Annotated in this window: 108 protein-coding genes and 4 tRNA genes (1 of these 112 cut by a window edge); 52 read left to right on the forward strand and 60 right to left on the reverse strand. The window is 67.0% G+C overall.

The window, feature by feature from the left end; translation table 11 throughout:
• Window positions 1-180: 180 nt before the first annotated feature.
• From AVT10_RS07945 to mtaB, 3 genes are read right to left on the reverse strand one after another with little or no spacing between them, the layout of a single operon-like run.
• Entirely contained in the window at window positions 181-816 is a 636-nt protein-coding gene (locus tag AVT10_RS07945) for a septation protein A (RefSeq protein WP_066689760.1), read from the reverse strand.
• On the reverse strand, window positions 813-1,742 hold the full coding sequence (gene ftsY / locus AVT10_RS07950) for a signal recognition particle-docking protein FtsY (RefSeq protein WP_066689761.1): 930 nt from the start codon (window positions 1,740-1,742) through the stop codon (window positions 813-815). The genes AVT10_RS07945 and ftsY overlap by 4 nt, the downstream gene beginning before the upstream one ends.
• Window positions 1,739-2,974, reverse strand: a complete 1,236-nt coding sequence (gene mtaB / locus AVT10_RS07955) for a tRNA (N(6)-L-threonylcarbamoyladenosine(37)-C(2))-methylthiotransferase MtaB (RefSeq protein WP_066689762.1) — start codon at window positions 2,972-2,974, stop codon at window positions 1,739-1,741. Before mtaB ends, ftsY begins: the two co-directional genes overlap by 4 nt.
• On the opposite strand from mtaB, the gene AVT10_RS07960 reads away from it, so the two are divergent.
• Window positions 2,973-3,551 carry a DUF924 family protein gene (locus AVT10_RS07960; protein WP_066689763.1) on the forward strand — a complete coding sequence of 193 codons (579 nt, stop codon included), beginning with the start codon at window positions 2,973-2,975 and terminating at the stop codon, window positions 3,549-3,551. The genes mtaB and AVT10_RS07960 overlap by 2 nt on opposite strands.
• Here AVT10_RS07960 and AVT10_RS07965 read toward each other — a convergent pair.
• Window positions 3,526-5,163: a putative bifunctional diguanylate cyclase/phosphodiesterase gene (locus tag AVT10_RS07965; protein WP_066689764.1), complete on the reverse strand. Its 1,638-nt coding sequence runs from the start codon at window positions 5,161-5,163 to the stop codon at window positions 3,526-3,528. The genes AVT10_RS07960 and AVT10_RS07965 overlap by 26 nt on opposite strands.
• Window positions 5,164-5,406: 243 nt before the next feature.
• Between AVT10_RS07965 and ffh the strand changes: the two genes are divergently transcribed.
• From ffh to rimM, 4 genes are all read left to right on the forward strand, one after another.
• Entirely contained in the window at window positions 5,407-6,900 is a 1,494-nt protein-coding gene (gene ffh / locus AVT10_RS07970) for a signal recognition particle protein (RefSeq protein WP_066689765.1), read from the forward strand.
• 48 nt (window positions 6,901-6,948) lie between these two features.
• Window positions 6,949-7,332 carry a 30S ribosomal protein S16 gene (gene rpsP, locus AVT10_RS07975; RefSeq protein ID WP_066689766.1) on the forward strand — a complete coding sequence of 128 codons (384 nt, stop codon included), beginning with the start codon at window positions 6,949-6,951 and terminating at the stop codon, window positions 7,330-7,332.
• Window positions 7,333-7,421: 89 nt separating this feature from the next.
• A complete protein-coding gene (locus AVT10_RS18855) occupies window positions 7,422-7,547 on the forward strand; it encodes a hypothetical protein (protein ID WP_269746903.1) in 126 nt (41 codons plus the stop codon).
• 25 nt (window positions 7,548-7,572) lie between these two features.
• Window positions 7,573-8,031 carry a ribosome maturation factor RimM gene (gene rimM / locus AVT10_RS07980; RefSeq protein WP_066689879.1) on the forward strand — a complete coding sequence of 153 codons (459 nt, stop codon included), beginning with the start codon at window positions 7,573-7,575 and terminating at the stop codon, window positions 8,029-8,031.
• A gap of 3 nt (window positions 8,032-8,034) precedes the next feature.
• Here the strand turns inward: rimM and AVT10_RS07985 are convergent, their stop codons facing one another.
• From AVT10_RS07985 to AVT10_RS07995, 3 genes are read right to left on the reverse strand one after another with little or no spacing between them, the layout of a single operon-like run.
• On the reverse strand, window positions 8,035-8,430 hold the full coding sequence (locus tag AVT10_RS07985; protein WP_066689767.1) for a BLUF domain-containing protein: 396 nt from the start codon (window positions 8,428-8,430) through the stop codon (window positions 8,035-8,037).
• Window positions 8,431-8,482: 52 nt separating this feature from the next.
• Entirely contained in the window at window positions 8,483-8,902 is a 420-nt protein-coding gene (locus AVT10_RS07990; protein WP_066689768.1) for a hypothetical protein, read from the reverse strand.
• 59 nt (window positions 8,903-8,961) lie between these two features.
• On the reverse strand, window positions 8,962-9,903 hold the full coding sequence (locus tag AVT10_RS07995; RefSeq protein ID WP_066689769.1) for an NAD(P)/FAD-dependent oxidoreductase: 942 nt from the start codon (window positions 9,901-9,903) through the stop codon (window positions 8,962-8,964).
• Between the two features lie 62 nt (window positions 9,904-9,965).
• Between AVT10_RS07995 and trmD the strand changes: the two genes are divergently transcribed.
• Together trmD and rplS are read left to right on the forward strand one after the other, a co-directional pair.
• Window positions 9,966-10,703 carry a tRNA (guanosine(37)-N1)-methyltransferase TrmD gene (gene trmD, locus AVT10_RS08000; protein WP_066689770.1) on the forward strand — a complete coding sequence of 246 codons (738 nt, stop codon included), beginning with the start codon at window positions 9,966-9,968 and terminating at the stop codon, window positions 10,701-10,703.
• Window positions 10,700-11,089, forward strand: a complete 390-nt coding sequence (rplS, locus tag AVT10_RS08005; protein ID WP_066689771.1) for a 50S ribosomal protein L19 — start codon at window positions 10,700-10,702, stop codon at window positions 11,087-11,089. The genes trmD and rplS overlap by 4 nt, the downstream gene beginning before the upstream one ends.
• 120 nt (window positions 11,090-11,209) lie before the next feature.
• Here the strand turns inward: rplS and AVT10_RS08010 are convergent, their stop codons facing one another.
• Together AVT10_RS08010 and AVT10_RS08015 are read right to left on the reverse strand one after the other, a co-directional pair.
• The gene (locus AVT10_RS08010) at window positions 11,210-13,378 is read right to left on the reverse strand and encodes a histidine kinase dimerization/phosphoacceptor domain -containing protein (RefSeq protein WP_232307931.1); all 2,169 of its coding nucleotides are present in this window, start codon (window positions 13,376-13,378) and stop codon (window positions 11,210-11,212) included.
• An 85-nt stretch (window positions 13,379-13,463) separates the two neighbouring features.
• Window positions 13,464-15,095, reverse strand: coding sequence for a histidine kinase famiy protein (locus AVT10_RS08015; RefSeq protein ID WP_066689772.1), 1,632 nt, complete (start codon window positions 15,093-15,095; stop codon window positions 13,464-13,466).
• Between the two features lie 103 nt (window positions 15,096-15,198).
• Here AVT10_RS08015 and AVT10_RS08020 point away from each other — a divergent pair, with 103 nt between their 5' ends.
• A complete protein-coding gene (locus tag AVT10_RS08020) occupies window positions 15,199-16,056 on the forward strand; it encodes an oxygenase MpaB family protein (RefSeq protein WP_066689773.1) in 858 nt (285 codons plus the stop codon).
• Window positions 16,057-16,211: 155 nt separating this feature from the next.
• Here the strand turns inward: AVT10_RS08020 and AVT10_RS08025 are convergent, their stop codons facing one another.
• Window positions 16,212-18,263 (reverse strand): NAD(+) synthase, encoded by a 2,052-nt coding sequence (locus AVT10_RS08025; RefSeq protein ID WP_066689774.1) that lies wholly within the window; start codon window positions 18,261-18,263, stop codon window positions 16,212-16,214.
• A gap of 223 nt (window positions 18,264-18,486) precedes the next feature.
• Complete coding sequence (locus AVT10_RS08030) at window positions 18,487-19,194, reverse strand: murein L,D-transpeptidase catalytic domain family protein (RefSeq protein ID WP_066689775.1); 708 nt, start codon at window positions 19,192-19,194, stop codon at window positions 18,487-18,489.
• A gap of 175 nt (window positions 19,195-19,369) precedes the next feature.
• Between AVT10_RS08030 and AVT10_RS08035 the strand changes: the two genes are divergently transcribed.
• Window positions 19,370-19,984: a L,D-transpeptidase family protein gene (locus AVT10_RS08035; protein ID WP_066689776.1), complete on the forward strand. Its 615-nt coding sequence runs from the start codon at window positions 19,370-19,372 to the stop codon at window positions 19,982-19,984.
• 1 nt (window position 19,985) lies between these two features.
• A complete protein-coding gene (locus AVT10_RS08040) occupies window positions 19,986-20,729 on the forward strand; it encodes a hypothetical protein (protein WP_157092713.1) in 744 nt (247 codons plus the stop codon).
• Here AVT10_RS08040 and AVT10_RS08045 read toward each other — a convergent pair.
• The 12 genes from AVT10_RS08045 to AVT10_RS08100 all read right to left on the reverse strand — a co-directional run bounded on the left by AVT10_RS08045 (window position 20,704) and on the right by AVT10_RS08100 (window position 35,985).
• Window positions 20,704-22,503 (reverse strand): response regulator, encoded by a 1,800-nt coding sequence (locus AVT10_RS08045; protein WP_198158530.1) that lies wholly within the window; start codon window positions 22,501-22,503, stop codon window positions 20,704-20,706. The two genes, AVT10_RS08040 and AVT10_RS08045, sit on opposite strands and share 26 nt — an antisense overlap.
• A gap of 5 nt (window positions 22,504-22,508) precedes the next feature.
• Complete coding sequence (locus AVT10_RS08050; protein WP_066689779.1) at window positions 22,509-24,161, reverse strand: response regulator; 1,653 nt, start codon at window positions 24,159-24,161, stop codon at window positions 22,509-22,511.
• The gene (locus AVT10_RS08055) at window positions 24,158-25,198 is read right to left on the reverse strand and encodes a chemotaxis protein CheB (protein ID WP_198158531.1); all 1,041 of its coding nucleotides are present in this window, start codon (window positions 25,196-25,198) and stop codon (window positions 24,158-24,160) included. The genes AVT10_RS08050 and AVT10_RS08055 overlap by 4 nt, the downstream gene beginning before the upstream one ends.
• A gap of 4 nt (window positions 25,199-25,202) precedes the next feature.
• Window positions 25,203-27,206, reverse strand: a complete 2,004-nt coding sequence (locus AVT10_RS08060) for a hybrid sensor histidine kinase/response regulator (RefSeq protein WP_066689780.1) — start codon at window positions 27,204-27,206, stop codon at window positions 25,203-25,205.
• 15 nt (window positions 27,207-27,221) lie between these two features.
• Window positions 27,222-28,880, reverse strand: a complete 1,659-nt coding sequence (locus tag AVT10_RS08065) for a methyl-accepting chemotaxis protein (protein ID WP_066689781.1) — start codon at window positions 28,878-28,880, stop codon at window positions 27,222-27,224.
• Between the two features lie 3 nt (window positions 28,881-28,883).
• Window positions 28,884-29,396 (reverse strand): chemotaxis protein CheW, encoded by a 513-nt coding sequence (locus tag AVT10_RS08070; protein WP_066689782.1) that lies wholly within the window; start codon window positions 29,394-29,396, stop codon window positions 28,884-28,886.
• On the reverse strand, window positions 29,393-30,670 hold the full coding sequence (locus AVT10_RS08075; RefSeq protein ID WP_198158532.1) for a CheR family methyltransferase: 1,278 nt from the start codon (window positions 30,668-30,670) through the stop codon (window positions 29,393-29,395). The genes AVT10_RS08070 and AVT10_RS08075 overlap by 4 nt, the downstream gene beginning before the upstream one ends.
• Complete coding sequence (locus tag AVT10_RS08080) at window positions 30,667-31,137, reverse strand: chemotaxis protein CheW (protein ID WP_066689784.1); 471 nt, start codon at window positions 31,135-31,137, stop codon at window positions 30,667-30,669. Before AVT10_RS08080 ends, AVT10_RS08075 begins: the two co-directional genes overlap by 4 nt.
• Window positions 31,137-31,685 carry a molybdenum cofactor guanylyltransferase gene (gene mobA, locus AVT10_RS08085; protein ID WP_066689785.1) on the reverse strand — a complete coding sequence of 183 codons (549 nt, stop codon included), beginning with the start codon at window positions 31,683-31,685 and terminating at the stop codon, window positions 31,137-31,139. Before mobA ends, AVT10_RS08080 begins: the two co-directional genes overlap by 1 nt.
• A complete protein-coding gene (gene fdhD / locus AVT10_RS08090) occupies window positions 31,682-32,461 on the reverse strand; it encodes a formate dehydrogenase accessory sulfurtransferase FdhD (RefSeq protein WP_066689786.1) in 780 nt (259 codons plus the stop codon). The genes mobA and fdhD overlap by 4 nt, the downstream gene beginning before the upstream one ends.
• Entirely contained in the window at window positions 32,461-34,737 is a 2,277-nt protein-coding gene (locus AVT10_RS08095) for an FdhF/YdeP family oxidoreductase (protein ID WP_066689787.1), read from the reverse strand. Before AVT10_RS08095 ends, fdhD begins: the two co-directional genes overlap by 1 nt.
• 63 nt (window positions 34,738-34,800) lie before the next feature.
• Window positions 34,801-35,985 carry an acetyl-CoA C-acyltransferase gene (locus AVT10_RS08100; protein ID WP_066689788.1) on the reverse strand — a complete coding sequence of 395 codons (1,185 nt, stop codon included), beginning with the start codon at window positions 35,983-35,985 and terminating at the stop codon, window positions 34,801-34,803.
• A gap of 86 nt (window positions 35,986-36,071) precedes the next feature.
• Between AVT10_RS08100 and AVT10_RS08105 the strand changes: the two genes are divergently transcribed.
• Window positions 36,072-36,818 carry a prepilin peptidase gene (locus tag AVT10_RS08105; protein WP_066689789.1) on the forward strand — a complete coding sequence of 249 codons (747 nt, stop codon included), beginning with the start codon at window positions 36,072-36,074 and terminating at the stop codon, window positions 36,816-36,818.
• Here AVT10_RS08105 and AVT10_RS08110 read toward each other — a convergent pair.
• Complete coding sequence (locus AVT10_RS08110) at window positions 36,815-37,402, reverse strand: DUF1989 domain-containing protein (RefSeq protein WP_126013383.1); 588 nt, start codon at window positions 37,400-37,402, stop codon at window positions 36,815-36,817. The two genes, AVT10_RS08105 and AVT10_RS08110, sit on opposite strands and share 4 nt — an antisense overlap.
• Window positions 37,399-38,085: a guanitoxin biosynthesis heme-dependent pre-guanitoxin N-hydroxylase GntA gene (gene gntA / locus AVT10_RS08115; RefSeq protein WP_066689791.1), complete on the reverse strand. Its 687-nt coding sequence runs from the start codon at window positions 38,083-38,085 to the stop codon at window positions 37,399-37,401. Before gntA ends, AVT10_RS08110 begins: the two co-directional genes overlap by 4 nt.
• Window positions 38,086-38,188: 103 nt before the next feature.
• On the opposite strand from gntA, the gene AVT10_RS08120 reads away from it, so the two are divergent.
• Window positions 38,189-38,650 carry a MarR family winged helix-turn-helix transcriptional regulator gene (locus AVT10_RS08120; protein ID WP_232307933.1) on the forward strand — a complete coding sequence of 154 codons (462 nt, stop codon included), beginning with the start codon at window positions 38,189-38,191 and terminating at the stop codon, window positions 38,648-38,650.
• Here the strand turns inward: AVT10_RS08120 and AVT10_RS08125 are convergent.
• Entirely contained in the window at window positions 38,644-39,648 is a 1,005-nt protein-coding gene (locus AVT10_RS08125) for a YihY/virulence factor BrkB family protein (protein ID WP_232307934.1), read from the reverse strand. The two genes, AVT10_RS08120 and AVT10_RS08125, sit on opposite strands and share 7 nt — an antisense overlap.
• A 199-nt stretch (window positions 39,649-39,847) precedes the next feature.
• Between AVT10_RS08125 and AVT10_RS08130 the strand changes: the two genes are divergently transcribed.
• Complete coding sequence (locus AVT10_RS08130; RefSeq protein WP_443018142.1) at window positions 39,848-41,956, forward strand: autotransporter assembly complex protein TamA; 2,109 nt, start codon at window positions 39,848-39,850, stop codon at window positions 41,954-41,956.
• Window positions 41,956-46,182 carry a translocation/assembly module TamB domain-containing protein gene (locus AVT10_RS08135; protein WP_066689792.1) on the forward strand — a complete coding sequence of 1,409 codons (4,227 nt, stop codon included), beginning with the start codon at window positions 41,956-41,958 and terminating at the stop codon, window positions 46,180-46,182. Before AVT10_RS08130 ends, AVT10_RS08135 begins: the two co-directional genes overlap by 1 nt.
• 29 nt (window positions 46,183-46,211) lie before the next feature.
• Here AVT10_RS08135 and AVT10_RS08140 read toward each other — a convergent pair whose 3' ends face one another.
• The gene (locus tag AVT10_RS08140; RefSeq protein WP_066689793.1) at window positions 46,212-47,360 is read right to left on the reverse strand and encodes an endo-1,4-beta-xylanase; all 1,149 of its coding nucleotides are present in this window, start codon (window positions 47,358-47,360) and stop codon (window positions 46,212-46,214) included.
• Between the two features lie 101 nt (window positions 47,361-47,461).
• Between AVT10_RS08140 and AVT10_RS08145 the strand changes: the two genes are divergently transcribed.
• Complete coding sequence (locus AVT10_RS08145) at window positions 47,462-49,588, forward strand: alpha-glucuronidase family glycosyl hydrolase (protein ID WP_066689794.1); 2,127 nt, start codon at window positions 47,462-47,464, stop codon at window positions 49,586-49,588.
• 210 nt (window positions 49,589-49,798) lie between these two features.
• Here the strand turns inward: AVT10_RS08145 and lexA are convergent, their stop codons facing one another.
• The 6 genes from lexA to AVT10_RS08175 all read right to left on the reverse strand — a co-directional run bounded on the left by lexA (window position 49,799) and on the right by AVT10_RS08175 (window position 54,821).
• A complete protein-coding gene (gene lexA, locus AVT10_RS08150) occupies window positions 49,799-50,461 on the reverse strand; it encodes a transcriptional repressor LexA (protein ID WP_066689795.1) in 663 nt (220 codons plus the stop codon).
• A 53-nt stretch (window positions 50,462-50,514) separates the two neighbouring features.
• Entirely contained in the window at window positions 50,515-51,693 is a 1,179-nt protein-coding gene (locus AVT10_RS08155) for a molybdopterin molybdotransferase MoeA (protein ID WP_066689796.1), read from the reverse strand.
• 317 nt (window positions 51,694-52,010) lie between these two features.
• Window positions 52,011-52,478, reverse strand: coding sequence for a cyclic pyranopterin monophosphate synthase MoaC (gene moaC, locus AVT10_RS08160; protein ID WP_269746904.1), 468 nt, complete (start codon window positions 52,476-52,478; stop codon window positions 52,011-52,013).
• Complete coding sequence (trpC, locus tag AVT10_RS08165; RefSeq protein WP_066689797.1) at window positions 52,475-53,251, reverse strand: indole-3-glycerol phosphate synthase TrpC; 777 nt, start codon at window positions 53,249-53,251, stop codon at window positions 52,475-52,477. Before trpC ends, moaC begins: the two co-directional genes overlap by 4 nt.
• Entirely contained in the window at window positions 53,248-54,240 is a 993-nt protein-coding gene (trpD, locus tag AVT10_RS08170) for an anthranilate phosphoribosyltransferase (protein ID WP_066689798.1), read from the reverse strand. Before trpD ends, trpC begins: the two co-directional genes overlap by 4 nt.
• Window positions 54,237-54,821: an anthranilate synthase component II gene (locus tag AVT10_RS08175; protein ID WP_066689799.1), complete on the reverse strand. Its 585-nt coding sequence runs from the start codon at window positions 54,819-54,821 to the stop codon at window positions 54,237-54,239. Before AVT10_RS08175 ends, trpD begins: the two co-directional genes overlap by 4 nt.
• 112 nt (window positions 54,822-54,933) lie before the next feature.
• Here AVT10_RS08175 and AVT10_RS08180 point away from each other — a divergent pair, with 112 nt between their 5' ends.
• Window positions 54,934-55,338: a hypothetical protein gene (locus tag AVT10_RS08180; protein ID WP_066689800.1), complete on the forward strand. Its 405-nt coding sequence runs from the start codon at window positions 54,934-54,936 to the stop codon at window positions 55,336-55,338.
• Between the two features lie 4 nt (window positions 55,339-55,342).
• Here the strand turns inward: AVT10_RS08180 and AVT10_RS08185 are convergent, their stop codons facing one another.
• From AVT10_RS08185 to AVT10_RS08195, 4 genes are read right to left on the reverse strand one after another with little or no spacing between them, the layout of a single operon-like run.
• Entirely contained in the window at window positions 55,343-56,503 is a 1,161-nt protein-coding gene (locus tag AVT10_RS08185; protein ID WP_066689801.1) for a GGDEF domain-containing protein, read from the reverse strand.
• A 59-nt stretch (window positions 56,504-56,562) separates the two neighbouring features.
• Window positions 56,563-56,712 carry a DUF2256 domain-containing protein gene (locus tag AVT10_RS17730; protein ID WP_084401491.1) on the reverse strand — a complete coding sequence of 50 codons (150 nt, stop codon included), beginning with the start codon at window positions 56,710-56,712 and terminating at the stop codon, window positions 56,563-56,565.
• On the reverse strand, window positions 56,712-57,812 hold the full coding sequence (gene aroB / locus AVT10_RS08190) for a 3-dehydroquinate synthase (protein WP_066689802.1): 1,101 nt from the start codon (window positions 57,810-57,812) through the stop codon (window positions 56,712-56,714). The genes AVT10_RS17730 and aroB overlap by 1 nt, the downstream gene beginning before the upstream one ends.
• Window positions 57,809-58,360: a shikimate kinase gene (locus AVT10_RS08195; protein ID WP_066689803.1), complete on the reverse strand. Its 552-nt coding sequence runs from the start codon at window positions 58,358-58,360 to the stop codon at window positions 57,809-57,811. The genes aroB and AVT10_RS08195 overlap by 4 nt, the downstream gene beginning before the upstream one ends.
• A gap of 91 nt (window positions 58,361-58,451) precedes the next feature.
• Between AVT10_RS08195 and AVT10_RS18520 the strand changes: the two genes are divergently transcribed.
• From AVT10_RS18520 to AVT10_RS08210, 4 genes are read left to right on the forward strand one after another with little or no spacing between them, the layout of a single operon-like run.
• A complete protein-coding gene (locus AVT10_RS18520) occupies window positions 58,452-58,589 on the forward strand; it encodes a hypothetical protein (protein ID WP_164523848.1) in 138 nt (45 codons plus the stop codon).
• Window positions 58,570-60,384 carry a hypothetical protein gene (locus AVT10_RS08200; RefSeq protein WP_066689804.1) on the forward strand — a complete coding sequence of 605 codons (1,815 nt, stop codon included), beginning with the start codon at window positions 58,570-58,572 and terminating at the stop codon, window positions 60,382-60,384. The genes AVT10_RS18520 and AVT10_RS08200 overlap by 20 nt, the downstream gene beginning before the upstream one ends.
• Entirely contained in the window at window positions 60,384-61,289 is a 906-nt protein-coding gene (locus tag AVT10_RS08205; RefSeq protein ID WP_066689805.1) for a tyrosine-type recombinase/integrase, read from the forward strand. The genes AVT10_RS08200 and AVT10_RS08205 overlap by 1 nt, the downstream gene beginning before the upstream one ends.
• A gap of 11 nt (window positions 61,290-61,300) precedes the next feature.
• Entirely contained in the window at window positions 61,301-62,248 is a 948-nt protein-coding gene (locus AVT10_RS08210) for an acetyl-CoA carboxylase carboxyltransferase subunit alpha (RefSeq protein WP_066689806.1), read from the forward strand.
• A gap of 84 nt (window positions 62,249-62,332) precedes the next feature.
• Here the strand turns inward: AVT10_RS08210 and AVT10_RS08215 are convergent, their stop codons facing one another.
• On the reverse strand, window positions 62,333-62,500 hold the full coding sequence (locus AVT10_RS08215; RefSeq protein ID WP_055793027.1) for a Flp family type IVb pilin: 168 nt from the start codon (window positions 62,498-62,500) through the stop codon (window positions 62,333-62,335).
• A 129-nt stretch (window positions 62,501-62,629) separates the two neighbouring features.
• Complete coding sequence (locus AVT10_RS08220; RefSeq protein WP_066689807.1) at window positions 62,630-62,821, reverse strand: Flp family type IVb pilin; 192 nt, start codon at window positions 62,819-62,821, stop codon at window positions 62,630-62,632.
• Window positions 62,822-62,923: 102 nt separating this feature from the next.
• Here AVT10_RS08220 and AVT10_RS08225 point away from each other — a divergent pair, with 102 nt between their 5' ends.
• Window positions 62,924-63,292, forward strand: a complete 369-nt coding sequence (locus AVT10_RS08225) for a (deoxy)nucleoside triphosphate pyrophosphohydrolase (RefSeq protein WP_066689808.1) — start codon at window positions 62,924-62,926, stop codon at window positions 63,290-63,292.
• Here the strand turns inward: AVT10_RS08225 and AVT10_RS08230 are convergent.
• Window positions 63,289-64,128, reverse strand: a complete 840-nt coding sequence (locus tag AVT10_RS08230; protein ID WP_232307935.1) for a class I SAM-dependent methyltransferase — start codon at window positions 64,126-64,128, stop codon at window positions 63,289-63,291. The two genes, AVT10_RS08225 and AVT10_RS08230, sit on opposite strands and share 4 nt — an antisense overlap.
• Before the next feature lie 45 nt (window positions 64,129-64,173).
• Between AVT10_RS08230 and AVT10_RS08235 the strand changes: the two genes are divergently transcribed.
• The 4 genes from AVT10_RS08235 to AVT10_RS08250 are packed head-to-tail and all read left to right on the forward strand — an operon-like array spanning window position 64,174 to window position 66,440.
• Window positions 64,174-64,905 carry a ComF family protein gene (locus tag AVT10_RS08235; RefSeq protein ID WP_066689809.1) on the forward strand — a complete coding sequence of 244 codons (732 nt, stop codon included), beginning with the start codon at window positions 64,174-64,176 and terminating at the stop codon, window positions 64,903-64,905.
• Window positions 64,906-64,936: 31 nt separating this feature from the next.
• On the forward strand, window positions 64,937-65,191 hold the full coding sequence (grxC, locus tag AVT10_RS08240; RefSeq protein ID WP_066689810.1) for a glutaredoxin 3: 255 nt from the start codon (window positions 64,937-64,939) through the stop codon (window positions 65,189-65,191).
• Window positions 65,188-66,015, forward strand: coding sequence for a carbon-nitrogen hydrolase family protein (locus AVT10_RS08245; RefSeq protein WP_084401495.1), 828 nt, complete (start codon window positions 65,188-65,190; stop codon window positions 66,013-66,015). Before grxC ends, AVT10_RS08245 begins: the two co-directional genes overlap by 4 nt.
• Window positions 66,012-66,440 carry a DUF1178 family protein gene (locus AVT10_RS08250; protein ID WP_066689811.1) on the forward strand — a complete coding sequence of 143 codons (429 nt, stop codon included), beginning with the start codon at window positions 66,012-66,014 and terminating at the stop codon, window positions 66,438-66,440. The genes AVT10_RS08245 and AVT10_RS08250 overlap by 4 nt, the downstream gene beginning before the upstream one ends.
• 289 nt (window positions 66,441-66,729) lie before the next feature.
• Here AVT10_RS08250 and AVT10_RS08255 read toward each other — a convergent pair.
• The 3 genes from AVT10_RS08255 to folE all read right to left on the reverse strand — a co-directional run bounded on the left by AVT10_RS08255 (window position 66,730) and on the right by folE (window position 68,072).
• A tRNA-Arg gene (locus tag AVT10_RS08255) sits at window positions 66,730-66,806 on the reverse strand.
• 46 nt (window positions 66,807-66,852) lie between these two features.
• Entirely contained in the window at window positions 66,853-67,413 is a 561-nt protein-coding gene (locus AVT10_RS08260) for a hypothetical protein (RefSeq protein WP_066689812.1), read from the reverse strand.
• Between the two features lie 35 nt (window positions 67,414-67,448).
• Window positions 67,449-68,072, reverse strand: a complete 624-nt coding sequence (folE, locus tag AVT10_RS08265; RefSeq protein ID WP_066689813.1) for a GTP cyclohydrolase I FolE — start codon at window positions 68,070-68,072, stop codon at window positions 67,449-67,451.
• 202 nt (window positions 68,073-68,274) lie between these two features.
• On the opposite strand from folE, the gene AVT10_RS08270 reads away from it, so the two are divergent.
• From AVT10_RS08270 to AVT10_RS08285, 4 genes are all read left to right on the forward strand, one after another.
• A complete protein-coding gene (locus AVT10_RS08270) occupies window positions 68,275-70,938 on the forward strand; it encodes a TonB-dependent receptor (protein WP_066689814.1) in 2,664 nt (887 codons plus the stop codon).
• A 159-nt stretch (window positions 70,939-71,097) separates the two neighbouring features.
• On the forward strand, window positions 71,098-71,370 hold the full coding sequence (locus AVT10_RS08275; protein ID WP_066689815.1) for an SWIB/MDM2 domain-containing protein: 273 nt from the start codon (window positions 71,098-71,100) through the stop codon (window positions 71,368-71,370).
• 215 nt (window positions 71,371-71,585) lie between these two features.
• Complete coding sequence (locus tag AVT10_RS08280; protein ID WP_066689816.1) at window positions 71,586-72,032, forward strand: hypothetical protein; 447 nt, start codon at window positions 71,586-71,588, stop codon at window positions 72,030-72,032.
• Window positions 72,029-72,760: a TorF family putative porin gene (locus AVT10_RS08285; RefSeq protein WP_066689817.1), complete on the forward strand. Its 732-nt coding sequence runs from the start codon at window positions 72,029-72,031 to the stop codon at window positions 72,758-72,760. Before AVT10_RS08280 ends, AVT10_RS08285 begins: the two co-directional genes overlap by 4 nt.
• Window positions 72,761-73,081: 321 nt before the next feature.
• Here the strand turns inward: AVT10_RS08285 and leuA are convergent, their stop codons facing one another.
• The 6 genes from leuA to miaA all read right to left on the reverse strand — a co-directional run bounded on the left by leuA (window position 73,082) and on the right by miaA (window position 80,410).
• The gene (gene leuA, locus AVT10_RS08290) at window positions 73,082-74,758 is read right to left on the reverse strand and encodes a 2-isopropylmalate synthase (protein ID WP_066689818.1); all 1,677 of its coding nucleotides are present in this window, start codon (window positions 74,756-74,758) and stop codon (window positions 73,082-73,084) included.
• A gap of 224 nt (window positions 74,759-74,982) precedes the next feature.
• Window positions 74,983-75,588: a YceI family protein gene (locus AVT10_RS08295; protein WP_066689819.1), complete on the reverse strand. Its 606-nt coding sequence runs from the start codon at window positions 75,586-75,588 to the stop codon at window positions 74,983-74,985.
• A gap of 356 nt (window positions 75,589-75,944) precedes the next feature.
• Window positions 75,945-76,964 (reverse strand): ketol-acid reductoisomerase, encoded by a 1,020-nt coding sequence (gene ilvC, locus AVT10_RS08300; protein WP_066689820.1) that lies wholly within the window; start codon window positions 76,962-76,964, stop codon window positions 75,945-75,947.
• Window positions 76,965-77,017: 53 nt separating this feature from the next.
• Window positions 77,018-77,533: an acetolactate synthase small subunit gene (gene ilvN / locus AVT10_RS08305; protein ID WP_066689821.1), complete on the reverse strand. Its 516-nt coding sequence runs from the start codon at window positions 77,531-77,533 to the stop codon at window positions 77,018-77,020.
• Between the two features lie 113 nt (window positions 77,534-77,646).
• Window positions 77,647-79,392, reverse strand: a complete 1,746-nt coding sequence (locus AVT10_RS08310; protein WP_066689822.1) for an acetolactate synthase 3 large subunit — start codon at window positions 79,390-79,392, stop codon at window positions 77,647-77,649.
• An 85-nt stretch (window positions 79,393-79,477) separates the two neighbouring features.
• Window positions 79,478-80,410, reverse strand: coding sequence for a tRNA (adenosine(37)-N6)-dimethylallyltransferase MiaA (gene miaA / locus AVT10_RS08315; RefSeq protein WP_066689823.1), 933 nt, complete (start codon window positions 80,408-80,410; stop codon window positions 79,478-79,480).
• On the opposite strand from miaA, the gene serB reads away from it, so the two are divergent.
• Window positions 80,409-81,287 carry a phosphoserine phosphatase SerB gene (serB, locus tag AVT10_RS08320; protein ID WP_066689824.1) on the forward strand — a complete coding sequence of 293 codons (879 nt, stop codon included), beginning with the start codon at window positions 80,409-80,411 and terminating at the stop codon, window positions 81,285-81,287. The genes miaA and serB overlap by 2 nt on opposite strands.
• Before the next feature lie 4 nt (window positions 81,288-81,291).
• Here serB and AVT10_RS08325 read toward each other — a convergent pair whose 3' ends face one another.
• Window positions 81,292-82,203 (reverse strand): SPOR domain-containing protein, encoded by a 912-nt coding sequence (locus tag AVT10_RS08325; RefSeq protein ID WP_066689825.1) that lies wholly within the window; start codon window positions 82,201-82,203, stop codon window positions 81,292-81,294.
• A 155-nt stretch (window positions 82,204-82,358) separates the two neighbouring features.
• Between AVT10_RS08325 and AVT10_RS08330 the strand changes: the two genes are divergently transcribed.
• From AVT10_RS08330 to AVT10_RS08340, 3 genes are read left to right on the forward strand one after another with little or no spacing between them, the layout of a single operon-like run.
• A complete protein-coding gene (locus tag AVT10_RS08330) occupies window positions 82,359-83,066 on the forward strand; it encodes an AAA family ATPase (RefSeq protein WP_066689826.1) in 708 nt (235 codons plus the stop codon).
• Between the two features lie 4 nt (window positions 83,067-83,070).
• Entirely contained in the window at window positions 83,071-83,466 is a 396-nt protein-coding gene (locus AVT10_RS08335; protein WP_066689827.1) for a hypothetical protein, read from the forward strand.
• Entirely contained in the window at window positions 83,463-84,764 is a 1,302-nt protein-coding gene (locus AVT10_RS08340) for an SPOR domain-containing protein (RefSeq protein ID WP_066689828.1), read from the forward strand. Before AVT10_RS08335 ends, AVT10_RS08340 begins: the two co-directional genes overlap by 4 nt.
• A gap of 40 nt (window positions 84,765-84,804) precedes the next feature.
• Here AVT10_RS08340 and AVT10_RS08345 read toward each other — a convergent pair whose 3' ends face one another.
• The 4 genes from AVT10_RS08345 to AVT10_RS08360 are packed head-to-tail and all read right to left on the reverse strand — an operon-like array spanning window position 84,805 to window position 88,610.
• Window positions 84,805-86,007, reverse strand: a complete 1,203-nt coding sequence (locus tag AVT10_RS08345) for a dihydroorotase (RefSeq protein ID WP_066689829.1) — start codon at window positions 86,005-86,007, stop codon at window positions 84,805-84,807.
• Window positions 86,004-86,993 carry an aspartate carbamoyltransferase catalytic subunit gene (locus AVT10_RS08350; protein WP_066689830.1) on the reverse strand — a complete coding sequence of 330 codons (990 nt, stop codon included), beginning with the start codon at window positions 86,991-86,993 and terminating at the stop codon, window positions 86,004-86,006. The genes AVT10_RS08345 and AVT10_RS08350 overlap by 4 nt, the downstream gene beginning before the upstream one ends.
• A gap of 40 nt (window positions 86,994-87,033) precedes the next feature.
• The gene (gene ruvX / locus AVT10_RS08355) at window positions 87,034-87,504 is read right to left on the reverse strand and encodes a Holliday junction resolvase RuvX (protein WP_066689831.1); all 471 of its coding nucleotides are present in this window, start codon (window positions 87,502-87,504) and stop codon (window positions 87,034-87,036) included.
• Window positions 87,501-88,610 carry a DUF3089 domain-containing protein gene (locus AVT10_RS08360; RefSeq protein ID WP_066689888.1) on the reverse strand — a complete coding sequence of 370 codons (1,110 nt, stop codon included), beginning with the start codon at window positions 88,608-88,610 and terminating at the stop codon, window positions 87,501-87,503. The genes ruvX and AVT10_RS08360 overlap by 4 nt, the downstream gene beginning before the upstream one ends.
• A gap of 107 nt (window positions 88,611-88,717) precedes the next feature.
• On the opposite strand from AVT10_RS08360, the gene gatC reads away from it, so the two are divergent.
• The 5 genes from gatC to AVT10_RS08380 are packed head-to-tail and all read left to right on the forward strand — an operon-like array spanning window position 88,718 to window position 92,759.
• Complete coding sequence (gatC, locus tag AVT10_RS08365) at window positions 88,718-89,005, forward strand: Asp-tRNA(Asn)/Glu-tRNA(Gln) amidotransferase subunit GatC (RefSeq protein WP_066689832.1); 288 nt, start codon at window positions 88,718-88,720, stop codon at window positions 89,003-89,005.
• Window positions 89,005-90,486, forward strand: coding sequence for an Asp-tRNA(Asn)/Glu-tRNA(Gln) amidotransferase subunit GatA (gene gatA / locus AVT10_RS08370; RefSeq protein ID WP_066689833.1), 1,482 nt, complete (start codon window positions 89,005-89,007; stop codon window positions 90,484-90,486). The genes gatC and gatA overlap by 1 nt, the downstream gene beginning before the upstream one ends.
• The gene (locus AVT10_RS18155) at window positions 90,477-90,653 is read left to right on the forward strand and encodes a hypothetical protein (RefSeq protein ID WP_164523849.1); all 177 of its coding nucleotides are present in this window, start codon (window positions 90,477-90,479) and stop codon (window positions 90,651-90,653) included. The genes gatA and AVT10_RS18155 overlap by 10 nt, the downstream gene beginning before the upstream one ends.
• Before the next feature lies 1 nt (window position 90,654).
• Window positions 90,655-92,133 carry an Asp-tRNA(Asn)/Glu-tRNA(Gln) amidotransferase subunit GatB gene (gene gatB, locus AVT10_RS08375; RefSeq protein WP_126013699.1) on the forward strand — a complete coding sequence of 493 codons (1,479 nt, stop codon included), beginning with the start codon at window positions 90,655-90,657 and terminating at the stop codon, window positions 92,131-92,133.
• Window positions 92,130-92,759, forward strand: coding sequence for a peptidylprolyl isomerase (locus AVT10_RS08380; protein ID WP_084401498.1), 630 nt, complete (start codon window positions 92,130-92,132; stop codon window positions 92,757-92,759). The genes gatB and AVT10_RS08380 overlap by 4 nt, the downstream gene beginning before the upstream one ends.
• A gap of 141 nt (window positions 92,760-92,900) precedes the next feature.
• Here AVT10_RS08380 and AVT10_RS08385 read toward each other — a convergent pair whose 3' ends face one another.
• Together AVT10_RS08385 and AVT10_RS08390 are read right to left on the reverse strand one after the other, a co-directional pair.
• Window positions 92,901-93,119 carry a hypothetical protein gene (locus AVT10_RS08385; protein WP_066689835.1) on the reverse strand — a complete coding sequence of 73 codons (219 nt, stop codon included), beginning with the start codon at window positions 93,117-93,119 and terminating at the stop codon, window positions 92,901-92,903.
• Window position 93,120: 1 nt separating this feature from the next.
• Window positions 93,121-93,351, reverse strand: a complete 231-nt coding sequence (locus AVT10_RS08390; RefSeq protein ID WP_066689836.1) for a hypothetical protein — start codon at window positions 93,349-93,351, stop codon at window positions 93,121-93,123.
• Between the two features lie 137 nt (window positions 93,352-93,488).
• On the opposite strand from AVT10_RS08390, the gene AVT10_RS08395 reads away from it, so the two are divergent.
• The 5 genes from AVT10_RS08395 to clpX all read left to right on the forward strand — a co-directional run bounded on the left by AVT10_RS08395 (window position 93,489) and on the right by clpX (window position 98,420).
• A tRNA-Leu gene (locus AVT10_RS08395) sits at window positions 93,489-93,573 on the forward strand.
• Between the two features lie 67 nt (window positions 93,574-93,640).
• Window positions 93,641-95,257, forward strand: coding sequence for a trigger factor (gene tig / locus AVT10_RS08400; protein WP_066689837.1), 1,617 nt, complete (start codon window positions 93,641-93,643; stop codon window positions 95,255-95,257).
• Between the two features lie 105 nt (window positions 95,258-95,362).
• Window positions 95,363-96,301 (forward strand): glycosyltransferase family 2 protein, encoded by a 939-nt coding sequence (locus AVT10_RS08405; RefSeq protein ID WP_066689838.1) that lies wholly within the window; start codon window positions 95,363-95,365, stop codon window positions 96,299-96,301.
• Between the two features lie 94 nt (window positions 96,302-96,395).
• A complete protein-coding gene (locus AVT10_RS08410) occupies window positions 96,396-97,025 on the forward strand; it encodes an ATP-dependent Clp protease proteolytic subunit (RefSeq protein WP_055756397.1) in 630 nt (209 codons plus the stop codon).
• 129 nt (window positions 97,026-97,154) lie between these two features.
• Window positions 97,155-98,420, forward strand: a complete 1,266-nt coding sequence (clpX, locus tag AVT10_RS08415; protein ID WP_066689839.1) for an ATP-dependent Clp protease ATP-binding subunit ClpX — start codon at window positions 97,155-97,157, stop codon at window positions 98,418-98,420.
• A gap of 7 nt (window positions 98,421-98,427) precedes the next feature.
• Here clpX and AVT10_RS18160 read toward each other — a convergent pair whose 3' ends face one another.
• Complete coding sequence (locus tag AVT10_RS18160) at window positions 98,428-98,577, reverse strand: hypothetical protein (RefSeq protein WP_157092716.1); 150 nt, start codon at window positions 98,575-98,577, stop codon at window positions 98,428-98,430.
• A gap of 79 nt (window positions 98,578-98,656) precedes the next feature.
• On the opposite strand from AVT10_RS18160, the gene AVT10_RS08420 reads away from it, so the two are divergent.
• Window positions 98,657-99,355, forward strand: a complete 699-nt coding sequence (locus AVT10_RS08420; protein ID WP_066689840.1) for an HAD family hydrolase — start codon at window positions 98,657-98,659, stop codon at window positions 99,353-99,355.
• Window positions 99,356-99,423: 68 nt separating this feature from the next.
• The gene (locus tag AVT10_RS08425) at window positions 99,424-100,590 is read left to right on the forward strand and encodes a calcium:proton antiporter (RefSeq protein ID WP_232307936.1); all 1,167 of its coding nucleotides are present in this window, start codon (window positions 99,424-99,426) and stop codon (window positions 100,588-100,590) included.
• Here AVT10_RS08425 and AVT10_RS08430 read toward each other — a convergent pair.
• Entirely contained in the window at window positions 100,574-100,816 is a 243-nt protein-coding gene (locus AVT10_RS08430) for a hypothetical protein (RefSeq protein ID WP_066689841.1), read from the reverse strand. The genes AVT10_RS08425 and AVT10_RS08430 overlap by 17 nt on opposite strands.
• On the reverse strand, window positions 100,813-102,492 hold the full coding sequence (locus AVT10_RS08435) for a M1 family metallopeptidase (protein ID WP_066689842.1): 1,680 nt from the start codon (window positions 102,490-102,492) through the stop codon (window positions 100,813-100,815). Before AVT10_RS08435 ends, AVT10_RS08430 begins: the two co-directional genes overlap by 4 nt.
• Window positions 102,493-102,586: 94 nt before the next feature.
• Between AVT10_RS08435 and lon the strand changes: the two genes are divergently transcribed.
• The 5 genes from lon (at window position 102,587) to AVT10_RS08460 (ending at window position 110,473) form a co-directional block, all read left to right on the forward strand.
• Window positions 102,587-105,070, forward strand: a complete 2,484-nt coding sequence (gene lon, locus AVT10_RS08440; protein ID WP_066689843.1) for an endopeptidase La — start codon at window positions 102,587-102,589, stop codon at window positions 105,068-105,070.
• Between the two features lie 183 nt (window positions 105,071-105,253).
• Window positions 105,254-105,526: an HU family DNA-binding protein gene (locus tag AVT10_RS08445; protein WP_055756411.1), complete on the forward strand. Its 273-nt coding sequence runs from the start codon at window positions 105,254-105,256 to the stop codon at window positions 105,524-105,526.
• Window positions 105,527-105,577: 51 nt separating this feature from the next.
• A tRNA-Val gene (locus AVT10_RS08450) sits at window positions 105,578-105,652 on the forward strand.
• 263 nt (window positions 105,653-105,915) lie between these two features.
• Window positions 105,916-107,556 carry a hypothetical protein gene (locus tag AVT10_RS08455; RefSeq protein ID WP_066689844.1) on the forward strand — a complete coding sequence of 547 codons (1,641 nt, stop codon included), beginning with the start codon at window positions 105,916-105,918 and terminating at the stop codon, window positions 107,554-107,556.
• Between the two features lie 106 nt (window positions 107,557-107,662).
• Window positions 107,663-110,473, forward strand: coding sequence for a TonB-dependent receptor domain-containing protein (locus AVT10_RS08460; protein ID WP_066689845.1), 2,811 nt, complete (start codon window positions 107,663-107,665; stop codon window positions 110,471-110,473).
• 55 nt (window positions 110,474-110,528) lie between these two features.
• Here the strand turns inward: AVT10_RS08460 and AVT10_RS08465 are convergent, their stop codons facing one another.
• Window positions 110,529-111,200 carry a prolyl hydroxylase family protein gene (locus AVT10_RS08465; protein ID WP_066689846.1) on the reverse strand — a complete coding sequence of 224 codons (672 nt, stop codon included), beginning with the start codon at window positions 111,198-111,200 and terminating at the stop codon, window positions 110,529-110,531.
• Between the two features lie 81 nt (window positions 111,201-111,281).
• Here AVT10_RS08465 and AVT10_RS08470 point away from each other — a divergent pair.
• A tRNA-His gene (locus AVT10_RS08470) sits at window positions 111,282-111,358 on the forward strand.
• Window positions 111,359-111,384: 26 nt separating this feature from the next.
• A protein-coding gene (locus AVT10_RS08475; RefSeq protein ID WP_066689847.1) for a Glu/Leu/Phe/Val family dehydrogenase crosses the window boundary here: on the forward strand, window positions 111,385-111,613 show its 5' end (the start). It continues 821 nt past the right edge of the window; the window shows 229 of its 1,050 coding nt (coding positions 1-229); its start codon is at window positions 111,385-111,387; its stop codon lies off the right edge, out of view.

Genomic DNA, 111,613 nt, shown 5'->3' on the forward strand with positions numbered 1-111,613 from the left:
CGGCGCCAGCCCGCGCCCATGGGATCTTTTTTCGTTCGCGGACCTCAACCACCCGTCATTCCGGCGAAGGCCGGAATCCACGGACATCGACCGGTTCGAAAGAGCCGCGAACACCCGACACAATGGATCCCGGCCTTCGCCGGGATGACGAAGGCGTCGAACGGGGACCCTGCTATCCTGTCAGTCCGCCGGGGGCAGCGGGGCGTCCTTTTCCATCTGCAACCCGTTGCGCAACAGCATCGGGATATTCGCCGCGGCGAAGATCAGCGTCAGCGGCACCGCGCCCCACAGCTTGAACCCGACCCAGAAATCCCAGCTCGAATGGCGCCAGACGACCTCGTTCAGCACCGCCATGAACGCGAAGAAGATCGCCCAGTTGAGCGTCAGCTTGCGCCAGCCCGCCGCACTCAACCCCGGATAGGCGGTTTCCAGCAGCTGTTGGAGGAGGGGCCGCCCGGTGACGAGCCCGAAGGTCAGGATCGCGGAGAACATCGCATAGACGATGGTCGGCTTCATCTTGATGAAGGTATCGTCGCGGAAATAGAGGGTGAGCGCACCGAACACGACGACGAGGCCGGCCGACAGCCACAGCATCGGCGAGACATGGCCGGTCTTCCATTTCGATACGATGATCGCCGCGACGCTCGCGATCATGAAGGCGGTGCTGGCGATGATGACCTGCGCCAGCGAATCGACCATGTCGGGCAGGCCGATCTTGCCCGCCAGCAGGTTCGCGACGAAGAAGACCAGCAACGGGCCATAATCGAGCGCCATGCGGAACAGCGGCGATACCGGCGCCTTGGGTTCGGTCGTCATTTGCGCACCCGCTCCACACCCGCGATGATGCGCGAGACTTCATGGGCATCGAACCCACGCAGATCGTCGGCGGTTTCGCCGACGCCGATCGCATGGATCGGCAGCCCGAACTTCTCCGCCGCCGCGACGAGAACGCCGCCGCGCGCGGTGCCGTCGAGCTTGGTCATGACGAGCCCGGTGACACCGGCGGTTTCCTTGAACACCTCGATCTGGTTGAGCGCGTTCTGCCCCGTCGTCGCGTCGAGGACGAGGACGACGTCATGCGGTGCCGCCGGGTTCAGGCGGCCGAGGACGCGGCGGACCTTGGCCAGTTCGTCCATCAGCTCGCGCTTGTTTTGCAACCGCCCGGCGGTGTCGACGATCAGCACGTCGATGCCGGTGGCGGTGGCCTGCTTGACCGCTTCATAGACGATTCCGGCCGCGTCGCCACCTTCGGCCCCGCTGACGATCGGCACGCCAATGCGTTCGGCCCAGGTCTTGAGCTGGCCGATGGCGGCGGCGCGGAAGGTGTCGCCCGCCGCCAGCATCACGCCATAATCCTGTTCGACCAAGGTCTTGGCGAGCTTGGCGATGGTAGTCGTCTTGCCCGAGCCGTTGACGCCGATGACCAGGATCACCTGCGGCCGCGGAAACGCCTCGATCTCCAGCGGTTTGGCGACCGGGGTCAGGACCTTTTCGATCTCTTCCGCCACGACCAGCCGGATGCCGAGTTCCTCCATGTTGCGCTCATACTGCCCCTCGGAGAGGCGGGTGCGGACACGGGCGGCGGTGGCGGGGCCGAGGTCGGAGGCGATCAGCGCCTCCTCGATCTCGTCGAGCGTCGATTCGTCCAGGCGCGCGGCGGACAGGCCGACCAGATTGCCGGTCAGGCGGTCGGAGGTCTTTTTCAGGCCGCCGAGCAGGCGTTCGTGCCACGAAAGGCTCATAGGGGCATGCCGATCAACTGATCGCCTTCGAGTTGAGTGAGCCGCGCGGTGACGATGCGACCGGGCGGGCAGGGGGGAAGCCGTACGTCGGCAAAGCCGGGGCTGTGCCCGCGCGTGCCGGGTCGTTCGACCAGAATGTCGGTGATGGTGCCGATCTGTGCGGACAGCCAGTCATGGTGCCGGCGGGCGGCGGCATCGCGCAACGCCTGCGCACGCGCCTTGGCGATGGGCGGCGGCACCTGCGGCATCCGTGCGGCGGGCGTGCGCGCGCGTGGGCTGTAGGGAAAGACATGGGCGTGGACGATGGCGCAATCGTCGATCAGCGCCAGCGTATTCGCCGCCATCGCGTCGTCCTCGGTCGGAAACCCGGCGATCAGGTCGGCGCCGATGGCGATTTCCGGGCGTGCGCCTTTCAGGCGCTCGACCAGCCGGACGGCGTCGGCGCGGCTGTGGCGGCGGCGCATTCGCTTCAGCACCATGTCGTCGCCCGCCTGAAACGACAGATGCACGTGCGGCATCACGCGCGGTTCCGACGTCAGCAATTCCAGCAGCTTGTCGTCAATTGCTGCGGGATCGAGCGAGGACAGGCGCAACCGCCGCAGCGAGGTGCGCGCAATGATCGCTTCTACGAGATCGCCGAGCTTGGGCGTGTCGGGCAGGTCGTGGCCATAGCTCGACAGGTCGACGCCGGTCAGCACGATTTCGGCATGGCCTGCTGCGACCATTCCTTCGACCTGCGCCACGATGCCGTCGATCGTCGCCGACCGTGATGGGCCGCGCCCGGCGGGAATCGCGCAGAAGGTGCAGGCATGGTCGCAGCCATTCTGCACCTCGACAAAGGCACGCGTCTGCCCTTCGAACCCGCCGGCGAGCTGCGGTGCGGTGTCGAGCACGCGGTCGATGGTGCGGACGATGACCGGTTCGCTCGACCCCCATGCGACGGGGTTCAGCTTGTCCGAATTGCCGATCACGCGCGTGACTTCGGGCATCGCCGCGAAGCTCGCCGGGTCGATCTGTGCCGCGCAGCCGGTGACAACCAGTTCGCTGTTCGGTCGGTCGCGTCGGGCCTTGCGGATCGCCCTGCGGGTCGCGGCGACCGCGTCGTTGGTCACGGCGCAGCTGTTGATCACCACCACGTCGCGCGCGCCGACCAGCCCGCGGATCGCATCGCTTTCCGCGATGTTCAGCCGGCAGCCGAGCGTTATGATGGCGGGACCACAGGAGGATGGCATGGGCGACGATCTAGGGACAGCGGCAGGGGAAGTCCACGGACAGGCGCGCGAAGTGCTCGACTTCTGGTTCAGAGAAGTTGGTCCGGAGCGGCACTTCGCGAAGGACGATGCGCTCAACGCCATGATCGCGGACCGTTTCGGCGCGTTGCAACGGCGCTTGCTGACGACCGAGGCGGCGGGATGGCGCGACGACCGCGACAGCCTGTTCGCGGCGGTGATCGTGCTCGACCAGTTTTCGCGCAACCTGTTCCGGGGACAGGCGGCGGCATTCGCGGCCGATCCGCTGGCGCTGGAGCTTGCGCTGATCGGGATCGCGCGGGGTTATGACCGGGAACTGCCCCCGGAGCGCCGGGCGTTCCTCTATATGCCGCTCATGCATAGCGAGGATGCGGGGGTGGCGCGCTTCTCGCTCCATTGTTTCGAAGCGCTGGGCAATCCGGTGAACCTGAAATTCGCGCGCGACCATGCCGAGGTGCTGGCACGCTATGGCCGTTACCCCTCGCGCAACGCGGCGCTCGGCCGGGTGTCGACCGAGGCCGAGGCGGCCTATCTCAGCCGACCTGACGCCGGGTGGTGAGATCGGGCAGATCGGGTTCGGTCGTGCCGGCATGGAGCAGCCCGCGCGCGGCAAGCATTCGCCGCGTATCGGCGATCGACAGCGGCTTGCCATAATTCCAGCCCTGCGCCTTCGCACATCCCAGCGCCGCCAGTCGTTCGGCGATGGTGTCGGTTTCAACCCCTTCTGCGGTGACCGGCAGGTTGAGATTGGCGCCAAGGCCGATGATCGCATTCACGATCGCCGCCGAATCGGCATTGTCGAGCATCGACAGGACGAAGCTCTTGTCGATCTTGATCCGGTCGAACGGCAGCGCGCGGAGGTGCGCCAGCGATGAATAGCCGGTGCCGAAATCGTCCAGCGCGAGGCGGACGCCCTGATTCTTCAACGAACCGACGATCGACTGGGCCAAGGCCAGATTGTCGAACAGCGCGCTTTCGGTGACCTCGATTTCCAGCCGGTTGGCGGCAAAGCCGCCCTCGACCGTCGCCTTGATGATCTTCTGCGCCAGCCACGCATCGCGCAGCTGATATGGCGAGATGTTGACGGACAACGACAAGGTCGGGTCCCAGTCGCGCGCGGCGGCGAACGCCTGTCGCATGATCGCCAGCGACAATTCGGCGATCAGGCCCGAATCCTCGGCGACCGGGATGAAACGGTCGGGCGGGATAATCCCCTGCGTCGGATGGACCCAGCGCGCCAATACCTCGAACCCGCACAGCCGGCCGGTGGCAAGGTCGATCTGCGGTTCGAAATAGGGAACGATCTGCCCGGCGGGGATGGCCTGGCGCAGGCCGTTCTCGATATCGTTGCGGTCGATCAGCGCGTGTTCCATCGCGCGATTGAACCAGGTGACGCCGCCGCGTCCGGACTTCTTGGCGCAATACATCGCGATGTCGGCCGACCGCAGCAGCGTGTCGATGCCCGCCCCGTCGAAGTCGGACCGCGCGACGCCGATCGAGCTGGTCAGGTGGATGCGCCGATCGTCGACCTCGATCGGCTGCGACAGCGCGGCGATCACGCGCGATGCGACATGATCGACCGTCGACGGGTCGCGGGCGTCGAACACAAAGGCACAGGCAAAGGCGTCGCCGCCGAATCGCGCGGTGAGTGCGGCGGACGGCATGACATCGGCGATGGCGTGGGCGGCGGCACGCAGGACGGCGTCGCCCGCTTCATGGCCGTGCATGTCGTTGACCATCTTGAAATGGTCGAGGTCGACGATCATCAGCGCTACCGCCTGATCCCGCCGGGTCGCCGCGCGCAGCAGCGCCGCGCCGGCTTCGCTGAGCGAACGGCGGTTGAGGAATCCGGTGAGCGGATCGCGCGACGCCAGCATCCGGGCGCGTTCCTCCGCCGCCGAACGGCCATGCATCTCGATCGCGGCGGCGCGATGGCGCAACCAGCAGAAGAAGACGAGGACGGCGTTGGCGATCAGCGCCAGGAACAGGTGCCGCTCGACCGGGGCGCCACCGAAATAGCGGTGATCGAGGAAGCCGCTGATGACCGCGATGGCCAGCCCGGCGAACAGCACGATGCCCGCGATATAGATCGGCAGCGTCCAGCGGTTCCCCCGCTGCGGCGCTTCCGCTGGGGCCGTGCCCTCTGTTCCGCGTTGCCGATCCCATTCCATACGCGGCCGTTATCGGCGCACATCGGTATAGAAGGTGTTAAAGGCCGTGTTCGTCCTGTCGTCACCCGGGCTCCGGTCGTCGCGACTTGCGCGGGACGGCGCGATGCGCTAGAGGCGCCGCATCGTTTCCGTTGGGAATCGTTCAGCAATGCCGCCCAAGGGCGACGCCGGCCGACGAGGTTTCGTCCGCCGGCGTGTTTTGCTTGAGTGTTTTTCATAGGGTTTCGCAACTGGAGTGCGCGCGTGTTCGAAAGTCTGAGTGACCGGCTGGGAGGGGTGTTCGATCGTCTGCGCGGTCGCGGCGCGCTGACCGAGGCCGATGTCCGGACGGCGATGCGCGAAGTCCGCGTGGCGCTGCTGGAAGCCGACGTCGCGCTGCCCGTCGCGCGCGAATTCGTCGAAAAGGCGACCGAGGCCGCCGTTGGCCAGAATGTCCTGCGTTCGATCACGCCGGGACAGCAGGTCGTCAAGATCGTCCATGACGCGCTGGTCGACATGCTGGGACCGGATACGGCCGAGCTGGACGTCGCGGTCACGCCGCCCGCCGTCATCATGCTGGTCGGGCTTCAGGGCTCGGGCAAGACCACGACCACCGCCAAGCTCGCCAAGCTGCTCGCCAAGCGCGAGGGCAAGAAGGTGATGATGGCGTCGCTGGACGTCAATCGCCCGGCGGCGCAGGAACAGCTCGCGGTGCTCGGCACGCAGGTCGAGGTCGCGACCCTGCCGATCGTGGCGGGGCAGCAGCCGGTCGACATCGCCCGGCGCGCGCTGCAATCGGCGAAGCTGCAGGGCTATGACGTGGTCATGCTCGACACCGCCGGTCGTCTGCACGTCGATCAGGCGCTGATGGACGAGATGAAGGCCGTCTCGGACATCGCCAAGCCGAACGAGACGCTGCTGGTCGTCGACTCGCTGACCGGGCAGGACGCGGTCAACGTTGCGCAGAACTTCTCCGAACAGGTGCCGCTGACCGGTGTCATCCTGACCCGCATGGACGGCGATGCGCGCGGCGGTGCCGCATTGTCGATGCGCGCCGTCACCGGCAAGCCGATCAAGTTCGCGGGCACCGGCGAAAAGCTGGACGCGATCGAGCCGTTCCACCCGAAGCGCGTTGCCGGCCGTATCCTCGGCATGGGCGACGTCGTGTCGCTGGTCGAAAAGGCCGCACAGTCGATCGAGGCCGAAGACGCGGAGCGCATGGCGGGTCGCCTGGCCAAGGGTCAGTTCGACATGAACGACCTGCGCGGGCAGCTGGCGCAGATGCGGCGCATGGGCGGCCTGGGTGCGCTGGCCGGCATGATCCCGGGCATGAAGAAGGCGCAGGCGGCGATGGCGTCGGGCGCGGTCGATGAGAAGATCCTGCTGCGCATGGACGCGATGATCACGTCGATGACCGCCAAGGAACGCGCCAAGCCCGAACTGATCAACGCCAAGCGCAAGATCCGCATTGCCAAGGGATCGGGCACGACGGTGCAGGACATCAACAAGCTGTTGAAGATGCATCAGGAAATGCAGACCGCGATGAAGAAGCTCAAGAAGATGGGCGGCATCAAGGGCATGATGGCGATGCTGGGCAAGGGCGGCATGGGCGGCCTCGGCAATGCGCTCGGCGGCCCCGGTCTTGGCGACCTGATGAGCAAGGCGGGGGGCGAAATGCCCGGCCTGCCCGGTCTCACCGGTGGCAAGGGGATGCCGCAGCTACCCCCCGGCTTCGAAAACCTGATCAAGAAGAAGTAACCGCCGGCAAGGCTCCGGCTTACACAGACCAACGAAGGAAGAAGAATAATGGCACTCAGCATCCGTCTGTCGCGTGGTGGCTCGAAGAAGCGTCCCTACTACCGCATCGTCGTCGCCGATGCGCGCAGCCCGCGCGATGGCCGCTTCATTGAGAAGATCGGCACCTACAACCCGCTGCTGGGCAAGGAAGACGAGAAGCGCGTCGTGCTCGACGCCGAGCGTGCGACCCACTGGCTGGGCGTCGGCGCGCAGCCGACCGACCGTGTCGCCCGCTTCCTCGACAAGGCCGGTGTGAAGGAACGCGCTGCCCGCAACAACCCGAACAAGGGCAAGCCGGGCGAAAAGGCCGTCGAACGCGCCGAGGAGCGTGCGGAAAAGGCGAAGGCCGCTGAGGAAGCCGCCAACGCCCCGGCCGAAACCGCCGAAGCGTAAGGGGTTGTGCAGGCGCGTCTTTTTGGGCGCGCCGGCATCCTTTGATCTGCGTCATGCGTTGCGGGTCATCCCGACCAGGAGCATGACGCATGATCGACCCGCAAGAACAGCGCCCCCATGACGAAGACGCCACCAATGTCGGCCAATCGGCGGAAGAACCCGCCGAAGGCCGCGACGACACCCCCGACGGCGGCGAAGGCTCGCCCGACGCCTGACGTCGCGGTCGACCGCAGTCGCGTCGTGCTGGCGGCGATCGCCGGGGCGCATGGGCTGCATGGCGAGGTGCGGCTGAAGCTGTTCACCGACGACCTGTCGGCCTATGCGACGCTGAACGGTGGCGCGCTGACCCTGGTCTCGGTGCGCCCCGCGACCAACGGCGTGATCGGCAGGTTCCGCGAAATCGCCGACCGCAACAAGGCGGAGGCGATGCGCGGGACCGAATTGTGGATCGGCCGTGACCAGCTGCCGCCGCTGGGCGAAGGTGAATATTATCACGCCGATCTGCTCGGCCTGGCCGTCGTGTCCAGTACGGGCGAGACGCTGGGGCAGGTGGTCGCCATCGACGATTTCGGCGCGGGCGACGTGATCGAGATCGAACGGCCCGGCGGCAAGCGGTTCATGGTGCCGATGCAGCCTCATGCCGTACCCGAATGGAATGACGAACGTCTGGTGGTCGACGCGCTGTTCGCCGTCGATTGATGGCTAGCGCGTTACGGCGGCGGTAAAGGCGGCGCGCAACGGTTCGGGTGCGCCCGCCAATCGCCGCTCGATCCGCGCCAGTACCGCCTCGCCATCGTGGAGCGAGCGCGTCGCGCGCTCCATGCTCCAGTAACCGAATTCCCGCGTGCCGAGCGAACGGTCCGACAGGATCGTCAGTTCGCTGTGGCGCGGATCGTTCGCGATCCGGGCATAGGTTGCGGCGACGCTGGATTCGGGGCCTTCGATCACCTGCAGGAAATGGCTGCCGTCATGCCATAGCAGGCCGGTAATACCGTCCACCGCGTTGTTATGGCGGGATTGTTGCAGGATGCAGTCGACATCGACCCCGGGCGCGCTGCGGCTGGTATAGAAAAGCTGGCGGAACTGCGTCTCGGTCACGCTCGATCGGATACGATGACCCCGGCGATCGAACAAGCCTGCTGCGTAACGATTAGTGTCTGGCGGGTGGTATGGTCGCGGGCGGACCGATTTCCGCGTCGGGATCGACCAATATGGTTACGAGCCGGCCGACCAGCGTCACCGGGTCGCGACCGCGACGATAGCCATGGCCCTCCGCCTCCCGCTTCGAACATCGGCGCTGTCCGCGAAACATGCCGCAGCCCGACAGGAACGGGTCCTGTACCGATGTCGGCGGGACCTCGCCGATGACCGCTCCTTGTTCACCGACTTCGCGAACCGTCGGCAGCGGCAGGCGATAACGGTCGCCGCGATCAGGGTCGCCGCACACGACAATCTCGCCGGCGCCTGCCGCCAAACAGTTCCGTGCCGCTTCCCGCTCGGCGGCAGCGGCGAGGATGCGGTCGAAAGATTGCGCGTCCGCCGGTGCAGTCGGCAGCAGGAAAGCGATCAAAAGAAGGCAGGGCCGCATCGGCAACAAGGCTACCCGGTGCCATCGCGATCGACAAGCCGCTACCGCCGGATCGGACGGCGCTCCGCCAACAGGTTGCGGATCGTGGTCGCTGCCACGCCCGCCTCGCCCATGGCGTGGCTGATCTGGTCCAGCCCCTTCACCACATCTCCCGCGGCGAACAGGCCGGGGACGGAGGTACGCTGGTGATCGTCCACCTCCAGGCAGCCATCCTCGCTGGCCCGTGCCCCGGCGGCGATCGCCAATTCGGACCGGATGTGCGACCCGAGCGCCGGATAGACGCTGTGGAATGCCAGGTCTCCCTCGGCGGTACGAACGACGAAGCGGTCGCCGTCGATCCGATAGTCGCCGCACGGTCCGTCGACCCGGCGGATGCCCGCATCGTCGAGCGCGGCGCGGCACGCATCGTCCAGTTCGTGATCGGTATCGGGCGCGATCAGGGTCACGTCGCTGCTATAGCCGCGGAGGAACAGCGCCTCGCGCATGCCATGGTCGCCCGTGCCGATCACGCCTACCCGCCGGTCGGTCACTTCATAGCCGTCGCAGATCGGACAGTAGCGCAACAGTCCGCGGGTCAGCGCCGTGTCGTGCAGCGCGTCGTCCAGTCCGGCGGGGCGGTGGTTGACCACGCCGGTCGCCAGCAGGACGGTACGGGTGCGCAGCGTGCTGCGATCGGTGCGGACGATAAAATCGTCGCCATCGCGCTCGATCGCGGTGACCGTCGCCGCCTCGCAGGTCGCACCATAGTCGCGCGCCTGCCGGTGCATCCTTGCCAGCAGGTCGGGACCCGTGATCCCGCCGGGAAAGCCGGCATGGTTGTGGGTACGCGGGATCATCGCCGCCCGGCTCGATCCGCAGTCGAACATGCGAATTTCGAGATGGAAACGCGCAAGATAGATGGCCGCGGTCAGTCCGGCCGGACCGGCGCCGATGATGGCGCAATCGATCGCGTCGGCGTCGGGCGTGCAGGGGGCGGGGGGCATAGCGACGCAAATGACGCGGCAGGTCTTTCGTTCCCCCGAACAAGCGGGCAGAGGCTGTCGCCATGACCTTTGCCGCGACCGTCCTGACGCTCTACCCCGAAATGTTCCCCGGACCGCTCGGGGTGTCGCTCGCCGGACGGGCGCTGCGCGAGGAACGCTGGTCGCTCGATACGGTGCAGATTCGCGACTTCGCGACCGACAAGCATCGTTCGGTCGACGATACGCCGGCCGGGGGCGGCGCCGGCATGGTGTTGCGTGCGGACGTGCTGGCGGCGGCGCTGGACAGCGTGACGGACGGCCGCCCGGTGCTGGCGATGACTCCGCGGGGGAAGGCGCTGACGCAGGAGCGGGTACGGCAACTGGCCGACGGGCCGGGCGCGATCATCCTGTGCGGCCGGTTCGAAGGGTTCGACGAACGGCTGTTCGAGGCGCGCGATATCGAGCCGGTGGCGATCGGCGACTATGTACTGTCGGGCGGCGAAATGGGAGCGCTGGTGCTGCTGGATGCTTGCGTTCGGCTGCTTCCCGGCGTAATGGGCGCGGCTTCGAGTGGTATCGAGGAGAGCTTCGAAAGCGGCCTTCTGGAATACCCTCAATATACCCGACCCTATGAATGGGAAGGGCGTGTGATCCCCGAGGTGTTGCGATCGGGGGATCATGCGCGGATCGCGGCGTGGCGCAAGGCACGGTCCGAATCCGATACACGGCTATGGCGGCCGGACCTGTGGGAGCGTCATGTCGACGCTCGGGTCCAGTCGCCCTCTGGCGCGCACAAGCAAGACGAAGGTCAGAAGAAATGAACCTCCTCCAGACGATCGAAGCCGAACAGATCGCCAAGTTCAACGAATCGAAGAAGATCCCGGAATTCCGCGCCGGTGACACCCTCAAGGTCGGCGTGAAGGTCGTCGAAGGCGAGCGTACCCGCGTGCAGAACTACGAAGGCGTCTGCATCGCCCGTTCGAACAAGGGCATGGGTTCGTCGTTCACCGTCCGCAAGATGAGCTTTGGTGAAGGCGTCGAGCGCGTTTTCCCGCTCTATTCGCCGAACATCGATTCGATCGAAGTCGTGCGTCGCGGTGTCGTGCGTCGCGCGAAGCTCTATTATCTGCGTGGTCGCACCGGCAAGTCGGCGCGTATCGCCGAACGTCGCGATCCGCGTCCGGCCAAGGCGACCGCTGCCGAGTAATCGGCGGCGCGCAATTGCGCCAGGCAAAGGGCGCGGTAGCCGATGGCTGCCGCGCCCTTTTTGCGTCTAGACTTGGAGTGATATTCCCAGGGTCGTATTACCCTCCGACGCGGACCCGCGTTAAACGTCCTCGGGCGTCGCAATCGGCGCGGACACGGTAAAGCGCAGGCCCGGAGCATTGTCGCTTTCCTCGATCGTACCGTCGAGCCGCTTGACCATCGCGCCGAGCATCCGCGTGCCGAAGCCGGTGCGGTTACCCGTCCGCCCCTGACCCCGGTCGGCGACGGTCAGCCGGAAGCGGTTGCGTACCTTTTCCAACGTGATCGCGATCGGCCCCGGCTTTCCGCCATAGGCATATTTCTGGGCGTTGATGACCAGTTCGACCAGTACCAGTCCGACCTGCACCGCGGCGTCGGCGGAGATCAACAGCGGGGCGAGGTCCATGGTCAGTCGCCCGGTCCATTCGTCGCCCATCGACGACTGCATCTCGGCCAGCAGATCCTCGATATAGCGGCCGAGATCGATGACCGTGACCGTATCCTCGGAATAGAGCCGGCGATGGACCAGCGCGACGGCCGACAACCGCCGCTGCGCCTCGCCCAGATGGCGGGTCAGCGTCTCGTCATTCTCGGCATTGGCCTGCATCGCCAGGAACGCGACGACCAACTGCAGGCTGTTCTGCACCCGGTGGTTCACTTCCTTGATCAGCGTTTCCTGCTGCGCGAGCAGCGCATCCTTGTCGGTGACCGCGCGGGTCAGTTCGCGGTTCAATTCGCTGATGCGGCGCCGCTGGCGCGCGTCGAACAGCAGCCGCGACAGGCGGTGGGCCGCCTCGATCTCCGCCGGGCTCCAGGGGAGGGCGCGGCCGCGGATTTCCTCGCTCCACGCCGCGAAGGAGGCGCGCGGGGTCAGCGGACGGTCGGGCTCCTGCTCGACCGCCTTGTGCGGGTTGCCGGCCCATTGGATCGTCTGCAACGTCTCCGCTCGGAACCACAGCAGAACGACCGGTTCGTCGGCTGACAGCGTGATCGCCAGCAATCCGCTCGCCATGTCGCGATAGGCATGGGCGGCGGGCAGTCGATGTTCCAGCGCCGCGGTGTGCAGCAGGATGTTCCCCTGCGCGCGTACCCATTGCAGGATGTCGCTGATCGCTTCGGGCGGCGGGACATGACCGCTGGAATAGCGCATCGGCCCGCGTTGCAGTACGAAGCCGTCGGCGCGAAGCAGCCGCTGCAGGTCGCTGCCGATCAGCGCGGACAGCTGGTCGGGGTCATATTCCTGCGCGAACCGCTGCGCGAGCGCGTCCTCCGCGGTGCGCAGCCGCAGCCGTTCGCGATATTCGGCCGCTTCTTCCTTGGCACCGATCTGCTGCGCCAGCGACGCCGCGATCAACTCACAGGTCTTGCGTTGCAGGTAGGACAGATTGCGGGGGGAACGATGGTGGCACGCGACGAGCCCCCACAGCATGCCGTCCTTGATGATCGACACCGAAGCCGACGCCGCGACCGCCATATTGCGGAGATACTGGACGTGGATCGGCGACACCGCACGGACGCCGACATTGCTCAGATCGACGGCGGAAAGCGTCGGATCGAGGCCGATGATCGGGGCCGGGGTGTAGGAGGCGTCGGGAATCACGCGGACCCGGTTGCGGATATACAACGCGCGCGCCTGTCGGGGGATGTCCGATGCGGGGAAGTGGTGGTTAAGGAAGCCGTGAATGTCGGGCGCATGACGCTCCGCCACGACCTTTCCGGAATCGTCGTCGAGGAAGCGGTAGATCATCACCCGGTCGAACCCGGTCAGCCGCGCGAAGATCGACGCAGCCCGCGCCGTCAGGTCGTCGAGATCGACCGCACGCGAACATTCCTCGCCCCCCTGTTCGATCCAGGTGAGCGCGTCGTCGGTGCCCGGTTCGCCAGGCGCGGTCGGCTCCAGCTCGATCAGCCAGAAACGCCCTTCGCGACTGGCGACGACCGAGAGCGTCGTCTGCCCGGTCGTGCCGAGCACCACCGGCCCGGCGACGGTCGAGCGCAGGATCGCCAATCCCGCCTCGCCAATCAGGTCGAGGATCGTCCCGCCCAGCCAGTCGGCGCCGAGCAGCGACGCGACGTCGCCCGCGCCACCGACGATCACCCCCTCGGCAGGATCGACGATCAGCAGCATGCCATGCGGCTGGATCGCGCCGGGGATATGGATCGGTTCGCGGTCGCAGATCGTCAGGTCGTGCCCGAGGTCGGAAGGCGAGGTCGCCAGCCCGTCGTCCTGGGCAGTTGCATTGGTCGCCAAGCGTAGCCCCTTCGTCATCCTGTGGCTGCCCGGCGATCGGGATCGGTACGGGAAGATACTGCACTATAACTGAAAACGGACTGTTTCAACCGCTGCCGGTGTGGCCGTCAAGTACCTGCCGGATCCGCGTTGCCAGATCGACACGCTTGTACGGCTTGCCGATCAGGTCGAATTCGGTCCCGCGCGCATCGACCCGTTCGATCGACGCCTCCGCATAGCCGGTGGTCAGCAACACCTTCAGCCGGGAGCGCAGCCGCCGCCCTTCGCGGGCGACCATGACGCCGTTCATCCCGCCCGGCATGATCAGGTCGGTGAACAGCAGGTCGATCGGCGCATCGCTTTCCAGCACGGCGATCGCCTCCGCCCCGTTGCCGGCGCGCAGCACGGCGTAGCCGAAATCCTTCAGGATCGCCTCGGCCAGGTCGCCGACATCCTGCTGGTCCTCGACGACGAGGATGGTTTCGGTCCCGCGCAGGTCGCTGTCGCTGCGGGGGCGCCGCGCGCGGATCGGTTCGGCCACCGAACCCGCCGCCGGGAACAGCAGGCGGATCGTGGTGCCGCTGCCCTTCTGCGATTCGATGTGTAACGCGCCGTCGGACTGCTTCATGAATCCATAGACCATCGACAGGCCGAGGCCGGTGCCCTTGCCCTGATCCTTGGTCGTGAAGAACGGCTCGGTTACCCGCGCGCGGACCTCCTCCGACATGCCGGTGCCGGTGTCCGTGATCGACAGAGCGACGAACTTGCCCTGAAGCTTGTCGCCATAGCGCGGATCGCTGCCGTCCAGCGTGACAGGTTGGGCCGAGATCGTGATCGTGCCGCCATCGGGCATGGCGTCGCGGGCGTTCATCACGATGCCGATGATCGCCGCCTCGGCCTGCACCGGGTCGATCCGCGCGTTGCAATGGTCGCCACAGGGTTCGACGTCGATCGTGATCCCCGCATCGCCGATGGTGCGCTTGAGCATTGGCAGCAGCGCGCGAACCAGATCGTCGATATTGGTGACCCGGCCCGACAGCTTCTGCCGGCGCGAAAAGGCGAGCAGCTGCTGCGTCAGTTCGGCCCCGCGATCCGCCGCCTCCATCACCGCCCGGAGCGAGCGGCGCGCGCGATCGGGGTTGAGGGCGTCGCTGCGATCCAGCTGGTTGAGCAGGACGTCGGTGAACCCCTGGATCACCGTCAGCAGATTGTTGAAATCATGTGCGATGCCGCCGGTCAGCTGACCGACCGCCTCCATCTTCTGCGCCTGGCGCAGCGCTTCCTCCGCATCGCGGCGGCGGGTGACGTCCAGCTGCGACGCGAAATAATAGCGGAGCTTCTGCTCGCCATCGAGCACCGGCGAAATGAACAGCGCGCTCCAGAAGGCGCTGCCATTCTTCTTGTAATTGATCAATTCGACCGAGGCCTGCCGCTGTTCGCGGATCGCGAGGCCGATTTCGGCCACGGTGTCCGGATCGGTCTCCGCGCCCTGCAGGAAGCGGCAGTTGCGACCCAGCACCTCGTCCGCGTCATAGCCGGTCATGCTGAGAAAGGCCGGGTTGGCGAAGATGATCGGATTGTCCGGCAGATTGGGGTCGGTCACGATCATCGGCATCCGCGTGGTCTTCACCGCCGCGAAGAAGATGCCGTTGCCCGGATCGTGCATCTCGCGGCCCGCCATGGCAGCGTCCCGCTGCACCGGGTCGAGCGGCTTTTCCGGGCTGGACGGTGAGGACATGAACGGGCCTGTCGGTTCGAGGATGTGGCGACAAAGGTCGCGAGAGAGCGATTTGGTTCCGTAACGATCGGACCCGCAGGTCCGCTCCGCTCGTTCACTACCCATGAACCCGCTTCGCCAGACAATTGCACGCCAGATCCGCGGCTTGACCGGTGCCGGCGACGGCGCGATCGACCTGCGGCGACCGCCCGGCGATGACGGGCTGTTCGGGCCGGGATCGGTCAGCTGGCGGGTGCATGGCGATTTTTCGTCGATGATGATCGGCGGTACGGCCGCGTTGCTGATGCAGATGCTGCATCCCGGTGCGCTGGCGGGAGTGTGGGACCATAGCAATTTCCAGCGCGACATGCTGGGGCGGCTGAAGCGGACCGCGCAGTTCATCGCCGGCACCACCTATGGCAGCACGGCGGAGGCGGAGCGGCTGATCGGCCATGTCCGCCATATCCATGACCGGGTGCACGGCGTCCTGCCCGACGGCCTGCCCTATGATGCGAACGACCCGCATCTGCTGACCTGGGTCCATGTCGCGGAGACGGATTCGTTCCTGCGCGCCTATCTGCGCTACCGCGATCCAGAACTGTCGCGCGCCGATCAGGACCGGTACTTCGCCGAAAATGTCGTGGTGGCCGAGCGGCTGGGCGCGCGCGATGTTCCCGACAGCCGGGCTACGGTCGATGCATGGCTGTCGGCGGTGCGCGGCGAACTGCGCTGCGACGCCCGCACCCGCGCGGTGCGCGACGCGCTGCTGCACCAGCCGTTGCCGAACCCGTTCCTGAAAGGGTTCGGGGCGCTGAACACCGCCGCCGCGATCGACCTGCTGCCGCATTGGGCACGGGCGATGCTGGAGTTGCGCAGTCCCGCGCCGATGGGCGTGCGGGCAGGGGCGCAGGGTATGGCGAGGATGCTGCGCTGGGCGCTGGGTGGGTCGGCGTCGGAAAAGACGGCACGGGCACAGGGGTAGCGGCCGAGTTTCGATGGCGATCCATCGCGTGCCTCACCCGTCACCCTGGGCTTGACCCGGGGTCCTGCTTTCTTTCAACGCTTTCCGAAAAAGCGGGACCCCGGGTAAACCCCGGGGTGACGAAAACGGAAAGGTACGTTTCGGGGCAGGCCGCTCTAAAGTGGCGGCAATCCCGCCCGCAGTTCCTCGACCCAGGGCGTCGCCACCCCGTCGGACGGCGCGCGCCAGTCGCCGCGCGGGGACAGCGCGCCGCCGGCCGAGACCTTGGGCCCGTTGGGCAGTGCCGACCGCTTGAACTGGCTGGTCTGGAAGAAGCGCCACAGGAATTTTTCCAGCCACCGCGCGATGGTCGGTAGGTCGTAACTGCCCTTGGCTTCGTCCGGAAAGTCGATCGGCCAGCGGCCGGCGGCGGCATCGCGCCACGCGTGCCAGCACAGGAAGGCGACCTTCGACGGGCGCTGCCCATAGCGGACGATGTGGTGGAGGAAGAAGTCGTTCAGCGCATAGGGACCGACGCGGTCCTCGGTGCTCTGCATCCGGCCCTCGGCATCGGCGGGCACCAGTTCGGGCGAAATCTCGGTGTTCAGGATCGCATCAAGCACGGCGTCGGTGTCGCGGTCGAACTGGTCGGTGCGGATCGTCCAGCGGATCAGATACTGGATCAGCGTCTTGGGCACGCCGGCATTGACGCCGTAATGGCTCATGTGATCGCCGACGCCATAGGTGCACCACCCGAGCGCCAGCTCCGACAGGTCGCCGGTGCCCAGGACCAGCGCTTCCCGCTGATTGGCCAGCCGGAAGAGGTAATCGGTGCGCAGCCCGGCCTGCACATTTTCGAACGTCACGTCATAGACCGGTTCGCCGCTGGCAAAGGGGTGGCCCATGTCGCTTAGCATCTGGCGCGCGGCGGGACGGATGTCGATTTCGTCGCCGGTGATGCCCAGCGCCGTCATCAGCTTCCACGCATTGCCCTTGGTCGCTTCGCCGGTGGCGAAGCCGGGCATGGTGAAGCCCAATATGTCGGTGCGCGGACGACCGAGTCGGTCGAACGCCTTCGCCGCGACGATCAGTGCGTGGGTCGAATCCAGCCCGCCCGACACACCGATCACCAGCCGCTTCGTCCCCGACGCGACCAACCGCTTGCGCAATCCCTCGACCTGGATGTTGAACGCTTCGTAGCAATCGTCGTCCAGCCGCTCGGGCGTGCTGGGGACGAAGGGGTAGCGCCGGACCGGGCGCAGCAGCCCGATATCGTCCTGCGTCGGTGCATGGTCGAAGCCGATCCGGCGGAAGCGGGTTTCGGGATGACCGCTGGCCGCCGCGCAATCGTTGAACGTGCCGGTCCGCATCCGCTCCAGCCGCAGCCGTTCGAGGTCGACATCGGCATAGGCGATGCCCGACGACTGGTCGAACCGGTCCGACTGGGCCAGCAATTCGCCCAATTCATGCACGGAACCCTGGCCGTCCCATGACAGGTCGGTCGTGCTCTCGCCGATCCCGGCCGCGGCATAGATATACGCCGAGACGGTCCGCGCCGATTGCGACGCGCACAGCATCTCGCGGTCGCGTGCCTTGCCGATGACGATGTTCGACGCCGACAGGTTGCACAGCACCAAGGCTCCGGCCATCGCTCCGGCGGTCGAGGGGGGCAGGGGGGACCAGAAATCCTCGCAGATTTCGGCATGGACCACGAAATCGGGCAGGTCACGGGCGGCGAAGATCAGGTCGGTGCCGAACGGCACGTCCTGTCCGGCGAGCGTCATCGTCAGCCCGGTTAAGCCGACGCCGGGCGCGAACCAGCGCTTCTCATAATATTCGCGGTAGTTCGGCAGGTACGTCTTGGGCACGACGCCGAGGATGCGCCCGCGCGATACGGCCACCGCGCAATTGTACAGCCGTCCGTTGCGCCGCAGCGCCGCGCCCAGCAGCAGGACGGGGCGCAGGTCCGCGCTGGCCGCGACCACCTCGGACAGCGTCGCTTCGGTCGCGTCGCACAGCGCGTCCTGTAGATGCAGGTCGTCGATCGCGTAGGAGGTGAGGTTGAGTTCGGGGAAGACCAGCAGGTCGGCGCCGGCTACATGCCCCTGCCGTGCCAGGTCGATCGCGGCCCGGCCGTTAGCGGCAACATCGCCGACGCTGGCGGGCGGAGTGCAGGCGCCGACGCGGATCAGGCCGTGGGTGTGGATCGAATGGAACGGGTGGGTCATGGCGTCACCCTATAGGGAGATACGATGATGCGGAACCGGTAGCTCCCGGATCTTTCACCCTATCTCCAATTCATCCGTTTGGTTCGAGTAGCGATCGAGCCTGTCGAGAGCGCGTATCGAGAACGCGGTTCCGCTGGGCAGGTGTTGTCGACAAACGCTTCCCGACAAGCTCGAAGCTGCTCGAACCGAACGGAGTGTGATAACGGAGCTAGAGCCCCCGGCCTCAAACCTTCGCGGCGTAGATCATCCGGCCTTCGCCCAACAGGTCGAACACCCGCGCCAGATCGCCTTCGGCAACCGCGAAGCAGCCCTGGCTGCGGCCGAGCTTCCCGTGCTGTGCGATCATTTCCGGGTTGGCGTACCAGGCCCCGTGCACGACGATCGCGCGCATCAGCGCATTGTCGTTGGTGGGATCGAGGCCGACCAGCCGCTGCGACCGGCCGTGCTTGCCGACATAATAATTGTCGGTGATGAACGCGCCTTCCGAGGTGGCGTTCGAATCGGGGACGTTGCTGAAGCGAGTCAGCAATCCGCAATGCGCCGGGTCCGACCCGCTGCCATGCGCGACGCGCATCGCCGAGACGACGCCGCTGTGCATGTCGATGAACTGGAACCGGGGATGGGCGGAATCGACCGCGAAGTCGGCGATGGCGATGCGATCGGTGCGGCGGATGCGGCCCGAATGGCGGTCCATCGATGCCACCGCGCGTTCGAACAGGCGCGGATTGACCGTGGCGGGCGCCCGCATCTGCTTGACGGGGGCGGCAGGAACCGGCGCCGATGCCAGCCGCTGCGGCGGCGGCACGAAGGACGCGTTCTGCGCAACCGGGATGATCGCGTTCGTCGTGCAACCTTGTGCCAGTACGGCACCGGCCAGGCCGCCTGCCGCTTTCAGCACCGCTCGCCGCGATCGAACTGCTTCGTCCCGCATCCAATTCCTCGCCAGATCGTTGAGGGTTAGAGATACGGGCGACGCGCCTTCCATTCAATTAACGTGGGTGCGGTCGTTCCGCCGCTTGTCGTGCGCAGGGCACGGGCGGTCGACTCCGACAAATATGGTTACCGCCGGATTTGCCATCCGGTGCGTCCTGCGGAATAACGGTGGGATGTCGTTCGCGCTTCGTCTCGGCCTGATGGCTGCTCTGCTGCCGATGCCCGCGGTCGCGCAGGAACCGGCGGCGCTGGCGGTCGAGCGGGCGGCGGTGGCGATGCGGCCGGGCGACCATCGCTGGGCGGACGACCCGACGCTGTCGGGTCCGGTCAGCATCGTCGTCAGCGTGCCGATGCAGATGGCGTTCGTCTATCGCGGCGACCGGCTGATCGGGGCCACCACGGTATCGACGGGCAAGCCGGGCAAGATGACGCCGATCGGCGAATATACCATCCTGCAGAAGCGCCCGTTCCACCGTTCCAACTTGTACAACAACGCCCCAATGCCCTTCATGCAACGCCTGACCTGGGACGGGGTGGCGCTGCATGCCGGCAACCTGCCCGGCTTTCCGGCGTCACATGGTTGTATTCGCATCCCTACGGCGTTTGCGCAAAAGCTGTTCAACGTGACGCAGCTGGGCGGGCAGGTGGCGGTGGTCAACGACGTGATCGCCTTTCCGGCCTATCGCCCGGCGGATACCACGCCGCGCCTGTCGGACGAGGGCGTCGGGGCGCTCGCCAGCCGCGACGATCGGGTAAGCGTCGGCAAGGGCAGCCATGCGCCGCGTTGAGATGGCTGCGTTGGCGTTGCTGGCGCTGGCCGGCTGCGGCGACAGCGAGGATGCGCCGTCCGCGAATGTCGCGTCGCCGGCTTCCGTCCCGACCGCTACCCCTTCCGTCGTGGCCAGCCGCGTGCCGGAGCGGTTGACGGTCACGACCAACGAGCCGTTCTATTCGGTTGCGATCGATCGCGATGTGTTGACGCTGACAGGTGTCGATATGCCACGGCGCACGTTGCGGGTGGTCAATCGCCACGTCGCGGTCGAAGCGCGGGCATGGGAGGCGCGCGATGATCGCGGGACGATCGGCGTCCGGGTCGTGCGTGCACCGTGCGAGGACGACATGTCGGGCGCGCCGCGCGACTTCACGGCGACCCTTACCATCGACGGGCGCGCGACGGTGCGAGGCTGCGGTTTTGTCGGTACGCCTGCGCCGCCACCCGGCGAGGCGTCGCCGGTGGCCGCCACCATTCCGGCGCGGTTCATCGGCCGGTGGAACCGCGATGCCGCAGCCTGCGCCACCCCCGCTGCGTCGATCGAGGGGGTCCGGGTGACGCCCAGCGAATTGTGGTTCCACGAGAGCGTCGGCGTAGTGAAGCGGGTCGAACCGATCGGACCCGATCAGATCCGCGTCACTGCCGCCTATGAAGGCGAGGGTGAACGCTGGACCGCGACACAGACGCTGCGGGTCGAAGGCGACCGGTTGGTGATCGTGACGGACGGACGTCCGTTCAGCCGGATACGCTGTCCGCAGTAGCCGCGGAGGCGTTTGCGATCGCGGTCAGCAACTGATCGCCGGTAAACGGCTTGGTCAGGACGGGGACGCCGATCTGCGTATCCCCGATCTCGGCAAAGCCGGTGATCAGCAGGACCGGCGTATCGGGGCAGCAGGCCCGCACGCGCGCCGCGACCTCGATCCCCGACAGGTCGGGCATCGCATAGTCGGTCAGCACCATGTCGAACCGGTCGCCCGCTTCGAGCATGGCGACAGCCTGCACCGCGGAATCATGGACGACGATGCTGTGCCCGGCGGCCTCCAACTGCGCGGCGACCACCGCGCGCACTTCCGAATCATCCTCGACCAGCATCAGCCGAAGCGGACCGGTCGGCCCGGTCGACTCCTGCGCGGCGGGTGTGGGGCGTGCCTCGATCCGGGGCAGCCAGAGGTGGATATGCGTACCGCGACCGACCTCGCTATCGATCGTCACGTCGCCGCCGGCGGCGCGTGCCATTGCCCGCACCATCGGCAGGCCGAGGCCCGTGCCGGCCCCCTGCGCCTTGGTGGTGAAGAAGGGTTCGAACACCCGCTCGCGCACCGCGCTGTCCATGCCGCTGCCGGTATCGCTGACGGTGATGCGGACGAACCCGCCCGACAAATTCGGCAGGAAGACGCCGGCATCGTCGATATTGGCGGTGCCGATCCGTACCGTGCCGCTGCCATCCATCGCATCGCGCGCATTGATCGCGAGATTGAGGATAGCGAGTTCGAACTGCCCGACATCGGTCTTCACCGACCAGCCGGGCTCGGCAAAGTCATAGGCGACGCGGATCCGCCCGGCGGCGGTGCGCACGATCAGTTCCTCGATCGACCGGATCACGTCGTCGGGACGGAAGATTTCGGCGGCCAGATCGCGCTGACGGCTGAAGCTGAGCAACCGGCGGGTGATCGCGCTGCCACGACCGGCCGCCTCGCTCGCCGCGTCGAGATAGCGGCGGAGCCGGTCGCGGTCGTCGATCCGCCGCTCGGCGAGTTCGAGATTGCCGACGATCGCCGCCAGCAGATTGTTGAAATCATGCGCGATGCCGCCCGACAGCGTGCCCAGCGCCTCCAGCTTTTCCGACTGGTGGTGGCGTCGTTCGGCAAGGCGGCGACCGGTATCGTCGCGCTCGATCTTCAGCAGGTAGCGGTTCGGCCCGATGGTGAAGGGGATGCGCCGGATATGCGTCCAGCTGTCGCCCCAGGGCTGGACCAGATGGCGGTCCTCGTCATCGCTGCCGCCCTGGCCGAGAATGGCGAGGTCGCGGGGATCGATACCGTTCGGGCGCGTGGCGCCGCGTACGACGTGGCCATGCTGATCGAGGATGGTAACGACATCGCCCGACCCGTCGGCCAACCCGCGAAAGGCGGCGCGTTCGAACGCCAGCGCCTGCCGCAGGGCATAACGGTCGGCGGCGGCGGCGACCATCGCGATCAGCGCCTCGGCATCCCAAGGCTTGTTCGCATAGCCACTGATCGCGCCGTCGTTGAGCGCCGCGACGACCGCCGACAGATCGGCATAGCCGGTCAGCAGGATCGCCTCCGCATCGGTCATTTGGCGGGCGCGGGCGAGGAACTGGCTGCCGGTCAGCTCCGGCATGCGCTGATCGGAGACGATGACGGCGATGTCGGTATGGGCGCGGACCAGTTCCAGCGCCTCGACCGGCGATGCGGTCGACAGGATGCGGTAGCGGTCCTCCAGCAGATCGCCGAGCGCGACCAGGATTTCCGGCTCGTCATCGACCAGCAGCAGCAGGGGCGGGGAACCGGGCATATCCATTACGGCCGTTCTGGTATCCTGATGATGAAGGAAGCGCCACCCTGTACCGCGCGCTCGATCGCGATCGTCCCGCCGTGCGAGCGGACGACGCCATAGGCGATGGCAAGACCCAGGCCGGTGCCGGAGCCGACATCCTTGGTCGTGAAAAAGGGTTCGAACACCCGCTCGCGACGGTCCTCGGGAACGCCCGGGCCATTGTCGTCGACCTGGATGCAGAACATGCCGTCGGCGGCACCGGTGGTGATGGCGATGCGGCCCGCGACCGGATCGACCGCATCGGCGGCGTTGGCGACGATGTTCATCACGACCTGATTGACCAGCGCCCCCGAACATTCGAGCATCCGTGCCGGCCCGTAGGTCCGGACTACCTCGACGCTGCCCAGACGAGGGGCGAGCAGGGTCAGGACCGCGTCGATGGCATCGGGAATGTCGATCCGCGACACCTCGCCATCGTCCAGCCGCGAAAAGCGCCGCAGCTTCACCACCAGTTCCTGAATACGGGTCAGGCCGGACCGGATCGACTGGAGCCGGTCCGCCGCCTTGGTCAGCAGTGCGCCGCGCGCATCGTCATCGGCATTCGCCGCGCCGGCGACCGCCCGTTCGACAGTGGCCTGATGGGCCAGGATGAAGGCGAGCGGATTGTTGATCTCATGCGCGATGCCCGCGACCAGTTCGCCCAACGACGCCATCTTGGCCGATTGGACCAGTTGCGCCTGGGTTTCGCGCAGCAGGGCGTTGGCGCCGGCCAGTTCGGCATTGGCCTGCGCCAGCCGTTCCGCCGCGTCGGCCTCTGCGCGGGCCTGTGCCAGTGCGATCGCCTGCGCCTGTTCGCGCGCGATACCCGCGGCCTCCTCGTCGCGCGCCAGCTTGCGCCGGACGATGGCCCGGATACGGACGAGCAGCATGTCGCCGTCGCGCCCGCGCGACACCACGTCGTCCGCTCCGGCGGCGAGGCCAGCCAGTACCGTCGCCGGCTCGGCATCGTCGGTCAGCGCAACCAGCGCAACGCCGCTTGCCCGCGCGGTGCGGCGCGCGTCCAGTTTTGCCGACAGGCCGAAGGACGGATCACCCGGCTGTTCGACGACGAGGATGCCGTCGGCCGCTTCCTCGTCGATCGCCTTCAGGGTATCGGCGATCCCGGCGACATGGCCGACGTGATAGCCCTCGGCGGCAAGGTCGGACACCAGCTGATCCGACGCCGTGTCCTGCGGGGCGAGCAGCAGCAGGCGCGCCTGGCGCAAGGCCGCTGCCGGGCCGTCGCCCAGCGGCCGTGCGCGTACCTGCCGCAACAGGGCGCGGACCCGCGACAGGATCAGCTCGGCCCCGCCGCGCTTGGGCACATAGGCGTTGGCACCGCTGTCCAGCCCCTGTCGTTCGACATCCGATGCATCGTCGCCGGTCAGCATCAGGATCGGCAGCGTGCGGGTGGCGCCGGTCTGTCGCACGATGCGCACCAGTTCGTCGCCGTTCATGCCCGGCAGGCGATAATCGACGACCAGCAGGTCCGGCCGGCTGTGGTTCAGCGTTTCCAGCGCGGTTTCGGCATCGCGCGTCCGGTCGATCCGAAAGCCGGCACGTTCGAACATCCGCCGCAATTGCAGCGCCTGGGTATCGGAATCCTCGATCAGCAGGATCGCTGCGTCGTCGTTCACCGCGCGCGCTCCACGATGCGGCGGACATGCGGGGCGATCAGGTCGAGCGGCAGCGAGAGCGCACCGGCGCGATGCGCAGCCGCGGGCATGCCATAGACGATCGAGGTGCTGGCGTCCTCCGCCACCGCCTGTCCGCCAGCCGCGAGCAGCGCCCGCACGCCGGCCGCGCCGTCCTCACCCATTCCGGTCAGGACGACGGCCAGCGCCGCACCGTCCAGTGCCACGGCGGCGCTCTCGATCAGGCGGGTCGCGGAGGGGCGCTGGCCGCCGACCGGTCCGTCGGTGGCCAGACGGATCGTGCCTCCGCGTGCGAGCGTCAGATGGGCGTCGCCGGGCGCGACATGGACCGTTCCCGGCGTCGGCATCTCGCCGTTGCGGGCAAGCTCGACCCGCTGTGGGACAACGCTGTCGAGCCAGCTGGCAAAGCCGGCCATGAAGCTGGCCCCCATATGCTGCACCAGCAGCACCGGCAGCGGCAGATCGGCCGGGAGCGCGCCCAGCAACCGGGCGAGTGCCGGAGGGCCACCGGTCGATGCCGCGAACAGGAGGGCCGAGGGGGCGCGCTGTCGGACGGGCTGAACCGGAATTTTGGGCGCGGCCGGCATCCGTCGCCGCACCACCGCCACCTCGCTCATGATTGCAAGCTGCGTCCGTATCTCGTGCGCGACCTGGGCATAGGCGGCATCGCCCAGCCCGACCGGCTTTTCGACGACCGACAGCGCCCCGGCGCGCAGCGCGTCCATGCTGTCGCCCATCGCGCCGCCGTCCATGCTGGCGGAGATCACCACGATCGGCGTCGGATGGCTGGCCATGATCTGCCGCGTTGCCTCCAGCCCGTCGATGCCGGGCAGGCGAATATCCATCGAGATGACATCGGGGCGGAGGACCGGCAGCGCCTCGATCGCTTCTTCGGCGGTGGCGAAGCTGGCGGCGACGGTCAGGCGCGGGTCGCTGCCGACGATATGCGTCAGCAGCGTGCGGACCACGGTCGAATCCTCGACGATCATCACGCGGGCAGGGGCGGTGCGGGCCGTCATTGCGTCAGATCAGCTGCTGGACGGTGCCGATCAACATGCCCTGATCGAAATCCTGTTTGGTGACATAGGCGTCGGCGCCGAGGCTGAGGCCGCGTTCGATATCGTCGGGGCTGTTGCGCGATGTCATCATGATGACCGGTAAAGTTTTGAGTGCCGGATCGTTCCGTATCGCCGCCAGCAAAGCGAAGCCATCCATGCGCGGCATCTCGACATCTGCGACGACCAGATCGATGGCATCGAGGCCGGAGCGCAGCCGTTCCAGCCCGGCCAGTCCGTCGACCTCGACCAGTACGCGATAGCCCTGCGCTTCGAGGATGCTGCGCTCCAGCGTACGGGTCGTGATGGAATCGTCGACGACCAGGATGGTGCGGCTTTGCGCTTCGGCCTGGGGCGCGACGTAGGGGCTTGCCGCCCGGCCGCTGGCCCGGTCGCGTACCAGCTGGGCCGGATCGAGCACCAGCACGACCTCGCCATTCGTCAGCACCGTGCCCAGCACCAGCGGCAGATCGGCGGCGATCGCCGCGGCATCGCCGACCAGCAGCGCCCGGACATCGCGCAGCGCATCGACGATCAGGACGCGGCGGACGCCCTCCGCCTCCAGCACCACCGCCCGCAGCGGACCGGCGGCATCGGCCTGTGCCGTGCCCAATATGTCGCCGAGCCGCGTAACGGGCAGCGGCTGGCCATTGACCGGCAGCATCACCTCCGCTCCGCTGGGGGAAAGGTCGGCGGGATCGATCCGCAGTACCTGTCGCACCGCATCGGCGGGTAGGGCGCAGACCGTGTCGCCGACCTCGACCATCAGCAATGTGCGGCGGGTCAGTGCGACCGGCACGGCGATGGTCACGACGGTCCCGCCGCCCGAGCCGGGCGCGATGCTGGCCGACCCGTGCAGGCGGCGGGCGACCTCCGCCACGACCGACAGGCCGATGCCGCGCCCGGCGACCTCGTCCAGCCGGTCGGCGGTGGACAGTCCCTGTTCGAACAGCAGCGCATGCAACGCCTGTCCTCTGGGCGGGGGGGCATCGGCGGGGATCAGGTCGGCAGCGCGGGCACGGGCGACGATCGCCGCATCGTCCAGCCCGGCACCGTCGTCACGGACGGTGATGATCAGCCGCCCGCGATCGATCCGCGTGTCGATGCTGATCGTGCCTGTGTCCTCCTTGCCCGCTCGATGGCGACGGTCGGGCGTTTCGATGCCATGGCGCACGGCATTGCGCAGGACGTGCAGCAGCGGATCGCGCAGCGCATTCAGGACGCGGCGATCGGCCTCGCCATCCGTTTCGGTCGTTCGTAGCCGTGCGACCTTGCCCTCGGCGGTCGCCAGGTCGCGGACGGCGCGTTCATAGCCGTCGAAGAGCGTCGCCACCGGTTGCAGCAACAGCCGCTCGCCATCGCGTTCCAGTTCGGCGCTCGACCGGTCCAGCGCGTCGCGCAGCCGCCCGTGCAGGCGGCGGATGCGGTCCAGCTCGCCCGTCGCCTGTCGCAGCCGTCGTGCGGCTTCGCTGTCGCCGGCGGTGGCGAGCAGAGGCGACAGTGCGGCAAGATCCTCGGCCAGCGCGTTCAAACGGTCGGCGACCATGCCCTGTTCGGCGATCTGCGTCGCCATGACGTGCAGCGAACGGCCGAGCCGCTCGACCCGGTGGCCCGACACCGCGACACGCCGTTCGGGCTCGATGTCGGTCGCGCTGTCGTTCGTATCCGGGGCGGCGCCGTCCTCGATCGCATCGGCGAGGCGGCGGAGCTCGGCGATCGCCGCGCCGTCCATCGCCCGTTCGCCGCGTTCGATGGCGAGGATCAGCGCCTCCGCCTCATGCGCGGCGGCTTCGCTCTCCGGCAGTTCAACCGCGCGCGCCGCGCCTTTCAGGCTGTGCGCCCGGCGGCTGAATTCGCGCAGGTCGACCGGGCGGCCGGCATCAGCATCGGCCAGCGCCGCGCGGATGCCGGCCATGTGTTCGGCCAGTTCCGACGCGAATGCCGCCAGCAATTCGGCCTGAAGCTCGTCCACGCGCGCGTCCTGCCGTTACAGGCGGTAGCGTTCGGTCAGGCCGACCAGCGTGCGCGACAATTCGCCCAGGTCGCTTGCCGCCTGATCGAGCTGACGGGTGGAGGCAGCGGTCTGTTGCGACGCTTCGCGGATATTCTGCAGGGCGATGGTGACCTGTTCGATGCCGATCTGCTGCTGGTTGGTCGATGCGACGATCTGCTGGAAGGTCTGGACATTTTCCTGCACGCGGGTCGCCAGTTCCTCGATCGCGGCATGGCCGGCATCGGTGCGTTCCTTGCCCGACGCGACGCGCTTCACCGCCTCCTCGGTCAGCATCACCGACGAATTGATCCCGCGCTGGATATCGCCCAGGATCGAGCGGACGTTGCGTGTCGCGCCCTTGGCCTGATCGGCCAGCTGCTTCATCTCCGATGCGACGATGGCGAAACTGCGCCCCTGTTCACCCGCCGCCGCCGCCTCGATCGAGGCGTTGAGCGCGAGCAGGTGCGAGCGTTCCGACACGTCGTTGACCGTCGCGATGATGTCGCCGATCGCCTGGGTCTTTTCCGACAGGGCGACGATGTTGGTCGCCACCGCTTCGGCCTGTTCGCGGATCGCATCCATCGCGCGCGCGGTATCGGCGACGGCAGTCAGGCCGGCGTTGCTGACTTGGGCGGTCGCCTGCGCCTGCGCGATCACCTCCTGCGCGCGGCGAGTGATCTGCGCGCCGCTATGAGTGATCTCGTCGACGGTGGCGGCGGTTTCCTGCACCGCGGCCAACTGCTCCTCGACCGACGCCGCCTGTTCCTGCGTCGACGCACGGATTTCGGTGGTCGCCGCGTTCAGGTCGTTGGTCGCTGCGCGGTTCTGCGTTGCGATGGTGCGCAGCCCGCCGACCATGTCGTTGAGCGTGCGGCCAAGGCGCCCGAGTTCGTCGGCACCGGTCACGTCGGTGGTCGTCGACAGATTGCCTTCGCCGATGCGCCCGACAAAGCCCATGAACGCATCGAGCGGCCGCACGATCGAACGGCGGGTCGTCACCGCGACGGCAATGGCGACGACGATCGCGACCATCAGCCCCAGAATGATGGAAATCCGGCTGGCGTTATAGACGTCGCGGGTCGCATCCCGCCCACGTTCGATGGCGACGTTAAGCGTTTCGCGCGCTTGGCCGATCCGGCCGACCGTCGCGGCATGGTCGCGCACGATATCGGCCTCGGTCGCCAGCACCGCCGCCCGGTCGCCTGCAGCGATTGCGGCCAGCTGGGTCTCGACATCCGCCCGAGTCTGTTTGAGCGCGCGGTCGCCCTCGGCCAGTTGGCGGGCCATCCGTGCCCAGAGTTCGGACCGCGCGCCCGTCACCGAATTGTCGCGATAGGTTTCGGCGGCGCGTTCCTGTTCGGCGATGCCGCGCTGCGCTTCCTCGACGGCGTTGCGCCATCCGGTCGTTGCCTCCCGGACGCGACTGTTGTCGCCGGTCAGGAAGGCCTGGACGAGGCTGGCGCGCTGTTCGACCTTGCGCGACAGGGCGTGGTCGATGCGATTGAGCGCCTCCATCGACGCGAGGTCGCGTTCGACGATCATGTCGACGGTGTGGCGGACGTCGCCGATCTGGACCAGCGCATAGACGCCAAGCGCGAGGAGGATCGCGGTCAGGGCGGCGAAGCCGGCGGCGATCCGGGTAGAGACGGACAAACCTTATCCTTCCTGAAGACGGGCAGGGAGCAATCGTTCGATCAGCATGACGGGGTCGATGCGTGTCAACCTTTGGTCGCCATCGACGACCAGCGTGGCAAGCGCCGAGGCGGCCGGCTGGCGGGCAATCGTCGTGACGCCGGACACGGCATCGACGGCAAGGGCGATACGGGGCGCGTCGTGGCGCAGCACGATCATCGCCGTCGCGCCCGCCGCATCACGGTCGAGCAGCTCCGCCAGCGCGAACAGGTTCACGACCGTGCCGCGCCATGCGACCAGCCCCGTCAGCGCGGCCGGGGGATGGGGCAGGCGCGTCACCTTGGGCAGCGGCGCGACCGCACGTACGCAGTCGATCGGCAGGCCATGCGCGACGCCGCCCAGGTCGAAGACGAGCAGCGTTTCGGTCGGTCGATCGTCCAGGGAGCGCGTGCTGCCGACGGCCCGCTGCCGTGCGGCCAGGATCGCGGCGATGGCATCGGCATCGAGGCCGTCGGCAAGGATCAGCGGTGCGCTCAACGATGGGGTCCGATGGTGTGGCGGATGGCGGTGGCCATCGCGCCGGCGGTCATGCCTTCGCCTTCGGCCAGTTCGGTATCGGGCGCAAGCGCGCTGGCGACCCGCAGCGCGTTGGTCAGGCTGCGGCGACCATCGGGCGCGCGGCCCTGTGCCAGCAGGTAGTGGCCGAACTGGTAATGCGCCATCGCAAAGGATCGATCGAGGTATAGCGCGTCGCGAAACGCCCGTTCGGCGCGCTCCTTGTCGTCGGCAGCCAGCGCATCGAGGGCCGCGAAATAATGGGCAACGGCATCGGGCGTGCGCACCACCAGCGGCGCTTCCGTCTTTGGCGTCGGCGGGGGTGGCGCTGGGGGCCTTGGGAGCGGCGCCGAGCGTGATTTATCGACGTGTGGCGCGGGGACGGTTTCGATCACGGGCGGGGTGGGCGGCACCGGCTTCGGCCGGGTGCCGAGCGTCCGATAGGTCAGGATTCCAGCGATCAGTTCGCTATCGGCGACCGCATCGAAGCCGGGATTGGGTTCGGCATGCCCCAGCAGCAGGACGCCGTCCGTCGCCAGCCGCCTGGCCAGCGCGCCGACGATCGCGGTCGCATCCTCCTGCCGGAAATAGATCAGCACGTTGCGGCACAGGATCAGGTCGTAATCGCTGAACCCCAGCGGCGCTGCCGCGTCGATCATCGACAACAGGTTGTGGCGTTCGAACCGCGCGATCCCGCGGTAGCGGTCCTTCAGGCGGTAGCGATCGCCGGTGCGGTCGAACAACCGCGCCCGCTCCGTCTCGCCCATGGTGCGAAGCGCCCAGGACGAATATTCCGCGCGCCGCGCGGCGTCCAGTGCCGCTTCGTCGATATCGGTTCCGGTGAGCGCGATGCGCCAGTCCGCGATCGCCTCGCCCAGCAGATCGTCCAGCACCACCGCGACCGAGTGGGCCTCCGCTCCGGTCGAACAGCCGACACTCCAGATGCGCAGCCTTTTGTCGTCCCGGTGGCGATCGATCATCGCCGGCAGGATGGTCGTGCGCAGCGCCGCGAACTGTTCGGCGAAGCGGAAGAAGAAGGTTTCGTTGATCGTGACCGCGCTTTCCAGCCGCCGCCATTCGGGATCGGTGGGGTCACGCAGGCGGGCGCCATAGTCGGCCAGCGTCGCATCGCCGGTGGCCGCCATCCGCTGCGCGATGCGGTCGGCCAGCTGGCTGTCCTTATCGACGTAATAATGGTGGCCGGTCCGCGCGATGACCAGCGCCTTCACCTCCGCAAAGGCGTCGTCGGCGATCATGCCGCGGTCCATAGCGAACGGCGTTCGGCGGCAACGGCGGTCAGCTCGGCCAACACCGCCCGTTCGCTGTCCAGCAGCAGGCGGTCGGGGGCGACGACATGGACCGTCCCATCGGGCAGCGCGAGTTCGCCGGTGATCGCGTCGTTCAGGCTATGGCCGGGGTCGAGCGGGCCGACGTCGCCGGTCGCGACATCCTCCGCGCGGTCGACCAGCAGGCAGACATCGTCGCGCAGCCGGACCAGATGGGCGGACAGGTCGACGGGTCCCGTCTGCTGCTGCGGATCGAGCAGCAGGTGCGGGGCGAGGACCGGCACCGGCAGCCCCTGCAGCGTCACGAAGCCCAGCAGCGGGCGCGGGAGACCGGGCGGCGTGTCGATCGGCAGCAACGGCAGCACTTCCCGCACTGCCGCCATGGGCAGCGCGAGGCGGGTATCGCCGACACGCAGGATCAGGAACGACGCGGTCATCACCGTTCGGCTATATCGCGCTTCGCCAGCAGCGCCAGATCATCCGGCGTGTTGATGTTCGCAATTTCACCCGATGCGGCCACGGCCGTCGCGCCGATGCGATCGGTGAAGGCCCGGACCGAGCGCGATCCGCCCTCTGCCAGCAGCATGTCGAGCACCGGGCTGGCGCCGGACGGCCACCATCCGACCACCGGCAGGTCGGCGTAATAGGCAGCGGGACCGGCGTCGGACAGCTGTTGTCGGAGGGTAGTCGGCAGGAACGGCGCGTCGCAGGGTACGGTCAGCACCTGTTCGAAGCCGTGCGCCCTGGCGTGATGCAACGCCGCCGCTATTCCGCCGAGCGGTCCGAGGTCGGGTGCCGGCCGGTCGGGGATGCAGGGGACGCCCGGATGCGAGCGACCGACCACGACCAATGCGTCCACCTGCGGACCGAGCGCATCCATGACCCGGTCGATCAGGGCGCGCCCGTCGAGCGTCGCCAATGCCTTGTCACTGCCAAAGCGGGTCGAGCGCCCGCCGGCAAGGATCGTTCCGAGGACGCGGGTCATATCGCCAGCATCGCGTCGCCGCGGACGAGCGTTCGGAGCGGCAGCCCGGCACTCGCCGCGCGGTCGAGCGCCAGCGACGTGGCGGCCGAGAGGGTGGCGAGCAGCGGGCAGTTTGCCAGCACCGCCTTTTCGACCAGTTCATAGGAGCAGCGCGACGACAGCAGCGCGAAGCCGCCATCCCAGTCCTGGCCGGCACGCCGCATCGCGCCGATCAATTTGTCGAACGCGTTGTGTCGACCGACATCCTCGCGCACCAGCCGGACACTGCCATCGATGGCGCACAGCGCGGCGGCATGGGTCGCGCCGGTTGCCTGCGCCAGGGGTTGATAGTCGCGCAAGGCCGCCGCCGCAGCGACAATGGCGGCGGGCGATGCTCCGCTTCGTTCCGACACGGCGGGCAGGGGGCGCAGCGCCTGTTCGAGATTTTCGATCCCGCACAGCCCGCAGGAGGATTCGGAGATGCGGTGCCGCACGCGCTCGGCGACCCGGTCGTGCCGTTCCGCGCTGAGCGTGATGCGCAGCAGCGTGCCCGATGCCGCCGGGTGCGTCGACACCTCGACCACTTCGCCAGCATCATCCACCAGCCGTTCGGACAAGACGAAGCCGTAAGCCAAGTCGGCCAGATCGGTCGGCGTCGCCATCAGCACGGCATAGCCCAGGCCATTCACCTCGATCGCGACCGGTGCCTCGATCGCGATGGCGCGTTCCTGTCGTTCGGCATCCCCCGATGCCGCCACCCGGTCGAACCGCCGGGTGGCGCTACCCCCCTGATCCATCAGGCGACGATACGCACCGGCACCGCCTTCGCCGCCGGCGTCTGCGATCCGTGGTCGTGCCAGTTCAGCGGGACCAGCGGATTGAGCTCGGGATAATAGCCGGCGATGCAGCCATCGGGCAGGTCGAACGGCACGACCTTCAGCCCGGCCACGCGGCGGTCGATCCCGTCGTCGCTGTCGCCGACGATGGTCACGACCTGCCCCTTGTGCAGGCCGGCCTTCTCGATCTCCTTCGGGTTCATCAGCACGACATCGCGGGTGCCCGAAATGCCGCGAAAGCGATCGTCATAGCCGTAGATGGTCGTGTTGAACTGGTCGTTCGACCGTAGCGTCACCAGCCGCAGCCGACCCGGCGCATCGGGAATGTCGGTGCCGGACAGCGACCGGGGAACGGTGAACTCCGCCTTGCCGCTCTCGGTCTTCCACACGCGTTCGCGCGCCGAATTGCCGCGATAGAAGCCGCCCGGCGTGAACATGCGTTCCTCGAAATCGTGGAACTCCTCCGGATAGGTCGCCTCGATCAGCTTGCGGACCTTTGCATAGTCGCCGGTCCAGCCGTCCCAGTCGACCTTCGGATGGGGATCGAGCGTTGCCTTGGCGATCCCGGCGACGATGGCGACTTCGGACTTCAGATGCTCGCTGGCCGGTTCATGGGTCGCGATCGACCCGTGGATATGGCTGAACGTGTCCTCGATCGTGACGATCTGTTCGCCGCCGGCCTGCTTGTCGACTTCGGTCCGGACGAGGCAGGGGAGGAGATAGGCGACCTTGCCGTTGATCAGGTGGCTGCGATTGAGCTTGGTCGCGATCTGCACCGTCAGGCGCATCGACGGCCATGCCGCCTCGATCCGTTCCAGATCGGGGATCGCGCGCAGGAAATTGCCGCCGAGCGATAGGAAGGCGTCGATCTCGCCCTTCAACAGGTCTTCGCAGGCGGTCACGGTATTGTGGCCATGGTCCATCGGCGGTTCGAAATCGAACAGTTCGCGCAACCGGTCCATCGGCACCAGTTCGGGCTTTTCCGAAATGCCGACGGTACGCTGGCCCTGCACGTTGCTATGCCCCCGGACCGGCGACATGCCGGTGCCGACGCGACCGATATTGCCCTTCATCAGCAGCAGGTTGACGTAGGTCGCGACATTGTCGAACCCGTTGACCTGCTGGGTCAGGCCCATGCCGTAGATGCCGATCGTCCGATCCGCCTCGACATAGACCTGGCCGGCTGCCTCGATATCGGCGCGGCTGAGGCCGCTTTCGCGTTCGATATCAGCCCAGTCGGTTGCGCGGACCATCGCCTCGAACTCGGCGAAGCCGGTAGTGTGCTGTTCGATGAAGTCGACGTCGAGGACATGGACCTTGTGCTCGGCCCAGCTCTTGTCTTCCGCCGCCAGCACATGCTTGGCGAGGCCGATCATCACCGCGACGTCGCCGCCGGGCTTCACCTGATGATATTGGCAGCTGATCTTCGTCTCGCTGCGGGTCGCCATCTCGAACGGGTTCTGCGGGTCGGTAAAGGCGACCAGTCCGGGTTCCTTGACGGGATTGAACGTCACGACCTTGCACCCGCGCTTCACCGCGTCGCGCAAGGGGTGGAGGAAACGCGGGCTGTTCGACCCGGTGTTCTGCCCGAAAAAGAACATCGCATCGCAATGCTCGAAATCGTCGAGGATCGAGGTGCCGACCGGCGCGCCGATCGTCTTCTTCAGCGCAACCGACGTCGTTTCGTGGCACATGTTCGAACTGTCGGGCAGATTGTTGTGCCCATAAAGCCTGGCGAACAGCGCGTAGAGATAGGAGGTTTCGAGGCTGGCGCGACCCGAGGCGTAGAAGATCGCCTTTTTCGGATCGATCGCGCGTAGTTCCGCACCGATCGCGGCGAAGGCTTCGTCCCAGCTGCATTCGATATAATGATCGGTCGCGTGGTCGTAGCGCAGCGGATGGGTCAGCCGCCCGACATGTTCGAGATCGAAATCCTTCCACGTCTTCAGCTCGGTCACGGAATGCTTCGCGAAGAATTCCGGCGTGCAGCGGTTGGGCGTCAGGTCCCACAACGTCGCCTTCGCCCCATTCTCGCAGAATTCGAACGGGTGCGGCTCGGCGGGCTTGCCCCATGCGCAGGACGTGCACATGAAGCCCTTGGGCTTGTTCTGCCGGGCGAGTTGCGCCAGCGCGGCGGGGCGGTTACGCTCCTTGGCAAGGACCTTGGACATCCCCTTGACCGAGCCCCAGCCGCCTGCCGGGCCGTCATATCCCACCACATCGTCCCGATCCGCCACGGCAATTCCTTCTCTACGCCTGTGGCGTAGCCTACGCCGGGCGGGGGGATAATGTTCCGTTCGTCAGTCGACTAATTCGAGCGCCAGCGCCGTCGCTTCGCCGCCGCCGATGCATAGCGAGGCGAGGCCGCGTTTCTTCCCGCGCGTCTCCAACGCCGACAACAGGGTCGCCAGCACCCGTGCACCGCTGGCCCCGATCGGATGGCCGAGTGCGCAGGCACCGCCATGGACGTTCACCCGGTCGTGCGGCAGGTCCAGGTCGTGCATCGCCGCCATGGTGACGCAGGCAAAGGCTTCGTTCACCTCGAACAGGTCGATCTGTTCCGCGCTCCATCCCGCGCGCTCCATCGCGCGGCGCATCGCGAAGACCGGGGCGGTGGCGAAGCGGGCGGGGGCGTGGGCGAAGCCGGCATGGGCGACGATCCGCGCGATCGGGGTCAGCCCCAGCCGGTCGGCCACCGAGGCGCGCGCCAGTACCAGCGCCGCGGCGCCGTCCGAAATCGACGAGGCATTGGCGGCGGTGATCGTACCATCCTTCGCAAAGGCGGGTTTGAGCGTCGGAATCTTGGCCACGTCGCCGCGCGCGGGCTGTTCATCGAGCCGAACGGTCGTCGTTCCCTTGCGACCGGCGATCTCGACGGGCACGATTTCGCGATCGAACGCACCGGAGGCTTGCGCCGCCTGCGCACGGGTCAGCGATTCGATCGCGAAGGCGTCCTGCGCCTCGCGGGTAAAGCCATAGGATACCGCGGTTTCCTCGGCAAAGCTGCCCATCAGCCGGCCGGGTTCATAGGCGTCCTCCAGCCCATCCATATACATGTGATCGATCAGCCTATCATGGCCGATCCGCGCGCCGCTGCGATGGCGCTGCGACAGATAGGGCGCGTTGGTCATGCTCTCCATGCCGCCCGCGACGATGATGTCCGCGGAACCGGCGGCGATGGTATCGGCGGCCATCATCACCGCCTGCATGCCCGATCCGCACATCTTGTTGACAGTCGTCGCCTCGACATGCTGCGGCAGACCTGCGCCCAATGCCGCCTGTCGTGCCGGCGCCTGGCCGAGGCCGGCGGGCAGCACGCAGCCCATATAGATACGCTCGATCGCCTCGCCCGACAGGCCGGCGCGCTCGACCGCCGCACCGACCGCCGTCGCGCCCAGTTGCGTGGCGGTGGCACCCGACAACGACCCCTGGAAGCTGCCCATCGGCGTGCGGGCATAGGACAGGATGACGACGGGGTCGGACATGAAACGCTCTCCGGGATATTTCTTGTTTCGTTTGTTATCATCTAGGGCGATGGCCGCGCCGCCGCAATCGCGCTAGGCGCTGAACGATGTCGTCCGCGCTGCCTCCTGCCTTCTGGCCGATCCTGCTGGGGATGCTGGGTGCCGTGTTCGGCAGCTTCATCGCGACGATCGCGATCCGCTGGCCGGCCGGACGGTCGGTTTCGACCGGGCGATCGGCGTGCGACGGGTGCGCGCGGACGCTAGCTGCGTGGGAACTGGTGCCGGTGCTTAGCTTCGTCGCGCTGCGTGGCCGGTGCCGGACGTGCGGAACGCAAATCGCGCCGGGACATGTCGTGACCGAACTGCTGGGCGCGGGGATCGGCGTGGTCGCCGGCCTGACCGCGCCGGGTTGGGAAGGGGTGGCGGGGGCCGCATGCGGCTGGCTGTTGCTGGCGCTGGGGGCGATCGACCTCGCCGCGTTCTGGTTGCCTGACGTCCTGACCGCATCGCTGGCCGTCGTCGCCTTGACGGGGGGCGTTGGAGGCTTCGGTGCCGATCTTTCGGCACGGCTGATCGGCGGCATTGCGGGGTTCGGCGTGCTGTGGCTGGTCGCCGCTCTCTATCGATCGTTGCGCGGCCGGGTCGGGTTGGGCGGCGGCGATCCGAAATTGTTCGGTGCAATCGGCCTGTGGCTCGGCTGGCGCGCCTTGCCGCAGGTGCTGTTGGTGGCGGCGCTTGCCGGGCTGGCCATCGTGCTCGCGATGGCGCTCGCCGGCCGCCGGGTGACGGCGACCGACCGCTTGCCGCTGGGCACGCTGCTCGCCGGGGCGGCCTTTCTATGCTGGGCGCTTTAGGCCGGTTCGATCCGATATTCGATCGGTTTGAAGCTGCCACCGTTGGACGCCGGAGCCGAACAGGCGGTGAGGCCGATGACGAGGTCCATCGCGGCGCGGAAGGTGATCGTGTCCCCTGCCTTGCTGATCGGGGGCAGGACGCTGAGCCTGCCCGTCGTGCCGTCCACCGGCACGTTCATGAAACAATTGAACGCTACCGGAATGCGGTCCGGCGTCACGCCATAGGGTTCCAGCGCGGCGGCGAGATTGCCAAAACAGCCGCGATGCGGCGGCAGGTCCGGGTAGAAATGGTGGAATGTGTCGTAGGAGCATGGCGTCAGCAGGAAGTCATGCACCCCGACCGTGTCGTCGGTGATGTCCAGCATTACCCGGCTGCGGTTCGAATAGAGTTTATGGCCGGCCGTCAGGCGGATCGTCTCGGCATAATCCAGCGTCCGCCCGGACGAGATGACTTCGTCCATGTCGTCGGCATTGAATGCCAGCAGGTCGGCCACCTGGCACCCGCGCGGGTCGACCACGACCAGCGTATCCCCCGTTTTCAGGCGAAACGCCGTGCCCGACCGTTCGGGGATGGTGACGTTCACTTCGCCTCCCCCGAATAATGGAACGGGCAGGCCCAGCGTTCGTCGACCACCCGGCCGCTATATTGCCGCGCCTCGCTGGCGGCGCCGTGGCGGGCGAGCATCGGGTTGCGGCTGCCCGCCAGCGCTTCGTCGCGCACGAGGATCTTCTCGCGCATCGTCTCATACTTGCCTTCGGCGCGCAGCCGTTCGAACTGGTCGTGCAGGTTGAAGACGAGCGTCGGCCGTTCGAACCGTCGCGCCGGACGGCTGGCGCGCGGGTGGAGGCCGACGATGAAAAAGGCCTCGCCGCCGAAGCTCAGTGAGAAATGCGGATTGTCCGGGTCGGCGCTGACCCGCGCGTCATAGTCCTGTCCGCGCCACACATCCTTGTCGGACAGCGACTGGACCCGTTGCCACAGCGCACGTTCGAATTCCGGTTCGGACAGGTCGCCCGGCCCTTCGAACACGACCGCGAAGCTACGGTACATCGCCCGGTCGCGGCGATAATCTTCGGCCAGTCGCATCAGGGCATCGTGAATGCGGACATCGTCCCATGCGCTGTCGATGCTGGAGCAGGCGAGTACATCGAGCGTACCCCGCGCCATCGCGGATTTTGCGCCCACGCAGGGAAATGCGCGGTCGTCGATATGGGCGAACAGCAGGGCTTCGAGGCGGTCCTGTGCCTCGTGTTTCCAGTTGAACATTGCGGAGATCCCGACCCGGTGATTGGAACGACACTACGTTTCGCGGCCGATACAGGTTCCGCCCGGTTGACGCGTGGCGGGGACGGCGGCAACAATCGCAGCTGTGAACAAACGCCTGCTCCTGGATGACTTCCTTCCCTATCGCCTGTCGATCGCATCGAACCGGGTTTCGGATGCGATTGCATCGACCTATCGGTCGTTGTTCGGACTGCGCATTCCCGAATGGCGGCTGGTGACGGTGATCGCCGAGAGCGACGGGATCACGCAGCAGGCGCTGTGCGTCGCGACGCGGATGGACAAGGTGACCGTCAGTCGCGGCGCGATCGCGCTGGTCGACCGCGGGCTGGTCGAACGACGCGCCAATGCCGGGGATCAGCGGTCGCACCTGCTACGGCTCACCGCGTCCGGGCGGGCCTTGTACGAAGAGGTGGCGCCCAAGGCGCTGCTGATCGAACAGGAACTGTTCGCTTCGTTCAGCGCGCAGGAGATCGACGTCCTGCGCGACATGTTGGCACGGGTCCAGGCGGCGGCCGACGCCATGGAGCAACGCACCGGCGATCAGTAGCGGTCGCGGCGAGGCTTCATCTGTCGCTTGCTGGGCAGCGTATCGGCCAGGCGGGCACCGCGATGGCCCATCGGCCGGGGATGGCCGACGGTCGAATCCACCGCCGTCTGTCGCTCCGCCTCTGCATTGATCTCCGCGCCGATCAGGATCGCCAGGCTCGACACGAACAGCCACATCAGCAGCACGACGACGGCGCCCAGCGCGCCGTAGGTCGCGTTGTAATTGGCGAAATTGGCCGCGTAGACGCCGAACAGCACGGTCGCCAGCAACCACAACAGCGTCGCTGCAACCGAACCGACCGACAGCCACCGCCATTTGGCGCGCGCCCGATCCGGACCATAGCGATAGGCGAAGGCGATGGCGGCACTGGCGATGCTCGCCGCGACCAGCCACGTCGCCCCCTGAATCGCGATCGCGCCGGCGGTGCCGAGGAACTGGGTCTGGCTCCGGATCCAGGTCAATACGCCGGCCGACAGGATGCCGACGATGGCGGCGATGATCGCCGCGACGGTCAGCATCGCCGCCAATGCCGTGGTGACGACGATGCTCCGCTCGTCCTCTTCCTCATAGATGACGTTCAGCGCCTGGATGATGGCGCTGGCGGCACGCATCGCGCCGTAGATCGACAGCAGCAGCGCGACGAACAGGCCCAGCCCGGCCTGCGACGATGCGGTAGTGACGACCGCTATCAACTGGTCCGAAATCAGCCGCGCGGCATCGGCGGGTACGAGGTCGAAGATCGTCTCCATGTGCCGGGCGACCGTCGAGGGATCGGCGATCAGGCCATAGGTCATCACGATCGCGCCCAGCAGCGGAACGAACGACAAGAAGGCATAGAAAGCGACCCCCGCCGCCATCAGCGTCAGATTGTGATAGCCGACCATGGTATAGACACGGACGAAGATCGCGCGCCACGCCGGCCAGGGGTGCTGCCACGGATGTTCGGACTGGCTGCCCGGCACGTTGGCGGGATCGATCGGCGGTACGGTGTCGGTCAATGTGGCTCCCCTTGCTGCCCGGACCAACGCAGCGCCGGTCGATCGGATGCAGCGTGGCGTACAAATTGAACCAAATCCGCTGCTTGGCGTTTTCGGGGTGAACGGGGGTCGTACGTCACGACGCCTGCCAAGGGGACGGGGACAGGGTTTGGGGGATTTTCGCGCAAGGACAGTTGTTGTGCTGCTTGCCAGCACGATGATGATCCCGGTCGCTTCTGCGCAGCAGCAGGCGTCGTCGCCTACGACAGTCCGTACGCAGCAACCGCCGGTCGAACCGATCGTTCCCAACAGCGAGTTCGACTCCGCACTGCCGACCCTGTCGGGCGACATCAACGCGCCGCTGGAGCCGATGTCGGCATTCGATGCGAAGCCCGCACCGACCACGCATACGCCGCCCCTGCCAACCCCGACCGCTCCGACGACGGAGGCGCAGGTGCCCGCCGAAACCCTGCCCGACGCAGTGTTGCCCGAGGCGCCGGAACTGGCCCAGCCGCTGACGCCGCTATCGTCGTTCGACGTCACCCCGGTCGAGGTTGCCGGCGTCGACGACAAGAAGGCGGTGGAAATCCGGTACGATACCGTCGTCAACGGGCTGGACGAGATCGACGGCACGACGCAATTTCGTGAACTCTCCGCGTTGCGCGAAGGCGACGGCAAGGCGGCCAACGCCGCGATGGTGCAGGCCCGTGCCAAGGAGGACGAGCAACTCGCGGTCCGCATCATGCGGGCCAAGGGCTATTATGACGGCACCGCTACCTCCGCGATCGAACAGCCGCCGGGGCAGCGGCTGCGTGCGGTCGTGACCGCCATTCCGGGCAAGCAATTCACGCTGGGGTCGATCCGCATCGATACCCAGCCGACCGTCCCGCCGGATCTGGTCCAGCGCGAATTGCCGCTGAAGGTCGGCGATCCGATCGATGCCGAACGCATCCAGGCAGCCGAGGCGAATGTCAGCCTGAAGCTGCCGCAGCAGGGCTATCCGTTCGTCGAGGTCGGGCAACGCGACATCCTGCTCGACGATACGACCGTAACCGGCGCCTATACCCTGCCGGTCACCACCGGTCCGCGATCGTCGTTCGGGACCTATTCGACGACCGGCAAGCTGGCGTTCGATGCCGAGCATGTCGGCGTGCTTGCCCGGTTCAAGCAGGGTGAGTTGTACGACAACCGCAAGGTCGACGACCTTCGCGCCGCGCTCGTGTCGACGGGACTGTTCTCCGGCGTGTCGGTCGAGCCGCAGCGCACCGGGCAGATCGCGCCGGACGGGACGGAATATGTGAATCTGCTGGTCAAGCAGGATGCCGGGCCTGCGCGGACGCTGGCCGGGGAAGCGGGTTATGGCACCGGGCAGGGCGTCCGGCTGGAAGGATCCTGGACGCATCGCAACCTGTTCCCGCCGGAAGGCGCGCTGATCGTGCGCGGGGTCGCGGGCACGCAGGAACAGGGGGCGGGTGTCACCTTCCGCCGGTCCAATGCCGGTCGCCGCGACCGGACGTTCCAGATCCTCGCCAATGCCAGCCGCACCAATTACGATGCGTTCGAAGCGTTTACGGGTACGCTCGGCATCCGCTGGTCGTACGATTCGACGCCGATCTGGCAGAAGCGTTTCACCTATGCCTATGGTGCCGAACTGATCGGCACCAACGAAGACACTTACGATTTCGACGTGGCGGCGCGCCGTCGCAAGACCTATGGCATCGCCGCGCTGCCGCTGTTCGCCGGGTTCGATACGTCGGACAATCTGTTGAACCCGACCAAGGGGTTCCGCCTCAAATTGAACGTCAGCCCCGAGGCGTCGGTGCAGGGTGCGGTTCGGCCCTATGGCCGGTTCATGGTCGAGGGCACCGCCTATTACCCGATCGGGGAGAGCATCGTCATCGCCGGCCGCGCGCGCGCGGGATCGATCCAGGGGATCGCCCGCGACGATCTGGCGCCGTCGCGCCGTTATTATGCCGGCGGCGGCGGCTCGGTGCGCGGCTTCGGGTTCCAGGAACTCGGGCCGCGGACGCCGGAGGTGGACGAGGACGGCAACAACCTCAACCGTCCGATCGGCGGACGCAGCCTGATCGAGTTCGCGCTCGAAGCCCGCTATCGCTTCGGCAATTTCGGGATCGTGCCGTTCATCGACGCCGGTCAGGTGTATGAATCCAGCCTGCCCAAGGGGTCCGACCTGCGCTTCGGCGCGGGTATCGGCGGGCGCTTCTATACCAATTTCGGTCCGATGCGGGTCGATGTCGCCACGCCGATCGCAAGGCGGCCGGGAGAATCCAAGATCGCGCTCTACATCTCGATCGGGCAGGCTTTCTGATGACCGACGCCGACATGCCCGCCACCGAAACCGTGATCCTGCGCGATCGTCCGTTGTGGCAGAAGGTCCTGAAATGGGTCGGCATCGCGCTGGCCACGCTGATCATCCTGCTGATCGCGCTGGTGTTCGCGCTGAACACCGGGCCGGGGCGGGGGTTCATCGTCAGCAAGCTCGACGGCTACACCACCGCGTCGGGGCTGAAGGTCAATATCGGCCGGATCGATGGTTCGCTCTATGGCGCGATGACCGTCCGCGAGCTGCGGCTGAGCGATACGCAGGGCGTGTTCGCCTATTCGCCGGAAGTCGCGGTCGACTGGCGGCCCTTCGCCTTCGCGAACGGGCATGTCGATATTCGTAGCCTGACGAGCCCGCTGATCCGCTATGCGCGCAATCCGGTGTTGAAGGACACGCCGCCGGGCGACCCCAATGCGCCGCTGCTGCCCGACTATGACATCGACGTGAACCGCCTGCGCGTCGACCGGATCGAGGTCGGCCCGGCGGTGACCGGGCAGCGCCATATCGCGCGGCTGGACGGCGAGGTGCATATCGCCGACCGTCGCGCGCAGGTGACCGCCAACGCCGCGACCATCGCCGCGCCGGGCGTGGCGGGGGGCGACCGTGTCGCGCTGAAGCTCGACGCGGTGCCCGACGATAATCGCTTCGATGTCGATGCCCGGATCACCGGACCAGCCAATGGCATGATCGCGGGAATGGCGGGACTGAAGGCGCCGATCGTCGCGACGGTCGATGGCCAAGGCGACTGGCGTAACTGGCGCGGGCGACTTGCCGGCACGCTGGGCGGGCGGCCGCTGGCCGATCTGGCGCTGACCGGACGGGAGGGTCGCTTTACGGTCCGGGGCTCGACCCAGCCGGGATTGATCCTCCAGGGTCCGGTCGAACGGCTGACCGCTCCGCGGCTCGACGTGGCGATCGATGCGGCGTTGCAGGATCGCAAGGCCGATACCCGCATCCAGCTGCGATCGAGTGCGCTGGCGGTGAACGCCGCCGGTTTGCTTGACCTGGGCAACAGCCGGTTCGGCAATTTCCGGACCGAAGCGATGCTGCTGACCCCCGGTGCGATCGCGCCGAACTTAAACGGGCGATCGGTCCGCGCCGCTGTCGTCCTCGACGGTGGGTTCGGCACGCCGACCGTGGATTACAAGGTGCAGGCCGCTGCCTTGGGTTTTGGCGAAACCGTCGTTGAACAGCTCTATGCCGAAGGACGGGCGACGGTTGATGCCGACCGCATTCTGATCCCGATTGCGGCGAAGGCGCGGCGTATCTCTGGGCTGAACGCGGCGGTCGGCGGACTGGTCACCAACGTCGCGATCAATGGTTACCTTGCCATTTCGGGCGATCAGGTGCTGTCGGACAATCTGCGCATCCGGTCCGACCGGATCGACGCGACCGCCATCGTCGCCGCCAACCTGACCACCGGGCGCTACACCGGCGCGATCAAGGGGCGGATCAACGATTACGAAGTCGCCAGCATCGGCATCCTGAACCTGACGACCGACGCCAGCCTCTATGCCGCGCCACAGGGCGGGTTCGGGATCAAGGGCCGTGTGGTCGCGCAGACCACCCGCCTGTTCAACGAAGGCATTCGCAACTTTCTGGGCGGCAACGTCACCACCACGCGCGCAGATGTCGGTGTGGGACCGGATGGGATCGTCAGCTTCTCCAACGTGCGGATGAATGCGCCGCAGTTCCGTATCACCAACGGTTCTGGCCGTTATGATCCGGCGGGGCCGTTGCTCGTAAATGCCGATGCCTATTCGACGCAATATGGTCCGCTGAGTGCGCGGGTGACCGGTACCGTCGCTGCGCCGCAGGTCCTGCTGCGCGCCGCGCGCCCGGGCGTTGGGGTCGGGCTCGCCAATCTCGAGGCACGGGTGCGTGGGCAGGGCGACCGCTATGCGATCCAGGCGACCGGCAATACCGATTACGGGCCGTTCCGCGCCGATGTGCTGCTGTCGACCGCGCCGCGGCTAGTCGCCGATATCCACTCCGCAACCTTTGCCGGCATGAATATCGACGGCCGGGTGGAGGCGACCGATGCCGGGCCGTTCGCAGGGCGAATCAACTTCGCCGGATCGGGCGTGGCCGGTATCGCGCGCCTGTCGGCTCAAGGGCGATTCCAGCGCGCGGACGTGAATGCGCAGGCGTCGAACGCGGTCATTCCGGGCAATATGGGGCTGCGCATCGGTCGCGCGATCGTGACCGGCAGCGCGGTGCTGTACGACCAGCCGGAAATCGTCGCCGATGCGCAGGTCGCCAACCTGTCGATGGGCGACTTCCTGCTCCAGCGCAGCCGGGCGAAGATCAACTATCGCGGCGGCAACGGCACGGCGCAGATGTTCGCCGAAGGGTCGTCGGGCGTGCCGTTCCGGGTCGCCGCCAATGCGCGGCTGCGCCCAAACGACTATCTGGTCGCGTTGCAGGGTGTCGCCAATTCGATCCCGTTCAAGACGGTCAACCCGGCGCGGATCGTGTCGGCCCCGGGCGGCTATCGCCTGTACCCGACGCGGATCGACTTCGCGCAAGGCTCGATCCGCGCGGCGGGCGTCTATGGCAATGGCATGTCGATCCAGACCCGGCTCGACCGGTTGGACCTGAGCATCGTCAATGCCTTCGTGCCGGGCACCGGTATCGGTGGCACCGCGACCGGGAGCCTCGACTTCGCGCAGGCGGCGGACCAGAGCTTTCCGCGGGCCGATGCACGCCTGACCATCCGCAATTTCCAGCGGACCAGCCTTGCCTCTGTCTCCGAACCGGTCGACATCGTCTTTGCCGGCGACCTGCGGCCTGAGGGTGGCAGCGGACGGGCGCTGATCCGCCGCGGCACGACCACGGTCGGGCGGATGGTTGCGAACCTCCGGCCGTTGCCGCCGGGTAGCGGGTCGTGGGTCACACGGATGCTGGCGGCACCGCTGTCGGGCGGAATCCGGTACAACGGCCCGGCGGGCGTGCTGTTCTCCTTTGCCGGGCTGGCCGATCAGCAGTTGTCCGGGCCGATCGGCCTGGCCGCCGATTTCGGTGGGCGGGTGCAGTCGCCGCAGCTGACCGGCATCGTCCGCGCCAACAACCTGACCTATGAGAATGAGACGCTGGGCACCCGGCTGACCAATCTCGGCATCAATGGCCGCTTCACCAACGACCGGTTCGAGCTGACCCAGCTGCGGGCGCGCGCCGGTGAGGGCACGGTTGCGGCGCAGGGAACAGTGGGCTTGGCGGCGGACAGCGGCTTCCCGATCGACATCCGCGCCCAGCTGCGTGATGCCCAGTTGGCGCGCAGCGATGCGCTGGGGGCATCGGCGACCGGCGACATCCGCATCCAGAACGGGCGCGATGGGGGCCTGATCTCCGGCGACCTCGTCATTCCCGAAGCGCGCTACCAGATCATCCGGCAAGGCGCGGCCGAGGTGCCGGAGCTGACCGGCGTCCGGCGCAAGAGCGATGCGAACCGGTCGAATGCGACACCGCAGCGGCAGGCGGCGGCGTCGGCCGGGTTGTTCCGCCTCGCGCTGCGGGTGCGAGCCGATAACCGGTTGTTCGTGTCGGGCATGGGGCTGGAGTCGGAATGGCAGGCGAACCTGCGCATCGCGGGAACCTCCGCTGCGCCGACGATCAACGGACAGTTGCAGCTGGTGCGCGGCACCTACTCGTTTGCCGGCAAACGGTTCGAGGTCGAGCGCGGGGTGATCCGGTTCGAGGGCGAGGACTATACCAACCCGGTGATCGATATCGTCGCGTCGACCACGGCCGAAGGCATCACCGCGTCGATCAACGTGTCCGGCACCGCGCAGGCACCGCAGATCGCGTTCAACTCGACCCCGTCGCTGGCGCAGGACGAAGTGTTGTCGCGGCTGTTGTTCGGCAGTTCGGTGACGAACCTGTCTGCGACCGAGGCGATCCAGCTGGCCGCCGCGCTGAACTCGCTGCGCGGGTCGGGCGGCGGTGGGCTGAACCCGCTCGGCAAGTTGCGTTCCGCGACCGGGTTCGACCGGCTGCGCGTGCTGGGCGGGGACGAGGCGAGCGGGCGCGGCACGTCGCTGGCGGCGGGCAAGTATCTGACCGATGATATCTATATCGAGATCATCACCGATGCGCGGGGCTTCACCGCCACGCAGATCCAGATCGCGCTGTCGCGGACGCTCAGCCTGTTGTCGCAGACCGGATCGTTCGGCGGGTCGAACGCTTCGCTGCGCTACAGCCGGGATTATTGATGGGCGGCGGCGGTAACACCGCCGCCGCGTCACCGGCGGTGCGTGGTGCCGTTCGCTAGCGCGGCGATCATCGCGTCGCGCAGCGGCTTGGGTTTGAGGTCTATGTCATAGGGACAGCCGCGCGCGACGGCCCCGTCGGGGCGGGGTTCGAAGCCACGCAGCCAGCTGTACCGGTCGCTCAGGCCCCAGGCGAGGACGTCGCCCAGTTGCGGGTAGGACAGCATGATGTCGAGGTACGCGCGGGCGAAGTCGGCGACGCCACGGTCGCGCGGGGCAATCGCCGCCGGTAACCCGCGGTCGCGTACGTCGAATTCGGTGATGACCAGTCGGTACCCCATCGCCACAACCCGGTCGAGGAACCGCCGCCATTCGGGTTCGAGCCGATGGGCGAGCACACCGGCGTCGGTGGTCGGCTGGAACAGGCCGATATGCGACTGCACCCCGAGCGCATCGACCGGCGTGCCGCGACGACGGAACTCCTCGAGCAGCGAGAGCACGCCAACGCGATGCTTCTCGTTGCCGTCTTCCCAGCTCATATAGTCGTTATAGACCAGCTCGGCATGCGGCGCGGCGGCGCGGGCGGTGCGGAAGGCGTGGTCGAGCACGTTGGCGGTCCCGCCCATCGCGCGCGACAACGACGTTTCGCGTAAGGCGCCGGTGTCGGGATCGACCGCTTCGTTCACCACGTCGTAGCTGTAGATCTTTCGGCCGTACCGCTTGGCGATCGTATCGATGTGGTGGTCGAGAATGCCGGCCGCTGCCGAGGCCGGGCGTTGGCCGAAGTCCTGGGTGTTGAGCCATGCGGGAAACCATTTGGAATAGGCCCAGTAGAGCGTGTGGCCGCGCATCATGAAACCGTTGCGCATCGCCCAGTCGACCATCGCGTCGAACTGCGCGAAATCGAACCGGTCGGCGCTGGGGCGCAGCGCCTGCCATTTCATCTGGTTTTCGGCGACCAGCACTGCGCAGTCGCGTTGCAGGAGCGCGGCGTAGGCCGGGTTGTTGAATGACGCTGCGTCGCGCCCCGGCGGCGCCCAGGCGAAGGCGGACCCGAAGCGACGTCCATGGCGGGCGGCAGCGTCCTTCAGGGTCAGCGGCGCCGAGGCGGCGGGTAACGCCTGCGCGGCAAGCATCGCTGCGCCTCCGGCGAGGATGCTGCGGCGGTCGATCAGGGTCATGCGCTCTCCATATCCTCGTTCTCTGACGTGGTAGCGTTACCATGATCGCGATGATATGTCGGTGTCAACGCCGTCGATCAGACGGGATCAGAGGATGCACGATGTTGAAATCGCTCGGCTGGATGATGGCGCTGTGGGTCGCCTGCGCGACTCCGGCACGTGCTGAGGACGGCTATGACCTGTGGCTGCGCTATCGGCCATTGCCTGCGGCTCAGGCCGATGCGGTTGCGAGCAAGGCGACGACGGTCGTTCGCGATGAAGATGACGAGACGATCCGACTGGCAGCAGCTGAGCTGGAGCGCGGGCTGTCGGGGCTGACGGGCAGGCGGATCGCGGGCGGCGATCTGGGCGAGGGGGCGATCGTCATCGGTACCGCGCGGTCGGCGCGGATCGCTGCGTTGCGGCTGCCGTTGGCCGGGTTGGGGCCGGAGGGCTATCTGGTGCGGTCGGTGACGGTCGAGGGTCGACCGGTGACAGTGATCGCGGCGGACCGGCCGGTGGGGGTGCTCTATGGCGCATTCCGGCTGTTGCGGATCGCGCAGGCCGGGCAGTCGCTCGACCGCCTGGCGATCGTCGAGCGGCCGCGGCTGGCGCTCAGGGTGCTGAACCATTGGGACAATCCGGACCGCTATGTCGAGCGGGGCTATGCGGGGCAGTCGCTGTGGGACTGGCAGAAGCTGCCGGGGTTCAGCGATCCGCGCTATACCGACTATGCCCGGGCCAATGCGTCGGTGGGGATCAACGGCGCGGTGCTTAACAACGTCAATGCCAGTCCGGATATGTTGACGCCGGCGTTCCTGACAAAGGTCGAGCGGCTGGCGACGATCTTTCGGCCCTGGGGGATACGGGTCTATCTGTCGGCCAAATTCTCCGCCCCGATCGAGATTGGCGGGTTGAAGACGGCGGACCCGCTCGACCCGGCGGTTGCTGCGTGGTGGCGGGCCAAGGCGGACGAGATTTATGCCCGCATTCCCGACTTTGGCGGGTTTCTGGTCAAGGCCAATTCGGAGGGGCAGCCGGGGCCGGGCGATTATGGGCGGAGCCATGCGGAGGGGGCGAACATGCTCGCCGCCGCGCTGAAACCCCATGGCGGCGTCGTGATGTGGCGGGCGTTCGTCTATGCCCATGACAAGCCCGAGGACCGCGCAAAGCAGGCGTATAGCGAGTTCCAGCCGCTCGACGGGAAGTTCGCCGACAATGTGATCGTGCAGGTGAAGAACGGGCCGATCGATTTCCAGCCGCGCGAGCCGTTCCATCCGCTGTTCGGGGCGATGCCGCGCACGCCGCTGATGATGGAAGTGCAGATTACCAAGGAATATTTGGGGTTCGCCACCCACCTCGCCTATCTGGGACCGATGTGGGAGGAGGTGTTGCGGAGCGACACCTATCGGCCGCGCCGGGGCATGACCGTGGCGAAGGTGCTTGCCCAGTCCCGGCTGAGCGGCATGGCGGGGGTGGCCAATGTCGGGACCGACCGCAACTGGTCGGGGTCGCAGTTCGACCAGGCCAACTGGTATGCGTTCGGGCGGATGGCGTGGAACCCCGACGACCGGGCAAGCGATATCGCGCGGGACTGGGCGGCGATGACCTGGGGGCCGGCGGTGGCCGATCCGGTGGCGGCGATGATGCTGCAGTCACGGCAGGCGGTGGTCGACTATATGATGCCGCTGGGGCTGCATCACCTGTTCGCGACGGGGCATCATTATGGGCCGGGGCCATGGGTCGATGATCTGGCGCGGCCGGACTGGAACCCGGTCTATTATCACAAGGCCGACCGGGCGGGCATCGGGTTCGACCGGACCCGGAGCGGCAGCGATGCGGTGGGGCAATATGCGCCGGCGCTGGCGAAGCGCTGGGGCGATCCGGCGACGGTGCCCGAAGACCTGCTGCTGTGGTTCCACCATGTTCCGTGGGAGCGGCGGATGGCGTCAGGGCGTACGCTGTGGGAGGAACTGGTCGCGCGGTACGATCGCGGCGTGGCCGAGGTTGCGGCGATGCAGGGACAGTGGGCGGCGCTGCGGGGTCGGGTGGACGAGCAGCGACATGACGAGGTCAGCCAGTTCCTGACGATCCAGCGCGCCGAGGCGCAGTGGTGGCGGGATGCCTGTATCGCTTACTTTGCCGAGGTGTCGGGGCGGGCCTTGCCGGCGGGGGTCGTGCCGCCGACGCATCCGTTGGCGTGGTATAAGGCGGTTCGGACGCCCTATGCGCCGGGGAATGGGCGATAGGTCGTCCGCTCCGGTCGCAGAAGAAGAAGCGGGACCCCGGCTCAAGGCCGGGGTGCCGGTCAGTTCACCGATGTCTGCCCAACGAAGCGAGAGGTCTGGCTTGCCATTTTCGGCTAAGTGTCAGCGTTTAAACGGCTATTCGAAATAAGTTCACTAAGTTCACACTCGCCGCGTTTGTCGTCGGGACGCCTTTACCAACGACATTGCGAATCAATAGCGGCGCAGCAGGCCGGCGAGCTTGCCCTGTACGCGCACCTGTTCGGGGCGGTAGCGCTGCGGGTCGTAGCTGCGGTTGGCGGGATCGAGCCGGATCATCGCGCCTTCGCGGCGAAAATATTTGAGAGTCGCTTCGCTGTCTTCGATCAGCGCCACCACGATCTCCCCATCACGGGCGGTTTCGGTGCGGCGGACGAGCGCATAGTCGCCATCGAGAATACCGGCCTCGACCATCGAGTCCCCGGCGACTTCGAGCGCATAATGATCGCCCGCGCCGAGCAGGGCGGCGGGAACGGGCAGGGTCGCCTGTCCCTCTATCGCCTCGATCGGGACACCGGCGGCGATGCGGCCGTGCAGCGGCAGTTCGATGACGTCGTTCGCCGGCTGCGGGGTCGGGCGGGGCGTTGCCATGGGCTTGGCCGCCGGCTTCTTCGCGACGGGGCGGTCGGGCATCCGCAGCACCTCCAGCGCGCGGGCGCGGTTGGGCAGGCGGCGAATGAATTCGCGTTCCTCGAGCGCCGAAATGAGGCGGTGGACGCCGGACTTCGACTTGAGGTCGAGCGCCTCCTTCATCTCCTCGAACGAGGGGGAAACCCCGGTCGCCTTCAACCGGTCGTCGATGAAGCAGATCAACTCGTGCTGCTTACGCGTCAGCATAACGTCCTCCGTCGGAACAGACGTGGAACCAATAGGAAACGATTTATGTGGCGTCAAGCGAGTTGCAGGATTTCCGCCGAGTCGCCGGCATCGGCCGCCGGGGCATGGGGTGCCCGCACGATCAGGCAGTCGGAACGGGCAAGCGTGCGCAGCATCGAGCTGTCCTGAATGGCGGCGGTCGACACCTGTCCGTCGATCAGCGTGGCGCGCAGATAGTCCTGGCGCGGGCCGTTGGCGGGGAGCGGGTGGGCGAGCGTGGCGCGGATGGCGCGCGGCATCGGATCGGCGGCACCGGCGATGCGCGCGGCGAGCGGGCGGACGAACAGCAGCGCGGTGATGAACGACGATACCGGGTTGCCGGGCAGGCCGAGCACGGCGGCGTCGCGCAGGCGACCGGCGAGCATCGGCTTGCCGGGACGCAGCGCGATCCGCCAGAAGTCGAGCTCGCCGCCGGCTGCGGCAAGGGCCGGGCGGACGAGGTCATGGTCGCCGACCGAGGCGCCGCCGGTGGTGACGAGCAGGTCGCAATCTACCGCGCGAAACGCATCGACCAGCGCGTCCATCCGGTCGGGCAATATGCCGAGGTCGATGCGATCGACCGGCAGGTCGGCGAGCAGCCCGGCGAGCATCAGGCCGTTGGATTCGGGCAGCTGGTCCTCGCGCAAGGGCTGGCCGGCGGGGACCAGTTCGTCGCCGGTGGCGGCGATGGCGATGCGGGCACGGCGGCCGACCGACAGGGTGCCGTGCCCGGCGATGGCGGCCAGTGCGGCGCGGGCGGGGGTGATGCGCTCGCCTGCCGCGATCAGCAGGTCGCCCTCGCGGAAATCGAGGCCGGCGCGGCGGACATTGCCGCCACGGACCGGGCCTTCGCCGGCGAGGTGGAGACGGGTGCCGTCGCGGGTCGCCTCTTCCTGCACCAGCACGCAGTCGGTGCCGGTGGGCATCGCGGCGCCGGTGAAGATGCGGGCGGCCTGTCCCGGGGCGACGGTGCCGGGGAAGGAGGCGCCGGCGGCGCTTTCGCCAATGACGTCCCACGGACCGGGGAGGTCGTCGAAGCGGATCGCGTAGCCGTCCATGGCGGACAAGGGCCGGGCGGGTTGGGTGCGCAGGGCGACGACGTCGGTGGCGGCGTAGCGGCCGAGGGCTTTGGCGAGGGGGAGGGTTTCCGGGGCGGCTGGGCGGGCGAGCGCGAGGACGCGGGTCTGGGCTTCGGCGACGGGGAGGAGGGTCATGCGCTTGGCCTTATGGCTTACAGGGCGGGTGGCAGTCACTCTTCGTCACCTCGGACTTGATCCGGGGTTCCGCTTTCTCTCTCGATAGAAGTAAGAAGCGGGACCCCGGGTCAAGCCCGGGGTGACGTTGGGGGTGGGGTTGGTTGTGCGTTCGCCGTGGTCTGCTCGATGGTCGATAGAATGTGAGCCGCGGTCGATCGATTTTCTCGTCGTCATTCGCGCGAAGGCGGGAATCCATAGGCGCTGGCAGTGAGGATTATCAGCGGCGTTGCGTCTATGGATCCCCGCCTTCGCGGGGATGACGATAATGGGGGTGCTCAGCCTCTTACCCAGTCTCCCGACTTGCCGCCCTGCTTTTCCAACAGGCACACGCCGTCGATCACCATCGCCTTGTCGATCGCCTTGGCCATGTCATAGATGGTGAGGAGTGCGGTAGAAGTAGCTGTCAATGCTTCCATTTCCACGCCGGTCTTGCCGTCGGTGGCGGCGGTGGCGGTGACGCGGATCGCGTCTTCCTCGAACGCGAAGTCGACCGAGGCCTTGGTCAGTGGCAGGGGGTGGCACAGCGGGATCAGGTCGCTGGTGCGCTTGGCGGCCATGATGCCGGCGACGCGGGCGACGGCGAGGACGTCGCCCTTCTTTACCAGCCCGTCGCGGATCGCGGAGAGGGCGTCCGGCGACATGGCAATGCGGCCGGTGGCGACGGCGACGCGGCGGGTCGGGGTCTTGTCACCGACATCGACCATGCGGGCGCTGCCATCGGCGTCGAGATGGGTGAGGCTCAAGCGATCATCGCCCGCGTCGCAGCCTCGACATCGGCGTGCCGCATCAGCGCCTCACCGATCAGGAAGCAGCGGACGCCGTGCTGCGCCATCGCGTCGAGATCGGCACGCGACGTGAGGCCGCTTTCGGCGACGAAGGTGCAGCCGGCGGGCGCGTGGCCGACCAGTTCATAGGTTCGCTCAAAACTGACCGTGAAGTCCTTCAGATTGCGGTTGTTTACGCCAATCAGTCGCGACTTCAGGTTCAGCGCGCGGTCGAGTTCGGCGCGGTCGTGGACCTCGACCAGCACGTCCATACCGCGTTCGATCGCTGCCGCCTCGATCTCCGCCATCTGGGCGTTGGAGAGCGCAGCGACGATGATCAGGATCGCGTCGGCACCCAGCGAACGGGCCTCGGCGACCTGCCAGGGGTCGACGTTGAAGTCCTTGCGCAGGACCGGCAGGTCGCATGCCTGCCGGGCGGCGACCAGATAGTCGTCGGCCCCCTGGAAATACTCGACATCGGTCAGGACGGAGAGGCAGGCGGCACCGCCGGCCTGATAGGCGCGGGCATGGGCCGGGGGATCGAAATCGGGGCGGATCAGGCCTTTGGACGGGCTGGCCTTCTTGATCTCGGCGATCAGCGCGTGGCCGGGCTTGGCGTCGAGGGCGGCGCGAAAGCCGCGTGGCGCCGTTTGCTCGGTCGCGCGGGCGTCGAGGGCGGCGATGCTGGCGCGGGCACTGCGGTCGGCGACCTCGGCGCGCTTGGTGGCGAGGATTGTGTCGAGCATCGTCATGCGTAGGCGATCCATTGGTCGAGCAGGCGGTCGGCCGCGCCCGAATCGATGACCTCGGCGGCGCGTTCGGCGCCGTCGCGCAGGTCGGTGGCGGTGTCGGCGATCAGCAGCGCGGCGGCCGCGTTGAGTAGGACGGCGTCGCGATACGGGCCTTTTTCACCGCGCAGCAGGGCGCGCAGGGCTGCGGCGTTATGGACCGCGTCGCCGCCGCGGATCGCGCTGATCGGATGGCGGGTGAGGCCGGCATCCTCGGGCACGATGCGGTCGGCCATGGCCATGCCGACCGGCACGACGATGGTCGGACCGGCGCCGGAGATTTCGTCCAAGCCCTCCTCGCCCGACACGATCAGCGCGGTTTCGGCGCCCAATAGCTCCATCGCCTCGGCATAGACGGTCGCGTAATCGGGGCGGGCGATGCCGATCAGCTGGCGGGTGGTGCGCGCCGGATTGGCGAGTGGGCCCATGAGGTTAAAGATGGTGCGCCGCCCGATCCGCTGGCGGATGGGGGTGATGCGCTTCATCGCCGGATGATGGTTGGCGGCGAAGAGGAAGGCGATGCCGATGTCGTTCAGCGTCGACTCCGCCAACGCACCCGCCGCCCCCATGTCGAGCCCGAGCGCTTCGAGGGTGTCGGCGGCACCGGCCTTGCTGGAGGCGGCGCGGTTGCCGTGCTTGGCGACCGGTACGCCGCTGGCTGCGACGACGAGGCTGACGGCGGTGGAGACGTTGAGGGTGTGGTGGCCGTCGCCGCCGGTGCCGCAGACGTCGATCGCACCCGCCGGGCCGTTTATCGGGATCATGCGGTGGCGCAGCGCGCGGGCGGCCTCGGCAATCTCGATGCTGGTTTCGCCGCGGATGGCGAGGTCGGTCAGGAAGGTGGCGATGGCGTCGTCGGATACCGTGCCGTCGAGGATCGCGGCGAAGGCTTCGGCCGCGCTCTCGTGGCTGAGCGGCGTCGAGGGGTCGGGGAGCAGCGTGGTGACGGTCATGCCGGCACCGTCGCGGCGATGCCGGCGTCGTTCAGGAAATTGGCGAGCATGGCGTGGCCATGTTCGGTGGCGATGCTTTCCGGGTGGAACTGCACGCCGTGGATCGGCAGGGCGCGGTGGCGGAAGCCCATGACGCTGCCGTCCGACGCGGTGGCGTTGACCGCCAGCGTATCGGGAATGTCGGTGACGATCAGCGAGTGATAGCGGGTCGCGGTGAAGGGCGTGGGCAGGCCGGCAAAGACTCCGGTGCCGTCATGGTCGATCGGCGAGGTCTTGCCGTGCATCAGCCCGCCGCGCACGACTTTCCCGCCGAAATGCTGGCCGATCGCCTGGTGGCCTAGGCACACGCCGAGCAGCGGGCGCTGCGCATCGGCACAGGCGGCGACGAGGTCGAGCGAAACCCCTGCTTCGGTCGGGGTGCAGGGGCCGGGCGAGATCAGGAAGCCCTGCGCGTTGCTGGCCAGCGCCTCCGCCGCGCTCAGGTTGTCGTTGCGTTCGACGCGGACCTCGACACCCAGTTCCATCAGGTAATGGACCAGGTTCCAGGTGAAGCTGTCGTAATTGTCGATGACGAGGATCATGGCACCGCCATAGCGTCCTGCGGGCGCGGTGCAACGGCCACAAAAGCTCATGCGTTCAGGTGCTGGTCATCGGGGCGGTCCGCTTAGTGGGTGGCTTGCAGGAGATACGGGTATGGCGCGTTGGGTTTTGGCGGGACTGGCATTGGCGTTCGCGGCGCCCGTGCTGGCGCAGGATGCCCCCGCCGACCCGCCGCAGCGCGTGCGCAATGCCACCGTCTATGGCGACGAAGCCTGTCCCAAGCCGAGCAGCGACGACGAGATCGTGGTGTGCGCGCGGCTGGGCGAGAATGAGCGCTATCGCATCCCCAAGCGGTTCCGGAACCCGCCGGACAAGTCGTCGGCGGGTGCCAGCTGGGCGATGCGGGCGGACAGCGCGATGGAGGAGGCGCGGATCGGGCGGCCGAACAGCTGTTCGGTGGTCGGGACCGGCGGGCAGACCGGCTGTACCCAGGCGATGCTGCGCCAATGGTTCGCGTGGCGCCGCGACCAGCAGGCGCAGGAACGCGCCATTCCGTAACGGATCAGGCCGCGTCGCTCACCCGGCCGACGTCGGGGCCGTAGCGCCGCAGCCGGCCCGAACGCTTCGCGGCGTAGAGCGCGGCATCGGCGCGCTGGCGCAACTGGTCGAGGGTGTCGGCGTCTTCGGGAAAGCAGGCATAGCCGAGGCTCGCCCCGACATTGGCGCGTGCGGTGTCGTCCATCGCATAGCTGCGCGCGGACAGGGCGTGGTGGAGCCGTTCGGCCAGTCGCCCGGCGTCGGCGACGGTCAGGCCGGTGACCGCGACCAGGAACTCGTCACCGCCCAGCCGTGCGATCAGCGCCTCGTCCGGAGCGGCCTGGCGCAGGCGTTCGGCGACCTCGACCAGAACGCGGTCGCCCGCGGCGTGGCCGTAGCGATCGTTGACCGGCTTGAACCGGTCGAGGTCGATACAGTGGAGCGCCAGCGAGCCCTGCGGCGCATTCATCATGCCGCGCAGGATATCGTCGAGGCGCTGGCGGTTGACGAGGCCGGTTAGCGGGTCGTGGCCGGCGAGGTGGCGATGCTGTTCCGCGACCTGCAGCGACAGCGAAAGCATCCGCCCGAAACTGCCCAGCAGCGCCCGCACGCCGATGAAGAACGGAATGGTCATCGGCAGCAGCAGCCACAGCAATGGATCGCCGGACATCGCGAGGCCGAGCTTGAACGGCAGATCGCACAGCATCACCATCAGGGTGGCGAGGCGCGGCATGGCATAGTTGCGCGCGCAGATCGGTGCGGTCAGGCCGAGGATGAAGGCCATGGTGACGATCAGCAACGGTTTGTCGTCGGTCAGGGCGATGGTGAACGCCATTACCCCCTGCAACGCCGCCCAGGCGATCGACCAGCGGATCGCCGGATCGATCGCAGGCACGTGTCCCGCGCTATCGGCGCGGCGGGCGCGAAAGATGGTGCGCAGCCGCACGCCGAGCACGACGATTTCGCACAGCACCAATATCCAGAAGATCGACTGCCCGGTGCGCAGTGCAGCAGTGACGCTGACCATCAGGCTGGCCAGCGCGGCCATGACGACGACCGACGGCGTGGCCAGCACGGCGGCATAGACGGAGGGCCGCGCCGCGTCGGGAACCGGCACGACGGGATCGCCAAGCCATGCGAGCGCCGGGTTACCGCCGGCGAGGCGCGCCTGTCGCTGATGGTTCATGCCGTTGATCCCGAACGCGGTCGATCAGACGGGATAGCCGGTAATTAACTGTAATTTCGTTAATTCGCCTTGCCCGTCCGGCGGCAGCGGTCGGAACAATAGACGACATTGTCCCAGTCGCGCGCCCATTTCTTGCGCCATGCGAACGGGCGTTCGCACACCGGACAGACTTTGGTGGGAAGGTCGCGCTTGGCGACACCCTGCGGCATCAGCGGGGGCAGCGGTCGAGGAAGGTGGCGACCTGTTGCAGGTCGACCGAGCGGTCGAGATAGGTCTGACCGATGCCGCGCGCGAGCAGGAACGGCAGCGTGCCGCCCTCCCGCTTCTTGTCGTGCAGCATGTGGCCGACCAGCGTTTCGCCAGAGGCAGTGATACCGGCGGCGGCAATCCCGTCGGGCAGGCCGGCGTCGCGCAGATGCCGCGCGACCCGATCCGCATCCTCGGCGCGGCACAGGCCCTGTTCGGCGGAGAAGGCGAAGGCGAGCGCCATGCCGGCGGCGACCCCCTCACCATGCAGCAGCGATCCGTCGAAGCCGGCTTCGGCCTCCAGCGCATGGCCGAAGGTGTGGCCGAGGTTGAGCAGCGCTCGGGTGCCGGTCGTCTCGCGCTCGTCGGCGCCGACGATCCTTGCCTTGGCCGACACGGAACGGGCGATGGCATGGGCGCGGGCCAGCGGATCGCCGAGCAGCAGCACGGTGCCGTTCGATTCGCACCACGCGAAGAAGTCGGGATCGTCGATCAGGCCGTATTTCACGACCTCGGCATAGCCGGCGCGGACTTCGCGGGGCGGCAGCGTGTCGAGCGTGGTCGGGTCGATCAGCACCAGTGCGGGCTGATGGAACGCGCCGACCAGGTTCTTTCCGGCGCGGGTGTTGATCCCGGTCTTGCCGCCGACCGACGAATCGACCTGTGCCAGCAGGGTCGTCGGCACCTGTACGAAGCCGCAGCCGCGTTTCAGGATCGATGCGGCGAACCCGACCAGATCACCGATCACGCCGCCGCCCAGCGCGACGATATGGTCGCCGCGCTCGACACCCAGCGCCAGCAGCGAATCGAGCAGCAGTTCCAAGGTCGCCCAGCTCTTCGAGCCTTCGCCCGCCGGAATCTCGATCGCTTCGCTGGCGATGCCGGAGGCTGTCAGCGACGTGCGCAGCGTGGCGAGGTGCATCGGCACCTGCGCATCGGCGACGATCACCATCCGCCTTCCGCGCGCGATCGGCCCCAGATAGTCCCCGGCCCGCGCCAGCACGCCGTCCTCGATCACGATGTCGTAGCTGCGGTCGCTCAAGGGAACGGTGATGACGGTCATTGGCCGATGGCTTTCAGGATGGCGGAGACGGTGGCGTCGTGCGGCGCGTGCTGGCTGACGATATGGATCGGCGCAAGGGCGTAGACGGGGTTCCGGACGCGGGCGAGTTCGGTCAGTACCTTTTGCGGGTCCTTGCCGCGCAGCAACGGGCGGGTGTCGCGGCGGCGGACCCGTTCGGCAAGCACGGCGGGCGAGGCGTCGAGCCAGATCGCCAGCGCCTGTCCCAGGATCAGTTCGCGGGTTTCGGGCTGCATGAACGCGCCGCCGCCGGTCGCGATCACCTTGGGCGAGCCATCGATCAGCCGGGCGATGACCCGCCGTTCGCCGTCGCGGAAATGATCCTCGCCGAAGCGTTCGAAGATTTCGGCGATGGTCATGCCGGCGGCATGTTCGATTTCGTTGTCGGCATCGACGAAATCGAGCTTCATCCGCTGCGCCAGGCGGCGGCCGACGGTGGATTTGCCCACGCCCATCAACCCGACCAGCACGATCGGGCGGCCGGTCCAGCGAGGGGCGGGGTGGGGCAGGGAGTCTTGAATTTGCAGCATTGCGGGAGGGGCTATACAGCCGCCCCGCCGATCGGGCAAAAGGCGCGTCGCCGTCTTTTTCCTGGCCAAAATATTCGGGACGATTTGATCCATGTCGCGTTCGCTTGTCATTCTTCTCGTCGTCCTCGTCGCGCTGGTCGCGGGCATGTTCGTTCTGGCGGGACGTTCGACCGAGCAGCAGCCGACCCAGATCGAAAAGGCGGTCTCGCTTGAAAACCTCGCCAACTGACCGGTTGCGCGTCGGGATCGCCGCTGCCGCGCTGATCGCGGTCGCGGTGCCGGCGATCGGACAGGACGTGCCCGAATCGCTGTTGCCGCCCGGCTTCGGCGATGCGCCGGCCCCTGCACCCACGCCGACCCCGCGCGCCAGCCCGCGCCCGACCGCGCCCGGCGCGCCGAACTTCGCGCCGGCCGCGCCGATCGTGCAGCCCTTGCCGGGCGTGCCCGGCGTCCCGGGGGGGACCCCGACGCCGCAGCCCAGCGCGTCCGCGACGCCGAGCCCGATCAGCCCAGAGGCGCTTCGGCAATATGAACTGCCGGATTATGCGCGCCGTTCGACCGCCAGCATCGGCATCGCCGGACGGGGCGGGGCGTTCGACGGCAAGGCCTTCGGCACCGGCGACGGGCCGTGGCTGCAACGGATCATGCGCTCGCTCGATGCGCCGGTCGTCTCGCGCTGGGTCTCGATCGGGCTGCGTCGCGCGCTGGTGTCCGACACCGCCACCCCGGCGGGCGTCGATGGCGCGGACTTCGCCGCCGAGCGGGCATGGCTGCTGGTGCGGATGGGCGAGGCGGCACCGGCCCGCGCGCTGGTGCAGTCGGTCGATATCGACAACTATACCCCCAAGCTGTTCCAGATCGCGATGCAGGCGATGCTGGCGACCGGCGATCCGGGCGGGCTGTGTCCGCTCACCGCACCGGCGATGCAGGTGTCGAACGAACGCGGCTGGCGACTGGCCAATGCCATCTGCCTCGGCCTGAAGGGCGAAGCGCGCGAGGCCGGGCGGATCGTCGATCAGGCAAGGCGGCAGGCGCCCGGTGGCGGCGCGATCGACGTGGCGCTGGCGGAAAAGCTGGTCGGCAAGGGCGCGCAGGGCCGCCGCGCCGCGACGATCGAATGGGATGGCATCGACCGTCTGACCGCATGGCGATACGGCATGGCCGCCGCCAGCGCGACGCCGGTGCCCGCCGGGCTGTTCGGCGGGGTCGGGCCGCAGGTCCGCTACTGGCATGCCACCGCGCCGCAATTCGCGCCGAACGTCCGGCTGGCGGATGCCGATCTGGCCGCTGCGCAGGGCGTGTTGTCCAGCGAGGCGCTGGTCGACCTCTATGCCCAGCTGTCGAGCGACGAGGATGCGACGAGCACGCAGACCGCGCTCGCCACCGACCTTCGCACCGCCTTTACCGGGAACGATGCGGGGCGGCTGGCGATGCTGCGGCAGTTCTGGGAACCGGCAATCACCACCGAGCTGGGCTATGCGCGCCGGGTGCTGACCGCGCGGGCGGCGGCCATGATCGCGCCGGTCGCGGATCATGCGGGCGATGCCGATCAGCTGATTGCGTCGATGCTGACCGCCGGACTGGATCTGCCAGCGCTGCGGTGGCGCGGGATCGTTCCCGTCGGCAGCGACGGCTGGGCGATGCTGACGGTCGCCGATCCGATGGGCCGGTCGGTCGCGCCGGGTACGGTGTCGGACTATGCGGGGCAAAATGCCCGCAAGGGGCAGTTGCTGTTCGCGGCGCTGGCCGGGCTGGGGCGCCTGCCGCGCGACCAGGTGGCGGCGATGGCGCGCGACCTGAACGTCGCGGTCGGGGCGCGCAACGCGTGGACCGATGCGATCGACCGGGCGGGCGTGAATGGCGAGGGCGGCACGGTGCTGCTCCTCGCCGCGACCGGCATGCAGACCCGCGACTGGCGCGGGGTGCCGGCCGAGGCGCTGTTCCATATCGTCGCGGCACTGCGTGCGGCGGGGCGCGAGGGCGAGGCGCGGATGATCGCGGCGGAAGCGATCGCGCGGTCGTGATGGCGCCCGGCAGCGACCGGGTGCTGATCGACCGCTTTCTGGAGATGATGGCGGCGGAGGCGGGAGCGGCGCGCAACACGCTGTCCGCCTATCGCACCGACCTGTCGCTGGCGTCCGAGGTGTTGGGCGGGCGGCTGTCGGGGGCGGATACGCAAGCGATCGGGCGGCTGGCCGATGGCTGGGCGAGCCTTGCCAAGGCGACGGTCGCGCGGAAATCGGCGGCGCTCCGGCGGTTCTTCGCGTTTCTGGCGGAGGAGGGGCTGCGGGCGGACGATCCGGGGGCGGCCTTGCCCCGGCCGGGCACGTCGCGCGGATTGCCCAAGACGCTGTCGAGCCGCGACATCGATGCGATGTTCGCCGCGATCGACGCGCGGATCGCGCGGGTGCCGCCCGACCGTAACGACCTGCGCCTCTCGGCCCTGTTCGAGCTGCTCTATGGATCGGGCTTGCGCGCGACCGAGCTGGTGTCCCTGCCGCGCGGGATCATTGCGCCCGACCGGCCGTACATGATCCTGAAGGGCAAGGGCGGGCGCGAGCGGATGGTGCCGCTGTCGGACCGGGCGCGTGCCGCCGTGGCGCGGTGGCGGGCGCATGTCCCGGCGGACAGCCCGTGGCTGTTCCCGTCGGGCAAGGGGCATCTGTCGCGGATGCGGCTCTACCAGATCGTCCGCGCGCTGGCCGGGGAGGCAGGGATCGCCCCCGACCGGATCAGCCCCCACGTGCTGCGCCATGCCTTTGCCACCCATTTGCTGGAGGGCGGGGCGGACCTGCGCGCGCTACAGGCGATGCTGGGCCATGCCGATATTGCCACGACCGAAATCTACACCCATGTCGATGCTTCGCGGCTGGTGCAGCTGGTCGGCGAACTCCACCCGCTGATTGACGCCGGGCGGACACGGCCATAGGGCGCGGAACCATGGCTACCTTCCTTGATTTCGAAAAACCCATCGCCGAGCTGCAGGCGCGCATCGACGAACTGCGCGATACCGCCGCCGATGGCGAGCTGGACATCGCGACCGAGATCGGGCGGTTGCAGACCAAGTCCGACCGGCTGCTGCGCGAAACCTATGCGAAGCTGACCCCGTGGCAGAAGACGCAGGTCGCGCGGCATCCCGAACGCCCGCATTTCAAGCATTATGTGGCGGCGCTGGTCGAGGATTTCATGCCGCTGGGCGGCGACCGCGCCTTTGCCGACGATCAGGCGATCCTGGGCGGGATCGGCCGGTTTCGGGGCCGTAAGGTGATGGTGATCGGCCATGAAAAGGGCGACGACACCGCGACCCGGCTGCGCCACAATTTCGGCATGGGCAAGCCCGAGGGCTATCGCAAGGCGATCCGCCTGATGCAGCTGGCCGACCGGTTCGGTCTGCCGGTCGTCACGCTGGTCGATACGTCGGGCGCGTTTCCCGGCATCCAGGCCGAGGAGCGCGGGCAGGCCGAAGCGATCGCGCGCTCGACCGAAGCGGCGCTGAACCTGGGCGTACCGATGGTATCGGCGATTTTGGGCGAGGGTGGATCGGGCGGCGCGATCGCGCTGGCGGCGGGCAATCGCGTGCTGATGATGGAGCACGCGGTCTATTCGGTGATTTCGCCCGAAGGCTGTGCGTCGATCCTGTGGCGCACTGCCGACAAGGCACCTGAAGCGGCCGAGGCGATGCGGGTGACGGCGCAGGACTTGAAGACGCTGGGCGTGATCGACCGGATCGTGGCCGAACCGCTAGGTGCGGCGCATCGCGATCCTGCCGCAGCGATCGCGGCGCTGGGCGATGCGATCGATGGCGAGCTGAGCGAACTGGCCGCGCAGCCGGCGGTCGCGCTCAGGCAGTCGCGGCGGCAGAAGTTCCTGGCGATGGGGCGGCTGTAACGGCGTTTGTCGCCAGTTACGCGGGCAAACAAAAAGGGCGGCGGGACCCCCGTCCCGCCGCCCTCTTCGCGATTGTGAAGTGTCTTACGACGCCTTCATGTTCGACGTGACGTTGCCGAAGGTCAGCTTCAGCTGGTTGCCGAGGCCCTGCATCGCGGCGATGGCGGCGACGGCGATCAGCGCTGCGATCAGGCCGTATTCGATGGCGGTCGCGCCCTTGCTGTTCTTCAGGAAGGTACGGATCTTCTGCATAATCTGCTCCATGGTTCTGCGTGCTTCAATTCCCGGTCGTTCGAAACCAGGTTCCGTTCGACAGGAGCAGAGTAACGGGAGCGCGGTTGACAAAAGTTTAAAGGAATCCTTGCGGAATCACTATGATGGTTAACCGCGCGGTCCGGTTTCGGTAACGTTGTGTGCCACGCCGTTCCACATGGCGCTGGTCGTCTTTCCCAATTGGGCGACGACGGCGATAAGGCCGATTACGATCAGCGCGAGGATCATGCCATATTCCACGGCGGTCGCACCGCGCCGGTCCCGCCACAGGCTGCGCAACGAGCGCAGAGTTGAACGCATGACGGATGACTCCTGTTGAACGTCGCCCCCATCCCTAAGCCCGACGAGGTTAAGAAAGTGTCGTCCAACCCGGCCCCGATATTACTGGTAACCGCCGCCGCGATGATCGACGCCGACGGGCGCGTGCTGGTGCAGCAGCGTCCGCCGGGCACGGCGATGGCGGGGCTGTGGGAATTTCCCGGCGGCAAGGTCGAACCGGGCGAGACGCCGGAGGCGGCACTGGTCCGCGAACTGGACGAGGAACTGGGGATCGTCGTCGATCACCAGTGCCTCGCCCCCGCCGCCTTTGCCAGCGAAGCGCTGGGCGAGCGGCATTTGTTGCTGCTGCTCTATGCGCTGCGCAAATGGAACGGCAGGCCGGTCGCGCGCCATGCGACCGCGCTGCAATGGCTGCGCCCGGTGCAGCTGCACGCGCTGCCGATGCCGCCGGCCGACCGTCCGCTGATCGGCCTGCTGGAGGCGTTGGTCTAGCGCGGTTCCGGCGGGCGGAGCGTGTCGGCGAGCGAGGCAGTGGCGCTGCCGCGACGGGCGGGTTGCGGCTGGCTGGGGGCGGGTGCCCAACCGGTCAGGTAGATGACCTCGAATTGTTCCGCCGTACGGCCATCGGCATCGGCACGCTCGGCAAAGGCGGATGCGGCGCCCATGAGGCCCGCCCGGCCGAGCGGGGCCGGCTCCAGCAGCCCGGTCGCCCCCATGCCGCGCAGGTCGTCGACCAGCTTGCCCAGTCCCGAATAGCGTACGGTCAGCGTCTCCGAATCGGCGACCGGCAGCGCGAAGCCGGCGCGGACCAGCAGGTCGCCGGCCGATCGCAGGTCGATTTGCGGATGGACCCGGGCCGCCGGGCGATCCGCCTCTGCGGCCAGCAGTGACTGGCGCAGGGTGGCGAGGCTGTGGCCCCCGGTAAAGGCGGCGAGGAACAGGCCGTCGGGGCGCAGGCTGCGGCGGATCAGCGTCAGCGCGCCGGGCAGGTCGTTGACGCTGTCGAGCACGCCGACCGAGACCACGAGGTCGAACGCGCCATCGGCGAAGGGCAGGCGATCCTCATCACCCTGCACGCCGCCCGCCGCACGGGCGAAGGCGAAACCGGGATCGAACCGCACCACGCGCGCGCCGGGCGGCGGGGTGAAGGCGGCGTCGGCGCATCCCAGGTCGAGCACGTCCGAAAAGCTGCGCGTCACCGCCTGCAACCGGTCCTCGACCCCCTCCAGCATATAGCGGTGGAGGAAGTCGGCGCGGGCGAAACCGGGCTGGGCGCGGTCGCGGTGGAGGCGGCGGCGCGGGCGGGCGAAAAGATCGGGGGCACTCACGCGGCGCCTTGTGCCGGGCGGCGGGCGCGGCGACAAGGGCAAGCGATGCGCCTTGCCACCATACCCGTCGCTGCGATCGCGCAACTGGTCGCCCTGGCACTGCCGCCGCGTTGTCCGGGGTGCGGGGTGGTGGTGGAGGCGGACCATCGTTTCTGTGCAGGCTGCTGGTCGGGGCTGCGGTTCCTGGGCGATCCGGCGTGCGCGGCTTGCGGGACGCCGCTGCCGATCGACCAGGGGCCGGGAATGCGCTGTGCGCCATGCCTGAGCCAACCGCCGGTGCATGACGGAGTGCGGGCGGCGGTCGCCTATGGCCCGGTGGCGCGCGACGTTGCGCTGAAGCTGAAATATGGCGGGCGGCTGGCATTGGCGACGACGATGGCGCGGCTGATGTGCCGGCACCTGCCCGACGATGCCGATTGCCTGATCCCGGTGCCGCTGCACCGGCGGCGGCTGTGGACGCGCGGCTATAACCAGTCGGTGCTGATCGCGACCGCGCTGGCGGGGATGCGCGGCGTACCAGTACTGCGCGATACGCTGCGGCGGACCCGCGCCACGCCGCCGCTGCGGGGCATGAACGGGCGGGCGCGGGCGAAAATGGTGCGCGGTGCCTTCGTCGTGGCCGATCCGGCGGTCGTGGCGGGAAAGCGAATCGTGCTGATCGACGATGTCCATACCAGCGGAGCGACGATCGATGCCTGTGCGCTGGCGCTGCGGCGGGCCGGCGCGGCGCGCGTCACGGCGCTGTGCTGGGCACGGGTCGTCGGAGCGGATGATTGACAAGGCGGCGGTGCGACCACAACTGGGACGCATGGCAAGCATCATCATCTATACCAAGGCGTTCTGCCCCTATTGCACGCGCGCCAAGCGGCTGCTCGATGAGAAGGGCGCCGCCTATGACGAGATCGATATTACCATGGGCGGGGCCAAGCGGCAGGAAATGCTGGCAAAGTCGAACGGCCGGACGACCGTGCCGCAGATCTTCATCGGCGACACCCATGTCGGCGGATCGGACGACCTTGCCGCGCTGGAGCGGGAAGGCAAGCTGGACGCGCTGCTGGCGTGACGAAGCTCGCCCTGCTGCAGATGACCGCCGGCATCGATCCCGATGCCAATGCGGCGGTGCTGGTCGATGCGATCGAACAGGCGGCGGGCGAGGGGGCGGTGATGCTGTTCACGCCCGAAATGTCCGGGCTGATCGACCGCGACCGCGAACGGGCAGCGGGGTCGATCGCCACCGAAGGTGAGGACCGGGTGTTGCACGCGGTCTGCGATGCGGCGGCGCGGACCGGCCTATGGGTGCATCTGGGGTCGCTCGCGATCCGGCGCGAGGATGGTCGGCTGGCCAATCGCGCCTATGTGATCGACGGCAGCGGCGCGATACGCGCGACCTATGACAAGCTGCATCTGTTCGACGTGACGTTGCCCAGCGGCGAAAGCTGGCGCGAGTCGGCGAGTTATGCGCCGGGCGAGCGCGCCTGTGTGGTCGCGACGCCGGCAGGGGCGATGGGACTGTCGATCTGCTACGACATGCGCTTTCCCGACCTGTTCCGGGCGATGAGCGATGTCGGGGCGACGATCCTGTCGGTGCCCGCCGCGTTCACCGTACCGACCGGACAGGCGCATTGGCATGTGCTGCTGCGTGCGCGAGCGATCGAGGCGGGGGCGTTCGTGGTCGCCGCGGCGCAGACCGGCCTCCATCAGGACGGCCGCGCGACCTATGGCCATTCGCTGGTCATCGACCCGTGGGGCAAGGTGCTGCTCGACATGGGCCAGGCGGCCGGGATCGGTTATGTCGACGTCGATCCGGAGCAGGTGACAGCGGTGCGGGCGCGGGTGCCGGTGCTCGACCATCGCCGGGCGATCCCGCCGGTCGAGATCGCCAAGTGATCGTTTTCGACCTGCGGTGCGGCAACGCGCATGTGTTCGAGGCGTGGTTCGCGTCGAGCGACGCCTATGCCGGGCAGCGCGAACGCGGGCTGATCCATTGCCCGATGTGCGACGACGCCCGAATCGAGAAAGCGGTGATGGCGCCGAACATCGCGCCCAAGGGCGACCGGCCGGCGGGGCCGCCGCCCGAAGCGATGAAAGCCGCGCTGGCGGCACTGGCGAAGGCGCAGCGCGAGGTTCTGGCGGGAAGCGAATGGGTCGGCACCGCCTTTGCCGACCGGGCGCGGGCGATGCATGTCGGCGACGCCGATCCGGCACCGATCCATGGCCAGGCGACGCGGGAAGAGGCGAAGGCGCTGGCGGAGGAAGGCGTGCCGATCGCGCCGCTGCCGCTGCCGGTGGTGCCGCCCGAGCGGGCAAATTAGGCCATTTTCCGCCAAACCGTCGCCCCGAAAGTCCATCCGTTTGCTTCGAGCGAAGGTTCGAGCCTGTCGAGAACCGTAGTCGAGAAGGGGGTGCCCCAGACATGAAGTTCTCGACGGACGCTTCTCGACAAGCTCGAAGCTGCTCGAACCGAACGGACTTATTGGCGGGCGGATCACGTCGTTGGCGCGGGCGGTTTAGCTTGTATCCGCCCGCCACGCGTTTGCTTCGACAGGCTCGAAGCTGCTCGAACGGAACGGATTCCCCGAGGGACGGTGGCAACGGTAAATCTGGTGGCCTCGGAGGGACTCGAACCCCCGACGCCCGCTTTAGGAAAGCGGCGCTCTGTCCAGCTGAGCTACGAGGCCAGGCGGTCGCTGTAGAATGCCCTTGGCCGCGACGCAATCGGGTCGATCAGCTGCCGCATTCCCAGCGCCCGCCGCGATAGACGCGTTCGCCGCCATCGGCGGTCCGCATGGTCAGCGTCGCGGGCCATTGCCGGGTCGAATCCGCCGCCGGATCAGCCCGGTCGGCGGGGCGTTCGACCGTGAACGACACTTGGTCGCCGGCAAGGATGCCGCCGTCCTCGACCGCCTCGCGGCCCGGCGTTGCGGCGGTGATCCGACGCAGGCGTTTGTCGAACCTGACCAGTCCGTCGCCCTGGTCGCGGACGAACAGCAGGACCGGGCCGCGCGGCACGGTGCGGAACGAACAGCCAGAGCCGAGCAACTCCTTTTCGGCGAAGTCGGCATAGACCATCGGCTGCAATTCCGGTGCTGCGTGGGGCGCCGGCGTATCGGGCAGCCCCCGTGCCGGAGGCGGCGCCGCCGCGAACTGGGCGTTCGTCGCCGGATCGACGCCTCCTACCGATCCGACCGGAAGCACGCCATCGGCCGCATTGGCAGCGGCGGGCGGGTCGGCCGAGCAGGCGGCAAGCGACGCTAGGCCAAGCAGGAAGGCGAGGGGGCGGATCATCGCGTTGCAACGTCCCGCGCGGCGCGGGCGTTCCGTCAGCCGCGCCCGATCAGCGCCAGCACTTCCTTGCGGCTGCGTTCGTCGTCGCGGAACACGCCCATCATCCGGCTGGTCGTCATGGTGACACCCGGCGTGCGCACCCCGCGCGAGGTCATGCAGCCATGCGTCGCCTCGATCACCACCGCGACACCGCGCGGGCGCAGGCCGTTCCAGATGCAGTCGGCGACTTCCGCCGTCAGCCGTTCCTGCACCTGCAACCGCCGGGCATAGCCGTGGAGTACGCGGGCAAGCTTCGAAATGCCGACGACATGGTCCTTGGGCAGATAGGCGATGTGCGCCTTGCCGACGATCGGCGCCATATGATGTTCGCAGTGCGACTGGAACGGAATGTCGCGCAGCAGCACGATCTCGTCATAGCCGCCCACTTCCTCGAACACGCGTTCGAGATGGTGTGCGGGGTCCTCCGCATAGCCCTGCGTATATTCCTTCCACGCGCGCGCGACGCGCAGCGGCGTGTCGAGCAATCCTTCGCGATCGGGATCGTCGCCGGTCCAGCGGATCAGGGTGCGGATCGCGTCAGCGACATGATCGGGAACGGGAATTTTGGGCGCGGGGCCGACCAGTTCGCCGCCATCGGCATCGTCGTTCGCGTCACACATGGTTCTGTTCCATTCCCGATCTTCGACTTTTTGCAGCCGACCGGGGCGATCCCCTGCGGCGCCGTACTGTGGCTTCCATACCCGTTCGCCGATGAAAGCGTAGGTCGGATGCAGGTTGCCCGTTGACGCGGCTTAGATGCTTCGTCACCAAATGCAACATGCATAGCCGGACGATATCGGCAGCTGAGGAAGAGGGGATGCCATGAAGAAGTTCCATCTGCTGACCGCGACAGCCCTGTCCCTGGTCGCGGGCGCCGCGCCCGCGCTGGCGCAGACGACGCCGACCGCGCCGGTCGAGACGCCGACCGCGCCGGCTGCGCCCGGTGACGCTACGGCACAGGCCGATGACGATTGGGGGAACGAGATCATCGTGACCGCCAACCGCCGCGCCGAACCGATCCAGGACGTGCCGATCGCGGTCACCGCGGTCAATGCGCAGCTGCTCGACGATGCCGGCGTGCGCGATATCCGCGGCCTCGAACAGCTCGCTCCCTCGCTTCAGACGACGACCGGCCAGTCGTCGGCGACCGCGACCTCGCTGTCGATTCGCGGCGTCGGCACGGCAGGCGACAATCCCGGCTTCGAACCGGCGGTCGGCGTGTTCATCGACGGCGTGTTCCGGTCGCGCGCCGGCATCGCCATCGCCGAGCTGCCCGAAGTCGAACGAGTCGAGGTGCTGCGCGGGCCGCAGGGAACGCTGTTCGGCCGGAACACCTCGGCCGGCGCGCTGTCGGTGACGACCGCCATGCCGAAGTTCGACCTGGGCGGCTATGTCGAGGGCGAGTATGGCAATTTCAACGCCTATGAGCTGAAGGGCGCGCTGACCGGGCCGGTCAGCGAACAGCTCGCGCTGCGCGTCGACGGCGGCTATCGCAAGCGCGACGGCTATATCGAGGACGTCAATTCGGACCGCGCGTTCAACGACATCAACCGCTGGTATGTCCGCGGTCAGGCGCTGTACGACACCTCGGCGTTCAGCTTCCGCCTGATCGGCGATTACTACAAGACCGACGAGCAATGCTGCGGCGTGGTCAGCGGCACGCGGGGGCCGACGGCCGCCGCGATCCAGGCGATCGCCGCGCAGCAGGGTCGCACCGGCATCTACACCGGCGCCCCGTCCGAGCGGAAGATGGCCGCCTCGCCCAACCGCGACTATAAGGAAGCGGTGCGCGACTGGGGCGTGTCGGGTGAGATCAACGCCGATATCGGTGAGTTGAAGCTCACCTCGATCAGCGCCTATCGCGACTTCCGCGTGCTACGGAACCAAGACATCGATTATTCGGGCATCGATCGCGCCTATCGCGATGGGTACAAGTCGTCGCTGCGCGATATCACGCAGGAACTGCGGTTACAGGGGCAGCTATTCGACGGGAAGCTCGATTTCCTCGTCGGCGGCTTTTACCTGAACGAAAAGCTGAACCTGCGCGACACGGTGCGGCTGGGCAACGATGCCAACCGCTATGTCGACACGCTGCTGGCGGGTGTGCTCGGCGCGCCGCCGTCGGCCGGCGGTATCGGGCGGCAGGCGCAGTTCTACGGCAGCTTCAACGTGCCGACCTTTACCCAGCTGGTGACGTCGCTGCGTGGCGGGGCGGCCCTGCCGACCGGGACCGTGCCGCTGTTCGGGCAACTGCTCTATGCCCAGAGCGCGGCGTTGCAGCAGGCGGCGCCTCCGGGATCGGCACTGTTCAACTATCTGAACACGCCGCTGACCCCGAACGTCGCGGGACAAGGCAACAATAACGACGATTTCCAGGTCGATACCAACGCCTTCGCGCTGTTCACGCACAACATCATCAACGTCAACGACAAGCTCTCGCTGACGCTGGGCCTGCGCTACAATTACGAGCGCAAGGAGCTGGCCGCGTCGATCAACAGCAATCCGGCGGCGTGCGGCTTCTTCCTCGGCAACGATCCGCGAGCGGTGACCTATCGCAACCTGATCCGTCAGGCGAGCCCGGCGCTGTTCCAGAACCTGTTTCTGCTCAGCTGCAATCCGGCGGTGTCGAGCGAGTTCAACGGCAATTACAGCCATGACCGGTCGGAAAGCCGCCTGACCGGCACCGCCAAGCTCGCCTACAAGTTCACGCCCGACGTGCTGGGCTATGCCAGCTATGATCGCGGCTTCAAGTCGGGCGGCTACAATCTCGACCAGGCGAGCTTCAACACTCGCGTCCTGGGCGGTGACGGCGCACAGGCGACCGATCTGGAGTTCGGCGCGGAAACGGTCGACAGCTACGAACTGGGCCTGAAGACCAGCGTGACGCGGCAATTCTCGTTCAACGCGGCGTTCTTCTACCAGAAGTTCAAGGGGCTGCAGTCGCTGATTTTCGCGGGCAACAGCTTCGTCGTGCAGAACGTGCCCAAGTCGACGGCGAAGGGCGTCGAGCTGGAATCGCTGATCCAGCCGATCCGCGAGTTGAGCTTCCGCCTGGGCTATACGCTGCTCGATGCGTCCTATGATGCCGACAACAATTTCGCCGGCACGCCGCTCCAGAACCAGAATGGCCGCCAGTTCCTGAACCAGCCGCGCAACGTCGTGACGGTCGCGGCGACGTGGACCCCGCGCCTGACCGACAACCTCAACGCGCTGTTCCATGTCGACATGCGCTACAACAGCGACGTGTCGATCGTCCGCGACGGCACCGGTGCGACGACGGTCGGCAATGACGGCTATCCGCTGCTGAACGGCAAGATCGGCGTTGCGACCGACGATCGCAGCAAGCAGCTGGAATTCTTCGTGGAGAATATCACCAACCAGTATTTCAACATTTCCGGCTTCGCGATCCCCGAACAGACCGGCACCTATGGCGTCTATCCCGCCATGCCGCGCTTCTACGGGGTGCGCGCCCGGTTCGGCTTCTGAGCCGGTCGGGACGGAAAAGGACGGTCGCGGAGGAAATTTCGTGCGGTTGACGGTACGGTTTGTCGCAATTCCCCCGCGACAAGCGGTTCGGAACCTTGCATAACCATCGACCTGCCGCGCCCGCGAGGCGCGGTTTGCAGGGGGATTAGGAGGAATATTATGGCCAAGGAAACCACGACGACCGGCGGCGCCCGGGGCGGAATCGCGAAGCCGGTGACGCCGTCGGCCGATCTGGCGAAGATCACCGGTTCCGACCCGCTGCCCCGCAGCGAAGTCGTCAGCAAGATGTGGGAATACATCAAGAAGCACGACCTGCAGGATCCGAAGGACAAGCGCGAGATCCTGGCGGACGAAACGCTGGAAAAGCTGTTCGGCAAGAAGTCGTGCTCGATGTTCGAAATGAACAAGCTCCTCAGCGCGCACATGAAGTGACCGGTTGGCGCCGGACCCGGCGCCGCCTGTTCAGCGATACGCCGTCCGAAGGAACGCCTTCGGACGGCGTTTTCGTTTCGTAACAAAGCGTTGCCGGCACGAAAACCGGAACGCGCTTGCCGTGTCATCGGTTATGTACGTATCGGACGAAAGTCCGAAACGGTCATCGGCCACCATAGGCCGAGGCCATCCGCAGCAGGACAAGGAGATAGGACATGACGTTCGGGTTGGTCGGGCTGTTGCTGGGAGCGGCGATGGCGGCACCGAATGGTGACATTGCGCACAGCGCACGGATCGATCACCGCACCGGTGCGGTACATTCCGACTATACCGCCGATGTGCAGGTGACCCATCAGCAGATCGGCACGGTCGGGGTCGGCGGTCGTCCGTCGACTCTGCGCTGCCTGTGGCGCGCGGGGCTGGTCGTCGAGCGGCAGGCGCGCCATGAGTCGGGATCGACGCTGGCGCGATCGTTCACCCATGACAAGGTGATCGAAGGCAGCCGGCCGGGCTGGTGCAGCGCACAGAAGACGGCGATCGCGCAGGAAGTCGCGAGCCGCAACGATGCGTTGCAGGCGCGACTGGTCCAGCTGGCACAGGAAGACCATCCGGTGCTCCATGCCGAGATCGACCGGATGCACGGGACGATGCAGGCCGGATGATCGGACGGATCGGATGGGGCGTCGCGTCGCTGCTGGTGACGGCAGCGGCGCAGGCGCAATCGCTGCCGTCGGTCGGCGTCGAGGCGACGACCGACGAACGGCGTCGCGGCTTGAGCTGGAGCGAGGGCAAGGCGTCGATTTCGGGCGATGCCGCGCTGACTTTGGGCATGATCGAACTCGATGCCCGCGTGTCGGCGCTGCGCGGGTCGGTGCGGCATGATGGCGCCGATGCGGTCGCCGATCTGGGTGCGGCGATCGTCACCGATGTCGGGCCGTTCCAATTGCGCGGGCGGGCGATCGGCCACGTCTTTGCCGGCGCGGAGCAGGGTATGGATTATGCCGAGTTCGGCGGCGACGCGCGCTACACGCTGGGGCCGGTCGAACTGACTGCCGGCGCGCTCTACGCCCCGCCGCAGCGTGCGATCGGGGGCAGCAACCTGTATCTGTCAGCACAGGCGGTGGCGGGCATTCCGATGACGCCGTTCACGTTGGTCGGCGGGATCGGACGGTCATCCGGTGCGGTCGATGATGCGCTGCGCGCTGACCGGTTGCGGCCGGGCGGGACCTATGTCGATTGGCGGCTGGGCGTGGAGCACACGACCGGTCCGCTGACGCTGGCGCTCGATTATGTCGGGACCGACCTGAACGACGATCGCGGGGTGACGTCGATCGGCGATCGACCGCATAGCGGCGACCGGATTCTGGGACGGGCGCGGTTCGCGTTTTGAGCTTGTGATAGCGCTGGGCCGATCCAGACCGCATCGTCACCCCGGACTTGATCCGGGGTCCCTCTTCTTCTTCGGCGGTTGATAAGAAAGCGGGACCCCGGATCAAGTCCGGGGTGACGGTGTGGGGTTTTACTGGTGTCGCGAACCTCATGTCGGGCGACCACCGACAAGTACTCGCCGGGGTTACTGACCACTACCACGTCGCGCTCGACCAAGTAACCGTATCCCCGCGCAGGCGGGGATCCAGAGCCAAGGTCGCAGAAGGTCGTGTTTGTGACCCTGGATCCCCGCCTGCGCGGGGATACGACGATGGACGGAGACTCAGTCCCGCATTGTCGCGTTGGCGGCACTCAAAGCGGCGCGGACGGTGGCGGTGGCGACGTCGCCATCGATGCCGACCCCGAATAACCGCCGTCCATCAGACAGGCTGCATTCGAGATAGGCCGCCGCCTGCGCATCGGCGCCATGGCCGATAGCGTGCTCGCTGTAATCGACCACATCCATGTCGATGCCGCCCTCCTCGCGCAGCGCGGCGAGCAGGCCCGACAACAGCCCGTTGCCCTTGCCCGAGATCGAACGTTCCTCACCATCCAGCCGGACACGACCGACGAAGGTACGCGGCGGGCCACCCCCGGGCGCATGGGTTTCGGCATAGTCGATCAGCGCATAGCGATCCTTACCCTGCGGCAGATAGGCGTCGTGGAACGCGGACCAGATGTCGGCGGCGTTGAGCTCGCGGCCCAGCCGGTCGGCCATCGCCTGCACATGGCGGCTGAAATCCGCCTGCAACCGCTTGGGCAGTTTCAGGCCCTTGTCCTGTTCCAGCACCCACGCCACGCCGCCCTTGCCCGACTGCGAATTGACGCGGATGACCGCTTCATAGCTGCGGCCGAGATCGGCGGGGTCGATCGGCAGATAGGGGACTTCCCACAGCCCGTCGTTGCGCACCGCCTGCGCCGCCATGCCCTTCTTGATCGCGTCCTGGTGGCTGCCCGAGAATGCGGTGAACACCAGATCACCGGCATAGGGCGTGCGCGGATGGACCGGCAGCTGGGTGCAGTAATTCACCGTGTTCACGACCTCGTCGATGTCCGAGAGGTCGAGCTGCGGATCGACGCCCTGGGTGTAGAGGTTCAGCGCGACGGTCACGAGGTCGCAATTGCCGGTGCGTTCGCCGTTGCCGAGCAGGCAGCCCTCGACCCGGTCGGCGCCCGCCATCAACCCGAGTTCCGCCGCCGCAACGCCGGTGCCGCGGTCGTTGTGGGTGTGGAGCGAGATGACGACGCTGTCGCGGTTCGGCACGTTGCGGCAGAACCATTCGATCTGGTCGGCATAGACGTTGGGCGTCGCCGCCTCGACGGTGGCGGGCAGGTTCAGGATAAGTGGTTTGTCCGGGGTCGGCTGCAGCACGTCCATGACCGCCGCGCAAACCTCGACCGAGAAATCCAGTTCGGCGGTCGAGAAGGTTTCCGGGCTATATTCGAAGCGCCAGTCGGTGTTAGGACGCTTGGACGCTTCGTCGCGCAGCACCTTCGCACCGTTCACCGCGATCTCGCGGACTTCTGAGCGTTCCATGCCGAACACGATCCGCCGCCACGCCGGGCTGACCGCGTTGTAGAGGTGGACGATCGCCTGTTTCGCGCCGTCGAGGCTTTCGAAGCTGCGCTCGATCAGGTCGCGGCGCGATTGCGTCAGGACCTGCACCCAGACGTCGTCGGGGATGCGATCCTGCTGGACGAGGCCCGAGATGAAGTCGAACTCGGTGGCACCGGCCGATGGGAACCCGACCTCGATCTCCTTCAACCCGACCTTTACCAGCAGATCGAAGAAGCGGTTCTTCTTCTCCGCGCCCATCGGGTCGATCAGCGCCTGATTGCCGTCGCGCAGGTCGGTCGACAGCCAGCGCGGGGCGGCGGTGATCGTGCGCGACGGCCATTGGCGGTCGGGCAGGTTCACGGTCGGAAAGGGGCGGTATTTGGTCGAAGGATCGCGCAACATGACGTCTCAGCCTGTCTTGGGCGCGCGGTGATTGCGCGCCAGTATCTGCCGGAAAGGGTGTGATACTCCCTCAGGGCAGGCGCACGCCGGTGCGATCCTGCCCTAAGGGCGGCTAAGTCGCAGAAGGATGCGGCGTCCGAACATGGCGGCTGTGTGGCGTGGCCCCGCGCAAATGTCCAGAGCCGATGCGGGCCGCAGGCGATTGCCCGCAACCCGCACGAAGGTCAGGCGGCGACGAACGCGGCGTTGATCGTCAGGTCGACCTTGTCCGACACGACCGGGGCAGCCATGCCGAGGCCGAAGTCGCTGCGGTTGATCGAGCCGGTCGCAGTGAAGCCGACATTCTTCTTCTTGTTCATCGGGTTCTCACCGGCGCCCATGAAGCGGACGGTCAGCTGGACTGGCTTGGTCTGGCCCTTGATCGTCAGGTTGCCGGCCAGCATCCAATGGTCGCCCATCGGCTGGACGCGGGTCGACACGAACTTCGCGGTCGGGTGGTTGGCGACGTCGAAGAAGTCCTTCGACTTCAGGTGCTCGGCGAATTGCGGGCTGGTGACGGTCAGCGACTTGGCGATGTCGAAATCGATCGACACCTTGGTCGCGGCCGGGTTCTTCGGGTCGAAGGTCGCGGTGCCGCCGGTCGCGCCGAACAGGCCGTCGAGCATGGTGAAGCCCATATGGTTCACGCGCCACGCGACCTGGGTGTGCGCGGTGTCGACGGTGTAGTTGCCGGCAGTCACGCGCGACTTGTCGGGGGCGCCCGGCATCTGGGCGACGGTCGGGGCAGCGACCGCGAACAGGGCGGCGGCGAGGATCAGGGGGGTGCGCATGGAAAGCTCTCCGGTTGAGGCGAAGTCGGAATGCCGCCGTTGTCGGGCGGGCCGGGCTTCGGGTCAAATACCGGATGCGAAACGATCGGTTTCGGTTTGGGTGCCGTGGGTTGGGCGGTGGGTACGTTGGTTGCCGTCATCCCGGCGAAGGCCGGGATCCACGGACGCGGGACAGTCGGGATTTATCGATACCACCCGACACCATGGATTCCGGCCTTCGCCGGGATGACGTTGGGGCAAGATCGCCGCCCGCCCGTCGGTCGCGGCAAAGCCGCGCTCCGAAGGGCGGGCTTTGTCGCACCGGCCGGTCTGGCGCGTGCCGACCGTAGCAGTGCTACGGTCAGGGCGCGCTGCGACTAGTTCTTGGTCTGATCGACCAACTTGTTCGCGCCAATCCATGGCATCATCGCGCGCAGTTCGGCACCAGTCTTCTCGATCGGATGCGCCGCCGCCTGCTTGCGCGCGGCCTTCAGCTCGGGCTGGCCGGCGCGGTTGTCGAGCACGAAGTTCTTCACGAAGCGGCCCGACTGGATGTCGGCCAGCACGCGCTTCATTTCCTTCTTCGTTTCGTCGGTGATGATCCGCGGGCCGGTGACGATGTCGCCATATTCGGCGGTGTTCGAGATCGAATAGCGCATGTTGGCGATGCCGCCCTCATACAGCAGGTCGACGATCAGCTTGGTTTCGTGGAGGCATTCGAAATAGGCCATTTCGGGGGCGTAGCCCGCCTCGACCAGCGTTTCGAACCCGGCCTGGATCAGGTGGGTCACGCCGCCGCACAGCACGGCCTGCTCACCGAACAGGTCGGTTTCGCATTCCTCGCGGAAGTTCGTCTCGATGATACCCGAACGGCCGCCGCCGACACCCGATGCATAGGCGAGCGCGATGTCGTGCGCGTTGCCCGACGCGTCCTGATGGATCGCGACGAGGCAGGGCACGCCGCCACCCTTCACATATTCGCTGCGCACCGTATGGCCTGGTCCCTTGGGCGCGATCATGATGACGTCGACATCGGCACGCGGCTCGATCAGCCCGAAATGGACGTTGAGGCCGTGCGCGAAGGCCAACGCCGAACCGGGCTTCAGGTTCGCATGGATGTCGTCGGCATAGATCGCGGCCTGATGCTCGTCGGGCGCGAGGATCATGAGGATGTCGGCCCATGCGGCGGCTTCCGCGTTCGGCAGCACCTTGAAGCCCGCACCTTCGGCCTTGGCGGCGCTCGCCGAACCGGGACGCAGCGCGATGGCGACGTTCTTCACGCCCGAATCGCGCAGGTTCTGCGCATGGGCATGGCCCTGCGAACCGTAACCGAGGATCGCGATCTTCTTGTCCGAGATCAGGTTCAGATCGGCGTCGCGATCATAATAGACACGCATGTGGGTTCCCTTTCGATAGGTTGGCGTCGTCCGGTTCGGCGACGCGAATGGATTCAGGCGGCCTCTCGTCCGCGGGCGATGGCGGCGATGCCGGTGCGAGCGACCTCGACCAGACCGACCTCGGCTATCAATTCGGTGAACTTGTCGATCTTTTCGATCGATCCCGTCACCTCGAACACGAAACTCGATACCGTCGCATCGACCACGCGGGCGCGATAGACCTCGGCGAGGCGCAGCGCCTCGATCCGATGCTCGCCGGTGCCGACGACCTTGACCAGCGCCAGCTCGCGTTCGACATGCGCACCCTGCACGGTCAGGTCGACGACCTTGTGCACCGGGACCAGCCGATCGAGCTGCGCGATGATCTGTTCCATCACCGACGGCGACGCGCTGGTGACGATGGTGATGCGGCTGACCGCCTTGTCGACGGTGATCTCCGACACGGTAAGGCTTTCGATGTTGTAGCCACGGCCGGAGAACAGCCCGGCGATGCGCGCCAGGATGCCGGGTTCGTTGTCGACGAGCACGGCCAGCGTGTGCCGTTCGGTCTGTTCGGTCTTGATGTGCATGTTCGTCCCTGTTCCTCGGGCGTTGCCGAGAGCAGCGTTCCGCTTGTGGCGATCCCCCTCCACCGCTCTGCGAGCGGTCCCCCTCCCCGCGGAGCGGGGAGGATCTTGAAGGGTTACACCAGCGCCTTGGCCTCGTCGTCCATTTCGCCCGAGACTTCGTTCGCCTGCAGGATCATGTCGGTATGCGCCGCCCCGCTGGGGATCATCGGGAAGCAGTTAGCGAGCTTCGCCACCATGCAGTCGACGATCACCGGGCCGTCATGGTCGAGCATCGCCTGGATACCGGCTTCCAACTCGTCCGGATGCTCGATGCGAATGCCCTTCCAGCCATAGGCCTCGCCCAGCTTCACGAAATCGGGCAGCGAGTCCGAATAGCTGTTCGAATAGCGCGAGCTATAGGTCAGCTCCTGCCACTGGCGGACCATGCCCATATATTCGTTGTTCAGGATGAAGATCTTGACCGGCAGGCGATACTGCGTCGCGGTCGCCAGCTCCTGAATATTCATCTGGATCGACGCCTCGCCGGCAATGTCGATGCACAGTGCCCCCGGATTGCCGAGCTGAGCGCCGATCGCCGCGGGCAGGCCATAGCCCATCGTGCCGAGACCGCCGCTGGTCAGCCACTTGTTGGGCGCTTCGAAACCGAAATGCTGCGCGGCCCACATCTGGTGCTGGCCGACCTCGGTCGACACGATCGGCGCGCGATGCTTGGTCGCCTCGTACAGCGCCCGGATCGCCCGCTGCGGCATGATTTCCCTGGTCGATTCCGGGAAATCGAGGCAACGCTTGGCGCGCCAGCCGTCGATCTTCGCCCACCATGCCGACAGGTCGGGCTTGGGATGCTGGCGCGACTTCCAGACGCGGATCATGTCCTCCATCGCATGGCCCGCATCGGCGATGATGCCAAGGTCGGCGCGGACGATCTTGTTCACGCTGGAACGATCGATATCGATATGGACCTTGCGGCTGCGCGGGGAAAAGGCGTCGAGCCGTCCCGTCACCCGGTCGTCGAAGCGCGCGCCGATGGCGACGACCAGATCGGCCTCGTTCATCGCCATATTGGCTTCATAGGTGCCGTGCATGCCGAGCATCCCCAGCCATTGCGGGCTGGAGGCGGGCAGGGCGCCCAGACCCATCAGCGTCGAGGTGACCGGGGCACCGCTGATCCGGGCAAGTTCGCGCAGCAGCTGTGACGCCGCCGGCCCCGAATTGATGATGCCGCCGCCGGTATAGAGCACCGGCCGCTCCGCCGCGGCGAGCATGTCGACGACCTGTTCGATCTGCGCGCGGTCGGCCTTCACCTTCGGGCGATAGGTCTTGTGCTGGATCGGGCCGGGCTTGGTATAGCGCGCGGTCGCGACCTGCACGTCCTTCGGGATGTCGATCACGACCGGACCGGGACGGCCGGCGGTGGCGATATGGAACGCCTCGTGGATGACATGGCCGAGCTTGGCCGGGTCCTTCACCAGGTAGTTATGCTTGCAGCAGTGGCGCGTGATGCCGACGGTATCGGCCTCCTGAAACGCGTCGGTGCCGATCAGGCCGGTGGGCACCTGCCCGGTGATGACGACCATCGGGATCGAATCGAGCAGCGCGTCAGTGATGCCGGTGATCGCGTTGGTCGCGCCCGGACCGGAGGTGACGAGCACGACGCCGGGCTTGCCGGTGGAGCGGGCATAGCCCTCCGCCGCATGGGTCGCTGCCTGTTCGTGACGGACGAGGATGTGCTTGATCCGGCTATGTTCGAACAACGCGTCATAGATCGGCAGCACCGCGCCGCCGGGATAGCCGAATACGACTTCCACGCCGAGGTCGACGAGGGCCTCGACCAAAATGGCGGCTCCACTCTTCTCAGGCATGGGTCTTCAACTCCTCACTATTTCGCGGGCGCAATAGCACCGTTGGAGCGGCGTCGCTAGCCGCATGAAATATTCGTGTCAACCATCAATTACGTAATAAAGTGTCTAAATGACCGGCAAGTGCGTATTTTTCGGTTTCGCTCGTGCGAAGCCAGTCGGCGGGTGGCTGGTTCCGGAACCAGGTATATTGCCGTTTCGCATATTGCCGCGTCGCGAAGCGGGCGGCGGTGAGCGCTTCGTCGCGGGTGGACCCGCCCCTTTGCCAGCGGGCGATTTCCGCCACGCCGATCGCCCGGCGGACCGGCGCGTCCGGCGCGATATCGCTGCGGGCCAGCAGCGCTGTGACCTCCTCGACCGCGCCGCCATCGAACATCTGCGCCAGTCTGCGGTCGCAGCGTTCGGTCAGCCAGTCGCGGTCGGGCAGCAGCAGCATCGCCGACAGCGCGATCCGGTGCCCGATGCCGCCGATACGGTCGCGCTGCCAGTCGGCCAGCGTCCGGCCGGTCGAGCGGACGACTTCGAGGGCGCGCGCGATCCGGGTCGTGTCGGTCGGGTTCAGCCGGGCCGCCGCTGCCGAGTCCTCGCGCTGCAAGGCCTGCGCCGCCTGATCGGTCGGCAGTGCGCGAACCGCCTGCCGGATCGCCGGGTCGATATCGGGCACCGGGGCGATGCCGTCGATCAACGTACGCAGATACAGGCCGGTGCCGCCGACCAGCACCGGCAACTTGCCGGCTTCATGGGCGGCCTCGATCTCGGTGGTCGCCTGCTGCGACCATAAGGCGGCGGAATAGGGCGCGGCACCGTCGATATGGCCGAACAGGCGGTGCGGCACCTGCGCCTCCTCGTCGGTTGAGGGACGGGCGGACAAGATACGCAGGTCGCGATAGACCTGCGCGCTGTCGGCGTTGATGACCACGCCGTCGTGTCGCCGTGCGATCTCGATCGCCAGCGCGGACTTGCCGCTGGCGGTCGGGCCTGCGATGAGCGCGACCCTCGGACGTTCAGGAGACTTCGCCATGTTCATCGCCACGCTGATAGCAGCCGAACTCGCCGCGGGCGATGTTTCCGCAGCGGCGGACCGGCTTGACATGGTCGGGTGTCATGTCGAGGGCTGGAGCTGGATCGACGAGGGTCGCGCCGCCGACATTCGTTTTGCGAGCGAGGTCGCCGCAGCGCGCCCTGCGCTGGAGGGCGTGTTCAACCGGACCGATGTGGCGGTTCAGGCGGCCGCCAACCGCGAAAAGTCTCTGCTGGTCGCCGACATGGACTCGACGATTATCACCGTCGAATGCATCGACGAACTCGCCGATTATGCCGGGATCAAGGCGGAAATCGCCGAGGTGACCGAGCGGGCGATGCGCGGCGAACTCGACTTCGCCTCCGCGCTGGACGCGCGGGTGGCGTTGCTGGAGGGGCTGGAGGAAGCGGCGATCCAGCGGTGCCTCGACGAACGGGTCAAGCTGATGCCCGGCGCGAGGACCTTGATTCAGACGATGCGCGCGCGGGGAGCGACGACGATCCTCGTGTCGGGCGGCTTCACCCGCTTTGCCGAGCCGGTCGGAACCGAACTGGGCTTTCACCGCATGATCGCCAACCGCCTGCTGATCGAGGACGGAAAGCTGACCGGCAAGGTGCGCAAGCCGATCGTCGATGCGACGACCAAGGAAGTGACACTGCTCGCCGCGATCGACGAACTCGGCATCGATCCGGCCGCGACACTGGCGGTAGGCGATGGCGCCAACGATCTGCCGATGATCCGCCGCGCCGGGCTGGGCGTCGCCTATCATGCCAAGCCGATCGTCGCGGCGGAGGCGGGCGTGCGGATCGATCATAACGACCTGACCGCGCTGCTCTATATCCAGGGGATCGCACCCGCCGACTGGGCGGCGGGCTGACCGCTCAGCGCTTCACGGCCACGCAGGGCGTCGGGCGGATCGCGGCGCAAGCGCGGGTCGCCTCCGCGCTGCTGGCGAACGGGCCGACCTGCAGCCGAGTATTGGCGCCGGCCGCTTCATAATAGGGCTGGCGACCGGCGAACTTGTCCGACACGCTGCTCCACAGGCGGCGGGCATTGCCGGCATCCTTGAACGCGCCGAGCTGCACCCGCCAGCCGCCATCGCGGATCGCTGTCGGCTTGGCGACGGGGGCGGGCGGTGCCTTGGCTACAGGCGCTGCGCGCGGCGTGGGGGCGGGCGTCGGGCGAGCGGCCGGCGTGGTCGGTTGTGGCTGGACGGCAGTCAGCCTCGGCCGCCCGGCATTACGCTCCAGATCACGGGCCATCGCCAGCGCCGCCTGCCGGTCGGGCAGCGGCACATAGCGATCCATCTCCGCCAGCGTCGCTGCGGCCTGCGGCAGGCCGGCCGACGACGCCCGCGTCATCAATGCGTAGGCGCGCCGCCAGTCCTTCTTCACGGCATCGCCGTTGAACAGCATCGTCCCCAGCACGAACTGACTCCGCGCCTCCCCCCGCTGCGACGATTTTTCGAGCCATTTGACGGCATCGGCGCGCTTGCCGTTCTGGAACAGGATCAGGCCGTAATTATCCTCCGCCTGGCGGTGCCCCTGCTGCGCGGCGAGCGCGTACCAGCGTTCGGCCTGCGCCATGTCCATCGGCACGCCGCGGCCGAGCTTGTACGCCTGGCCCAAGTTGAACTGCGCATCGGCATCGCCGGCGGCGGCCGGCTGCTGCCATTCGCGGACCGCCGTCGCCCAGTCGCCACGGGCCCAGGCATCGACTCCGGCCTTCACATCCGCTCCCGCCGCCGTCGACAGCAGCGCACCTGCCAGTGCCAGCCCAACCATCACGCGCATCACGATCCCCTCTGCGTCCGTCCGCCATTCCCTATCAGCGGTTTACCATGATCGGAATGCCTTTCGCATCGGTGGCATGGGAAGCGGCGCGTTAACCGGTTCTTATCCGCCGCCATGGCATCGGGGTGCGGAGATTACGGGGAGACGGTGGCGCGATGCGCGTATTGGCGGTGGCTTCGCAAAAGGGTGGTTCGGGCAAGACGACCTTGTCCGGGCATCTGGCCGTGCAGGCCCAACGCGCGGGCGCCGGGCCGGTGGTGATGATCGACATCGATCCGCAGGGGTCGCTGGCGGCATGGTGGAACGAACGCGTCACCGACGAACCGGCCTTTGCGCAGACCATGGTTGCGCGCCTTGCCGCCGACCTCGAAACGCTGCGGTCGCACGGGTTCAAGCTGGCGGTGATCGATACACCGCCCGCCATCACCATGGCGATCCAGAGCGTGATTGCGGTCGCCGAGTTGATCGTTGTGCCGACTAGGCCCAGCCCGCACGACCTGCGCGCGGTGGGGGCAACCGTCGACCTGTGCGACCGCGCGGGAAAGCCGCTGGTCTTCGTCGTCAATGCTGCGACGCCTGGTGCGCGGATCACGACCGAAGCGACGATGGCACTGTCGCAGCACGGCACGGTCGCGCCGGTGACGATTCATCACCGCGTCGATTTCGCATCGTCGATGGTCGATGGCCGTACGGTGATGGAGATCGATCCGGCATCGAAGTCGAGCGCCGAGATTGAGGCCCTGTGGCTCTATATCCAGGATCGCTTAGAGAAGAATTTCCGCCGGACGGTCTTCGCCGTGCCGACGATGCCGACCGCGATGCGCGTACCCGCCGGCGGGTTCGGGCGGCGGGGGCAGGGGTGAGCGGATGACGACGCCGCGCCCCCCCGCCCAGATTAACTCGTCGCTGCTGGCGCGCAAGGGCGAGGCACGCCCGGCCATGCGGCCGCACGGCACCGGTCCGGACAGCCGCGATGGCGACGATCTGGGCTGGAACGATCTGGGAGAGGCGTTGCCTCCGGTGCTGCGCGAGCGTTCGAAGCTGCACGCGCTGCCGACACCCCCCGCACCGGCCACCGAATCGATCATGCTCGACCTCGACCCCGACCGGATGCTCCGGCTGAAGCTGGCGGCGACGGTGCGCAACGTTACCCCGGAAGCCTTCGTGCGCGATGCGCTCGATCGCTCCCTCCCGTCGGCATCCGACATCGCGGCGCTGGTGCAGCGCCTCGCCCCCGATGGGGCAACAAAGGGCAAGCCATGAAGACGCATCTCCTGGTATCGATCGGCCTCGCCACGGCCATGCTGGGCGGATCGCTGGCGCTGGTCGGCGGCGGCACCATCGCGGTCGCGTCGTCGGAGGACGGCCCGGCACGCAAGTTCGCAGTGAAGGCGACCAAGGCGTTGACCAAGCGTCGCGCGGCCGATGCGGTCACCTTCGCCGAACAGGCGGTGGCGTTCGCGCCGCGCGATGCGGCTTATCGCGCGTTGCTCGGTCGCGCCTATCTGGCCGCCGGCCGGTTCGCATCGGCCACCCAGGCATTTACCGACGTCCTGACGCTCAACCCCGCCGATGCGAAGGCCGCGCTCAATCTGGCGCTGGCGCAGACGGCGACCGGCGAATGGGTCGCGGCGCGCGAGACGCTGACCGCCCATGCCGCGCGGATTTCGCCGGCCGATCGCGGCCTGGCGCTGGCACTGGCGGGCGATCCGGCAGGCGGCATCGCGTTGCTCAGCGAAGCGGCGCGCGACCCGGCGGCGACGGCGACCGTGCGGCAGAATCTGGCGCTGGCGCTCGCGCTCGACGGGCGCTGGGTCGATGCGCGCACCGTGGCCTCGGTCGATATGCCGCCGGCGCAGGTCGATCAGCGGCTGATGGAATGGGCGGCATTCGCCCGGCCCGAACATGCGGCGCAACAGGTTGCGGCGCTGCTGGGCGTGACGCCGTCGCCGGACCGGGGCCAGCCGGTGCAGCTGGCACTGGTTGAACCTGCGGCTGCGGCGTCGGTCGCGCTGGCGCAGGCCGATCCCGTGCCCGAAGTCCCGGCGGCAGTCGTCGCGGTCGAGCCGGTCGGCGATACCCCGATCGTGCCCGCCGTCGCGGCACCGGTGCAGGTCGCGGCGGTCGCCCGTCCGGCCATCACCTTCGCCCCGCGTCGCGAGATCGTGCAGGCGCTGCCCGGTAGCTATCGGCGGCAGGAGCAGCCGGTTCGGATGGCAGCGCGCTCGACGCCGCGACCGGTCCGGGCCTCCGCGCCCGCGACGGCCACCGGCAACTATTATGTGCAGCTGGGGGCATTCGACAATGCCGGCGTCGCGCGCAACGCGTGGAAGCGGATGAGCCGCAACGTCCCCCGTCTCGCTGCGCTGGCGCCGCAGGGGATGCAGGCCAGCGTTCGCGGGGCGAGCTTCTACCGCCTGTCGGTCGGTGGCCTTGCCCGCAACGACGCCACGGCGCTGTGCGGCAGCATACGCGCCAAGGGCGACCGCTGCTTCGTGCGGACCCATGCCGGCGAACAGCTGGCCAGCTGGGCCCGCCCCGAGCGGCTGGCCTCGCGCTAACCCTTTCCAAGCCTCTCCCAGGAGGAGGCGGCGCGTTCCGTTACAGGAACGCGCCGCCTTTCATCACGCGTACTGCGCGGCCCTGCACCGGCAGGCCGTCGAACGGCGTGTTCGCGGCCTTGCCTGCCAATGCGTCGGCACGGACCTGCCACGGGGCATCCTGATCGACGACGATCAGGTCCGCCGGCGCACCGATGGCGAGCGTGCCCGAGTCGAGGCCCAGAAGCTTGGCGGGGTTGTACGACAACAGGGCGAACAACCGGTCGAGCCCGATCAGTCCATCGCGCACCAGCCCGAGCCCCAGCGGCAACAGAGTCTCCGCACCGGCCATGCCCGGCTCCGAATCGGCGAAGGGCAGGCGCTTTGCCTCCGGTCCGCGCGGATCATGGCCCGAACACAGCACGTCGATCGTCCCATCGGCCAGCGCGGCGCCCGCCGCCTGCCGGTCGCTCTCGCTGCGCAGGGGCGGGGAGAGGTGGGCGAAGGTGCGGAAATCGCTCATCGCGATGTCGGACAGATAGAGGTGCGCCGGAGTGATGCCGCAGGTAACCCGCACCCCGCGCCGCTTGGCCGCGCGGACCAGGTCGAACCCGGCCGCCGTCGTCACCTGCCGGAAATGCAGCCGCGCGCCGGTCTCCTCGGCCAGCATCACGTCACGCGCGATCGCCAGCGCTTCGGCCATCGCCGGTGCCGCGGGCAGGCCGAGCCGCGTCGCGGTCTCACCCGCGGTGGCGACCGCATCCCCGGCCAGTCCGCCATCCTCGGCATGGGCGATGACGACCAGACCGCAATCGCGGGCATAGGCCAGCACCTTGCGCATGACGCCGCTGTCGCCGATCCAGCGCCGGCCGGTCGCGACCGCGCCCGCGCCCGCTTCGGCATTGATCGCCATTTCGGCAAGGTCCGTCCCGCGCAGCCCCTGCGTCGCGGCGGAGATCGGGTGAATCCACAGGTCGGGCTTGCCCATATAGGCCGCGCGCGCGACGATGCCCGGATCGTCGAGCACCGGCGCCTGATCCGGCATCAACCCGACGCGGACGATGCCGCCGGCGCGAAACGCGGCAGTGTCGATTCCGAATACGCCCAGATCGACGATGGCGGGCGCGATCAGCTTGCCCGACACGTCGATCGTCTCGGCACCGTTCGCATCGGCGACGATGTTCTCGCCGGCGACCAGCAGGTCGCGCGCGGCGATCCCGTCGACCGGACAGACGAGCGTGCCGCCAGTGAACTGCTTGCTCATGCCCAGCCCTCCACGCCACGGCTACGCCGGGTCAGTACGTCGAGACAGGCCATGCGGACCGCCACGCCCATTTCCACCTGCTCGGTGATCGTCGACCGCTCGGAATCGTCGGCGACGTCGCTGTTAATCTCGATCCCCCGGTTCATCGGCCCCGGATGCATCACGATCGCATGCGGTTCGGCGCGTTTCAGCCGCTCGCGGGTCAGGCCGTAGCGCAGATGATATTCGCGGGTCGACGGGATGAAGCCTCCGTTCATCCGCTCATTCTGCAACCGCAGCATCATTACCACGTCGGCACCTTCGAGTGCGGCATCGAAATCGGTGAACGGGGTTACGCCCATCGATTCGATCGCGTGCGGCATCAGCGTGGCTGGCGCCACGACGCGCACCTCGGCAGCCAGCGTCGTCAGCGCCAGGATGTTGGAGCGCGCGACGCGACTGTGGAGGATGTCACCGCAGATCACGACCCGCTTGTGCGCGATTTCGCCCAGCCGGCGCCGGATGGTCAACGCGTCGAGCAGCGCCTGCGTCGGATGTTCGTGCCAGCCGTCACCGGCGTTCAGCACCGGGCAGTCGACTTTGTCGGCGATCAACTGCACGGCGCCGGACGAACTGTGACGGATGACGATGACGTCCGCGCGCATCGCGTTCAGCGTGACGGCGGTGTCGATCAGCGTCTCGCCCTTCTTCACGCTCGACTGGCCGGCATGCATGTTGACCACGTCCGCGCCCAGCCGCTTACCCGCGATCTCGAAAGACAAAAGGGTGCGGGTGCTGTTTTCGAAGAAGGCGTTGATCTGCGTCACGCCCTTCAGTCGCTGGTCGCCGGGTGCCCGGCTGCGATTGGCGTCGATCCATTGCTCCGCCTCGTCGAGCAGGAACAGGATTTCATGGGGCTGCAATCCCTCGATCCCGGTCAGGTGCCGATGCGGGAAAACGGCGCCGCCATCAATCATGGCGGCGGGGCGGTGGTCTGAAATAGGCATCGAGGCGACCGGTTAGGCCGCGCCGCGCGCCCTTGCAAGCTCAGGCTAGCGGGACATTCACCAGAGCGTCGATCGCGCCTTGCAGGATGTAGGCGGCGGCGAGCTTGTCTACCCGCTCCGCGCGTTTTGCGCGGCTGAGGTCCTCGGCGATCATCTGCCGCTCGACCGCGACCGTCGACCAGCGTTCGTCCCACAGAAAGATCGGCAGATTCAAATCGTCGAGGTTGCGGGCGAAGGCGCGGACCGACTGTGTACGCGGCGAATCGCTGCCGTCCATGTTGAGCGGCAGGCCGATGACGATGCCGCGCACCGATTGCTGGCGGATCAGCGTGGCCAGTTGTGCCTTGTCGGCGGTGAATTTGGTTCGGTTCACCAAAATAGCCGGGCTGGCGAAGCTCCACCCGGCATCGCACAGCGCGGTGCCGATCGTTTTCGTGCCGACATCCAGCCCGATCAGCCGACCGCCTTCGGGCAGCGCGTCGCGAAAGACGGCGCGGTCTTCGGTAATCATTTTACCCTCCACGCCGCGAGCCGGCGCAACGCGTCGGCGCGGACATTCGCCCAGAACAGGCTGTAGTCGTAGACGTGCCAGTTGTTACCCGGCAGCACATAGGGGCCGAGGTCGGGCGGGTTGTCACCGATCGACAGGAATCCGCGCGGCCCGCAGGCTGCGGGCACCAGCCCCGGCGTCATCGTCGCGTTCTGCAGCGACTTATCCGGGATCAGCGTGCCGAGATTGGCGCTGGCCGGCGCCTGCGCATCGGCGGTGCCGGTCAGCGGATTGGTACAGACCATCGGCGTTTTCGCTCGCGGGCGGCCGTCGAACCCGGTCGATGCGTCATATTGTTCAAGGATCAGCGACGGATCGGCCGGTTCGGCGAAGCTCTGCCACGACAGCAGGCACCGGGCCTGATCGGCGGTCGTGCATTCGGGAAGGCCGAGCGCGACGATATCCGTCACCTTCGATACCGGCCAGCCAACGACATAGGCCGCGACGATCCGTCGGGCGAGCAGCGTGCCGGCGACCTTTTCTCGCAGCAGCCGGGTCAGGTGCAGCCCGCCCTGGCTATGGCCGGCGAGGATGATCGGCCGCTTCGGATCGATTTCCTCGACGAACCGGTCGAACGCCGATTCGATGTCGTGATAGGCGAGGTCGAGTGCCTGTTCCGCCGCATCTTCGCTGGTCAGGAACGCGCCGAAGGTCGCCTGGCGATAGCGCGGCGCCCAGACGCGTCCGGCGGCGGTGAAGGCGCTGGCCTGCCCGCGCAGGAAGATGCGCGCGCGGTCGTTGGTCTCGGCGTCGTCCAGCACCGCATTCCAGCGGTCGGTGCCGACGAACGATGTCGGGTGGATGAAGAAAATCTCGGCCCGGCCCGGCGGCGTCGGCTGCACCCCCGGCGGCAACCAGTCGACCGGCGTATTGGTCAGCCCTGGCCGTGCGAACCACATCGTCTTGTCGGCATAGAGTCGCGACGGAATGGTCGGTTCGGTCCGGAACGCAACGCTCGGCACCAGCGCGCGGCGCAGCAGGTCGTTGCCGAACATGCGATAGGCTACGGCGCCGGCGATGACGAGGACGATCAGCGTCGCCACAATGTACAGAAATTTGCGCGCCAATCCGAACTCCACCGTCAGTCGGCGCACCGATGCGGGATGGCGCGGCCGGGTGCAACTGCTTTGCGGGTGCTTGTGGGGGGCGTGCCGGGATGCTAGCCGCCCTTCCCATGTCCGTCGAACCTGCAACCGTCAAACGCGTGGCCGGCCTTGCCCGTATCGCGATCACCGATGCCGAAGCCGAAAAGCTCGCACCTGAACTCGGCAACATTCTCGGCTGGATCGAGCAACTGGGCGAGGTCGATACCCAGGGCGTCGAGCCGATGACCGCGGTCATCCCCAACCATCTGCGCCTGCGCGACGATGTCGTGACCGATGGCGACGTCCGCGACAAGGTACTCGCCAATGCGCCGCAGGGCGAGCATGGCTTTTTCACCGTTCCGAAAGTGATCGAATAGTGTCGAACCTGACCGACCTTGGCGTCGCCGCGATCCGCGACGGCGTGCGCAGCGGCGATTTTTCCGCCCGCGATGTCGCCGACGCGTTCATCGACGCGGTCGCCGCTGCGAAGCCGCTCAACGCCTTTCTCGTCGAAACCCCCGACCATGCCCGTGCCGCCGCGAAGGTGGCCGACGATGCCCGCGCCGCTGGCGAGACGCTCAAGCCGCTGGCCGGCGTGCCGATCGGCATGAAGGACTTGTTCTGCACGCAGGGCGTCGAGACGACGGCGGCAAGTGGTATCTTAAAAGGCTTCGTGCCTCAGTATGAATCGACGGTTTCCGGTAACTTGTGGAATGCCGGGGCGGGGATGCTGGGCAAGCTGAACCTCGACCAGTTCGCGATGGGATCGTCCAACGAAACCAGCGCGTTCGGCAACGTCATCTCGCCGTGGCGGCGTCCGGGCGACACCGCGCCGATGGCGCCGGGCGGATCGTCGGGCGGGTCATCCGCGGCGATCGCGGCGCGGCTGTGCCCGGCGGCGACCGGCACCGATACCGGCGGTTCGATCCGCCAGCCCGCCGCGTTCGTCGGCATCACGGGCATCAAGCCGACCTATGGCCGCTGCTCGCGCTATGGCGTCGTCGCGTTCGCCTCCTCGCTCGATCAGGCCGGGCCGATGGCGCGCGACGTCCGCGACTGTGCGATCATGCTGGAGGCGATGGCCGGGTTCGATCCGAAGGACTCGACCTCGCTCGACCTGCCCGTGCCGGCGTGGGAAGCGGGGCTGAACGCCGACCTGCGCGGCAAGCGGGTCGGCATCCCCAAGGAATATCGCGTCGATGGCATGCCGGCGGAGATCGAGGCGCTGTGGCAGCAGGGCATCGAATGGCTGAAGGATGCGGGGGCGGAGATCGTCGAGGTCTCGCTGCCGCACACCAAATATGCGCTGCCGGCCTATTACATCATCGCGCCGGCCGAAGCGTCGTCGAACCTTGCCCGCTATGACGGTGTGCGGTTCGGTCAACGCGTGCTGCCTGATGGCGCCGGCCTGCAGGACATGTACGCCGCCACCCGCGCCGCCGGTTTCGGCGACGAGGTGAAGCGCCGGATCATGATCGGCACCTATGTGCTCTCGGCTGGCTTCTACGACGCCTACTACACGCAGGCGCAGAAGGTGCGGACGCTGATCGCGCGCGATTTCGAACAGGCGTGGGAACAGTGCGACGTGCTACTGACCCCGACCGCGCCATCGGCGGCGTTCGCGCTGGGGGAAAAGAGCGCCGATCCGATCGCGATGTATCTGAACGACGTCTTCACCGTGCCGTCGTCGCTGGCAGGCCTGCCGGCGATGAGCGTGCCGGGCGGCGTCGACAAGGACGGACTGCCGCTGGGGTTGCAGATCATCGGCAAGCCACTGGACGAACAGGGCGTGCTGAACGCAGGCCTTGCGATCGAGCAGCGCGCCGGCTTCGTCGCCCGTGCGGACAAATGGTGGTAGTTGTCGAACTGCTGATCGAGGCGATCGGAGCGGTGGTGGAAACTGCCATCGATCTGATCCCCGATGGGAAGTCGAAGACGAAGCACACGATCTCCGACGGGCCGACACCGGTCCCGAGGAGCGAAATGGAACAGCGGCCGCCGACCGGCCCGTATGAAGAGCGATGACATGAGCGATTACCGCATCCGTGGTGCCACCGGCGACTGGGAGGTCGTGATCGGCCTCGAAGTCCATGCGCAGGTCACGTCGAACGCGAAGCTGTTCTCCGGCGCGGCGACCGCCTTCGGTGCCGAGCCGAATACGCAGGTAAGCCTTGTCGACGCGGCGATGCCCGGCATGCTGCCGACCCCGAACCGCGAATGCATCCGGCAGGCGGTGCGGACCGGCATGGCGATCGATGCGGTCATCAACAAATGGTCGCGCTTCGACCGCAAGAATTATTTCTACGCCGATCTGCCGCAGGGCTATCAGATCAGCCAGCTCTATCATCCGTTGGTCGGCGAAGGCGTGGTCGAGATCGTGCTGGACGAGAAAGACCCGAATAGCGTGCCCAAGGCGATCGGCGTCGAGCGCATCCATGTCGAGCAGGATGCCGGCAAGCTGATGCACGACCAGCATCCGACGCGGTCCTATGTCGACCTGAACCGATCGGGCGTGGCGCTGATGGAGATCGTCAGCCGGCCGGACATGCGTTCGCCTGCCGAAGCAGGCGCTTATTTGTCGAAGCTGCGCACGATTCTCCGCTATGTCGGGTCGTGCGACGGCAATATGGACCAGGGGTCGATGCGCGCCGACGTCAACGTGTCGGTCCGCCGTCCGGGCGAGGAATTCGGCACGCGGACCGAGACGAAGAACGTCAACTCGGTACGCTTCGTCATGGCCGCGATCGAATATGAAGCGAACCGGCAGGTGGCGGTGTTGGAGGATGGCGGCCGCATCGTGCAGGAAACGCGCCTGTTCGATCCCGACAAGGGCGTGACCCGGTCGATGCGGTCGAAGGAAGACGCGCACGACTATCGCTACTTCCCCGATCCCGATCTGCTGCCGCTCGAACTGGACGATGCGTTTCTCGAGGAATGTCGTGCGTCGCTCCCCGAGCTGCCCGATGCCAAGCGCAAGCGCTATGAGAGCGAGCTCGGCCTGTCGGCGTATAATGCCGCGGTGCTGACCGCCGAGGTCGAAACGGCGCGCTGGTTCGAGGCGCTGCTGGCCGAAGGCGGTTCGGACGTGCCGGCAAAGTCGGCCGCCAACTGGTTGATTTCTGACCTGTATGGCGCGCTCAATCGGCTGGGCAAGGGCATCGGCGACAGCCCGGTGTCGCCGGCGCAGGGCGCGGAACTGCTCAAGCTGGTGGCCGACGGTACGCTGTCGGGTACGCTGTCGAAGCAGGTGTTCGAGATCATGCTCGAAACCGGGCAGGGGGCGAATGCGATCGTCGAGGAACGCGGGCTCAAGCAGACCAGCGACACCGGCGCGATCGAGGCGGTGATCGCCGCGGTCATGGAAAAGAACGCCGACAAGGTCGCCGACTATCGCGGCGGCAAGGACAAGCTGTTCGGCTTCTTCGTCGGGCAGACGATGAAGGCGATGGGCGGGAAGGCCAATCCCGGCGTCGTCAACGACCTGCTGAAGAAGGCGCTGGGATGATGCAGACGACGAGGCGCGCGCTGCTGGTGGTGCTGGCTTGGGCCGGGCCGGCGTTGGCACAGACGCCGGCGCCGCAACCGGGCGCCGAACCGCCGCTGCCGCGCGTCGCGATCGTTACCACCGCCGGCACCCTGACCGTCGAGGTCGAGGTGAAGCGCGCGCCGATCACGGCGGCCAATTTCCTGCGCTATGTCGACCAGAAGCGGCTCGATGGCGTCAGCTTCTATCGCATCGTGAAGGTCGGACCGGAGTTCGGCTTCGTCCAGTTCGGGCCGCATACCGATGCGAAGAAGTATCTGCCGCCGATCAAGCATGAGCCGACGACGCTGACCGGGCTGTCGCATACCGACGGCACGCTGTCGGTCGCCCGTCTAGGGCTGGGAACGGCGCGCGGCGAATTCACCATTTCGGTCGGGGATCAGCGCCGCGCGTTGGATGCCGCACCGGGCGTGCCGGCGGACGGGCAGGGCTATGCCGCCTTTGCCCGGGTCGTCGACGGGCGCGACGTGCTCGTGAAGATCCTCGATACTCCGGTAGATCCGACCAAGGCGAGCAACGGTGCGTTCAAGGGCGAAATGCCCGCTGCGCCGGTGAAGGTCATCACCGCGCGGCGGGTGCTGAAGTAGGCCTGTCTTCTTGTACGCGTCATCCCGGCCCTGAGCCGGGGTCCCGCTTCGTTCGCCGTTTGCAGTAGAAGCGGGACCCGGGAGCAAGTCCGGGGTTACGATTGCGCTGGAACGATCGACCCTTGTCGATCAGTACGGGCGTTACTGTCCGTCGCCCTCCTGATTGCGGACGACCCCGCCCGACCCGCCGCCCGTATCGGGCGACACGGTGGGTTCGGTCGGCGAGGTCGCCCCGCTGTCGGTTCCGCCGCGTTCGACATCGCCATTGACGGCATCGACCGCCTTTTCGATATCGCTGCGACGATCGGTATCGTCCTGCGGGGCGCTGTCGGGGTGAATGCTGCGATCGCGGTCGCTCATGTCAGTTTCCTCCCATGACCGGCTGGCCGGGAACGGGCGTCACGCCCGGATCGCCGCCGGGCAGCGGGCTGGGCACGTCGATATCGGGACCGGGTACGTCGATTTCCGGCGGCGGGGCGGTCGGTTGGCCGGGTTCGGTCTGCGGCGCCGGCTGTTCGGGCGGCGGGGTGGTCGGCGCTACGCCCGGTTCGGGGGCGGGCGTTTCGGCGGGGATCGGCGGTTCGACGGGCATGGAAAGTCTCTCCTTCTCGCACTCCAACGTCCGCCGCGCGGACGGGTTGCGGTGCTCATACAACTCTGCGAAGCGTGGCGACTTGCCCCGACGCGCATGGCTGCTATAGACGCGCCCGTGCCGGCGGCGTCCGCTCGGCGGGCGTGGCGGAACTGGTAGACGCGCTGGATTTAGGTTCCAGTATCGAAAGATGTGGGGGTTCGACTCCCTTCGCCCGCACCAGTGACGCCGCCAGCGCCTGTCGAAGCTGGAGCCGCTCCATTCGATTCTTTTGACGAAAGCCGTGAGAATGCAGACTGTCGAGACGTTGAACGAGGGCCTCAAGCGCGCCTACACGCTGACCATCACCGCTGCCGATATCGACGCGAAGGTCGATGCCGAAGTGAAGCGCGTCGCGCCGACCGTGAAGATGCCCGGCTTCCGCCCCGGCAAGGTGCCCGCGAACCTGATCCGTAAGATGCACGGCGAAGCGCTGTCGCAGGACGCGCTGAACAGCTCGATCCAGGACGGTATCCAGACGCTGATCGCCGAGCAGAAGCTGCGCCCCGCCACCGCGCCGCAGGTCTCGCTGGAAGGCGACTATGCACCGGGCAAGGATGCGGCCGTAACCGTGTCGCTCGAAGTGCTGCCCGACGTGCCGGCCCCGGCGATCGATGAGATCAAGCTGGAGCGCCTGACCGTTCCCGCTGACGAAGCCGTGGTCGACCAGCAGCTCGAGCAGCTCGCCAGCAACAACAAGCGCCACAACGACGCCGAGGAAGGCCATGAAGCCGCCACTGGCGATCTGGTCGTGATGGATTTCGTCGGCAAGGTTGACGGCGTGGCGTTCGACGGTGGCACCGGCGAAGGCATGGCGATCGAAATCGGTTCGGGTCGTCTGATCCCCGGCTTCGAAGACCAGCTGATCGGCGTGAAGAAGGGCGACGAGAAGACGATCAACGTCACCTTCCCCGACGATTATCAGGCCGAAAACCTGAAGGGCAAGGCGGCGACCTTCGACCTGAAGATCACCGACGTGAAGGTGCCCGCAGAAGGTGGCCCGGACGACGAGTTCGCCAAGTCGCTGGGCCTCGAAAGCCTCGAACAGCTGCGCGGGCTCATCAAGGGGCAGGTCGAGCAGGAACTGAACGGCCTGACCCGCACCCACATGAAGCGCAAGCTGCTCGACCAGCTGGCCGCCGGCCACGACTTCGACGTTCCGCCGTCGATGGTCGAAGCCGAGTTCGACCAGATCTGGGCCCAGCTGCAGCACGAAGCCGGCCACGAAGCCGATCCGGAAGCGGCCCGTGCCGAGCTGGAAGCCGAGCGTGACGATTATCGCCAGATCGCGGTGCGCCGCGTTCGCCTCGGCCTGCTCCTGTCCGAAATCGGCCAGAAGAACGGCATTGAGGTCAGCCAGCAGGAAATGCAGCGCCTGATCATGCAGGCCGCGCAGCAGTACGGCCCGGAAGATCGCCAGCGCTTCATCCAGTATGTGCAGCAGGAGCCGATGGCCGCCGCGCAGCTGCGTGCCCCGCTGTACGAGGACAAAGTCGTCGACTTCCTGTTCGGCAAGGCTGAGATCACCGACCGCGAAGTGACGCGCGAGGAACTGGAAGCCGCGATCGAGAGCGAGGAAGGCGCGGTGCCGCATGTGCACGGCCCGGACTGCAACCACGATCACGATCATGACCATGCGAAGCCGGTGAAGAAGGCTGCCAAGGCCAAGCCGGCCGCCGAAGCATCGGCGGAAGGCGAAGCTGCCACCGACGCGGAAGCGCCGAAGAAGAAGGCTCCGGCGAAGAAGGCTCCGGCCAAGAAGGCGGAAGCCGCTCCGGCCGAAGCCGCCGAGGGCGAGGCCGCTCCGGCCCCGGCCAAGAAGCCACGCGCCAAGAAGAAGGTCGAAACCGAAGCCAGCGAAGACTGATCGGTCGATCCTGATGCGAAAGGGCCGTCCACTCCCACGAGGAGCGGGCGGCCTTTGCATGTCGGGCGCTTGCTTTCGGCGGCGTCCGGTGTTGTACGCAGGGCCATGTCCACGACCGTTGCCGTCCTGCTGCCCTGCTACAACGAAGAAGCCGCGATCGGCGCGACGGTCGCGGGGTTTCGCGCGGCGCTGCCAGATGCGACCATCTATGTGTATGACAACAACTCTTCGGACCGCACGATCGAGGTCGCCCGTGCCGCCGGGGCGGTCGTGCGCAGCGAGCGTATCCAAGGCAAGGGCGCGGTCGTGCGGCGGATGTTCGCCGATGTCGATGCCGATATCTATGTCATGGCCGATGGCGATGCGACCTATGACGCGGCCGCCGCGCCGGAACTGGTCGCTAGACTGCTCGACGAGCAGCTCGACATGGTGGTCGGGCAGCGGGTGAGTGAGGCTGCGCTGGCGTACCGGCGGGGCCATCGTTTCGGCAATGCGATGCTGACCGGGATGCTGGCGCGGTTGTTCGGGCGCAGCTTCACCGACATCCTGTCGGGATATCGCGTCTTCTCGCGGCGATTCGTGAAGAGCTTTCCGTCGCTGTCGGCCGGCTTCGAGATCGAGACCGAGATCAGCGTCCACGCGCTCGAACTGCGGATGCCGGTGGCGGAGGTGACGACCCGCTATTTCGCCCGGCCGGAAGGGTCCGCGTCGAAGCTGTCGACCTATGGCGACGGGTTCCGCATCGCGCGGACCATCGCGACCCTGTACCGGATCGAGCGGCCCTTGTGGTTCTTCGGCGCGATTGGCCTGTTGCTGGCGCTGATCGCGGTCGTGCTCGCGGTGCCGATCGTCATTACCTATCTGCATACCGGTTTAGTGCCGCGATTCCCGACGGCGATTCTCGCGACCGGGCTGGTCATCCTTGCCTCACTGTGCCTCTTTTCCGGCCTGATTCTCGACACGGTTGTGCGGGGGCGGCGGGAGGTGCGGCGGCTGGCCTATCTGGCGCATCCGGCACCGGGCAGCGGGTGGATCGCACGCTAACCATCATTCCGGGGGCGTAGCGATGCGCTGGCCCCTTGCGCGCTCAGTCGGGAGCGCCGATGTAGGGCGTCGAAACCTACTCAGCGGGAACCCAATGCTAGATATTCACGACGGCCTCGTCCCCATCGTCATCGAACAGTCGAGCCGCGGGGAGCGCAGCTTCGACATTTACTCGCGCCTGCTGCGTGAACGGATCGTGTTCGTGACCGGCGGCGTCGAGGACCACATGGCTTCGCTCATCACCGCCCAGCTGCTGTTCCTCGAATCGGAAAATCCGAAGAAGGACATCTGGATGTACATCAACTCGCCGGGCGGGGTGGTGACGGCCGGCATGGCGATCCACGATACGATGCAGTATATCCGCCCGCGCGTCGGCACGGTCTGCATCGGGCAGGCAGCGTCGATGGGCAGCTTCCTGCTAGCCGCCGGTGAGCCCGGGATGCGCGTGGCGCTGACCAACGCCCGCATCATGATCCACCAGCCTTCGGGCGGGGCGCAGGGCATGGCGTCGGACATCCAGATCCAGGCGAAGGAAATCCAGCGCATCAAGGACCGGATGAACGCGCTGTATGTGAAGTACACCGGCAAGCCGCTGGAAGAGATCGAGCGTGCGATGGACCGCGACACCTTCCTCGAAGCGGAGGAAGCCAAGGCGTTCGGTCTGGTCGACCAAGTGTTCGACAAGCGTCCGGGCGCGCCGGAAGAGGCGACCCCGGCCGCATAAGCGGTTGCCCCGCCCGACGGCCTATCCGGCGGCTCGGGCGGGTAAACTTTTAATGCATTGCCGGATACAAGCCTGTGTGTATCCTGACGGGCGGAAAGACGCGTCACAGCGGCGCGGGAGATGATTTGAATGACGAAGCTCAGCGGCGGCGACTCCAAGAGCACCCTGTACTGCTCGTTCTGCGGCAAGTCGCAGCACGAGGTGCGCAAGCTGATCGCGGGTCCGACCGTGTTCATCTGCGACGAATGCGTCGAACTGTGCAACGACATCATCCGCGAGGAAACGAAGTCGGCACTGGTCGCCAAGAAGGATGGCGGGGTCCCGACGCCGCAGGAAATCTGCAACGTGCTCGACGATTACGTCATCGGGCAGAAGCAGGCGAAGCGCGTGCTGTCGGTCGCGGTGCACAACCACTATAAGCGGTTGAACCACGGTCAGAAGGGCGCCGACGTCGAACTGGCGAAGTCGAACATCCTGCTCGTCGGGCCGACCGGTTGCGGCAAGACGCTGCTCGCACAGACGCTGGCGCGCATCCTCGACGTGCCGTTCACCATGGCCGATGCAACGACGCTGACCGAAGCGGGCTATGTCGGTGAGGATGTCGAGAACATCATCCTGAAGTTGCTCCAGGCATCCGACTATAATGTCGAGCGGGCGCAGCGCGGAATCGTCTATATCGACGAGATCGACAAGATCAGCCGCAAGGCCGAGAATCCGTCGATCACGCGCGACGTGTCGGGCGAGGGCGTGCAGCAGGCGCTGCTCAAGTTGATGGAAGGTACCACCGCGTCGGTGCCGCCGCAGGGTGGGCGCAAGCATCCGCAGCAGGAATTCCTTCAGGTCGACACGACGAACATCCTGTTCATCTGCGGTGGCGCGTTCGCGGGTCTTGAAAAGATCATCGCCGATCGTCTGCAGGGCAAGTCGATCGGCTTCGGTGCCTATGTCGCGGCGCCGGAGGAACGCCGTACCGGTGAGGTGCTGCGTCAGACCGAGCCCGAAGATCTGCTGAAGTTCGGCCTGATCCCTGAATTCGTCGGCCGCTTGCCGGTGATCGCGACGCTCGAAGACCTCGATGTCGCGGCGCTCATCAAAATCCTGACGGAGCCGAAGAACGCACTGGTCAAACAGTATCAGAAGCTGTTCGACATGGAGGGCGTGAAGCTCGGCTTCAACGAGGAAGCGCTGGTGTCGGTGTCCAAGCGGGCGATCGAACGCAAGACCGGCGCGCGCGGGCTTCGTTCCATCCTCGAAGGCATATTGCTGGACACGATGTTCGACCTGCCGTCGATGGACGGGGTGGACGAGGTCGTCGTCGACAAGGACGTGATCGAGGGCCGGAAGGAACCGGTTCGTGTCTATGCCGAAAAGAAGAAGGCGGGCGACGCCGCGTAAGCTGCGATCAGCCGGTTTGTAGGGCGGGCGTCGGGAAACCGGCGCCCGTTTTGCGTTCTGGTTCGCCAGCCAGCCAGCCGGCCATCGTCATTCCGGCGTCGGCCGGAATCCATTGTGTCGGGCGTTTACGATCTGCTTGCGACGTCGCCGCGTCCATGGATTCCGGCCTACGCCGGAATGACGATGGGGAGGTGCTATGACTTTCCTCGCCACCCTCCGCCCGCTATCCAGCGTCCATGCCGATCGATCTTATCTGCCTCGATGCCGACGACACGCTCTGGCACAATATGCGCCATTTCGAGGAGGCGCATCACGCCTTCACCGCAATGCTTCGCCCGTTCGCGGCCGCCGATGTCGCGCTCGAAACGCTCGACGCCTGCGAGGCGCGCAACCTAAAACTCTATGGCTATGGTGCCAAGGGATTCACGCTATCGATGATCGAAACGGCCCTCGAACTGGGCGGGGATCGTTTGCCGAGCGGCGTGATCGCCAACATACTGGCCGCCGGACGCCGGTTGCTGGCGCATCCTGTCGAGTTACTGCACGGGATCGAGGCGACGCTGGATGCGCTGTCGCAGCGCGGACGACTGGTGTTGGTCACTAAGGGCGACCTGCTGCACCAGGAAGCGAAGCTCGCCGCATCGGGCCTTGGCGACCGCTTTGCCGGGATCGAGATCGTCAGCGACAAGACGACCGAGACGTTTACGCGGCTGTTCGACCGCTATGGCGCGACACCCGAGGCAGCGGTCATGGCAGGCGATTCGATGCGCTCCGACGTTCTGCCCGCCCTGTCGGCCGGGGCATGGGCCGCGTATGTTCCGCAGCCGCTGGCCTGGGCGCACGAGGCGGGTGAGCCGCCGATCGACCATCCCCGCTTTCGCCAGTTGCCCGATCTGGCGGCGCTGCCCGACTGGATCGACTCGATCGGCCGCTAAATGCCTGCGCCCGATGGAAACATCGCGCGCCCGAAGCATTGGCTTTGCGTAACGATCAGGGAGCGATGATGTCGGCGGCACGAGACCATGAAGCGGCGATGGCGGCGGAATTCGAGGAAACGCTGGTCAGTCCGGCGACCAAACGTGCGCTGCTCGACCGTACCGCGCTGCCATGGTGGTCGACGGTCATTCCGGTGCTGGGGCTGGTTGCGATCCTGCTGAACCTGGCGAAAGTGGGCGGGATCGGTGCCGGTCTTGCGGCAGCGATCATGATCGGTTGCGTGATCGCTGCCGTCCATCACGCCGAGGTGGTCGCCCACAAGGTCGGCGAACCGTTCGGAACGCTGGTGCTGGCGGTCGCGGTGACGGTGATCGAGGTTTCGCTGATCGTATCTTTGATGTTGTCCGGCTCGGGGGACGTTGCGACGCTGGCGCGCGATACGGTGTTCGCCGCGATCATGATCATCCTGAACTTCATCGTCGGAATCTGCCTGCTGGTCGGCGGTATTCGTCACCACGAGCAGCGGTTCGTGCTGCGCGGGGTCAGCGCCGCGCTGTCGGTGCTGGCGGCGATGGCGGTGATGTCGCTCGTCCTGCCCAATTATACGTCGAGCGTGCCTGGGCCGACACTGTCGCCGTCGCAGCTTACCTTCGTCGCGATCATCTCGGTCATTCTCTATGCCACGTTCGTGATGGTGCAGACGGTGCGGCACCGCGACTATTTCCTGCCGGCGACCGATGGTTCGCTGCCCAAGGACGCCCACGCCGAGCCGCCGAGCGCCGGAACCGCCTGGATCGCGTTCGGCGCGTTGCTGATCGCGCTGGTGGGGGTGGTGCTGCTGGCGAAGGATTTGTCGCCGACGATCGAAGCGGCGGTGCTGGGGGCGGGGTTGCCGCTGGCGGTCGTCGGCATTCTGATCGCGGCGCTGGTGCTCGCGCCCGAGAGCCTGGCGGCGGTGAAGGCCGCGCGTAAGGACCGGCTTCAGACCAGTCTCAACCTCGCCATGGGATCGGCTCTGGCGACCATCGGGCTGACCATCCCCAGCGTCGCGATCGTGTCGCTGGTGATGGGCTGGCCGTTGTCGCTGGGCATCGATGCCAAGTCGATGGTGCTGTTCGCGCTATCGTTGCTGGTGTCGACGCTGACGCTCGGGAACGGGCGGACGACGGTGCTGTCCGGCATCGTCCACCTGACAATTTTCGCCGCCTATCTGTTCATCACGATCGTTCCGTGATCGCCCGCTGCCGGGCGGCGAGGGCCAGCCCGGCAGCGATCTGTGCGACGCCATAGGCCCGGCGCAGGGTGGGGCGACCGATAAAGGGGCGCACCAGCCACTGCGCACCGCCGGCGCGTTCCTGCCACAGCGCGATATGGCGACTGGGCTGCAACAGGCCGAGCAGCCCGTCGCCGATCATGAAGGTCGCGGCCATTTCGGCAGCGCGTCTGGATAGCTGGGTCATGGGGTGGCAACGCGCGGCGCCTGCATCCGTTCGATCGCCGGGGAACGCCGCAACAACCAAGCCATAGGGTCGATCACGACATGGGCGTCCTGCGGCACCGCGATAGCGCCCGAGCCGCCGGTCATCGGCAGGGTGTGGCGGACGCCATCGACTTCGACCTCGACCGGCAGCGGGAAGGGGCCGTCGCCCGGCACCTGCCAGCGCAGCATCAGCGCGGTCTCGCTGCGCTGCTCGATCAGATCGGGCAGGGCGGCCTGTCGCAGATAGACGTCGAAGAACCAGCCGAAATCCTTCCCCGTTTCCTCCGCCACCGCCGTTTCAAATTCGCGCGTCGTGGCAAAACGGGGCGTGAAATTGCCCGGTTTCGGATCGGGGCGGCCATAGACCAGCCGACGCGTCGCCGCGAAGAAAGCGCGGTCGCCGATCAGGTGGCGCAGGCTGTGCAGCATCCACGCGCCCTTGAAATAGACGTCGGTGCCGGGGCCGGTCTCGCCGTTGACCTCACGCGTGGTCCGTGAACTGCCCGATACGATCGGCGCGCGATTGGCGACGCGTTGCCGCTGGATCAGCAGCATCGACAAATAGCGCGCGTCGCCTTCCCGCCATTTGCCGTAGAGCGGCTGCATGTAGGACGCGAATGCCTCGTGCAGCCAGAAATCGTCCCAGTCGGCGGCGGTCATCTGGTTGCCGAACCATTCGTGGCTGAATTCGTGCTGGAACAGCCAGTCGAAGCCTTCGGGCGCCGGTTTGTAGCCGTTGCCGTATGCGTTGATCGTCTGATGCTCCATGCCGAGATAGGGCGTTTCGACCACGCCGACCTTCTCGTCGCCGAACGGGTAGGGGCCGATGGTCGATTCGAAGAAGTCGAGCGTCGGGGCGAACTCGGCGAACAGCTGCTTCGCCTGCTCGTCCTTCCCTTCCAAATGCCAGAAATGCAGCGGGATGACGTTGCCGAAGCGGCTGCGATACTCGCCCTTGATCTCGCGATACGGGCCGACGCTGATCGCCAGCGCATAGGGATTGGTCGAACCGGCATGCCAGTGCCAGGTGGTCCGGCCATCGGGCAGCCGGTCGATCCCGCGGAGCACGCCATTGGCCGGGGCGGACAGACCGGCCGGGACGGTCAGGTGCAGGTCAACGGCGGCGGGTTCACCGGCGGGAAAGTCGAGGCATGGCCACCACAGGTCGCAGCCGGTATCCTGCGCGGTGGTGCCGAACCAGGGCTTGCCCTTCCATTCGCTCCAGACGAAGCCGTCATCCCATGGCGCGCGCTTCGCAACCCGCGGACTACCGGCATAGCTGATCTCGATCGTGGTGCGTTGTCCGGCGACAAGCGGGGTGTCGATCACCACCTGTCCGCCCGCTTGGCGCCAGCGGGCGCGATCGAGCGGGCGGCCGTCGACGCGAATCGACCGGACGGTCAGCACATCGTCGAGGTCGATCGGAATGCGAGGCACCGCGGCATTGGCGGCGAGGGTCAGCGTCGCCCGTGCCGACAACATCCGCCGCGCCGGCAACGCCTCGATCGCCAGATCGGCATGCGCCAGCCGCAGTGCGGCGCGATCGGCGGCGATGGGGCCGCCCGATCGCAAGGTCATCGGATGGACCGGCGGCACCGTTTCGGTCGGCGCCACCTGCAACGCGGCGGCCAGCGCCAGCGCAAGCGATACCGTCATGGGTCAGTGTGCCTGCGAACGGAGATTGATGGCGCGGCAATTGCCACCATATAAGGTCGTGGGTCCGGCGCTTCGGCCGGGTCGTGGAGTGTCCATGTCCGAGATTACCAATTCCGTTTCGTCCGAGCCGCTGAAGCTGCCGGTATTGCCGCTGCGTGATATTGTCGTGTTTCCGCACATGATCGTGCCCCTGTTCGTCGGGCGCGACAAGTCGGTCGCGGCGCTTGAGGCCGCGATGGCGGGATCGAAGGAAATCTTCCTCGTGGCGCAGCTCGATCCCGGTGATGACGATCCGGCGCGCGAGGACCTGTATGATGTCGGCGTGTCTGCCGAAGTCATGCAGATGCTGAAACTGCCCGACGGCACGGTTCGTGTGTTGGTGTCGGGCAAGGCGCGCGCGACCCTGACCGAGCTCGAATCGGTCGACAATTATCTGGTCGCGACAGTCACGCCGGCCGAAGCGGACGACACGACGCTGGAAGATGCAGATGAGGGCATGGAGGAGCGCGTCGCCGAATCGGTTGCTCAGCCGAGTGCCGAGCTGAAGGCGCTGATGCGGTCGGTGGTCGACCAGTTCGAGAATTACGCCAAGCTCAACAAGAAGCTGCCGGCGGAAACCGCGGTGCAGCTGTCCGAGCTGGACGATCCCTCGCGCCTTGCCGATGCGATTGCCGGTAACATCGCGGTCAAGGTCGCCGACAAGCAGGCACTGCTGGTCGAATCCGATCCGCACAAGCGGCTGGAGATGGTGTTCGCCTTCATGGAGGGCGAACTGGGCGTGTTGCAGGTCGAGAAGAAAATCCGCAGCCGCGTGAAGCGCCAGATGGAGAAGACGCAGCGCGAATATTATCTGAACGAGCAGTTGAAGGCGATCCAGCGCGAACTCGGCAACGAGGGCGAGGATGGCGACGGCGACGAGATCGCCGAGCTGACGCAGAAGATCGCGACGCTGAAGCTCAGCAAGGAAGCGCGGACCAAGGCGACGTCGGAGCTGAAGAAGCTCAAGACGATGGCGCCGATGAGTGCCGAGGCGACCGTCGTGCGCAACTATCTCGACGTCCTGCTGGGCCTGCCCTGGGGCAAGAAGTCGAAGCTGAAGAAGGATATCGCGGTCGCGCAGGACGTGCTCGACCACGACCATTACGCGCTGGAAAAGGTCAAGGACCGCATCGTCGAATATCTGGCGGTGCAGGCCCGGACCAACAAGCTGAAGGGGCCGATACTGTGCCTCATCGGCCCGCCGGGGGTCGGCAAGACCAGCTTGGGCAAGTCGATCGCGAAGGCGACGGGGCGGGAGTTCATCCGCCAGTCTTTGGGCGGCGTGCGCGACGAAGCGGAGATTCGGGGCCATCGCCGCACCTATATCGGGTCGCTGCCGGGCAAGATCGTCACCAACCTGAAAAAGGCCGGCGCGTCGAACCCGCTGTTCCTGCTCGATGAGATCGACAAGCTGGGTCAGGATTTCCGCGGCGATCCGGCATCGGCGCTGCTCGAGGTGCTCGACCCCGAACAGAATGCGAAGTTCAACGATCATTATCTGGAGATCGACATCGATCTGTCGGACGTGATGTTCGTGTGCACCGCGAACACGCTGAACCTGCCGCAGCCGCTGCTCGACCGGATGGAGATCATCCGGCTGGAAGGCTATACCGAGGACGAGAAGGTCGAGATCGCCGAGCGGCACCTGGTCGCCAAGCAGGTCGATGCGCATGGGTTGAAACCGGGCGAGTTCGAACTGACGCAGGACGGCCTGCGCGATCTGATCCGTTTCTACACCCGCGAAGCCGGTGTCCGCACGCTGGAGCGCGAGATTGCGAAACTCGCCCGCAAGGCGCTGCGCCGCATTCTCGAAGGCAAGGCGACGTCGGTCACGGTCACCCCGGACAACCTGTCCGAGTTCGCCGGCGTCCGCAAATATCGCTTCGGCGTGGGCGAGGAAGAGCATCAGATCGGTGCGGTCACCGGTCTCGCCTGGACCGAGGTCGGTGGCGAACTGCTGACCATCGAAAGCGTCACGGTGCCGGGCAAGGGGTCGGTCAAGACGACCGGCAAGCTAGGCGACGTGATGAAGGAATCGGTCGAGGCGGCGTGGAGCTACGTCAAGGCGCGCTCGCCTGGCTATGGCATCAAGCCCAGCCTGTTCCACCGCAAGGATGTCCATATCCACCTGCCCGAGGGCGCGGTGCCGAAGGACGGCCCGTCGGCCGGCATCGGGCTGGTCACGTCGATCGTGTCCACGCTGACCGGCGTGCCGGTGCGGCGGGAGGTGGCGATGACCGGCGAGGTGACGTTGCGCGGTCGGGTACTGCCGATCGGCGGTCTCAAGGAAAAGCTGCTCGCGGCGCTGCGCGGCGGGATCACCACGGTGCTGATCCCGGTCGAGAACGAAAAGGATCTGGCGGAAATCCCGGCCAACATCCGTTCGGGGCTGGAGATCATTCCGGTCGCGCATGTCGACGAGGTGCTGCGCCTGGCGCTGACCGAGCCGCTGACCGCGATCGACTGGACCGAGGCAGACGATCTGGCGGCACAACCGCCGGTCCCGGTACCGGGCATCGGCGAGTCGCGCCCACATTGATGAGGATGGGGGTGGCCAATGGCCGCCCCCGTCCGATCCTGATGTACGTTTGGCGGACGATGGCGTGCAAAGCACCGGATTGCACTAATGCGTCCAATTTGCTTTGACAGCCCGCGTTCGAGCGGCCTTATTGCCGCTTTCGAGTTTTCCATATTGTTATTAGGCTGAAGGGGGTTCCACGGGATGAACAAGCAGGAGCTGATCGGGCAGGTCGCCGACCATTCGGGGCTTACCCGCGGCGATGCGATGAAGGCGGTCGAAGCGGTGTTCGACGTCATCTCGGCGGCGCTCAAAAAGGGTGACGAGGTTCGTCTCGTCGGATTCGGCACGTTTTCGGTGTCGAAGCGCAAGGCGTCGACCGGCCGCAACCCGCGGACCGGCGAACCGATGACGATCAAGGCGTCGTCGCAGCCGAAGTTCAAGGCCGGCAAGGGCCTGAAGGATTCGGTGAATTAAGTTCTGGACACGGTGGCCGGACCCATTTAGGGAGCCGTCCTCCGGGTTTCCGGGCGCGTAGCTCAGCGGTAGAGCACACCCTTCACACGGGTGGGGTCACAGGTTCAATCCCTGTCGCGCCCACCAGATCAACGGCCGTCCGGCACTGCGACCTCTGAACAGAGGCGTTGTGCGGGGCGGCCGTTTCTGATTCCGGGCAACATGGTTCGATCTGGAACGCTGTCACAAAACCGAAACCGTAACGTCTCCGAAACTTCATCCAAATCGCACGGTCCCGTCATCCAGCGCGCCTAACGGGCGGGTGTGGATCGGCCGACGGGGGAACCTTGGTCGATCGCCGGGTCAATGCGCCCGCATAACGACAACCAGGTTTCGGGAGTTCTTCGGTGATGGCCAGCAGCAAGCGCATCGGCTTTATTCTCATGGCGTCGACGGCCTGCGCCGCGCTCGCGGGGTGCAGCGGCGCCGATGGCGTCGCCTCGCCGGGTGCGGGCAGCATCAACGTGACCGTCCCCGCGCCGGCCCCGACGCCGACCCCGACGCCCTCGGCCACCCCGAGCGCGATCACCGCGGCGCAGTTCGCGGCCTCGACCACCGTCAACGGCGTCTCGATCACGCCGGAAGAACAGCTCGCCATCGTCAATGCCGGCACCAACAACAATGTGAACGGCGTCGGTTCGACGATGAACGGCGTCTATCCGGTCGGCAGCGCCTCGCTGGCCACCGCGACCGATCCGTCGACGATCAACAGCTTCTTCACCAGCACCAACTATGTCGGCGCGCTGAACGGTCCGACCGATACCGCGTTCCAGGGCTGGACCTGCAACTCGACCTCGGCCGAATTCGGCGGTTCGGGCGCGCGCTGCACCGCGGTCCCGTCGATCGGCACCTATGCCGCGGCGACCTCGGTCTGCCCGACCGGCACGCTGGATGACGGCACCAACAGCTCGTCGAGCCCGACGATCCGCTATTGCCGCCTGCCGCAGAACATCACCACCGACCTGTCGCTGCCCAAGATCGCCGGCGTCGTCTATCGCCTGCGCGGCCAGACCGAAGTCGGCACCGACCTCGGCACCACGGGCGGCACCGGCGCCACACTGACGATCGCCGCCGGCGTCGTCATCGCCGCCGACTCGACCGAAGCAACCAACGACCTGCTGCTGGTCAACCGCGGTTCGAAGATTTCGGCGATCGGCACGCGCGACGCGCCGATCATCTTCACCTCGCAGCAGAACACCGTCAGCAACGGCGTATCGGACGCGACTCAGGGTCAGTGGGGCGGCATCATCCTGCTCGGCCGTGCGCCGACCGCCGTCTGCGCGACCGGCACCGGCCCGAACAACGCCGCCGGTTCGTCGACCACCTGCCAGCAGGCGATCGAAGGCGTGACGGGACGCTTCTATGGCGGTCCGAACGTCGCCGACAGCTCCGGCCAGATGTCGTACGTCCAGATCCGCTATTCGGGTATCGCGATCAGCGACGGCAACGAACTGCAGGGCCTGACGCTGGGCGGCACCGGGACCGGCACCGTTCTGGACCATATCCAGAGCCACAATTCGGCCGATGACGGCATCGAAATCTTCGGTGGCACGACCAATCTGAAGTACATCGCGATCACCGGTGCTGACGATGACGGCTTCGACATCGACAATGGCTATCGCGGGTTCATGCAGTTCATGATCGCCGCGCAGCGCACGCTGGGCGCGACCGCCGACTCCTTCTCGACCGAGATCGACTCTAATAACGCCGAGGACCTGCTGCCGCGGACCTTCTCGACCTATGCCAACTTCACCTTCATCCAGACGGCGCTGGCGCCGGCCGCGATCCGTCAGCGCGGCGGGTCGGACATGCGCTATGTCAACGGCATCGTGAAGTCGGTGTCGAGCGTCCCGTGCCTCAACCTGGTGGCGGGCACCAGCGATCGCTCGACGATCCGCGCGGCGAACACTGGTCCGACCGACAATGGCGGCCCGCAGGAATTCGGCCCGCCGGTGTTCAGCTCGATCTACTTCGCCTGCAACGGGCGCTGATCCGCGACACCATCGCGCCCAAGCGATGACACGCCGATGCCGGGGCGGGCCGATACGCCCGTCCCGGCATTCGCTCTTTACGACTTGAACAGGTGGATCTCCGGTCATGCAGCACCGCCGCGCCTATGCAACGCTCCTTCTCCTGACATCGCAACTGGTCGCGCCGGCCGTACTGGCGCAGACCGCGCCGGCACCGACCGCGGCCACTCCGCCGGTCGTGCAGACCGGCACCCAGCCGGACCCGGTCGCCACGCCGCAGGACGGCACGACCACGACCGACACCCCGGCCGAAGTCTCCTCGCCGGGCTTCGACGAATCGACGGCGGAGGAAATCGTCGTCGTCGGCCGCAACATCCCGAACGTGGTGCGTGCCACGCCGCAGATCGTGTCGGTGCTGTCGGAAGCCGACATCGCGCGCACCGGTGACGGCGACATCGCCGGCGCGCTGACCCGTGTCACCGGCCTGTCGGTTGTCGGCGGCGGCTTCGTCTATGTCCGAGGTCTCGGCGATCGCTATTCGTCGTCGCTGCTCAACGGATCGCCGCTGCCCAGCCCTGAGCCGCTGCGCCGTTCGGTCCCGCTCGACATCTTCCCGACCTCGATCGTCGGATCGGCGCTGGTGCAAAAGACCTATTCGGTCAACTTCCCCGGTGAATTCGGCGGCGGCGTCATCAACCTGACGTCGAAGGCGATCCCGAAGAAGAACTTCCTGTCAATCGGCGGGTCGATAGCTGCGGACACGGTGACGACCAGCGAGCTCGGCTATGTCTATGCCGGCGGCAAGTCCGACTGGATCGGCTATGACGATGGGACGCGCGGCGTTCCCGCCTTCATCCGCAACGCCGACCAGGGATCGGGCATCTTCACCGCCGATCAGGTGGCGCAGCTGAACAACGCACGCACGACGCTGTTGCAGGTCAACAACCAGCTGCCGGCCAACCTGTCGGGTGAGATCGCCGGCGGTTCGGTGTTCGATATCGGCAGCGACCGGCTGGGCGTCATCGCGTCGCTCGGCCTGTCCAACACCTTCCGCACCCGCGACGCGATCCAGCAGGACAGCGTCAGCGAGGACGGCACGGTCCGCAACGATTTCCGCACCGTGCTGACCGACAACCGGATTGTGGCCAATGCGCTGGTCGGGCTGGGCTACGAGTTCAACGACAATACGATCCGCTGGACCAACGTCTATATCCACGACACGCTGAAGCAGGGCCGTCTGGCCGGGTCGGAAGCGTACAACAATTTCAGCGGCCTGCGCCTGCAACAGAACACCAACTGGTTCGAACGCCAGCTGATCGAGACGCAACTGGTCGGCGAATTCAAGCTGACCGATGCGCTGAAGTTCGACGCGCGCGGCGCCTTCGCCAATTCGAAGCGCAACGCGCCCTATGAGCGGCAGTTCGACTATCTCTGCTCGAACCGTACGACCAACGGCTATCCGATTACGACTGACGGTGCGCCCTTCTCGCGCGGGTTCAATTGCAACGGCGCCTATCAGGTGACGCAGCGCTTCTCGCCCTTTGCCAGCGTCGTGTTCAGCGAGCTGGACGAGAATCTGTACACCGGTCAGGCCGACCTGTCGTACAAGCTGGCGACCGATCGACCGATCACGCTGTCGACCGGCTATTTCTATTCGAACACCGACCGCAATTCGCGCCGGTTGCAGTTCAACTACCAGACCAGCGATGGCGCAGGCACGGCGCCGGGTTTCCCCAACAACCTGCTGCGTCCGGACTATCTGCTGTCGCCCGACTCGCTGTTCAACGCCTGTCCGCAGCGCGGGACCGGGGCCTGCACGATCCAGCTGCAGTTCAATACGCAGAACGGCGCCTATGCCTATGATGCCGGCCTCGAAATCCATGCCGGCTATGTCCAGGCCGAGGCCGAGGTTAGCGACGGCCTGCGCGCGGTCGCCGGCGTGCGTTACGAAACGGCGCGCGAGGAAGTGACGCCGATCGGCAATCCGTCGACCATCCTGAAGAACGGCTATTGGCTGCCGGCGGGCACGCTGACGTGGAATTTCGCGTCGGACATGCAGGCGCGGTTGAGCGGCGCGAAGACGATCTCGCGCCCGCAATTCCGCGAGCTTGCCCCCCAGCAGTTCCGCGATCCCGACTCGGACCGCCTGTTCTTCGGTAACCCGAACCTGCGCGATTCCGAATTGTGGAATCTCGAAGCGCGCTACGAATGGTTCTTCGGCCGCGACCAGCGCTTCACCGCCGCCGGTTTCTACAAGCGGATCGATCGCCCGATCGAACAGGCCGGCTTCTATCCCAGCCCCGACGCGACGCTGCAAACCGGCTTTACCTATCTGCCCAAGGCGACGTTGTGGGGCGGCGAGGTCGAGGCGCAGAAATATGTTCCGCTCGAAAGCCTCGGCAATTTCTTCGCGACGCGGCGCCTGCTGCTGCTGGCGAACTATACCTATACCCAGTCGCAGATCACGGCGGATGGCAGCTGCGTGCCCAATCCGGCGGCGGCATTGGGTTCGCCCGGCATCGGTGGCTGTGCGGCGGGCTTCGGTCGTGCCAATCTGCTGTTCCGCGACGGCGCGCCGCTGACCGGCCAGTCGGACCATCTGGTCAACGTGCAGGTCGGGCTGGAGGATACCGCCAACCTGTCGCAGCTGACCTTGCTATTCAACTATGCCAGCGACCGTGTGACGAACCGTGGTCCGTCGAACCTGTCGGGGCAGGGGTTCCAGCCCGATATCGTCGAGCGTCCGGGCATCCGCCTCGACCTCGTCGCGCGGCAGGGGTTCGAAGTGGCCGGCGCCAATCTGGAGGTGAAGGCGGAGGCCCGCAACCTGACCGGCCAGCGTTATTCGGAAAGCCAGAATTTCGGCGGCAACCCGGTCTATATCAACCGCTACGACCTCGGCCGGATGTTCTCGCTGGGCATCACCGCCCAGTTCTGATCCGGCGTAACGCGGCAGGACGGGCCGTCGGCAGCGATGCCGGCGGCCCGTTCGCTTATCCCCACGGGCGTTCGCGAAACCATTTGGTCAGGACGTATTTCGTGCCCTCGCGCACCTTCATCCCGTGGTGGAGCGTCGCGGGGTTCGGCGTGCCGTCCGCGCGCAAATTGTTCCAGGCGAGCAGCTTGCCGGTCTCGGGCTGGACGATCTTGTCGATCGCCTTGAAGCGCGTGGCGCCACCGGCACCCGGTTCGTTGAGGTAAAGCATGACCGTCCAGGTCCGGTTGCCGGCGACCGAGCAATATTTCGCGAAGTCGCCGCCATGCGGATCGAAATAGTCGGTGTGCGCCTTGAACTCTTGCCCCACGGCATAGCGTTGTCCCTGCAACGGCTCGCCATGGGCCGGGTCGAGCGCGCAGAAGTCGAAGATCAACGCCTCTGCCGCAGCGACCACCGGATCGGTCGAATCGAGGTCACACGTTTCGCTGGTCCGAAAGGTCGGGTCGCCATTGGCGTCGGCGATGGTCGACGGCCGGCGCTTGGCATCGATCCGCTCGATCAGCGCGGCGCACAGATTGGCGGGGATCAGCGCCCGACGGATGAACAGCGACAGTTTGGCGCTGGGTACGCGTTGCACGCCCGGTTGGGCCATGATGTGCTCGACGACCGGTTCCGATGGATAGCCGGAACCGAGCGACGGGCGGGCGGGGGTGGCGTGCGTTTGCATGGAGATTTTCCTGCCAGAACGATTATCGTTGCGCCACTGCTTGACCGACGCGCGACGCACGGCTAAGCGCGCCACTCCACGGCGACCGTAGTTCAATTGGTTAGAGCGCCGGCTTGTGATGCCGGAAGTTGCGGGTTCAAGTCCCGTCGGTCGCCCCATCCCTTACAGCGCTGGAGCCGCCGCCGTGCAGACCGATTGGGGTTATCCCGACTTCGACGATCACGAGGGCATCCACCTCTTTTCTGATCACCAGACCGGCCTGCGCTGCGTCATCGCGGTCCATTCGACCGCGCTGGGCCCGGCGGCGGGCGGCGTGCGCTTCTGGCGCTATGCGACCAGTGACGCGGCGGTGACCGACGCGCTGCGCCTGTCGCGCGGCATGAGCTTCAAGAACGCGATGGCCGGCCTGCCGA

Origin of the sequence: Sphingomonas hankookensis, assembly GCF_001619955.1 — a bacterium.
GTDB classification, from domain to species: Bacteria; Pseudomonadota; Alphaproteobacteria; order Sphingomonadales; family Sphingomonadaceae; genus Sphingomonas; species Sphingomonas hankookensis_A.

What these genes read in the sequence shown, in the direction of transcription:
- AVT10_RS08430 (WP_066689841.1), bottom strand. Translation starts at nt 100,816, where the DNA reads ATGACCCAGCTATCCAGACGCGCTGCCGAAATGGCCGCGACCTTCATG.
- AVT10_RS08030 (WP_066689775.1), bottom strand. Translation starts at nt 19,194, where the DNA reads ATGCGGGACGAAGCAGTTCGATCGCGGCGAGCGGTGCTGAAAGCGGCA.
- AVT10_RS08285 (WP_066689817.1), top strand. Translation starts at nt 72,029, where the DNA reads ATGATCGGACGGATCGGATGGGGCGTCGCGTCGCTGCTGGTGACGGCA.
- AVT10_RS18155 (WP_164523849.1), top strand. Translation starts at nt 90,477, where the DNA reads ATGGTGGTAGTTGTCGAACTGCTGATCGAGGCGATCGGAGCGGTGGTG.
- AVT10_RS08445 (WP_055756411.1), top strand. Translation starts at nt 105,254, where the DNA reads ATGAACAAGCAGGAGCTGATCGGGCAGGTCGCCGACCATTCGGGGCTT.
- AVT10_RS08270 (WP_066689814.1), top strand. Translation starts at nt 68,275, where the DNA reads ATGAAGAAGTTCCATCTGCTGACCGCGACAGCCCTGTCCCTGGTCGCG.
- AVT10_RS08345 (WP_066689829.1), bottom strand. Translation starts at nt 86,007, where the DNA reads ATGAGCAAGCAGTTCACTGGCGGCACGCTCGTCTGTCCGGTCGACGGG.
- AVT10_RS08280 (WP_066689816.1), top strand. Translation starts at nt 71,586, where the DNA reads ATGACGTTCGGGTTGGTCGGGCTGTTGCTGGGAGCGGCGATGGCGGCA.
- ruvX (WP_066689831.1), bottom strand. Translation starts at nt 87,504, where the DNA reads ATGATTACCGAAGACCGCGCCGTCTTTCGCGACGCGCTGCCCGAAGGC.
- AVT10_RS08055 (WP_198158531.1), bottom strand. Translation starts at nt 25,198, where the DNA reads ATGACGGCCCGCACCGCCCCTGCCCGCGTGATGATCGTCGAGGATTCG.
- AVT10_RS08155 (WP_066689796.1), bottom strand. Translation starts at nt 51,693, where the DNA reads ATGACCCTCCTCCCCGTCGCCGAAGCCCAGACCCGCGTCCTCGCGCTC.
- grxC (WP_066689810.1), top strand. Translation starts at nt 64,937, where the DNA reads ATGGCAAGCATCATCATCTATACCAAGGCGTTCTGCCCCTATTGCACG.
- AVT10_RS08465 (WP_066689846.1), bottom strand. Translation starts at nt 111,200, where the DNA reads ATGCAAACGCACGCCACCCCCGCCCGCCCGTCGCTCGGTTCCGGCTAT.
- ftsY (WP_066689761.1), bottom strand. Translation starts at nt 1,742, where the DNA reads ATGAGCCTTTCGTGGCACGAACGCCTGCTCGGCGGCCTGAAAAAGACC.
- rplS (WP_066689771.1), top strand. Translation starts at nt 10,700, where the DNA reads ATGAACCTCCTCCAGACGATCGAAGCCGAACAGATCGCCAAGTTCAAC.
- gntA (WP_066689791.1), bottom strand. Translation starts at nt 38,085, where the DNA reads ATGTTCAACTGGAAACACGAGGCACAGGACCGCCTCGAAGCCCTGCTG.
- AVT10_RS18855 (WP_269746903.1), top strand. Translation starts at nt 7,422, where the DNA reads ATGATCGACCCGCAAGAACAGCGCCCCCATGACGAAGACGCCACCAAT.
- AVT10_RS08455 (WP_066689844.1), top strand. Translation starts at nt 105,916, where the DNA reads ATGGCCAGCAGCAAGCGCATCGGCTTTATTCTCATGGCGTCGACGGCC.
- AVT10_RS08275 (WP_066689815.1), top strand. Translation starts at nt 71,098, where the DNA reads ATGGCCAAGGAAACCACGACGACCGGCGGCGCCCGGGGCGGAATCGCG.
- gatB (WP_126013699.1), top strand. Translation starts at nt 90,655, where the DNA reads ATGAGCGATTACCGCATCCGTGGTGCCACCGGCGACTGGGAGGTCGTG.
- gatC (WP_066689832.1), top strand. Translation starts at nt 88,718, where the DNA reads ATGTCCGTCGAACCTGCAACCGTCAAACGCGTGGCCGGCCTTGCCCGT.
- AVT10_RS08420 (WP_066689840.1), top strand. Translation starts at nt 98,657, where the DNA reads ATGCCGATCGATCTTATCTGCCTCGATGCCGACGACACGCTCTGGCAC.
- AVT10_RS08075 (WP_198158532.1), bottom strand. Translation starts at nt 30,670, where the DNA reads ATGATCGCCGACGACGCCTTTGCGGAGGTGAAGGCGCTGGTCATCGCG.
- AVT10_RS08040 (WP_157092713.1), top strand. Translation starts at nt 19,986, where the DNA reads ATGGCTGCGTTGGCGTTGCTGGCGCTGGCCGGCTGCGGCGACAGCGAG.
- AVT10_RS08205 (WP_066689805.1), top strand. Translation starts at nt 60,384, where the DNA reads ATGGCGCCCGGCAGCGACCGGGTGCTGATCGACCGCTTTCTGGAGATG.
- AVT10_RS08135 (WP_066689792.1), top strand. Translation starts at nt 41,956, where the DNA reads ATGACCGACGCCGACATGCCCGCCACCGAAACCGTGATCCTGCGCGAT.
- trpC (WP_066689797.1), bottom strand. Translation starts at nt 53,251, where the DNA reads ATGACGATGCTCGACACAATCCTCGCCACCAAGCGCGCCGAGGTCGCC.
- AVT10_RS08385 (WP_066689835.1), bottom strand. Translation starts at nt 93,119, where the DNA reads ATGAGCGACCGCGATCGCAGCATTCACCCCGACAGCGCCCCGCAGGAC.
- AVT10_RS08145 (WP_066689794.1), top strand. Translation starts at nt 47,462, where the DNA reads ATGTTGAAATCGCTCGGCTGGATGATGGCGCTGTGGGTCGCCTGCGCG.
- AVT10_RS08460 (WP_066689845.1), top strand. Translation starts at nt 107,663, where the DNA reads ATGCAGCACCGCCGCGCCTATGCAACGCTCCTTCTCCTGACATCGCAA.
- AVT10_RS08325 (WP_066689825.1), bottom strand. Translation starts at nt 82,203, where the DNA reads ATGCGCGTGATGGTTGGGCTGGCACTGGCAGGTGCGCTGCTGTCGACG.
- AVT10_RS08035 (WP_066689776.1), top strand. Translation starts at nt 19,370, where the DNA reads ATGTCGTTCGCGCTTCGTCTCGGCCTGATGGCTGCTCTGCTGCCGATG.
- AVT10_RS08175 (WP_066689799.1), bottom strand. Translation starts at nt 54,821, where the DNA reads ATGATCCTCGTCATCGACAATTACGACAGCTTCACCTGGAACCTGGTC.
- lon (WP_066689843.1), top strand. Translation starts at nt 102,587, where the DNA reads ATGTCCGAGATTACCAATTCCGTTTCGTCCGAGCCGCTGAAGCTGCCG.
- rpsP (WP_066689766.1), top strand. Translation starts at nt 6,949, where the DNA reads ATGGCACTCAGCATCCGTCTGTCGCGTGGTGGCTCGAAGAAGCGTCCC.
- AVT10_RS08225 (WP_066689808.1), top strand. Translation starts at nt 62,924, where the DNA reads ATGATCGACGCCGACGGGCGCGTGCTGGTGCAGCAGCGTCCGCCGGGC.
- AVT10_RS08185 (WP_066689801.1), bottom strand. Translation starts at nt 56,503, where the DNA reads ATGAACCATCAGCGACAGGCGCGCCTCGCCGGCGGTAACCCGGCGCTC.
- AVT10_RS07960 (WP_066689763.1), top strand. Translation starts at nt 2,973, where the DNA reads ATGGGCGACGATCTAGGGACAGCGGCAGGGGAAGTCCACGGACAGGCG.
- miaA (WP_066689823.1), bottom strand. Translation starts at nt 80,410, where the DNA reads ATGGCGAAGTCTCCTGAACGTCCGAGGGTCGCGCTCATCGCAGGCCCG.
- AVT10_RS08340 (WP_066689828.1), top strand. Translation starts at nt 83,463, where the DNA reads ATGAAGACGCATCTCCTGGTATCGATCGGCCTCGCCACGGCCATGCTG.
- leuA (WP_066689818.1), bottom strand. Translation starts at nt 74,758, where the DNA reads ATGTTGCGCGATCCTTCGACCAAATACCGCCCCTTTCCGACCGTGAAC.
- AVT10_RS08195 (WP_066689803.1), bottom strand. Translation starts at nt 58,360, where the DNA reads ATGCTGCAAATTCAAGACTCCCTGCCCCACCCCGCCCCTCGCTGGACC.
- AVT10_RS08140 (WP_066689793.1), bottom strand. Translation starts at nt 47,360, where the DNA reads ATGACCCTGATCGACCGCCGCAGCATCCTCGCCGGAGGCGCAGCGATG.
- AVT10_RS08015 (WP_066689772.1), bottom strand. Translation starts at nt 15,095, where the DNA reads ATGTCCTCACCGTCCAGCCCGGAAAAGCCGCTCGACCCGGTGCAGCGG.
- mtaB (WP_066689762.1), bottom strand. Translation starts at nt 2,974, where the DNA reads ATGCCATCCTCCTGTGGTCCCGCCATCATAACGCTCGGCTGCCGGCTG.
- AVT10_RS07965 (WP_066689764.1), bottom strand. Translation starts at nt 5,163, where the DNA reads ATGGAATGGGATCGGCAACGCGGAACAGAGGGCACGGCCCCAGCGGAA.
- AVT10_RS08180 (WP_066689800.1), top strand. Translation starts at nt 54,934, where the DNA reads ATGGCGCGTTGGGTTTTGGCGGGACTGGCATTGGCGTTCGCGGCGCCC.
- fdhD (WP_066689786.1), bottom strand. Translation starts at nt 32,461, where the DNA reads ATGGATCAGGGGGGTAGCGCCACCCGGCGGTTCGACCGGGTGGCGGCA.
- AVT10_RS08100 (WP_066689788.1), bottom strand. Translation starts at nt 35,985, where the DNA reads ATGTCCGACCCCGTCGTCATCCTGTCCTATGCCCGCACGCCGATGGGC.
- clpX (WP_066689839.1), top strand. Translation starts at nt 97,155, where the DNA reads ATGACGAAGCTCAGCGGCGGCGACTCCAAGAGCACCCTGTACTGCTCG.
- serB (WP_066689824.1), top strand. Translation starts at nt 80,409, where the DNA reads ATGTTCATCGCCACGCTGATAGCAGCCGAACTCGCCGCGGGCGATGTT.
- AVT10_RS08410 (WP_055756397.1), top strand. Translation starts at nt 96,396, where the DNA reads ATGCTAGATATTCACGACGGCCTCGTCCCCATCGTCATCGAACAGTCG.
- trmD (WP_066689770.1), top strand. Translation starts at nt 9,966, where the DNA reads ATGACCTTTGCCGCGACCGTCCTGACGCTCTACCCCGAAATGTTCCCC.
- ilvN (WP_066689821.1), bottom strand. Translation starts at nt 77,533, where the DNA reads ATGCACATCAAGACCGAACAGACCGAACGGCACACGCTGGCCGTGCTC.
- AVT10_RS08215 (WP_055793027.1), bottom strand. Translation starts at nt 62,500, where the DNA reads ATGCAGAAGATCCGTACCTTCCTGAAGAACAGCAAGGGCGCGACCGCC.
- AVT10_RS07945 (WP_066689760.1), bottom strand. Translation starts at nt 816, where the DNA reads ATGACGACCGAACCCAAGGCGCCGGTATCGCCGCTGTTCCGCATGGCG.
- lexA (WP_066689795.1), bottom strand. Translation starts at nt 50,461, where the DNA reads ATGCTGACGCGTAAGCAGCACGAGTTGATCTGCTTCATCGACGACCGG.
- AVT10_RS08330 (WP_066689826.1), top strand. Translation starts at nt 82,359, where the DNA reads ATGCGCGTATTGGCGGTGGCTTCGCAAAAGGGTGGTTCGGGCAAGACG.
- AVT10_RS08435 (WP_066689842.1), bottom strand. Translation starts at nt 102,492, where the DNA reads ATGACGGTATCGCTTGCGCTGGCGCTGGCCGCCGCGTTGCAGGTGGCG.
- AVT10_RS08130 (WP_443018142.1), top strand. Translation starts at nt 39,848, where the DNA reads ATGATCCCGGTCGCTTCTGCGCAGCAGCAGGCGTCGTCGCCTACGACA.
- AVT10_RS08025 (WP_066689774.1), bottom strand. Translation starts at nt 18,263, where the DNA reads ATGACCCACCCGTTCCATTCGATCCACACCCACGGCCTGATCCGCGTC.
- AVT10_RS08295 (WP_066689819.1), bottom strand. Translation starts at nt 75,588, where the DNA reads ATGCGCACCCCCCTGATCCTCGCCGCCGCCCTGTTCGCGGTCGCTGCC.
- AVT10_RS08210 (WP_066689806.1), top strand. Translation starts at nt 61,301, where the DNA reads ATGGCTACCTTCCTTGATTTCGAAAAACCCATCGCCGAGCTGCAGGCG.
- mobA (WP_066689785.1), bottom strand. Translation starts at nt 31,685, where the DNA reads ATGACCCGCGTCCTCGGAACGATCCTTGCCGGCGGGCGCTCGACCCGC.
- AVT10_RS08260 (WP_066689812.1), bottom strand. Translation starts at nt 67,413, where the DNA reads ATGATCCGCCCCCTCGCCTTCCTGCTTGGCCTAGCGTCGCTTGCCGCC.
- AVT10_RS08235 (WP_066689809.1), top strand. Translation starts at nt 64,174, where the DNA reads ATGCGCCTTGCCACCATACCCGTCGCTGCGATCGCGCAACTGGTCGCC.
- AVT10_RS08080 (WP_066689784.1), bottom strand. Translation starts at nt 31,137, where the DNA reads ATGACCGCGTCGTTCCTGATCCTGCGTGTCGGCGATACCCGCCTCGCG.
- AVT10_RS08390 (WP_066689836.1), bottom strand. Translation starts at nt 93,351, where the DNA reads ATGCCCGTCGAACCGCCGATCCCCGCCGAAACGCCCGCCCCCGAACCG.
- tig (WP_066689837.1), top strand. Translation starts at nt 93,641, where the DNA reads ATGCAGACTGTCGAGACGTTGAACGAGGGCCTCAAGCGCGCCTACACG.
- AVT10_RS08020 (WP_066689773.1), top strand. Translation starts at nt 15,199, where the DNA reads ATGAACCCGCTTCGCCAGACAATTGCACGCCAGATCCGCGGCTTGACC.
- AVT10_RS08105 (WP_066689789.1), top strand. Translation starts at nt 36,072, where the DNA reads ATGTCGTCCGCGCTGCCTCCTGCCTTCTGGCCGATCCTGCTGGGGATG.
- AVT10_RS07995 (WP_066689769.1), bottom strand. Translation starts at nt 9,903, where the DNA reads ATGCCCCCCGCCCCCTGCACGCCCGACGCCGACGCGATCGATTGCGCC.
- AVT10_RS08425 (WP_232307936.1), top strand. Translation starts at nt 99,424, where the DNA reads ATGTCGGCGGCACGAGACCATGAAGCGGCGATGGCGGCGGAATTCGAG.
- AVT10_RS08045 (WP_198158530.1), bottom strand. Translation starts at nt 22,503, where the DNA reads ATGCCCGGTTCCCCGCCCCTGCTGCTGCTGGTCGATGACGAGCCGGAA.
- AVT10_RS17730 (WP_084401491.1), bottom strand. Translation starts at nt 56,712, where the DNA reads ATGCCGCAGGGTGTCGCCAAGCGCGACCTTCCCACCAAAGTCTGTCCG.
- AVT10_RS08220 (WP_066689807.1), bottom strand. Translation starts at nt 62,821, where the DNA reads ATGCGTTCAACTCTGCGCTCGTTGCGCAGCCTGTGGCGGGACCGGCGC.
- AVT10_RS08380 (WP_084401498.1), top strand. Translation starts at nt 92,130, where the DNA reads ATGATGCAGACGACGAGGCGCGCGCTGCTGGTGGTGCTGGCTTGGGCC.
- AVT10_RS08350 (WP_066689830.1), bottom strand. Translation starts at nt 86,993, where the DNA reads ATGCCTATTTCAGACCACCGCCCCGCCGCCATGATTGATGGCGGCGCC.
- AVT10_RS08405 (WP_066689838.1), top strand. Translation starts at nt 95,363, where the DNA reads ATGTCCACGACCGTTGCCGTCCTGCTGCCCTGCTACAACGAAGAAGCC.
- folE (WP_066689813.1), bottom strand. Translation starts at nt 68,072, where the DNA reads ATGTGTGACGCGAACGACGATGCCGATGGCGGCGAACTGGTCGGCCCC.
- ilvC (WP_066689820.1), bottom strand. Translation starts at nt 76,964, where the DNA reads ATGCGTGTCTATTATGATCGCGACGCCGATCTGAACCTGATCTCGGAC.
- AVT10_RS18520 (WP_164523848.1), top strand. Translation starts at nt 58,452, where the DNA reads ATGTCGCGTTCGCTTGTCATTCTTCTCGTCGTCCTCGTCGCGCTGGTC.
- aroB (WP_066689802.1), bottom strand. Translation starts at nt 57,812, where the DNA reads ATGACCGTCATCACCGTTCCCTTGAGCGACCGCAGCTACGACATCGTG.
- AVT10_RS08335 (WP_066689827.1), top strand. Translation starts at nt 83,071, where the DNA reads ATGACGACGCCGCGCCCCCCCGCCCAGATTAACTCGTCGCTGCTGGCG.
- trpD (WP_066689798.1), bottom strand. Translation starts at nt 54,240, where the DNA reads ATGACCGTCACCACGCTGCTCCCCGACCCCTCGACGCCGCTCAGCCAC.
- AVT10_RS08310 (WP_066689822.1), bottom strand. Translation starts at nt 79,392, where the DNA reads ATGCCTGAGAAGAGTGGAGCCGCCATTTTGGTCGAGGCCCTCGTCGAC.
- AVT10_RS18160 (WP_157092716.1), bottom strand. Translation starts at nt 98,577, where the DNA reads ATGGACGCGGCGACGTCGCAAGCAGATCGTAAACGCCCGACACAATGG.